Origin of the sequence: Pedobacter sp. Leaf132 (genome assembly GCF_920984695.1) — a bacterium.
In the GTDB taxonomy this organism is placed as follows: Bacteria; Bacteroidota; Bacteroidia; order Sphingobacteriales; family Sphingobacteriaceae; genus Pedobacter.
The window spans coordinates 692,059-807,401 of sequence record NZ_CAKLBO010000001.1 but is presented as its reverse complement, the minus strand read 5'-3'; the positions used below and the strand labels follow the sequence as shown (position 1 = coordinate 807,401).

Below are 115,343 nucleotides of genomic sequence, written 5' to 3'. Positions count from 1 at the left end.
AGTTTCTAAACAATCGGCAACAAAGGCCGGACTAAAAACCAACAATCTTTTCTTGCCTTCGGATGCGAGCTTCTTCAAAACATCAGTTGTGTATGGTTGTACCCAAGGCTCTTTTCCTAAACGAGACTGAAAACAAACGGTATATCTATCTTTTGAAATACCAAGTTCCTGGGCAATTAATCTTGCCGTATCATGTCCTTGTGCCGAATAGCAAAATTTATTGGTGTCGTTTAATGTTTGACAGCAATCTTTATTCTTTAGGCAATAATTTCCGGTATGGTCACATTTTAAAAGTTGCCTTTCGGGTAAACCATGGAAACTGAATAAGATATGATCGTATGTTTCCGGATTGTGTTTTCTAGCATTTTCTGCAAAAACCTCAATCATCAACTTATTATCGTGGAAAGAGTTTACAAAAGAAATGGGCGGCACCGTTGGCCATTTGCTAACCAATTCCATTACCAGCTGAATTACTGAGCCAGAACTTGCCGATGCGTATTGAGGAAAAAGTGGAATAACTTGTATACTTTCTACCAGGCCTGCTTTTAAATTTGCCAATGCAGTTTCAATTGATGGGCTTTGATAACGCATCGCTAATTCTACATGGTAGGCTTCGCCCAATTTTTCCTGAAGCATTTTAGCCTGAATTCTACTGTAATGTAAAAGCGGTGAGCCATTTTCATTCCAGATTTCTTTATATAATTTTGATGTTTTCGGGCTTCTAAAAGGCACAATGATACCTTTAACCAATAGAGTTCTGTTAAATTTTGGGATGTCAATCACCCGTTCATCCATTAAAAACTGATCTAAATATTTTCTCACATCAGCAGTTACAGGGCTATCTGGAGTTCCTAAATTAACTAATAAAATTCCTTTTTTGCTCATCTTTAAAAATCAAGTATTATGCCTAATGTTGGCAAGATATTGCCTCCACTATTGTTTAAAAGTTTCGTTTTAAAACGTGATGGGTCGCCTGCTAAATCCTGTGGATTACCACTGGCATCTCTATCAAGTACTAAAGCCGGTTGAAGTTGATATTTGTTATATGTTACATTCTGTATATCTAAATACAGGTTAAAGTTAAATTTCTTAAAAGGAAATTTTTTATCTACCCTAACATCCAGTTGGTAAAAGTTTGCCAGGCGTAAAGAATTTAGTTGGTCGAAATCTCTAACGCCTTCTGGTAATACGCTATAACTTGTTTTTAAGGATGAAAAAGGCGCATCAAAAGGTGTGTAGGGGCTTCCTCCGCTAAATCTAAACTTAGCACCAGCTTCCCAATTTCCTTTAAATACTTTACCAGCTGTAGCACTTAAAATGTACCTGCTGTTCCAGCTCGATTGAACGTAAATATTTCTTTTATCCTCAAATTCACTTCTAAATAAAGTTAAAGCAAAAATACCGTAAAAACCTTTGGTTAGGCGTTGCTGAGCAAAAAACTCAACACCGTAACTTCTGCCATCTGTTTCCCCAACTACTCTTGAATTTCCGACCACACCAAAATCAGCACCTAAATTAGCAAGCGGTACAGTATCATTAAGTTGTTTAAGTAGCGGGTATTTCGAATATCGTTTGTAAAATCCTTCTATAGTAAATTTGGTGTTTTTTAAGCTGTTGTATTCTAAACCAACAACAAAATGGGTTGATTGTATGTAATTAACATTTTTATTGAGCAAAGGCGAGCCGGTATTTTCTCGGTAACCCAAAAGTGTATAAGCAGGCAATTGATAGTAAATTCCAGTATTAAAGTTAAAACTGAACTTTTCTGTAAAACTGTAAGATGCCGAGAATCGGGGCGAAAAGGTTTTAAACGGATTGTTCATCTGCTTAGCATAGTTGCTTCCATCTATCCTAAAACCAGTCGACAAGTTTAACTTATCCTCTAAATATGAAGCGCTAACTTGCGCAAAGGCGCCGTACTTAATTAAGTTTAATTCAGAATTATAACTCTGCAAGCCTGTTGGTAAAAAAACGGCGTTTTGCACATTGTAATTGCCTGTTTCTGCTCCAACACCAAAATTTATTTTGTAAATACCTTCTTTTGATGAATTTTCAAACCGAAACTTATTTTCCGTTTCTTTTGAAGAATAGGTTAAGGTTTTTAATTTGGACTCATCATTATCCTGAAATTTATCGGCACTGGTATTTAAATAATTCCTGCTAAGCACTAAGGTTGAAAAACCACGCTCACGGTAATTTTTATAAACTGCACCGATTGTATAATTATCCTGACTGTTTACCGGGATAACCGATAAGGTATACAAGTTTTCTTCCGTTGGGTCGGCGTCAAAATTAAGTTTAAACCGGTCTACAGCACCTAAACCTAAAATGGTAAGCTCGTTTTTTGTATTAAATTTAGTTTTTAACTTAAATTGAAAATCCTGATAAGAAGGCAAAAAAGGAAGACCAATAAGTTTGAATAATCCTTGCAGATACGATAGACGATAAGATGCTAATAATGTAGTTTTCTTACTTAGAGGCCCATCCATACTTAAGGCGAAATCACTTGAGCCAACCGTTAAAGATGCGCCAAGTTTATCGGCATTGCCATCTCTCTGTTTAAACTCAAAAACAGAACTTAAAGAATTTCCACGTGATGCAGGAAATGCACCTGAATAAAAATCTACCTCATTTATAAAATCTACATTAATTAAACCAACCGGACCGCCGGATGAGCCTTGTGTTGTAAAATGATTAATGTTTGGAATTTCTACACCATCAATAAAAAATCTGTTTTCATTGGGTGCACCACCTCTAATTATAATATCGTTACGAAAGCTTACAGGTACAGATACACCCGGGAGTGATTGAATTACTTTGGAAATATCTCTATTGCCGCCAGGATTTCTTTTAATTTCTGTAACACCGATGGTGCGTAAAGACAATGGGCTTTCAATTGGTTTAATGAAACGCTGCGATCGTATGGTTACCTCTCCTATTTCATTTTGGGCAGATTCTAAAGCTAAATTAATAATGCTCGGCTTAGCATTTGCTACCTGAACATCAAAAAATGTTTTATTTTGATAGCCAACAGCCCTGAACTGTATGTTGTAAACACCGGGTTTTAATCCAGATATTGAATAATTACCTAAAGTATCGGTCTGCGTACCAACATTTGTACCTTGCAAAATAACAGTTACCGCTCCGAGCCCTTCATTGGTGTAAACATCACTAACTTTTCCTTTAATTACACCGTTTTGTGCAAAAGCGAAGGTACTTAGCAAAAGAAAAAAAATGAGCAAGAAATGTTTCTTGTACATGCGTATTTTTAGATGGTTTTAAAATGGCTAAGACAGTTTATTGGAAGCAAAAATACTATTTTACGGTATGATAAAAGCATCCTTATATTAAAGCGAGAAACATATTTAGGTAAAATATTAGGCTTTTTGCTGATGTAGTTTCCACCAGGGAACTGATGGTTTTTGATGGTGTTCTAAATGATAACCAAAAAAATAACAGGTTATAAAAGCGATGAAATGATTTTTTGAGAGCGTTGATGAATGGAACTCGTTATCGTGCTCGCCTTTATGAGGCACATAAGTTCCAAAATAAAACAACTGAAAAGTACTTAGTAGTGATGGAAGCACCCAAAACATCAACAAGTTGGCTTCATTAACCCAAATTTTTAACACATTGTAAGCTATAGCCATAATAACCAACTGTATAATGCTTACGTAATTCATCATAAAACTGAAATACCATTTCCAAAATCCGTGTGGCGCATAATCTGGATCGTGTTCCGTATGTACATGCTTGTGGTGGTCATGGTGTTTTGCCAGCAGGCGATTGTAAAAAAAGCCCGCGTACAAAAATACAGATACATAACCCAATAAATTATTAATTTTTTTATCACCCGAAATGGTTCCATGCATAGCATCATGAGCTGTAATAAACAAGCCTGTGTATAAATGCATCTGGATGAAAACCATTAAATATACTAATGGATTGTACCAGGAAAAATTCCAGTTTAAAAGAAAATACAGTGAGGTAAACCAAAAAACAATTATGGTTAGTGCAACTAAAACACCAATATTTTTATTAACTGTTTTCAATTAAGGTTAAGGTTACTTATTAGGTAAACAGTTTTAGAGAAGATTTGATTTTAAAATCTGCTTAATACTGTTCTAATTCAGCTTTTACATTTTCCATTAGCCACATTGGTGTAGAGGTTGCCCCGCAAATACCAACTTTATCATTACTGGCAAACCAGTTTTTATCAAGTTCTTCTACATTAGAAATGAAGTAAGAGTTTTGGTTAAATTTCTTACAAACATCATACAGCACCTTACCATTTGACGATTTCTTGCCCGAAACAAATATAATTTTATCGTAATGGCTTACAAAATTTTCAAGCTCTTCGTATCGATTAGAAACCTGCCTGCAGATGGTATCGTTTGCTTTAACTTCATAACCGCGGCCTAACAAATCATTTTTGATGCTGTAAAATTTATCTACACTTTTTGTTGTTTGGCTGTAAAGGGTAAATTTAGAAGGCAGCTCTACATTATCTAGCTCTGCTAAATCCTGAAAAACGATTGCTTTCCCATCTGTTTGTCCTTGCAATCCAATAACTTCAGCATGGCCATGTTTTCCAAAAATTAAGATTTGCTCATCATCATCATGTGAATTTTTAATCCGGTTTTGGAGTTTCAAAACTACCGGACAAGAAGCATCTATAAGTGTTAAATTATTATCAAGCGCTAACTGATAAGTAGAAGGTGCTTCGCCATGCGCCCTTATAAGCACTTTTTCATTATTCAGGGTTTTTAAAACCTCATGGTCGATGATTTTTAAGCCCTTTTTTGTTAAACGTTCAACTTCTTCATCATTATGCACAATATCACCCAGGCAATATAAACGCCCTTCGTTTTCTAAAATATCTTCTGCCATTTCAATTGCGTAAACAACGCCAAAGCAGAAACCCGAAGCTTTATCAATAGTGACTTGTAAATTATAACTCATTGTGCTACAAAATTAAGCAAAATATCCTATCATCTTGTTATGTATAAAACAACAAAGAATATCAATTGAGAAATATACATGGTTGTGCCAATAAATTTCTGTTGTTTTAGGCCTAAAGCGTAATAAAACTTGAGCAAAATTACCGAAACAATAAACCAGGCCAGAAAATTTTGAGCCGGTATTATGTTTTTATCCCAATGCCAGTAGTCGAATTTAACGGCAATAGGCTCTAAAAAAAAGTCTAACAAAATTAAACAGAACCCGCCTAAAAGTGATGCCAGTATTCCATTTCTAATTTTAAAACTCCTAATCATTTGTCCGGCGCTAAAAATTAAAATAACCCAGTTTACGCCCATTAATAAAGGCACACTGGCAAGCTTAAAACCCAGCGTGGAACCATAAGCGTAACTACCAAAAATTTTCCCAGTTTTTACGCCTAATACTTCGACTAAATAACCACAAATAAAAACGCCACAAATAAAGAGTAATAATCTTTTCAAGTCGGCGTTGTAAGAAAAAATGATAATGGCAAACATCAGCAATAAATGAAACGGCACAAGCTTCATAAAATATGGCTGCAATAAGGGAATTAAGAATCCTGTTAAACCAACCAAATGAAAAATGATAATAACAGCAACCGCTATTTTCTTTTTTCTTAAATCTGCTTGATTAATCTGCCCTTCCATGTTCCGGTTTTAAATAAATGCTTTTTTATTGATATTAATGATATTAGCAAATAGAACAGCATTTGTAAAGGATGTAAAACTAAATTAAGTAAAACGTTCTGTCCTGATAAAAATGATATCATCAATCTGCTTAAAATAACTAATGTTAAGGGTAATGCAAGTAGTGATAAATCGAAATTCAGAATTAAAACTATTGGCCATGCAATAACCAAAAGTTGGTAAATTAGTAATATTATGATGTTATTACCAAAACCTGCTAGTAAATTTTTACTAAAGCCATTTATGCATTCGCTGAGATTTTTGTACATCCGACAGTAAATTAAGCCATTAGCCAAAAGTGCTTCGGCTTTAAAATCTTTTTGCTTTACCAGTTTCATAATCTCTACATCCTCCACAATTTTATTTTTAACGCTCTCGTGCCAGTTGTTATCCTGGTAATTTGAAGCTTTGAAAAACATACATTGCCCACTTGCAGCAGAAAATGCCGGATTATCAGAAACTCGAACTAATCTTAATGGTAGCAAATTCAATAAAATGAAATGCATCAAAGGCACAGTAAGTTTTTCACCAAAACTTAGCATAATCTGATTAGTAAAAACGCTGAGCAAACTCAATCCACCGTTTTCCATTCGGAAAATTAAGCTATTTATAAAGCCCTTTTTAATTTCTTCATCAGCATCCAAAAACAAAAAGTAATTTCCGCTGGCCTGTTTAGATAGCTGATGGCAGGCATAATTTTTACCAAGCCATCCTTTTGGTAATGCTTCGCCATGATATATACTGAATTTATCGTTCTCCTCGCAAAAAGACGCAACCAGATTATAAGTATTATCACTACTATCATCATCGAGCACTAAAACCTCATAATTTTGATAATCTTGTTCTTTAATGGATTGCAATAAGCCAATTATATTTTCAGCTTCGTTTCTTGCCGGTATTAAAATTGAAACCTTATAATCGTAATGTTTAACCGTGCGGGGAAGTTTTGGGTTAGAAAGAAAATTGAATACAGTAACCGAAAACCTGATAACCAGAAAAATTAATGCTGCGTAAATAAAAACCGTCATTCTTTAATTTGTGTCTGTTTAACAAGCGATGTATTATAATGTTTATTGTAAGCGCTCTTTAAAAGTTGCAAACTTATATATTCTTCAGTATCCCAATTATGGAGATACATAAATACGGATGGTTTTCTACTGGAAAAATAATCGATAAACGTTGCAGCAAAAATGATATTTATCTTTTTATTGCTCGAGTTTATCATCTGCATAACCCCCTTTTCAAAATTTATTTCCTGAGCATGATTAGAATGCAACTTCCCCTGCGGGAACACAAGCACGAGATTATTCGGGTTGCTTAAAAGTTCTCCCGCATAGCTTAAAGTATTTAAAACATCTTTACCTCCGCTAGAGGTTGCAAAGGCACCAAGGTATTTCAGAAAGCTCACTTTATGGTAATTTTCTGCATTTACCAGAACATGAAATTCTTTTTTAAAGACAATTTTATTCAAATAAAAAATAAAAAAACCATCCCACCAGCTAAAATGATTTGCAATAATTAAGATAGAAGAATCTCGTTGAAATGAAACAGAATCGTGTTTAAAAGACGTAAAATCTTTCTTGATTATAAATTTTATGTACCAGGTAAAAAACCTGTAGATTATCGTATTTTTTTTGGGAAGGTACATTTAGGGAAATTGCAAAAAATTGGGCTTAATTGCAAGTAATGCTTTTGTTTTCTGGTAAATAAGAAATGTTAATTTAACTCAAATAAACACGGTCTTCTTCGCCTTCAACATCCATTACCACATCTACATGTTCTTTTAAAATTGTAGCAAGCTCTAAGCCAACAAAATCTGTAGCAATAGGGAAAATTTTATGACTTCTATCTACCAAAACTACTGTGCGTATTTTTTTATGAGGTGTATTTAAGAAAACGCCTAAACCATAAGCCAGTGTTTTACCGCTGTTTAAAACATCGTCAACCAGAATAATTACTTTGTTTTTCCAATTACTTTCGTTTAAATCTGTTTTGGCAATAAGCTTACTGCTTTCTTTTTCTAAATCTATTCTTAATAAAATGATTTTAAGCGACGAAATTTTTTTTAAAACTTTCTCTAACCTTATGGCAAGTTTATATCCCCTATCCCAAATACCGGCCAGCACAATCTCTTTCTCATTCAAGTTATCTTCAAGAATTTGATATGCAATTCTATCTATTTTTTGCTGAATTTGTTTTTTATCAAGAATTAGTACCTGAGATGTTGCCATTTGTATAAAAAGGTTTGATTACAAAAAGAACGATTTTAAGGATGAAATTCAAACTATTTCAAAAATAATTTCTACGAACTGCAACGTTTGCGATTAGTGTACGTCTAATCAATAACCTAAAACATTAAATTTATACTCAAACAATCTTTAACGCAATAAGAAACCATCATGATTTTCAAACCAAGAAACGGAATGAATAATCTTAGAGCCTTAAAAAACCATTAAAACAAATTATAAACAGATGAAAAACTTATTCAAAACATCAGCATTGCTGATATTATTTCTGATTACAAATAATTATGTAAGTGCCCAGGAAAATAAACATGTTGCAATTAAAAACATTAGCAGCGTAACTGTAAGCAGCGGCATCGATTTATATTTAACGCAAGGCAATACCGAAAACCTTGATATTAAATCATCAGAAGATTTACTTAAAAATGTTGTTGTAGAACAGAACGGCGGCAATTTAACCATCAAAGTTAAAGAGGGTTTAAATTGGAGTAGCATGTTTAGAAACCAAAGCATCAAAGCTTATTTAAGTTTTAAAACATTAAATGCTTTAACCGCATCCGGCGGAAGTGATGTTTTCAGTCAAAATCAAATTAAAGCAGATAAAATTGCCATTCGTTCATCAGGCGGTAGTGATGTAAAACTAAACCTTGTTTGTAAAGATATACAAATACAAAGCAGCGGCGGTAGTGACGTAAAATTAACCGGAAAAGCAGAAAATATGGTACTACAAACTAGTGGCGGTAGCGATGTTAATGCATACGATTTCCCGGTGGAATATGCTAAAGTTTCAGCTTCTGGAGGTTCTGATGCAAATATAAATGTAACTAAAGGATTAGAGGCAGGTGCTAGTGGTGGCAGCGATGTGCATTACAAAGGCAGTGCTTCTTTAAAGAAAACATCATCATCAAAAAGTGGCGATGTAACTAAAGTAAATTAGTTAGTTTTAGGTTTAATTTAATTTACTGGTGCTGTTTTGCGGATACAAAACAGCACTTTTTTTATTTATACGGGAAGTAAACAAAATTTGCCCCTTCCGGAACGATTACAAAAACGCACATAAAATCTTCTGGTTTTTTGTAGGCTTTTAAAAATTGCTCTTTTCTTTCTTTATTAATGATGCCCTTTTCTACAAACTCTTCCAGTGTAGAAGCCTGAATAGTCCAATCCGTATTTAATTCCTCTCGGTTTAAAATAATCTCGCCCAGGCTAACTTCATGCTGATGTGCAATAAATATCGGATAAGCAGAAATACCTTCAACCATAATTTCAACCGCAACTTCTTTAATCGCTTCAGAATAAAATTCTAAATCTTTCTCTAAGCTAATTAAAGGGCTTTCAACCTTCTTCGGTGTTCCATCATCTTCAGGTTTCGCACTTAATAATTCTTCTCTATCCATCTTTCTTAATTTTGATTGAATGAATTATTGAATGAGTGATTGGGTTTGATTTACTAAATCTAAAATTCTCTTATTCACTAATTCTATCATTAATTATCTTATCCTTTTAATTTCAATAATACCACATTTTCTACGTGTTGCGTATGCGGAAACATATCAACAGGTTTTATTCTGGCTACATCATATTTATCCTTCAATAGTTCTAAATCTCGGGCTTGCGTAGCAGCATTACAACTTACATACACAATCTTTTCGGCTTCCATTTCTAATAAACGTTGCACAACATCTGTATGCATACCGGCCCTTGGTGGGTCGGTTATCACCACATCAGGTTTGCCATGCGCTGAAATAAAATCTGAAGTAAGAATGTCTTTCATATCACCTGCATAAAAAATGGTATTGTTAATCCCATTTAAGGTTGAATTAAACTTGGCATCTTCTATCGCCGTTGGCACATATTCAACACCAACAACCTGCTTTACATCTTTAGCAATAAAGTTTGCAATTGTACCTGCACCAGTATATAAATCGTACACCAATTCATTACCAGTAAAACCGGCAAACTCTCGGGTAATTTTATACAATTTAAAAGCCTGTTCAGAATTAGTTTGATAGAATGATTTTACACCAATTTTAAATTTGATGCCATCCATTTCTTCAAAAATATGATCGCGACCAGCAAAAACATTTACATCCTGATCAAAAATGGTGTCGTTTTTCTTTTGGTTGATGATATACAACAACGATGTTATTTGAGGGAATTCTGCCTTTAAAAAATTCATTAAACCGTTTACTTGTGCTTCTTCGGGATAAGCAAAAACAACCGCCACCATAACTTCTCCAGTTGTAGATGTTCTGATAATCAAATTACGCATAACACCTTCGTGGTTTCTTAAATCGTAAAACGATAACTCGTTCTTCAGAGCATACTTCCTGACAGCATTTCTAATCTGATTTGATGGCTCATCTTGCAGATAACAGTGCTCAATATCTAATATTTTATCAAAACGCAACGGAACATGAAATCCCAAAGCATTCATATCGAAATCCTCATCCTTATCCACATCAACTTTTTCAAGCCAGCGTTTATTCGAAAAGGTAAATTCTAATTTATTACGGTAATATTTATTTTTAACTGAACCTAGAATCGGTTCTGCTGATGAGGTATCTACTTTACCGAGTCGCTGTAATGCAGCCTCAACATTTTTTTGTTTAAATTTTAACTGAGCATCGTAACCCATGTGTTGCCATTTACAGCCGCCGCATGTTCCAAAATGAGCACAAAATGGTTCGGTACGCAGGTCAGATTGCTCATGCAATTTCTCTATAATAGCCTCGGCAAAGTTTTTTTTCTTTTTGGTTAACCGAACGTCAACCACATCGCCAGGCACAGCTTTATCAACAAAAATCACCAATTCATCGGCTTTGCCAACACCTTTTCCCTCTTCTGCAATATCTATTATTTGTACGTTTGGAATTATAGTTACCGTACCAGGTTTTCTTCTACTCATTATGCCGCAAATATAAGGCTAAAAGCTGAAAGACTAAAGTTGAAAGAACAGGACAGAATGATTACAAATAAATCAGAAAAATAGGATGTATGAATTTATTAGACCGGTGAGTCTAACACAGATTATTAATTGATGAAAAATTATTTGCCAATAAATTTAAGCGCCGAAGCCCAAAAGCCTAACCAATTAAATTGAAGATCAAATTTTTCATCAATAGATACCGAGATTTCTAAAATTTCATTACTCATAACAAAAACGCTCCTATTTTTACAATAATACAAATTTTATACCAAAAACCGAAATGGTATAAATTAATTTTATGTTAAATTAATAGGTGTGTAATGTTGTTTTAAAATCAGGATTTTCGTAACTTAATATATAAATTCACCAAAAGGGAGGTTCACCATGAACGTAATCCGTAAAATTGAACATTGGGGAGATGTTCATCAAACAAAATGGCTTGATTTTTTGAGAATAATTTTAGGCCTTATAATTTTTGGAAAAGGCATTTCATTTATTAGTGATACCAACACATTGCAAAACCTAATAACGCAGAACAATGTTTTTGGCTTTTCTAGCGTTTTAATTAGCGTTGCCATACACGTAGTTGCCTTCGCTCATTTGGTTGGCGGCATACTCATCACTTTAGGATTAGTTACCCGATTTGCAGCAGTAATCCAAATGCCCATTTTACTTTGCGCCGTATTTTTCGTGAATATTTTGCAGGGCTTTTCAATGCTTAATTCTGAGCTTTGGTTATCTGTGATAGTGTTGTTTTTGCTCATTTTATTTTGGGTAATTGGCTCAGGCCCATTATCTGTTGATGAAGGTTTAAAGCACAAAAAGGGCAAGCGTTACGAATAAGGTTTAGGCGTAATTTACAATCCCAACAATCTTTCTAAATGATGATATTGAATGCCAAAATACGCCTTGCTGTCTTTGATTTTTTGAAGGATTTCCTTCTGTGTTTCATTTATCGGACTTCCGACTAAAGACTTTTGATTTTTTTTTATCCCAACAACTAAAACATTTTTGGGTGTATGCGCATCAGAGATAAATTCCAACACCTTAGTTTTATAACCAAAATACTCTAAAATTAACGCTCTAATTCCATCTGTAACCATCTCAGCCTGGCGCTCTAAAAAGATTCCGTATTTGGTTAAAAATGAAACATCATTCTTAACTTTATTTTGCTCAATTTCCCTGCGGATTTGTTTGTGGCAGCAAGGTGCAACAACAATTAATTCGGCATTTGCCTTAATGCCTTTAAAAATCGCATCATCTGTTGCGGTATCGCATGCATGAAGTGCAATTAATAAATTCACATCATTTGCATCAAAATCCTGAATCGAGCCTTCTGCAAATTTCAGTTTTTCAAATGAAGATTCAGAAGCAACGCGATTGCACAAGTCAACCATATCTTTTCGGTATTCTACACCAATTACTTCAGAATCCAGTTTTAAAACTGAATGCAAATAATCGTACAAAGCAAAAGTTAAATATCCTTTACCAGAACCCATATCGGCAACTTTGCTTATTGTACCTTCAGGTAATTCTTTAATTAAAGAACTTAAAATTTCTATATAATGATTTATCTGCCTGAATTTATCTTGTGCATTTTTGTAAACCTTTCCTTCTGTATCCGTAATTTTAAGTGCGTTTAAATAAGCTTTAGAACCAGGTTTGATTAATCTTTCCTTTTCCTTATCGTGGCTTAGTTCAGGTAATTTTTTGTTAGATGATTCAATTGTCCTGAAAACGATTTTTTTATTAATCAATTCCTCTAAAATGTGGTCGTTTTGCGTGGTAATTAAAGTCGCAATTTTGAATCCATTATCCAGATAATCAGAAATCATTTGAATTCCTTCGTCTAGAGCAAAGTTTTTAACGATATCTCGAGTTTTATATCTAAAAGTTAAGGCTAATTTATCATCACGCTTAATAATTACTCTTCTAACCAAAATCTGTTTTAATCCCTCTTCGTTTCCACGATAATTGCCGAGCGAAATTTTAACAAATGTCTGCATTTTCAGGCTTTCGTTAATCTTGATTGCAAACTGTTCGATATATTCTGATACTTCCATCCTCTATAAAAAATACAAAGATAAATAAGTTTGCCAAGCAATGGCTATGTTGGAATGATTGTAACACTCAAAAGACTTTCTAAAATGATAAGCCCGAAATTTATTGAAAATTATTTAACCAGCACTCCGCTAATACGATTTAGCGATAACTATGCAGTTTTTATCTATAACCATTCCAAAAAGAAGATTTGCCGTATAAATACTTTTATTTAAAAAAATTAAGCCTTAGATTAGAAATTCAATTTAATCTATTTCCTATTCATGAGTGACTTTCAAATAAAAAAATCGCCCACTGTTTACGATGCCATAGTTGTTGGTTCGGGTGCTGGCGGTGGGATGGCAGCCTACGTGTTAGCAAATGCCGGGCAAAAGGTTTTAATGCTCGAGGCCGGTCAGTATTTCGACCCCAGAATGGATTCTCACCAATTAAAATGGCCTTGGGAATCTCCACGTAGAGGTGCAGGAACGGTGCGGCCCTTTGGCGATTTTGATGCCTCTTATGGCGGCTGGGAACTTGAAGGAGAACCTTACACTCAAAAAAATAAAACAGAGTTTGAATGGTTTCGCTCACGTATGCTGGGTGGAAGAACAAACCATTGGGGCAGAATATCACTTAGAATGGGTCCGGTAGATTTTAAACCAACAGATGGTTTAACGGATGCATGGCCTATCACTTATGATGATGTGAAACCGTTTTATGATAAGGTTGACCGCATGATTGGAATTTACGGAACGGCAGAAGGCATCGAAAATGAACCCGATGGGATTTTCATGAAACCTCCTAAACCAAGATTAAATGAGCTATTCATAAAAAAAGGAGCTGAAAAAGCAGGTGTTAAAGTAATTACCGGCCGTGGCGCAGTAATGACAGAATCTATAAAAGGCAATAACGACCGTGCCCCTTGTTTTTACTGCGGTCAATGCGGTAGAAGTTGCAAAGTTTATGGAGATTTCTCTGCATCATCCTGCCTGGTAATACCGGCTGTAAAAACCGGTAATTTAACAGTAATTACCGATGCAATGGTTAGAGAAGTGATTACGGATAAAGATGGAAATGCTAAAGGTGTATCTTATGTTAATAGAAAAGACCTGCAAGAATATCAGGTTACCGGTAAACTCGTCATTTTAGGCGCTAGTGCCTGCGAATCTGCACGTATTTTATTAAATTCAAAATCATCAGCGCATCCGGGAGGTTTAGCCAACAGCAGCGGGGTTGTAGGTAAATATTTACACGATTCTACCGGTGCAGGTGTTTATGGTTTCTTACCTCAGTTAATGGATAGAAAACGTTATAATGAAGATGGTTTAGGCAGTGTTCACATTTATTCACCCTGGTGGCTCGATAATAAAAAGCTTGATTTCCCTCGCGGCTATCATATAGAATACGGTGGTGGTTTAGGTATGCCATCTTATGGATTTGGCGGCGGCGTTGCAAAAATGAACGGAATGGTACCAGATAGAAATGGTAACAAGAAAGAGGCTGGCGGTTATGGTAAATCATTAAAAGATGATTATCGCCGCTTTTACGGAACAAGTGTTGGTATGGCTGGTAGAGGAACTGCAATTGCAAGGGCAGATAATTATTGCGAAATAGACCCTGATGTGGTTGACAAATATGGTATTCCGGTATTAAGATTTAATTATAAATGGGCTAAAGAGGAAATTCTGCAAGCAAAACACATGCAAGAAACCTTTTTATCAATTATGAAAGAAATGGGCGCTGTTGTAACTTCAGAAATTCATGGAGCCGATACCAATTATGGCTTGCTAAATCCAGGTAAAATTATCCACGAAGTGGGAACAATTAGAATGGGTGATGATCCTAAAAAATCGGCATTAAATAAATATTGCCAGGCACACGATTGTAAAAATCTCTTTGTTGTTGATGCTGGCCCTTTTGTTCAACAAGGGGATAAAAACGCAACCTGGACTATTTTAGCATTGGCAATGAGGACTGCCGAATACATATTGGCTCAAAAGAAAAAACAAAACATTTAAGCATCATATTATGAACAGACGTGATTCACTAAAAGCATTAGGTTTAACAGCGATAAGTACGAGTGTTATAATTGATGCTTGTAAACAACCAGAAAGTAAAACAGAAGTTGCCCCTGCTACCGATGAAAAAGCTAGCGAGGCTGGGCGGGAACAATGGGAAATCGACAGAGATAAAAATCTTAACTCTGAAACTTTCTTTACTAAACATGAAATGGCAACCATTACAATTCTTGCCGATATCATTATCCCTAAAGATGATGTTTCCGGAAGTGCATCGGATGCTAAAGTGCCAGAATTTATAGAATTTATTGTTAAGGATATTCCTGAACATAAAGTTCCTATGCGAGGCGGTTTAAAATGGTTAGATATTTATTGCTTCAATAAATTCCAAAAATCATTTGCAGAAGCTACAGAAAAAGAAAGAATATCTGTTGTAGATGAAATTGCTTACCCAAAAAAGGCTAGGCCAGAAATGCTGCCTGGAGTTAAATTTTTCAATAGAATGAGAGATTTAACAGCTTCAGGTTTTTACACTACCGAAATGGGTGTAAAAGATATTGGTTACGTTGGGAATAGCCCTAACCAATGGGCAGGAGTTCCAGATGACGTGTTAAAGCAATACGGCATGCAAAACGTTAAAATATAATAAGCATAATTTACCGAAGCGTTCTTCAGCGCTTCGGTTTTTAGTTTTTGTTAGATGCTTTCTTATCCAATTTTTTATATTTTTTAAATCGCTTTGCGATAGAATACTGCCCCTTACTGGTTTGAGCTGTTACAATCAAATTAAAATCAAAATCCAATATATCCCCTTGGTTTAAAGTTATGTTTGATGCATAAACATCTGCAAGCATAGAACTTCCTTTAACATTAATTTGAATGCTTCCTCCATTATTTTTCAACCACTTACTTGATTCCTTTATGCCGAGATAAAGCCCTAATGAGTCATTTCCAATCCAAACAGTGGGTTCAATATTTTCCCAACTAGCCTGATTCCATCTAACAGTATCTGGTCTCATGTAGCTATCCTGCCCCAATCCTTTTAAATACCTGGCTACAGATTTTTCAAATGGAATATGAAAATTTACAGCAGCCAAATGGATATTATTTGTTGGTAGCAGACTAATTCTATATTTTATTAAGCCACTTGAGAGCATTTTACCATATACATTCATTTTTAAATTTGCCGATGTGCTCGTTGCTTTCCACACAATTGAATCCCTATTTTGTGAAACAACATCAAGGTTCAATACGGTCATTTTCTCCTGAGCCTTAGCAGATGTATAAAAATGAAAATGCATGGGTTCGTATAAAAGATGCTGAGGCTGGTCATTCCTTCCATCATTTTCGATGTTAGATTGCTTTGGAAGCCCATCAGCATTTAACTCAAATCTTATATTATTCAAAGAAATTACCTTGTCCTCTAATGATAACTGGCGAGATGGAATACCTTGTGCAAAGGTTTTTGAGGTATATAATAGCAAGCTGATGATAAAAGCTAATGTTCGCATTTTTTAATAATTAATTTGAAGTTGAATATAAACAAAAAAAGTCCTGCTCGTTAGAACAGGACTTTTTAAGATTTTAAAGTGAATTAAATTATTCTCCTTTAGGCTCTTCAGTAGCAGGAGCTTCTTCAGTAGTAGCTTCTGGTGCAACTTCTTCAGTAGTTTCAGCTTTAGCTTCTTTTGCTTTTGGAGCAGCTGTTGCTTTACTTCTACCACGACGAGTTGTTTTCTTTTCTTCTTTAGCCTCTACGTCTTTACCGTAAACTTCGTTGAAATCAACTAATTCGATTAAAGCCATTTCTGCATTATCACCTAAACGATTGTTTAATTTAATAATACGAGTATAACCACCCGGACGGTTAGCAACTTTCTCAGCAACTTCGCGGAATAAAATAGTTACAACTTCTTTATCTTGTAAGTAAGCAAATACTGTACGACGTGAGTGAGTAGTATCATTTTTTGATTTAGTGATAATTGGCTCAACATAAGTACGTAAAGATTTAGCTTTAGCTAAAGTTGTAGTAATTCTTTTGTGCTTAATAAGTGAAGTAGCCATGTTAGCTAACATCGCTTTTCTGTGGCTGTCGGTTCTGCCTAAGTGATTAACTTTTTTACCGTGTCTCATTGTTCTTTAATTAAGTGTATACCGTCTCTATCTCAGAGGGAATTATACACTGTGAAATAATAATTATTATAAAAGTATTAAGTTGTAAGTTTTACGTAATACGTACTACCTAAAACTTAAACAATTTTATTCTTCGTCCAATTTAAATTTAGACAGGTTCATACCAAATGACAAACCTTTTGATTTTACAAGTTCTTGAATCTCAGTTAAAGATTTCTTACCGAAGTTTCTGAATTTTAACATATCAGCAACGTCATAAGAAACTAAATCAGCTAAAGTGCGGATATCAGCAGCTTTTAAGCAATTTAAAGCTCTAACAGATAAATCCATGTCAACTAATTCAGTTTTAAGGATTTTACGCATGTGTAAAATTTCCTCATCAACTTCTTTAGTTTCTTCTTTAGCTTGAGATTCTAATACTAAATTCTCATCAGAGAATAACATAAAGTGTTGGATAAGAATCTTAGCCGCTTCTTTTAATGCTTCTTCAGGATGAATTGAGCCATCAGTAGAAATATCTAAAACTAATTTTTCATAATCCGTTTTTTGTTCAACACGAAAGTTTTCAATCGTGTATTTTACATTTTTCATCGGAGTATAAATCGAATCAATTGCGATAACACCTACAACAGCATCAGCAACTTTATTTTCTTCAGCAGGTACATAACCACGTCCTTTATTGATGGTTAATTCCACTTCCAAAGTAACAGATTTATCCATATTGCAAATAACATGCTCAGGGTTTAAAACTGTAAAGTTGTTAGAGAATTTAGTGATATCACCAGCCTTAAACTGATCTTGACCATTAACGATGATGAAAACTTTCTCAGTATCTCCAGAATCACCAGTCTTTTTAAAACGAACTTGTTTTAAATTTAAGATGATATCAGTTAAATCTTCTACAACACCTTTCATGGTAGAAAACTCGTGAGAAACGCCTGAAAAACGAATAGTAGTAATAGCATAACCTTCTAAAGAAGAAAGTAAAATTCTTCTTAAGGCATTACCAATTGTTACACCGAAACCGGGCTCTAAAGGACGAAATTCAAATGTGCCATCGAAATCTGTTGATTTCTGCATGATCACTTTGTCTGGTTTCTGAAATGCTAAAATTGCCATTTATATTTTTTTAAATTCGTTATTGAATATATAGTAACATGAAAAAAGTTAATTACCCTTTCGAGGTAATTAACTATTCTATTTATTACTTTGAGTATAACTCGATGATTAAGTTTTCCTTAATGTTTTCTGGAATTTCATCGCGTTGAGGATAAGTTAAGAACTTACCAGTTAAATCGCTTGCATTCCATTCTAACCAGGCAAATTTATTAATTGTTCTGCCTGAAACAGAGTTACTAATTGATTCTAATGATTTAGATTTTTCACGAACCGCTACAACATCACCAGCTTTTAACTGATATGAAGGGATATTTACAACTTCACCATTCACAGTTACGTGTTTATGGCTAACTAACTGGCGTGCACCAGAACGGGTTGTTGCGATACCTAAACGGTAAACTGTATTATCTAAACGTGCTTCTAATAATTGAAGTAAGTTATCACCAGTGATACCTGCACGTGAAGATGCTTTTTTAAACAAGTTACTGAACTGCTTTTCTAATACACCGTAAGTATATTTTACTTTTTGTTTCTCCATTAACTGGATTGCATACTCAGATTGTTTACCTCTTCTTTTTGAAACGCCATGTTGGCCAGGAGGATAATTTTTTCTGTCTAACACTTTATCAGGACCGAAAATTGGTTCTCTGAATTTACGTGCGATTTTTGATTTTGGGCCTGTATATCTTGCCATTTTTTTCTGTTTTTAAAGTATCATTCAGTCTGTAACTGAAGATTCTTAGCTTTAAAATTAATTAAACTCTTCTCTTTTTAGGAGGACGACATCCGTTGTGAGGAAGTGGCGTAATATCTTTAATAGATGTTACTTCAATACCTGCTACTTGTAAAGTTCTGATTGCAGATTCACGACCTGAACCCGGACCTTTTACAAACACTTCAACTTTACGTAAACCTAAATCAAACGCAACTTTACCACAATCTGAAGCTGCTTGACCAGCTGCATAAGGGGTGTTCTTTTTAGAACCTTTAAAGCCCATTTTACCAGCAGAAGACCATGAAATAGTCTGTCCGTTGTTGTTTGTTAAGGTAACGATGATGTTGTTGAAAGTAGCATTGATGTGTGCCTGACCAACAGGCTCAATTACAACGATACGTTTTTTGGTTACTTTTTTACTCTTAGCCATTTTATCTTTTAGATTTTAGATATGAGACTTGAGATATGAGACTTCCCCTACCCCGATACTCAGTATCCTACTTTTTCTGTTTTATTCCAGATTTGAGCTGATTAAAAGACATGCTAACACATCTCAAATCTCAGATCTCACATCTATCTATTATTTAGTAGCTTTTTTCTTGTTAGCAACTGTTTTTCTCTTACCCTTACGAGTACGTGAGTTGTTTTTAGTACGCTGACCACGAGAAGGTAAACCTTTTCTGTGACGCAAACCACGGTAACAACCAATATCCATTAAACGTTTAATGTTTAACTGAACCTCAGAACGTAAAGCACCTTCTACTTTAATCTCGTCGTTAATCATTGTACGGATTGCTGATAATTCATCATCAGACCAATCTTGTACTTTTTTGTTTAAGTCGATACCTGCAGTAGTTAAAATACGTTGTGCAGTTGTTCTACCTATTCCGTAGATATAGGTTAACCCTATCTCTCCTCTTTTGTTTCTTGGTAAATCAATACCTGAAATCCTTGCCATATTTGTTTATGTTTTTAAGTAATTCCGAACGGCGGGCCACCGTTGTGCGGTACATTACAATAATCTCTAATTACCCTTGACGTTGCTTGTATTTTGGATTTTTCTTATTGATAACGTAAAGTTTACCTTTACGGCGAATAATCTTGCAATCAGCGCTACGTTTTTTAATTGATGATCTAACTTTCATTTTATTTGTATCTATAAGTGATGCGACCTTTTGTTAAATCATACGGCGACATCTCTAGTTTCACTTTATCACCAGGAAGAATTTTGATGTAGTGCATCCTCATCTTACCTGAAATGTGCGCAATAATCTCGTGACCGTTCTCGAGTTCTACCCTGAACATAGCATTTGATAATGCTTCTCTTATTACTCCGTCTTGTTCAATTGAGGCTTGTTTAGCCATATTTTATTGATTGTTACTTATTTAGCTGGTTATAAACCGGGTTGCAAAATTAAATAAAAAATTTTAATTATTTATTTTTTTTGTTGTAAAACTTCTTCTATTATAGAAAAGCTTGATAAAACATCTGCCTTGCCCTTTTTTATTGCTATTGAGTGTTCAAAATGAGCTGAAGGTTTACTGTCTTTACTCGTTATTGTCCATCCGTCACTATGAAAATTAACACCGGCAACGCCAGCATTTATCATAGGTTCAATTGCGATAACCATTCCTTCTTCAAGTTTTGGCCCGCTACCGCGTTTTCCGTAATTAGGAACATCTGGTTTTTCGTGAAGCTTCACCCCTACACCATGACCTACCAATTCTCTTACTACACTAAATCCATTAGCCTCGGCATACTGCTGCACTGCAAAAGAAATATCGCCAACACGCTTTCCAACCACAGCCTTTTCTATCCCTAATAATAAACACTGTTTGGTAACCTCAACTAATTTTTGCTTTAATGCATCAACTTCACCTATTGAGAAGGTATATGCCGAATCTCCGAAAAAACCATTTTTGATTACTCCACAGTCTACTGAAATTAAATCGCCTTCTTTTATTACATAATCACTTGGAAAACCATGAACTACTTGTTCATTTGGTGAAATACATAAAGAGTAAGGGAAACCATTGTAGTTTAAAAATGCCGGGATTGCTCCATTATCATTTATAAACTCGTAAGCTAACTTATCTAATTGATTTGTACGAATACCCGGACCAATTACCTTTGCTACTTCAGTCAAAGTTCTTGAAACAAGCATTGAACTCTCTCTTATTAACTCGATCTCTTCCAGAGATTTGTAATAGATTTTAGACATTATTTTCAGCTTTGAATGTCTGAATTTAAAATGAGTGAACCACCAAAAGGTAACTCACTCATTTCATTATTCAAAATTCAATATTTTATTAATTACAATGCTGCATTGCTACTTGCAGCAGGAACCCCTGTTCTGCCAGTAACTCTACCTGTTTTCATTAAACCATCGTAATGACGCATCAATAGATAACTTTCAATTTGTTGTAAAGTATCTAAAACAACACCTACCAAAATTAATAGTGATGTTCCACCAAAGAAATGAGCAAATTCTTGTTTAATACCAAATTTAACGGCAACTGAAGGTAATACGGCAATTATTGCTAAAAATACTGCACCTGGAAATGTGATTTTAGAGATTACATCATCGATAAAAGTTGATGTTGCAAAACCTGGTTTTACACCTGGTATAAAACCACCATTTTTCTTCATATCATCACTCATTTGAGTTGGATTAACCGTAATGGCTGTATAGAAAAATGTAAATGCAATAATTAAAAATGCAAATGTTAAGCTGTACGCTAATGAAGTTGTGTTGCTAAATTGAATTAACCAAGAACCTTGTAAAGAAGGCACAAATTGAATTAACGCACCAGGAATAAACATTAAAGCCTGCGCAAAAATGATTGGCATTACACCAGCAGCATTTACCTTTAAAGGAATGTATTGACGAACACCACCAAACTGACGGTTTCCAACAATTTTCTTTGCATACTGTACTGGTACTTTACGTACACCTTGTACAATTAAAATGGTAAACATTACAATAGCAAATAAGGCAACAACCTCTAATACTAATGCAACCGGACCACCACCTGTACTTGCTGCACCTACTTTATCAGAAAACTCCTGACTAATAGCTTGCGGTAAGCGAGCGATAATACCCACCATAATAATTAATGATGTACCATTACCAATACCTTTATCAGTAATTTTTTCACCTAACCACATTACAAATAAAGTACCTGCTGTTAATACAAACGTAGATACAATATAAAACATGGTTTGGCTCATTACAGGCAAGATTGCCGTTTCCGGAACTTGAGTTTTAACATAACCAACCGATTGAACAATCGTAATGGCTACTGTTAAATAACGTGTAATCTGGTTTAATTTTTTTCTACCACTTTCGCCCTCTTTCTGCATTTTTTGGAAAGTAGGAACAGCAATACCCAATAGTTGCACCACAATCGACGCAGAGATATAAGGCATTACCCCTAATGCTAAAATAGAAACACGAGAGAATGAACCTCCGGCGAACATATCTAGTAAGCCTAAAATGCCCGATTTTTCGTTTTCACCTAAAGCAGTTGGATCCACACCCGGTAAAACCACGTGAGATACGAAACGGTATACCAAAAGAATCATAACCGTAAATAAAATACGGTCTTTTAATTCTTGTATTTTCCAGATATTACTTAAAGTAGTAAATAGCTTCTTCATTTAATAATTACAATTTTACAATTGAACCACCTGCTGCTTCAATAGCTTTTTGTGCGGTTGCAGAGAACGCATGTGCTGTAACTTCGATTTTTGCTTTAACCTCACCACGGCCTAAAATTTTAACTAAGTCGTTTTTAGAAGCTAAACCATGTTGTTGTAAAGCTGCGAAATCAATTGTAGTTAAGTTAAATTTTTCAGCTAAGCCTTGTAAAACATCTAAGTTTACACCAACGTATTCTGTACGGTTAATTGGTTTGAAACCAACTTTAGGCACACGACGTTGTAAAGGCATTTGGCCACCTTCGAAACCGATTTTAGTAGAGTGACCAGAACGTGAACCAGCACCTTTGTGACCACGAGTTGAAGTACCACCACGGCCTGAACCTGTACCACGACCAATTCTCTTACTGTTTTTTGTAGAACCTTTTGCAGGTTTTAAATTACTTAAATTCATTTTTTTGAATTTGTGTTGCCCTTCGCTTTCACTAAACAGGCACAACGATTAATAATATAAAAGATGTATCCATTAAATAACGGATACATCTTTAGAAAAATTATATACTTTCGATTGCGATTAAATGATTCACTTTACGAATCATACCGATAATTTGAGGAGTAGCTTCTACCTCTACACTCTGGTTCATTTTAGATAAACCTAAAGCCTGAACGGTTCTTTTTTGACGCTCGCTTCTATCGATAACGCTTTTTATTTGTGTTATTTTGATCTTAGCCATGATATTATCCGTTAAAAACTTTGTTTAAATCGATACCACGAGTTTGAGCTACTGTATAAGCATCACGCATTTTTGTCAATGCATCAACAGTTGCTTTTACCACGTTGTGAGGATTTGATGAACCTTTAGATTTTGCTAATACGTTATGTACGCCAGCACTTTCTAATACAGCACGCATTGCACCACCAGCAATTACACCGGTACCTACTGCTGCTGGTTTGATTAAAACAAAACCACCAGAGAATTTACCAATTTGCTCGTGAGGAACAGTACCGTTTAAAATTGGAACTTTTACTAAGTTCTTTTTAGCATCATCCACTCCTTTTGCAATAGCTTCAGTTACCTCTTTCGCTTTACCTAAACCGTAACCTACAACACCGTTCTCATCTCCAACAACAACAATTGCTGAGAAGCTGAAAGTACGACCACCTTTGGTTACTTTGGCAACACGTTGTATACTAACCAAACGATCCTTTAATTCGATATCGGTGGTTTTAACTCTTTTTATATTGATAGTTGACATCTTACTTTTTCTTTCAGATTAAAATACTAGACCAGCCTCGCGAGCACCTTCAGCTAACGATTTTACACGACCGTGGTATAAATAGCCATTTCTATCGAAAACAACTTGTTTAACACCTGCAGCAATTGCTTTTTCGGCAACTAATTTACCTACTGCAACTGATTGGTCTGATTTACTTCCAGTACCAGCAAAATCTTTGGATAATGATGATGCCGAAGCGATTGTTGTACCGGTGATATCGTTAATTACCTGAGCATAAATACCTTTATTGCTTCTATATACAGATAACCTTGGACGTTCTTCCGAACCGGTAAGTCTTTTTCTGATCCCTTTTTTAATACGATCTCTTCTTGATAATTTTTTACCTGCCATGATTACTATTTTTTAGATGCTGATTTACCTGCTTTTCTTCTTAACACTTCACCTACAAACTTGATACCTTTACCTTTATATGGCTCTGGTGCACGTAACGAACGGATTTTCGCTGCTACTTGTCCAATCAATTGTTTGTCAATACTTTCTAAAATGATTTTAGGCGTTTGACCTTTTTCTGATGTCGTAGTTACTTTAATTTCTTGTGGCAACTGAAATACATAGTGGTGAGAATAACCTAAAACTAAATCTAAAGTATTACCTTGATTTGTTGCACGGTAACCAACACCTACTAATTCTTGCTCTAATTTATAACCTTCAGTTACACCAACAACCATGTTGTTAATTAATGAACGGTATAAACCATGTAAAGCTTTGTGTTTCTTTTGCTCTGATGGACGGCTAACTGTTAATGTACCATCCTCTTGTCCTACAGTGATGTCTGCATCAACTGCTTGTACTAATTCACCTTTAGGTCCTTTTACAGTTACAACGTTATCTTTTGATACGGTCACAGTAACACCTGCAGGGATTGTAATTGGGGCTTTTCCTATTCTTGACATTGTGTTGTTCTCCTAAATATTAATAAACGTGACACAATACCTCACCACCAATGTTTAATTTGGCTGCTTCTTTATCAGTCATTACACCTTTAGAAGTAGATAAGATTGCGATACCTAAACCGTTTAATACTCTTGGCATGTTTTCTACGCCAGCATAGTTTCTCAAACCTGGTTTACTTACTCGCACTAATGTACGAATAGCAGGAACTTTAGTAATTGGATTATATTTCAAAGCAATTTTAATTGTGCCTTGAACTGTAGTATCTTCAAACTTATAGTTCGCGATGTAACCTTTGTCGAAAAGAACTTTAGTAATTTCTTTTTTAAGGTTTGATGCAGGAATTTCTACAACACGGTGGTTGGCCTTAATGGCATTCCTTACTCTTGTTAAATAATCTGCTATTGGATCTGTATTCATTTTTATTGTTTTTGATAGTGGTTTCCTTCTGCTACCCAGCTGTGGGACCTGCTATCGGTTAAATTTTAATTTTGAGTTATATGTAATAAGTTATAAGTCGTAAGTTTTTACTTACAACCTATAACTTAAAACTTTAAACTATATTACCAAGATGCTTTTTTAACACCTGGTATTTTACCGTCTAGTGCCATTTGGCGGAACGTTACCCTTGAAATACCAAAGGTACGCATGTAACCACGTGGACGACCAGTTAATTTACAACGGTTGTGTAAACGTACCGGAGATGAGTTTTTAGGTAATTTATCTAAACCCTCTAAATCTCCTGCAGCTTTTAAAGCTGCACGTTTCTCAGCGTATCTAGCTACCAATTTTTGGCGCTTTACTTCGCGTGCTTTTACACCTTCTTTTGCCATTATTCTGCTGTTTTTTGATTTTTAAATGGTAAACCGAATTGTTTCAATAACTCTAAGGCTTCTACGTCAGATTTTGCCGAAGTTACGAAAGTTATATCCATACCTAAAATTTTATTGATTTTATCGATATTAATCTCAGGGAAAATGATTTGCTCAGTAACACCTAAAGTGTAGTTACCTTTTCCATCAAATCCTTTATCATTGATACCTTTGAAATCACGAATACGTGGCAAAGCTACAGAAATTAAACGATCTAAGAACTCGTACATGTTATTATCACGTAATGTTACACGCACACCTACTGGCATACCTTTACGTAATTTAAAGTTCGAGATATCTTTCTTAGAGTTAGCCGGAACCGCTTGCTGACCAGTAATTGTAGTCAACTCAACGATTGTGGTATCCATAATCTTTTTATCTGTAACCGAGAAACGACCAACACCCTGGTTAATACAGATTTTTTCCAATTTAGGAACCTGCATTACAGTTTTGTACTGGAATTTTTCTTTTAGTGCATTTACAACTTCTTCTTTGTATTTGCTTTTTAATCTAGGTGTAGCCATTATTTAATCTCCTCTCCTGAAATTTTAGCAACTCTAACCAATTTGCCTTCTGCATTAGCTTTACGGCCAACACGGGTAGCTTTACCTGATTTAGGATCAACTAACATTAAGTTAGAAATGTGAAGAGCAGCTTCTTTTTTAATAATACCACCGTTAGGGTTTGCAGCATTTGGTTTAGTATGTTTAGATACTAAGTTAATGCCTTCTACAATGGCTCTGTTTTTATCTATTTGTACTGAAAGTACTTTTCCTTGTTGACCTTTTGAATCGCCAGCAATTACTTTAACTAAATCTCCTGTGCGGATTTTAAGTTTTGATGGTGTATTTACTTTGTTTCCCATTTTATAATACCTCCGGTGCTAATGATACAATTTTCATGAATTGTTTTTCACGTAGTTCTCTCGCAACCGGGCCAAAGATACGTGTACCTCTTGGCTCATCCTGTGCGTTCAATAATACAGCAGCATTATCGTCAAAACGGATATAAGAACCATCTTTACGACGGATTTCTTTTTTAGTTCTAACAACTACTGCTTTAGAAACTGTACCTTTTTTAATGTTACCTGACGGTAAAGCGCTTTTTACAGTTACAACCACTTTATCACCAATTGAAGCATAACGTTTGCCGGTTCCACCTAGCACACGAATTACTAATACTTCTTTAGCGCCACTGTTATCAGCAACGTTTAATCTCGATTCCTGTTGTACCATCTTATTTAGCTCTTTCTAAAATTTGTACCAATCTCCAATTCTTGTTTTTACTCAACGGACGAGTTTCCATGATTAATACTGTATCACCGATACCGCATTCATTTTTCTCATCGTGAGCCATAAATTTGGTAGTTTTCTTTACGAACTTACCATAAATCGGGTGTTTTACTTTACGTTCCACGCTCACTACAACAGATTTATCCATCTTGTTGCTTACCACTAACCCGGTTCTTGTTTTTCTTAATTGTCTTTCCATTTCGACTCTCAAATTAATTAGTTTCAGTAGCTGACTCAGCGTTTTTTACTTTAGTCAGTTCAGTGTTTAAACGGGCTATGTCTTTTCTTACTTTAGCAATACGAGAAGGATTCTCGATAGCTGAAATAGTATGAGCGAACTTTAATTTTGACAAGTTCTCTTTTTCTTCCGCAATCTTAGCTACTAATTCTTCTTTTGAAAGCCCTGTGATTTCTGAATTTTTCATTTTTATTTTTCTTTTACGTTGAGTGTAGCGGTTATAAAAAACAAGTATTTACAACATTCATCTCAACACACTTTACTATGCTTCTACGTAATCTCTACGTACTACAAATTTTGTTTGGATTGGTAATTTCTGAGCTGCTAAACGTAATGCTTCTTTAGCTACTTCTAAAGGCACACCTTCAGCTTCGAAAATTACACGTCCTGGTCTTACTACTGCTACCCAGTATTCTGGAGCACCCTTACCTTTACCCATACGTACTTCGGCAGGTTTTTTAGTTACCGGTTTGTCAGGGAAAATTCTGATCCATACCTGGCCTTCACGTTTCATGAAACGTGTTACCGCGATACGAGCAGCCTCTATCTGGCGACTTGTAATCCAAGTTGCTTCTAAAGATTTGATACCGAAAGATCCGAATGCTAATTCAGCTCCACGAGAAGCTAAACCCTTCATTCTGCCTTTTTGCATCTTCCTGAACTTCGTTCTTTTTGGCTGTAACATTTTATTTTGTTCTAATCGTTAAACGATGTTAATAAATCAATTATTTACGAGGACCTCTGTTAGCGCCTGCGCCACCACCTCTGTTTGCACCACCTTGACCTGGACCACGACCACCACCTTGGTTTCCACCACGTCTGTCGTTACCACCGCCACGGTTATCTCTTCCACCACCTCTGTTATCTCTTCCACCGAATGCTGGTTTATCAGATTGGCCTTTAGGACCGTTATTTGTTGCACCAATGTTTGGAGACAAATCACGTTTACCATAAACCTCACCTTTACAGATCCATACTTTTACGCCGATTTTACCATAAGTGGTTAAAGCTTCAGCTAAAGCATAGTCGATATCAGCACGGAATGTATGCAAAGGTACTCTTCCTTCTTTGTACTGCTCAGTACGTGCCATCTCAGCACCACCTAAACGACCAGAAGTCATGATTTTAATACCTTCAGCACCCATACGCATTGTTGATGCGATAGAAGATTTCATTGCTCTACGGAATGAGATCCTTGCTTCTAATTGCTTTGCAACACCTTCTGCAACTAATTGTGCATCAAGTTCTGGGCGTTTAATTTCGAAGATGTTAATTTGAATTTCCTTTTTAGTTAATTGCTTTAACTCTTCTTTAATTTTATCAACCTCAGCACCTGCTTTACCGATTACAATACCCGGGCGAGCTGTGTGGATAGTTACAGTGATACGTTTTAATGTACGCTCGATAACTACTTTTGCAACACCACCTTTAGCGATACGAGCAGAAAGGTATTTTCTTATTTTCTCATCTTCAACTAATTTATCGGAGTAGTTATTGCCACCGAACCAATTAGAATCCCATCCTTTGATGATACCTAATCTGGCACCTATTGGATTTGCTTTTTGTCCCATTTCCTATAAATTAGTTTTGAGTTGTTTCTGTATTTTTACTATCTACAATCAGAGTGATGTGGTTTGAACGCTTGCGAATTCTATATCCACGACCTTGAGGTGCCGGACGTAAACGCTTAAGCTGACGACCACCATCTACCATAATTGTTTTAACAAATAGTTCGCTTCCATCAGAAGTTTTACCATTTTTAGCTTCCCAGTTATTAATTGCAGATAATAATAATTTCTCAACTCTTATTGCTGCTTCTTTATTGGTAAACTTTAAAACACTTAATGCTTTCTCTACACGTTCACCTCTGATAAGATCTACAACCAAACGCATCTTACGCGGTGAGGTTGGACAATTATTTAATTTTGCTATTGCTTCCATTGTCTAATTATTTTTTCTTTTCAGCGTGTCCTCTGAATGTTCTGGTTGGAGCAAATTCTCCCAATTTGTGACCAACCATGTTTTCTGTTACGTACACTGGAATAAATTTATTACCGTTGTGTACTGCAAATGTATGATTAACGAAATCTGGTGAAATCATTGATCTACGAGACCAAGTTTTGATTACAGACTTTTTGCCTGAATCATTCATAGAGTTTACTTTTTTCTCTACGTTATGGTCAATATAAGGTCCTTTTTTTATCGAACGAGCCATTATTTCTTCCTTCTCTCTATGATGTGACGATTAGAATATTTCTTAAGTTCTCTGGTTTTGTAGCCTTTAGCTAAAACACCATTTCTTGAACGAGGGTGACCACCTGATGATCTACCTTCACCACCACCCATTGGGTGATCGACTGGGTTCATCGCTACCGGTCTTGTTCTCGGACGACGACCTAACCAACGTTTACGACCAGCTTTACCTAATACTTCGTTTGCGTGATCTGAGTTAGATACAGCACCGATAGTAGCAAGACAAGTAGTCAAGATTAAACGGGTTTCGCCAGAAGGCATTTTTAAGGTTGCATATTTACCATCGCGGGCAGCTAATTGTGCGTAAGCACCTGCACTACGAGCTAATTGTGCTCCTTTTCCAGGGTGAATCTCTACGTTGTGAACGATAGAACCTAATGGAATGTTCGATAATTTTAAAGTGTTACCTACTTCCGGAGCTGCAGTATCGCCCGATAATAATACCGAACCAACTTGTAATCCTTCAGGAGCAATGATGTAACGCTTCTCGCCATCTGCATAGTTTAACAATGCGATGCGGGCAGTACGGTTTGGATCGTATTCAACAGTAGCTACTGTTGCAGGAATATCAAATTTATCGCGTTTGAAGTCGATTAAACGATATGATTTTTTATGACCACCACCCATGTAGCGCATAGTCATTTTACCTGTATTGTTACGTCCACCAGACTTTTTTGATGATACAACCAATGATTTTTCGGGCTTGGTTGCTGTAATCTCCGTAAAGCTGGCCCCAACTCTAAAGCGGGTACCCGGAGTAACTGGTTTAAATTTTCTTAAGCCCATAGTTATAATTAATAATTAAATTAAAGATTTGCGTAATAATCTATTGTTTCACCGTCTTTCAACGTTACAATTGCTTTTTTATATTTCGGGCTACGGCCAGAAACAAAACCTGCTTTAGTGTAACGAGATTTAGCTTTACCATCTACAACCATAGTATTGATTGCTACGATAGTTACACCATAAAGTTTTTCGATTGCAGATTTAATCTGTAATTTATTTGCTTTATGATTAACGCTAAACGTGAAAACGTTTAATTTTTCAGTTAAACCTGAAGCTTTTTCGGTTAATATTGGTTTTTTTAAAATTTCCATATTATTTGGCAAATGCCTCCTCCAAAGTTTTTACAGAATCTGCTGTTAAAACAAGTACACCTGCATTTAATACATCGTATGTATTTAAATCTGCTGCAGTAATTACTTTAGTTTTCTCTACGTTTCTGCTTGATAAATAGATATTATTATTTTGTGAAGGTAAAACCAACAAAGTTTTTTGAGTACCTACGTTTAATGCGGCTAATAAACTTGTGTAGTTTTTAGTTTTAATTGTATCGAAGTTAAAATCTTCTAAAACTACCACGTTGTTATCTTTTGCTTTATAAGCTAAAGCAGATTTACGTGCTAATGATTTTAATTTCTTGTTTAATTTAAAACTGTAATCACGTGGTTGAGGACCGAAAACACGACCACCACCGTTAAATAACGGAGATTTAATGCTACCTGCTCTTGCACCACCTGTACCTTTTTGTTTGTATAGTTTGCGAGTTGAACCAGCAATCTCATTACGTTGTTTAGATTTGTGAGTACCTTGACGTTGGTTAGCCAAATACTGTTTAACATCTAAATAAATCGCGTGGTCGTTAGGCTCGATACCGAATACCGATTCAGGAAGTTGCACCTTGGCACCTGTTTCTTTACCTGAAATGTTTAATACTTTAACTTCCATCTGATTACTTGTCTAAGATTACGTAAGAACCTTTAGCTCCTGGAATGGAACCACTAACTACTAATAAGTTTTGCTCAGCATAAACTTTCAAAACTTGTAAGTTTTGAACTTTTACTCTGTCTCCACCTGTTCTTCCTGCCATGCGCATTCCTTTGAATACACGTGATGGGAATGATGACGCTCCCAATGAACCTGGGGCACGTAAACGGTTATGCTGACCGTGAGTCTGCATACCAACACCGGCAAATCCGTGGCGTTTTACAACACCTTGAAAACCTTTACCTTTTGAGGTACCTACAACATCAACAAAATCGCCTTCTGCGAACGAATCAACGGTTACTACATCACCTAAGTTAAGTGAAGTTGTAAACGAATCGAATTCAACAAGTTTGCGTTTCGGAGTTGTGTTTGCTTTCGCGAAATGGCCTTTTAACGGTTGAGTTGTGTTTTTCTCTTTTTTCTCATCATATCCTAACTGAATAGATGAATACCCGTCTTTTTCTTCGGTCTTCACTTGTGTAACTACACAAGGCCCAGCCTCGATTACAGTACATGGAATGTTTTTTCCATCTGCATCGAAGATACTGGTCATTCCTACTTTTTTTCCAATAATTCCTGACATTTTATCTTTTAATTTAACACCCATCGAAGCAGTAGGGCTTCGTTCAAGGTGGTTGTGCATCCCCCGAAAGGGAGGGCAAAGATAGACAAGAATTATTAATTTTCAAATAGTTAGCTAAATATTTTTCAACTATTATTGATTTTTTTTCAAAGGCGCTGAAGCGATAATGGTTTTGTTAACAAAAATGCACCTTTTGAGTAAAAGTCATGAAGGTATTCAAATAATTTGCTGATAGATGGGGAGTTAGCAGAAATATAGAGCTAATGCGCTACACCACCACTTAAACTTATTGCGATAATGGCTAAAATGATAAAACCTATTAATACATAGAGATAATCTTTTTCGAGCAAAAAACTAAAAATGGCGAAAACTATACGGGCAATGGGAGTGAAAATTAGCATCAGAACACCAAACTGAACAATCGCATCACCTTTAAAAGTTAACAGGCCTTCAAATATTTCTGCAATTGATGAAAATTTAGATAACTCTGGCGTAAATACTTTATAGTCGGTAACTGCACCTTTGTTATGCACCAAGAAAATAAAGCCGCCGATTAACACAATGGTCATAGAGATGATTACACCGGCCCTTAATAGGGTACCCAAAATTACCTGAATATCTTTCTCTTCTAATTCTTTCATTACATCAAACCTGTTAAGCCTTTATAAATCATTTGAAGCGCCAAAAACGCTACTACAACTGCAAATACAATTTTTAACTTACCGGTATTGGTTTTAAGCAAAATTTTTGAGCCTATGGTTGCACCCGCTAAAACGCCAATACAAACCGGCATTGCAATACCAGGGTCTATTTGCCCTCTATGCAGATAAACAATAGCGCTGGCTGCAGCTGTAACACCCATCATAAAATTACTTGTGGTAGTTGATACTTTAAAAGGCAATCGCATGATATTATCCATTGCAATAACTTTTAAGGCGCCGCTTCCAATACCTAATAACCCAGAAAGTGTTCCTGCAAAAAGCATCATAAGGAAACCACCTGGTACATTTTTTACAGCATATTTATGCTCAATACCTTTATCAGGATAACTTCCATTAAGTTTAAAAAATTTAGCCCATTTATTTGAATAATCCAGAGTAGAGTGGTCTACCTTTTTTTTCAATGTCATGATGGCTGAGAAAATTAAAATACAACCAAATATGATGGCGATGTAATTTGCATTAAGATAAACGGCAACAACAGCACCACTTATTGCACCAACTGTCGTGGCGATTTCCAAAAACATACCAATCCGGATGTTGGTAATACCTTCTTTAACGTATGCCGCCGCAGAACCCGAAGAGGTTGCAATTACTGAAACAATTGATGCACCAATTGCATAATGAATATCGACACCTAAAGCTAAAGTTAGCAATGGAATGATGATAACGCCACCACCTAAACCAGTTAAGGAGCCTAGCAAACCTGCTAAAAAAGCGCCAACTAATACAATAATGGTAAATAGTAATACCGACATGCGGCAAATATAAGGCACACATTTTGGCTAAACGAACGATTTAGAGAATTAAATAAAGTCTATATGGTATATGGAATATGTAAAATGGTAGATGGAAAATGGTAGATGGAGATGGGGAATTTTAATTTTTCATCCCGGACGATTTCATCGGCTTGATATTTCCTAATAGTAATGCATACCTTAGTTTGCTCTCGCTGGAATAAAATTCAAGACATCATCCATCTAACAAAAAACATCCTACATCTCCGTTACTTCCCTAGCCTTTTAATCATTTCTGCACTTAAATCTCTCCCATCGTTTAATCTGTTAGCGAAAAAAGATTTTGCAGCTTCAAAATGTTCTTTGTAACCTTTCAAATCGCCGTAACCAATTATTGACGCCCATTCATGAACTGCGGTATGGAATTCTAAATCATCCCCTCGGATGGATTTATCGTACAAAGCAGTTTGAATAGATTCTTCTAACATCTCCTCATTTTTAAAAAGATATTCGGCTATGCCTAAACGAAGTTTAAATGGTGGCGTTTGGCAAATTAGGTTATCATAAGGATTTATACCCATTTTATACCAGGCATAAACCATACTCAACAAGCTTAGATGCGAATTGGGTTTCTGTTTATGCTCCGCATCTGATAGGCTAAACTCTTTCATGATATTATCATCTAGCAATAAAAGGTTTCTACTTTCATGAAACACAAAATCACGGGCAGCATAAATTTTTGCCCGGAATTCAATTTCATTTTCACAAATCATCAGCTTATATAATTCAGATTCTGCCTGAGCATAATATTTAACCTGTTTTTGAGCATATGGATTTAGAATGGCCAAACCGGCATAAATGTGCGATTTGTAGCTAAAAATCCTTAACGTAGTTAAAATCTTTACATTATCGATTCCACCGGAATAAGAAGGATTATCCCAAGGGAAAAAACCAGCATTTTTCCATGCTGACCCCATGCTTTCAAAACCCATATGTGTAACCGCCTGTGTATCGGCTACAATGCGGTCGTGCTCATGGAAATCGTCCATTTCTATAATATTCGACTTTAGGGAGCGATAAATTTCAAGCGCTTTGGCATAAACCTCATCCGTAGCCCGATGACGTACAACGACCAGAGTTTGTCCTTCAGGACTAAAAGCTGGTCCGTGCAAAGAATGGCAGGTTACAATTTGAGTTTCTTTAGGAAGATGCTTTTCGAAAGCTGCAATTTCAGGATGCTTTACAGAAGTTTGCCCCGCTACTATTGCCCCGTATTTGGTAGATAACGCAAAAGCTGCAACAACTTCATCTATTTTCTCTGCTTCTACACAGTAGATTATAAAGTCAGATTTTCTTGATACTTCATGTCCATCATTTAAAACTTCTACACCTTTTGGTTCGAGCTCTGATTTCAAATCATTATAACGCAAGGGCATATCAGCTCCACACACCTTATAACCAGCCTTTACAAACGAATGCGCATACAATTTACCCATATCGCCTAAACCAATAATTCCTATTTGCATGAAACAAATGTAATCTATCAGAAATTAATTTATAATAAATTATATAAAAATGTAGTTTTACATTTTAACATTTACATTTAAACTATGCAAAAAATTAAACACATCCTTTATTGTTTAGGAGCGCTACTATTTTTAAACGTTGCATTTGCCCATGCACAGCAAGACACTTCAAAAAATACTGACCCATCTTTAAACGGACAGTATCAGTTTATGTTAAAAAAATCGAAAACCTTGTATGGAGCAAAACTCATTAATCCATCCAGATTAACATCATTATGGAAAAGTGTAAACGATACATTGCGAAAAGAACGCAAACAATTAGCCGAAGCTAAACAACAGATTAAAGGCCAGGCGGAAAATATTGCAGGCTTAAAGGGTGAAGTATCTGGCAAGGAGAGTTCATTAGCGAGTGCAACAGCTTCTGTAAATGAAATTAATTTTTTAGGGATTTCTTTTAATAAAGGAACTTATAATACCATTGTTTGGGCAATAATTATAGTTTTGGGTGCCGGATTAGCGATTGTGATTTTACAGACGGGAAAATACAGAAAAGAGGCAAACTACAGAACACAATTATATCAGGAAGTTGCTGATGAATTTCAGGCACATAAAGTAAAGGCAAAGGATAAAGAAATGAAGCTTGCCAGAGAGTTGCAGGATGAACGAAATAAGTGGGATGATATGGGTAGAAGGTAAAATATTTAAAAATCGGTCAGTTGTTAACTGACCGATTTTATTTTATATCAAAACTTGCGAAAGCTGTAACGTAAACCAATTTCAAACTCTCCATTGCTATAATTTTGCAGGCCAGATGTGTTGGTAGTATACTGAAGCAAAAGCTGAAGCTTGCGTTGATAGTTTAGACCAGCGCCAAATGTGATGCTGTTTGTACTATGATAAATACCACTTACCGCAAATTTTTCTTGCAAGAAACTAAAGTTTGCACCAACATCTAATATACCCTTATAATTTTCTATTCCTCTAAATACAACCTTAGGTTCGATTAAATTAAGGGTTTCACTTTTCATGCTGATTTTGTATCCAGCGGCAAGAAAATATATTGATCTATCTACTACATTTCTAACCTGATCGCGTTTAAAAAACCGCTTTAAGTTTGGTAATGAGCCTTGTATAGTTAATTTTTCATTTCTATAGGCTATACCGAAATCACCATCAATGTATAATTGCCTGTCTCTGAAATTAGCCAGAATATCATCATTAACATCGCCCATGGCTTTACCTAAATCAAGCCATTCATTCATTACACCTGCTGCTAAGCCAAAATCAATATAGCTTGAATCTGCATTAAGTTTTAAGTGATAAGCATAGCTAAATGTTGCCCTTGTTCTGTTAATTAAACCTGCGCTTTCATTGTAAACTAATATCCCTAACCCAACCTTTTTGCTTTTCAATTGCAAATCGCCGGTTAAGTATTGAATTCTGGGAGAACCTTTAATACTAGTCCACTGCGCCTTAAAAGCACCGTTTAAGTTTATCATCGAATCAATACCAGCCAAAGCAGGGTTTGCCAAATATTGATTTTGGTAGTAAACGCTACCCATTGGATTTAATTGACTGTATGCAGGTTGAATTGCATAGATTAATAACAGCCCAATTATATATATTTTTATCCTTTTCAAAGCTGTTATTTTTTATAAATAATAGATATAAAACCTTTTACAGTACCTGCATTTTCTAAATCGATAAGATAATAGTAGGTATCTTCTGCAAGCGGTTGCCCATTGTAATATCCATCCCAATCGTTTTGATAATTGACGGCACTATAAATAACTCTTCCTGCTCTATCAACAATCTTAATTTTATTATTTAAATATTTCTCTAAGCCCTTCACCACAAAGAAATCATTTTTACCATCACCATTTGGGGTTAAAAAGTTGTTTGTGATGATTAAATCTGTTACCGTTTGAGAAATTATAATCGGTTGTAAAAACCCTTGTGTTAGCGCAATGTTACTTGATTGGAAAGTTTCAACCAATACCATCTCTCCTACTGAAAAATCAAAATATAAATTATTGATTTTACCATAATTGCTCGCAGCATTTATCACCTGCGGAAGATTGGCCGGAATACTGGTTTGCGCTTGGGCAACTAAACCAATTGCTATTAATAAAGCACAGCTGATGAATGAGTATAATCTTTTCATGGCATTTACTGCGAAATTTTTACCCAATCCGTTCCGTCGCTTTGAATTGTAATTACCTCATTAGATGGAAGCGTTGGTATGGCGGTTCCATTTGGTTGTACAACGTTTGCCAAATTCACAGCAGCTGATGAGCCATTTATAATTCTATATATCCTACCCTTTGCATCGCCCGCAAGTGGTAAAGCAATGGAAGTTGCAAGCGCTCCTAAAACTCTAACTGTGTGATGACTTTCATTTAATGTTAAACTTCCGCCTGTTGTGTATCTTAAAATACCCGTTGCAAATGAACCATTAATGTTTAAGGTGCTTGAGGCTGATGGTGCAGAGCTTGTAACGCCTAAACTATTATTTACAGTTAGTGCGCCACCATTTGTTGCCAATTGCCCAAAAATTAACGGCAGTGTTGTATTGGTATTTGCTATAACTAATGTATTGTTGTTGGTTGTAAGTGAGCTTCCGGCGTTGCTGCCAATTAAAATATTACCCGTACCACTACTAATTGCCGCACCAGCTAGTTGGCCGATTGCTGTATTATTATTTCCGGTATTAAAGGTTAAGGTGCCGCTTCCTATACCCGTATTACCTGTTCCACTAATATTTCTGATTAAAGAATTTGTGCCAATTGCTGTATTATCAGAGCCTGAAGTATTAACAAGTAATGCCTGTGAACCAAATGCAGAGTTATTAAAACCACTCATGTTTCTTTGCATGGCTAAATAACCAAAAGAACTATTTTCATAGCCAGAATTATTTAGTGAAAGTGATTCTTTACCAAAAGCACTATTGTAATAACCAGTAATGTTATTTGTTATCGTTCTATAGCCATAAGAAATATTTAAATCAGCAGAGTTTCCAATTCTACCCGATTTTTGACCATTTACAGTGAAATTGATTGCAACATCATCTGTATTACCTAAAAAGTTGGTCAAATTATCTTGGTTGCCGGTATTACCTCTTAGTGCCCATCCTGAAGCATTTATAAAAGCATTTCTGCTGATTAATTCGGGTACACCCGTGGCTGCATTCGTAATGTATACTTTATTCGCATCAGTTACCCCTGCAGTTGTAAGCTTAGCTACAGAAACAGATGCGTTTGCAAGTTGTAAGGTACCAACTGCTGCATCATCAATATTTGCATTTTTAACTTCTTTATTACCAATTTTTATTGAAGTTACAGCTGCGTCAGCTAATTTGGTTGTTGTAACTGCTCCATCTGCCAATTTAATTGTAGTAACAGCTCCATTATTAATGTTTATAACTACATCCTTTAATAATGCTGTAGCACCATTTGCATCAATGCTTAAATCTGTTGAGTTAAGTGCCTTGCCACCTGCAATATTACTTACATCTAATGTTACCGGTTTCCATACAGCTCCATCATATAATAATACCTGATTATTGACAGGGTTTGGTGCGGTAAGTGTTTTACCCTGAAGATTAGCAATAGTTGGATTTGGATAATTCCCTGCTAAATCTCCTCCGGCGACACCAGTTGATGGACCGACTGGACCTTGAATACCTGCATCGCCTTTATCGCCCTTATCGCCCTTAACTCCTGCTACGCCGGCAATACCTTGGGCACCAGTTGCCCCAACTGGGCCTTGAGGACCAGCTGGACCATTTAAACCAACAGGTCCAGCAGCTCCAGTATCGCCTTTAATGCCTTGCGCACCGGTTGCACCTTGCGGACCAGCGGGGCCAGTTAATCCAGCAGGTCCAGCAGCTCCTGTATCTCCTTTAATGCCTTGCGCTCCAGTTGCACCTTGCGGACCAGCGGGGCCAGTTAATCCAGCAGGTCCAGCAGCTCCTGTATCTCCTTTAATGCCTTGCGCACCGGTTGCACCTTGCGGACCAGCGGGGCCAGTTAAACCTATAGGTCCAGCAGCTCCTGTATCGCCTTTAATGCCCTGTGCACCAGTTGCACCTTGCGGACCAGCAGGGCCAGTTAAACCTATAGGTCCAGCAACTCCTGTATCGCCTTTTGCTCCTGTTGGGCCATTGGCAGCATACAATGCATAAGGAACGCTCAGTAGTTGGGCAGTTCCTGCAAGGCTGAAATTGTTTCCATTATCAGGATCAATTTCAACTTTAATAAATTTTAAATTTGCGCCCCAGGTAACACCTGCAATGGTTCCTGTTGTGGAAGTTGCACCGGCGCTGCCAATAATAACACTGTATAGCCCGAAAGCATTTGTGACCACACTTCGTACTTCGGAGTACTGTGCAGGTCCGTTAGCCGAGGCATCAAGAATACTGATTTTTAATGTAATGTTTTTGTTGGCCAGTGCTGTACCATTTGAATTTCGTGCAGCTCCCTGATAGTTAAATAGCTGAGGAGTTTGAGCCTTAACAAAAAATGCCATGCCAAATAATAGCAAAGCAGTGAGTAGAGTTCTTTTCATTTAACAGGAATGTGATCATTTTAGAGTAAGCATGCGGATGATTGCACGGCCTAACTCTCAAATCTATGAATTAGTATATCCTACATAGAGATGTTTACACGAAAACCTTTAAAGCATTAAAAAAACTTTAATAATGGTATGTTAAATGAATATTTTGAAATTAAATTTTTACACAAAGACTGTTATAACATTAAAACAGCATTAGTAATATTTTCTAAAAACATTCCCCAAAGCGCTAAGGCGATGATTTAAGTTTCCGAAGGGAAAGAAATGCCTTTAATGTTCCGATACAAATCAACAGCATACAAATCGGTCATTCCGGAAACAAAATCGAGTACACTTTGGGTTCTTGAATATATATCCTCTTTATCTGTATGGTATTGTTTTGGAATAAGTTTAACAAGTTTCTTATAATAATGTGTGTTGTTGTGAATAAGTGCAGGAACAAATTCTTCGAGCAAACCAGCCATTATTTTATAACCCGCTACTTCTTTTTGAATCACTGATGAAAAATTATAGATTCTTTCGACAGATATCTTCTCGATTGCTTTCCAGGCACTAATATATGGTTCGGGTAATAAATCCGTCAGGCTTTTATTTAAAGTCCCACTTAAAAGATGCTCCTGTTCATCATAAAATAGGCCTGCACAAATTGTGGTTAAAGTATTAATTGCTTTCGCACGTAATAATCCAATTTTAGCATCATCATCTTCATAATCGTTCTTAAGTCTGTCTTCTATGGTTTTTGAATTGGCGAAAGGCAACAAAAAACCTCTCACTTCTTCATAAGATAAAATTTTCAACCGATGCGCATCTTCCAAATCAATAATGCTGTAACAAATATCATCTGCAGCTTCTACAAGATAAACAAGTGGGTGGCGTTTATAAATCAAAAACTCACTTTCTTCCCTTTCCATCCCTAATTCATTAGCAATTTTTAAAAAACTTTCCTGTTCAGATTGAAAAAAACCATATTTCTTGCGATGTAATAATCCTTTTTGCTTGCCTGCTATTGATGCGCATGGATATTTTGCAATTGATGCCAGAGTAGAGTAAGTTAAGGCGTAGGCATCATTTCCTTTTCCTTTTAGTGGATGCGTTAAAATTCTTATTGCATTTGCATTGCCTTCAAAATTTATTAAATCATGCCATTGAGATTCATTCATTTCCTGTTGATAAGCTTTTCCATCTCCATCGGTAAAATAACGGGATATAGCTGCTTCGCCCGAATGTCCAAATGCCGGATTACCTAAATCATGGGCAAGTGCCGCGGCAGCAACAATGTTTCCAGCTTCGTTTATCAGTGGTACACTTTTAATTAATGCCGGATTTTTATCTTCCACTTTATTGAGAAAAAGATTTGCCATAGAGCGGGCCACACTTGCAACTTCTAAACTATGTGTTAAACGGTTATGTACAAAAACACTTCCAGGCAAGGGAAACACCTGTGTTTTGTTTTGCAACCTTCTAAACGGTGAAGAAAAAATTAACCTGTCATAATCACGTTGAAAATCAGAACGAGCCCTATCATTGCTTGCACCATATTGTTCCTGACCAAAACGTTTATTTGATAGTAATTTACTCCACTCCATGAATTAGCTTTTATTAGGTTGGCAAGTTAAGCAAAACTGAAAACTCATAACGAAGAATTTTATCGCTACAGTTGTATTTATCTAAGAATGAAAGCGAATAAAACAAAACCATTTACCTAATTACTTGTTTTTTAATTAAGATACAGCAACATGAAAACGAGCATTTATAATAAAGAAGAACATTTAGAAGGCTTTGTTGGCAATACCGATGAAGCAAAAGTAAAATCTGATGTTCAAAAAGCTTTTGAAAGCGGTAATGATGGTAACGAGGTTACCTCATTTGGCAAAGAGCCGACTGAAAATAATGACAGCAAAAATGCTAATACTTCGACTAAAATCGTTGCCCGAGATGGCTTTGACAATACCGGAACTCAGGGTGCAGATTCTTTAAGTGATGATGCGTATAATAGCAAAGATAAAAACCCAACGATTGAAAGTGCTGCAAGTGGTACTGGGAGTTCATCTAAAGATTTTAACACCACCCAACGCAATAATATAAAGCAAAGAAACGAGGATGATGCTTTAAATACAGGAATATAAAAAAAAGAAAATGAGTTTATTAAAATATGTGATACTTGGGGCAGCAGCTGTTTACGGGTACAAATACGCAACTAAAAAAAGAGGAATAGATGGAAAATCTATTGTTGATGATTTAAAAGAACAAGCTCCGGATTATATTGATAGAGCGAAACGATTTGGTGAAAATGTGAAGCAGGATCTGAACCAGACGAGCGGCATGTACTAAATAAATTAAATCTTATCTATTGATGAATAATCGTTCATCAATAGATATATTAATATTTGCAAAAGAATATTATTGTTCTTTACCGCCAATTCCCTTATTCTCCCCCTTATTTCTACTCGATAAATCATCACTTTCTGTAAGATTTTTATCTTTTAGTTTTCCTGATGCATCAATATTATCTTCTCCATCATGAGCTGGTTCATCTTTCCTTTTAAAAGCTTCATTGTTTGAGCTATGACCATAAGTATCATTATCTAAATCGATGTTTGCTTTATGCTCTTTATTTGAACCTCCGCTATTTTCTTTATTCGTATTCATTTCAGGTATTTTTAGGTAGGATGTATTAACATAATAACATCTAAAATTTTAAAAGGTTTAATTCTTTTTTCTGCTTAAGCAGTGCAAAATTAAAGAAGGAAAAAAATGAAAATCTAAACAAAAGTACGTTGGTTTTGTTTACTTATACGAAGTATAATTAATACGTATTAATACAACAATTTGAAGTACAAACACGGGCCTTTACGTTTTAAAATATTTCGATATTTGAGATCGACTAACTAGTTTTTTGTAACCGAAATTGAAAAATCATATTAAAGTATTACTCGCTGAGGATCATACCATTGTTAGGAATGGAATCGCGGCACTCTTAGAAAAAGAGGAAAACATTAAAATTATAGCCGAGGCGAAGAACGGAGAAGAGGTTTTAAGTTTATTAGAATCGGGTGTTGAACCAGATTTGATATTGACTGACATCAATATGCCAGATATGAACGGCATCGAACTTATTGCTGCGCTTCGTTCAAGCTATCCAGATATTAAAGTACTCATTTTGACAATGCTTGAGGATGAAAAATATGTTAACCAGGCCTTAAAAGCTGGTGCACATGGATATCTCCTTAAAAATGTAAACATTGACGAGATTATATTCGCTATCCAGCAAACTACCGGTGGTTACAAATATATCTGCACTGGCATTTCTTTAAATTTGCTGGCACAGGCCGATGCTTCTCAGGATTACAATGCCCAAAAAATTAAAGCTAACGTTGATATTTCTAAAAGAGAAATAGAAATCCTAAATTTAATTGCACAAGGCTTTACCAATAGTGAAATTGCTGATAAATTATTTACCAGCAAAAGAACCATCGAAGGCAACAGGCAAAACTTGCTTGATAAAACCGGTACTAAAAATACAGCGGCCTTGATAAACTTTGTAGTGCGGAATAGAATTATCGATTAACCATTAATCAGACACCATCTTCTTGTTTTACATTTCCAGCTAAATCATCTACATCATCTTTATCTGAACCATTAGTATCTCTTTTTTCCGGAGGATTTTCCATTCTGCTTTCCTCTAGATCAGAGAAATCTCCACCTTTTTGATTAGCTACCTCTCCATGAGATGACGGCTTTTTATTTATTTCTTCTTTAGGATCTGCAAAATCTTGTCCTTCAATAGGTAAATTTTCTTGCGTGTGCTCTGGCTTGTTTTCTTGCTTGCTCATACAAATTAAACCCATAACCAGCATCCATTGTTTCAAAAAAGATGGTACAAAAAAAAGCCCTCGATTTTCATCGAAGGCTTCAGTTCTTTTAAAATCAATTAAACTTTGATTTCAACTTCAACACCGCTTGGTAATTCAAGTTTCATTAAAGCATCAACCGTTTTAGAGTTAGAGCTATAAATATCTAATAAGCGTTTGTAAGCGCATAATTGGAACTGCTCTCTAGCTTTTTTGTTTACGTGTGGAGAACGTAATACAGTAAAGATTTTTTTCTCTGTAGGAAGTGGAATCGGTCCACTTACAACTGCACCCGTAGGTTTAACAGTTTTTACGATTTTCTCAGCAGATTTATCTACTAAGTTGTAATCGTAAGATTTTAATTTAATTCTGATTCTTTGGCTCATCTTATTTTTAATTATGATTCCCTGTTAGAGCTATTAACAACAGGAATCGGATTAAGCCTCACCCCAACCCTCTCCAGAGGAGAGGGAGGTAGCAAGTGCAATATTATTTTTAATTCCCTCCCTTCTGGGGAGGGTTAGGGAGGGGCGAATTAGTCTTCTGATTTAATTCTCCCTTTAGACTTAGCAATTACTTCGTCTTGTACGTTTTTAGGCGCTGGCTCGTAGTGATCAAATTCCATTGTAGAAGTTGCACGTCCTGAAGTGATTGTACGTAACTGCGTTACATAACCAAACATTTCTGATAGTGGAACTAATGCTTTGATAACTTGTGCACCATTACGAGTATCCATACCTTGTAACTGACCACGACGACGGTTCATATCACCGATAACATCACCCATGTTTTCTTCAGGGGTTAAGATTTCGATTTTCATAATTGGCTCCATCAAAGTAGGTTTACATTTAGGTAAAGCCTCACGATATGCCATACGAGCAGCAAGCTCGAATGATAAAGCATCTGAATCGACTGCGTGGAATGAACCATCAATCAAACGTACTTTCATATCAGGAAGTGGATAACCGGCTAACACACCATTCGACATTGCAGAAGCGAAACCTTTCTCTACAGAAGGGATAAACTCACGTGGAATTGAACCACCTGTAATTTCGTTTACAAACTGCAAACCACCTTTTTCGAAATCAGCATCGATTGGAGAAATAATAACCTGGATATCAGCAAATTTACCACGACCACCAGATTGCTTTTTGTAAGTTTCACGGTGTTGAGTAGTACCAAAGATTGCCTCTTTGTAAGCTACTTGTGGTGCTCCTTGGTTTACTTCTACTTTAAATTCACGTTTTAAACGGTCAATTAGAATATCTAAGTGAAGCTCACCCATACCAGAAATTACAGTCTGGCCAGTTTCTTGATCAGTTTGGACTCTAAATGTAGGATCTTCTTCAGCCAATTTAGATAAGCCCATACCTAATTTATCAACATCAGCTTGAGTTTTAGGCTCAATAGCTAAACCGATAACAGGCTCAGGGAAGTTCATAGACTCAAGAATGATTGGGTTTTTCTCATCACATAGTGTATCACCAGTTTTGATATCTTTAAAACCAACTACCGCAGCAATATCACCAGCAGCCACATTAGGCACAGGGTTTTGCTTGTTCGCATGCATTTGGAAGATACGAGAAATACGTTCTTTATTCTCTGAACGAGTGTTATAAACGTAAGAACCTGCCTCTAAGTTACCAGAATAAACACGGATGAAACATAAACGACCTACGAATGGGTCAGTTGCAATTTTAAATGCTAAAGCTGCAAATGGCTCATTAATGCTTGGTTTTAATAAAATTTCTTCGTTAGTATCTGGGTTAGTACCTGTAACACCTTCAGAATCTAAAGGAGAAGGCAATAATTCCATTACATAATCCAACATAGTTTGTACACCTTTGTTTTTGAAAGATGAACCACATACCATAGGAACGATTTTAGCATCTAAAACAGCCGCACGTAAAGCATCTAAAACTTCACGCTCAGTAATGGTTTCTGGTGCTTCGAAGAATTTCTCCATTAAAGACTCATCATAATCAGCAACTGATTCTAATAATTTCTCTCTCCACTCAGCAACTTCATCAACCATATCATCAGGAATTGGCACTTCAGTAAAGGTCATACCTTTATCATGCTCGTTCCAAACAATACCACGGTTGTTAATTAAATCAACAACACCTTTAAATGAATCTTCAGAACCGATAGGTAACTGTAAAGGCACTGCATTACTACCTAACATATCTTTAACTTGCTTAACAACTTTTAAGAAGTCAGCTCCAGAACGGTCCATTTTGTTAACGAAACCAATACGAGCAACATTATAGTTGTTAGCTAAACGCCAGTTAGTTTCTGATTGAGGCTCAACACCATCAACTGCAGAAAACAAGAACACTAAACCATCTAATACACGTAACGAACGGTTTACCTCAACGGTAAAATCCACGTGTCCCGGTGTATCAATAATGTTCATGTGGTAATTCTGATCTCTGTACTTCCAGTTAACTGTAGTAGCAGCAGAAGTAATAGTAATACCACGCTCTTGCTCTTGTGCCATCCAGTCCATTGTTGCAGCACCTTCGTGCACCTCACCAATTTTGTGACTAACACCAGCATAATAAAGGATACGCTCAGTTGTTGTAGTTTTACCTGCATCAATGTGAGCTGCAATACCAATATTTCTTGTAAATTTTAAATCTCTAGCCATTATATTTTTTTGTTGATTTATCTGATTTTAAATGATTACACCGATTATGTTAAATAACAAATCGGTGTAATTTATTTAATCAGTATAATCTTCTAATTAAATCTGTGTAATCTTACTAATTTGTAAATAAACTACTAGAAACGGAAGTGAGAGAACGCTTTGTTAGCCTCAGCCATTTTATGCGTATCTTCTTTCTTCTTAACAGCAGCACCTTCACCTTTAGCAGCAGCAACGATTTCGCCAGCTAATTTCTCCTTCATCGTTTTTTCACCACGACGACGAGCATATAAAATTAACCATTTCATACCTAGAGCAGTTTTACGCTCTGGTCTAACCTCAGTTGGAACCTGGAAGTTAGCACCACCAACACGGCGAGATTTAACCTCTACAGCTGGCATAATGTTAGTTAAAGCACGTTTGAATATTTCTAAACCGTTTTCACCTGCTTTTTTCTCAGCAATTTCAACAGCATCGTAAAAAATAGAATATGCGATAGATTTTTTTCCATCATACATCATATTGTTTACAAAACGAGTTACTTGAACATCGTTAAATTTTGGATCAGGAAGAATAATTCTCTTCTTTGGTTTTGACTTTCTCATTTCTTATTTCCTCCCGATTATTTTTTCTTTCCTTTTGCAGGTGCAGCAGCTGCCTGACCTGGTTTAGGACGTTTAGTACCATATTTAGAACGACGTTGGTTACGACCAGCAACGCCTGATGTATCTAGTGCACCACGAATGATGTGGTAACGTACACCTGGTAAATCTTTAACACGACCACCACGAATCAATACGATTGAGTGCTCCTGTAAGTTGTGACCTTCCCCAGGAATGTATGCATTAACCTCTTTACCGTTCGTTAAACGAACACGGGCTACTTTACGCATTGCTGAGTTTGGTTTTTTAGGGGTAGTGGTGTACACACGTGTACATACACCTCTTCGCTGTGGACAGCTGTCCAACGCTGGAGACTTACTCTTGAACTCCAGTGCTACTCTACCTTTTCTAACTAATTGTTGAATGGTTGGCATTGTGCTTTTTTATGTTTTTTATTAAAAAATTTACCGCTCCCCCGGCATCCTTACAGATAGCCCATAAAACGGACTGCAAAAGTAGAACAATTCTTTTTATAAATCAAGGGGTTAGCGTAAAAAGTTTTACGTTGTAAGTAATAAGTTTTAAGTTGAAGATTAAGGAGTTGTAAATTTCAAACATTCCTGATGGTGCATTCGCCTTGCTCAAGCTACTTCAGCATTTCACATTAACATGTAGAGATTTTTTTTGAAAAGCAATTTCAGTAGTTCTTAGGTTATGTTCGGTCCCGCTAATGCTACAAGCGCCAAAAAACCTGTGTAAACATGAAAGCATACTAAAAAACATAAATACAGATGCTTAAATCGGCAGCTTTACGCGTATATCGGGTTTAGATTAATCCGGCCTGCATAAAACATTCTGAAAATAGCTAACATTTTAAATAATTTATTTGGCAAATAAAAAGGCTGTACCAAATAAATAGTACAGCCTTATCAAAATAATTTAAAAGAATTAATAAACGCTATTATTGAGTTGGGTTTTGCGTTAATTTACCCGGGTATGAGTTAATAGCACTTTGCGGGATGTAATAAACCACTCTAAAATCTGTAGCTGCAATATTAACATTTTGATTTTGAGGTCCAGGATATTGACGGCTAAGCGCCTTTCCATTGCGGAACACATCGAAACTACGTTCTGCCTGGTAAGCAAGTTCCAACTGTCTTTCTTTATCAATTAAATCACCAGCGTTTGATGCATTTAAAGTAGCGTAGCCACCATTAACAATAGAACGTGTTCTTATCGTATTCAAATCACTAAGCGCTTCTGAAAATCTTTGTAATTTGGCATAAGCTTCCGCTCTGTTTAAATACACCTCACCTAAACGGCTAATTACCGGAGAATGTAAATGTGAATCTTCGCCTTCACGAGAATCTTTAACAATATAAAATTGAGGATAAACACGGTTTAATGTTATAAAGTAATCAATAACACCCGTATAGGTTTTACCATTTTTATAGTTAATGGTATAAATTTCCTGCGCTGCATTTACCGGTGTTAGTGTGTAAACATCTGTACCTTCGGTACAGGTAATTGTACCTCCATTTCTGGTTACAGTTGCTTGTACATAGTTTACAACATTACCTGCATCGTCTTTAATAAATCTAAATACCTCTGTGTAAGCACCTGCAGAATTTTTTGAATAAGTCGGCTCGATAAATGCGGCCCTTGCATCAACCATTTTATATTTATCTGGTCGCCAGTCATTTCTACCCGTTTCGTTTAATAAACTGATATATTTTGCACTTGCATACATTTCACCCCAACCTTGTCCGCCAATGTTAGCATACATACCACCAATACCATAATAATGATCAGAACCAGAAAACTCTGAAGCAACACGTTTAATAGCGAAAATAGTTTCTCTATTATTCTCAGGTATTAAAGTATTATATTTCATAAACTGATCTCGTGGCAACAAACCATAATTAGAGGTGTTAGCGATAACTTTGTTCGCATAATCTACCGCCAACTGAGCATTTGTTTGATTAGGGTTTTCATAGGTACCACTCATATACAGATAAATTCTGGAAAGCATAGCTTGCGCTGCGCCTTTAGATGCAAAATCAGGTCCTTTGTTAATCGTTATCAATTCCTCTGCCTTTTTCAAATCAGCAATAGCCTGCTCATAAGTAGCTTTAACAGTTGCTCTATCTGGTAAATTTAAATTGATAACGTCTTTTGGTGTTCCGTTAACAATAGGCACACCTAAGTTAGTTTCCGGATTTTGGTAGTATGGACGTCCGTAAGCACGCACCAAATAGAAATACATCATTCCTCTAACATAATAGCACTCGCCCAACTTACTATCAAGTGTGGCGTTTTTCCCTTGCGGAATTAAGTTAATTATGTTTGAAGCCTGCGCCACTGCCTTATAACCACTATCCCAAAAGGTGGTTAATCTTGCATTATTTGGTGTTCTGGCAAAAGAGATAAATTCGAAGAATGGATCTGTAGAAGAACCTCTGATCATCATATTATCTCCGGCATATTCGCCTAAGCGATGCATAGGATCTGACCATGCTTTAAGCTGTGCATATACTCCATTAAGCAATCCATCTATAGATTCCTCTGGATTTTGATTTATTTTTTCAGATTGCAAGGAACCGTAGGGTTCTCTATCAACCTTACAAGATGATAGTGCAATTGCAGCAAAAATGACAATTAATATCTTTTTCATTTTTATATTATTTAGAATGAAGCATTAAACCCGAACATAAATTTTCTTGACATAGGATACACAGATGGCCCGGTAGAAAATAAAACGGCACCATCGTTAGCAGGTAATTCTGGGTCTACACCCGAATATTTGGTTAAAACAAATAAGTTCTCTCCAGATAAAAACACCCTTAAATTACGTACTTTATATTTCGTCAAATTAAAACGATAGCCCACCGCCAAAGAACGCATTCTGAAAAAGTCGCTGCTTTCTAAGTAACGTGACGACATTGAGTTCCCTCTATCCTGATTATTGTATTTGGCAACAGGATGGGTAGCAATATCGCCAGGTTTTTGCCATCTGTTCCAGCCATCAATAAGTTTCATTTGATTTCTATCCGTGTAGGCTCCATCAGCATCATATTCCTGACGTGAATAATTGTAAATTTCTCCACCTATCGAATATCCAAATACAGCATTTAAATCAAATTTTTTATAGGTTAATGATGTTGTAATACCACCAAAGAAATCTGGCGACGCTTTCGAAAGCTTCTCTTGAGTAGCTTGCGCATAAGTAGACGTTTTTGTCCTTTCGGTTTCATTGCCATTTGCATCTCTGGTTACTCTATACCATTGCGGCAAACCATTATCAGGGTTAACCCCAGCCCATTCCGGCATATAATAAGTATCTACCGGCAAACCAACCTGAAGTATACGTGTTGCAGAACCGGCGATGCCTAAACCATCGTCAACAATGATTGGTTTAGCTGTGTAGCTGCCATCCAAATTACGGGTTTTATAGATATCAGTAAGTTTATTCACATTGTGACCTAAATTCATATCCAAACTCCAGGTTAAATCGTTTGTACGAATAATATCACCGCCTAAAGCTATCTCTATACCTTGGTTTCTCATTTTACCAACATTTTGATAAAGTCTTGTTACGCCTGTTAAACCAGAAATTGGTACATTATAAAGGATATTATTGGTGTTTTTGATGTAATAATCTACGTTTAACCTAAGTCTGTTATTAAACGCAGCAGCATCTAAACCTACGCCACTTGTATAAGTTTCTTCCCAGGTAAGATTTTCGTTTCCAAGTTGGCTAATTAAAAGGCCCGGAATACCATTATAACTCGCAGCAGGATTTACAGCATATAAATCAAACTGCGGATATAAAGAACTTGGGCGGTTACCCACTGTACCAAAAGCGGCACGCAATTTTAAATTATCGATGTTTTTAACTTTAAACCAATCTTCGCGGTGAATATTCCAACCGGCACCAACAGAAAAGAAGTTACCATATTTTTTTCCAAAGTTAGACGCACCATCTCTACGCAACGATACTTGTGCCAGGTATTTATCATCAAATGAATAACTACTTTTAAAAAGTAAAGATTGTACTGCCCATTCGCTTATTCCTCCTTTGGTTCTTTCTGGTTTAGATACTACATCCAGCACCTCAAAACCTGGAATTAAACCTGTTCCGTAAACATCTAAAGATTTACTTCTATAATCATTAAACTCGTAACCTGCTACAGAATTTAAACTGTGCTTACCCCACGAATTAATATATGTTAAAAGCTGGTTAGTGTAACGACGGGTATATTCATCCCTATATTCGGTAATACGTCCGTTTACACTTAAGCCACCATTTGAGCGTGGATCTGTGTAGCTACTTGCAGAATAGGTATTAAATCTATAGTTATTAACAGATGAAAAAGTCAACTTATCGGTTATTTTGATGTCGAAATCCAAATTACCCATCAGTTCATAATTTGTGTTCGCTCCTTTATTCCATTGTAAATCATAAAGATAATTTGTAGAAACACTGTTTACCCAGGTACTTGAACGATGAGGAACTAAATTTCCATTCGCATCATAAGGGCTATCCCATGGTAAATTTGAATATATAGAAGTTACAGAATATTGTTTATCGGTTACACCACGGCGAGCACCAACTAACGATGGTTTAATGGTAAGCCAGTTATAAGGTTTGTAAACAGTATTAAACCTAAAATTGTAACGCTCATAATCATAACCTCTTATAGCCCCTGATTCATCATAAAAACCAACAGATAGTAACGATTGTAATTTTTCTGTTCCACCTTGAATAGTAACATTATGGGTTTGATTAAAACCTTCTTTAGTAGCTAAATCCCACCAATCGAAATTACTGTTACGCAAATCCGGTTTCCACCTAGGGAAACTAATTGTGTTTGCATTTGCAAATGAAGCAAAGTAATCATATAATTCTGCACCATTCATTACTTGTAGATTTCCATTAGTAAGCTGTGTAACACCTAGCCTTGAAGATACATCAATAGTCATTTGACCAGATTTTGCTCTTTTAGTAGTTACGATGATTACACCATTTGCACCTTGCGAACCATAAATTGCAGTAGATGCAGCATCTTTTAATACGGTTAGATTTTCAATATCTTCCGGATTTAAATCACCAGGACTTGAGCCAATAATTACACCATCGATAACCCAAAGCGGGCTGGTTGTTCCACCTAAAGTAGCCTGACCACGAATGATAACTGCACCCGTAGAACCTGGTCTGCCTGAACCTGGGGCAACAAATAAGCCCGGGGCTTTACCGGCAAGAAGGTTTTGTACATTTGGTGAAGTAACATTTTGTAATGCACTACCTTTAATGGTACTTAAGGCACCTGTTAAACTTTCTCTTTTTTGAACACCGTAACCTACCACAACAACTTCATTTAATGATTCAGTAGATTCTGCCAATGTAATATTTCCTAAAGATTGTTTGGAAACTGTAATTTCCTTTGAAGTATAGCCTACATAGCTGATGATTAAAACATCGCCTGTTTTAGCTTCTATGGTAAAAGCGCCTGAAGCATTGGCTGAAGAAACCCGAGTGGTGCCCTTAACTTTTACAGAGGCACTGGGAATAGATTTGCCTTCAACATCCACAACTGTACCGGTTATGGGTAGATTTTGTGCCTTGACTAATATAGCAAAAGCACATAGAAAAAATAATAGTGATAACTTTTTCATTACAGAAATTTGGTTAAAATGGTTAGTTTGTTTGTTTAAGAATGGGAACTAATGGTTTGGACACATTACAGCATAATAAAGTAGATTTGTTAGTTAGTTAGAATTAAACTTATCTGTTTGCTAATCGAGGAGATTTTACATCCTGATTAACTCAAAATTATACGATTAAAGCATTAAAAAACTTACAAACTCAACGCAAACGTTTGCTCAAACACAAGCCTTTAAAGAAATTTTAAAGCTTATCTGTAAGAAATTATTTAGAATGAAGTGTTTTCTGTTAGTTAACAGATTTTATAGCTTGTTTAAGGATATTAATAAGTGATTTTAGCTTATTATCAAGCATATATTTCTATCCATTCTGCCTTTATGGGATGTCAACCAAATTAAAAACCGACTTCTAACAATCGTTTGCGTTAAAATTTGTTGTAGCAGGTACAATTCTTGAAAAATCGTAGTTTTTTTTAGCGTGTTCAATTTACTTGAAATCAGCATTTATAATAAAGCCTTTTAATAAGCTGATTTGAACACTAATTAATAGTTACGATAAATTGAGGTTTAAAATTTATTAAACCCCAATTTTCGCTAGGCTATCTACCATTAATTTACTGTACTTCTCGGGTTGCTTCTTTCGCTTTTAGAACCAACTTTGGTAATCTTGTAATTTAAGGAAACATAAAAGTATCGGGTTATACTATTAAAACGAATATCTTCTATCCTGCTACCATTAACAGTTCTATCTATATTGGTATTTTGATTTAGTATATCAAAGCCTTTTAACGCTAAAGTAATTCTGCGCTGCATAAAATATTGCTCCATCCCGGCATTTAAAAGGAAAATATTATTGTTAAATCCATCTGCTCTTCCGGCTGTACCATTGTGGTTAAGCTCTGCATTAAACCTTGTATTCTTAATAAATTCATAGCTCAGACTGGTGCTACTGTAAAAACTAATAAATTTATTGTCGAGCGCACTTGGTTGCGAATTGTTTACCTTACTATACTGAACGCCAAAATAAATTCCTGCATTTAATTTATCTGCTACATCATAACTCATGTTGGCATTTGGCCCGAAATTATATCTATCTGTTACATTTTTTTCACTGTTGATGAAGGATGAGTTGTGCGAAAACGATAGGTTTAACCCGTAACCCATTCTTAAACCTTTAAGCTTGGTCGGTTGCCCAAAAAAAGTACCTGCATTCATATAATAGTTACCATCAACATTAACAGGTTGCACATATTGAACACCTTCTACATAATTAATACTGTTGCCAATATCATCCAAAGCATAATTTACAAGGAAATATCCATTCCAGTATTTATTGTTATCGGCACTAAATGTGTTAAAATTTACCGACATGCGATGACTTTTACGAGCCTCCAAATTTGGATTACCAACACGTTGATACAATGGATTACTATTATTTTGTACCGGCTGTAAATCGTTAACCGATGGCAGATTCACATTTGCATTATAATTTAATTGCAAAGTGTGTTTAGCAGGGTTTCTGAAACTGATGTTTAATCGTGGCAAAATATTGTAATATCTTCTTTCGATGTTATTTGTATTTAAACCTGTGCTGCTATAGGTAGATGCATCGAGCCCGGTTTCCTGAAAACCTAAGCCCAGGTTATAAGTCCATTGTGTGCGGTTATAAATCAAACCAACACGGGCACTCTGCAACCATGTTTTATTATTCAAAGTGTTGGAGAAATCAGGCACAACCGTATCGTATGTGTTGGTAAGCGGGTTATAACTAAGGGTGGTTTGTTGCGCTTCTACGGCACTATTATTTTGCAAGTATGCGATGTTTCCACTCCACTTTTTATTAAAAAGCGGGCGAATATAATTTATTGCGAAACCATAATTTTTAGATTTGTTTTCTTGTTCTGCCTGTTGATTTATATCGGTAACATCTATAAGGTTTCCACGATAATTATTTATTAAAGATTTGTTTAACCAATCAGCATTAAAAGTATTTTGCGTTCCGTTTAAGCCTAAAATTACCGAACCTTTTTTTAGTCTTCTGGTTAAAGAAAATTCACCGAATACAGACGGCGTAGCATTTTCCTGATTTAGGTATTGGTTACCTTGATTGGTTTTTCCGGCCAAATCAAAAGTAGAATTAAACGTTCGGTTATTGATGTTGCTGGTGTAATTCAAAATCGCATTAGAGCGTAATGCAATATCTGTTAAAGAATCGGGATGAAATTCTACCTTAAAGTTAAAACGGTGTGCCTGGTTGTCCGAATTTCGGTTTGAAACTTCATCGGTTCTTAAAACGTCATCCTGGTTAATGTCCTGTACGTTCGAAAATCGGTAACCTAAACCCTTACTAAAATAAGTAAAATAGCTACTGCTTAAGGTTAACTTATCTTTTTTGCCCCAGCTATTGCTGTAATTTAAACCTCCGCTATGTGTGGTTACTTCGCCTATGGCGCTGTTATCAAACACGCCTGAGCCACCAATTGTTGTACGCCCATTATTTACATTGATAGAAAAACCACCTCCGCCAGGTGGCGCAAAAATATTCCCGATATTTCCACCGGTAAAGCTATTTAAATCTTCATATTGAAAACTTGAGTTACTAATGTTATTGCTCATACCTAACAAAGCAAACTGCATCTTTTTGGTAAAATGATTTGCACTCAGGTATCCGCTGTATCTATCTGTAGTACCGCCTGATAAATTTGCATTACCAAACCAGCCATTCTTTTTATCTTCCTTGATGGTTAAATTTAATACCTTTTCCCGCTGTCCATCATCAATGCCTGTGGCTTTTGCTTCTAAAGTTTTACTATCAATTAATTGAACTTTGGCAATCACATCTGCAGGCAAATTCTTGGTGGCAGTTTTTGGTTCTGTTCCAAAAAAGTCTTTTCCATCAACGGTAAGCCTGTTAACTTTTTGCCCCTGCACTAAAATACTTCCATCCTTATCAATTGTAACACCTGGCAATTTTTTCAGCAAATCTTCTACCGCAGCATTAGGTTGTGTTTTATAGGCATCTGCATTAAATTCTACAGTATCTTTTTTTATGGTTGCCGTTGCAATTCTACCATTTACCGAAACATCTTTGAGCATAATGGCATCTTCTTTCAGCTTAAAAACGCCAAGATTTAATGGCTTGCCATTTACCGCTATATTTTTTTCGACAGGATTAAAACCTACTACCGTTATTTTGAATTTATAATCGCCATTAGCAACATCTTTAAGAATAAATTCTCCTGTTGCGTTCGAAACAGCACCAATTTTTATAGTTGAATCTTTTTTACTTGTAAGCACAGTACCAGCATATTCTATAGGTTGAGCTGTTTTTTCTTCTAAAATTTTACCGGTTAGGGTAGCAGATTGTTGTGCGAAGGCTTTCGTAGATATTACACACAGGATTAGTAGTAAATAGTTCTTCATACTAAATTTTAAGTTTTCTTGTTTGGTTGAAATAGATGGTTTTAATCCGTTTTCAAGTATAAGACACAAAAAATATTAAAACGTGACAATCATTTTAACACAAAACAAAAAAACCTCGGTTTCAGGCCGAGGTTTTTATATAAACACATTTTAGATTTTACATTTTTGATGCAACCGCTTTGGCTTTTTGTTTGTGATGATGTTTTTTATGGGATTTTTTTTCCTGAGCTTTTTCAGTTTTAGCTTTAACAGCTGTAGTAGTTTGTGCATTAACGGCATTAACAGTAAAAGCTGCTATCAGGGCGATCATTAAAATTTTAATTGCTTTCATTTTCTTATGATTTAAGATTAATAAAACCTTATTAATTGTTTAATAAATCTCTAAATACAAAATGAAGAATGGATGAATATACTATCTACTTTTATGAAAAGTATCCAAATATAAATCTTCAACCTTTTTTCGGGCCCAAGGCATTTTGCGGAGAAACTTTAAACTCGATTTTATGGAAGGATCGCTATTAAAACAATCTATTTTAATGAGCCCACCCAACCGTTCCCAGCCATAATGCACTTGTAAATCGGTAACAATTTTTTCTAAGGTTAAACCATGCAAGGGATTGTTTTTCTGCTCTGCCATGAGGCAAAGTTAATTCAAATTATGATTTATTAAGGATTATATTGCGCCATCCAAACGGTTGCACCGCCGCAATCCGGATCATCAGTTTTATGTTCAATTATTTTAAATTGATGTTTATTTAAAATCGATTGGTATTCTTTAGTGGCTAAAGAAGCATGAAATAAATTTTCACCACCGTTTAATCCCCACGATTCTCCATTTTTTGAACCTGAGGTAAACAATAAAACACCACCGGGAAGCAAATGCTTCTTAAAAACATCAAGTGTTTCAGGCTGCTCTTCTAAAGGCAAATGAAAGAAACTATGCCAGGCAATTATTGCATTAAACTTTCTTTCGAGTTTAAGTTTTCGCATGTCTGCAAGAATAAATTCGACATCCTCGAAATTCTCTTTAGCAATGCTGAGCATCTTTTTACTGGCATCCACTCCGGTTACCTGGAAACCAGAATCTTTAAAATATTTTAATAATGGAATTCCCGTACCGCAGCCAATATCTAAAACAGTTCCACTTACCGGGATAATGGATATTAGTTTATCGAGGTATTTTTTCTCGATTAAATTTGTTGGCCGGTTGTCAGCGAACCACTCACCAATTTTATTGTAAACTTCAAACACGTTCTGCCGGTTCCCTTCCATAATTTTTATTTAAAAAGCAACTGCCGTAGCATCAATTTCGATTAACATGCCGCTTAAGGCTAATCTCTGAACAGGAATTAATGTATTTACTGGAAACTCCAAATCGGGCCATATTAAATTTGATTCTTCAATAAGTACCTGATGTTTCTCCTCATCGTAATCTACAACTAAAGTAGTAAGCTTTGCGATATTTTTAAAGCCCATGCCTTTACTCGCTAAAGCGATATTTATATTCTCGAAAACTATTTTTACCTGTGTTCTGAAATCGGTACTTAAAACCCCATCCATTCTGCTTCCACCCTGCCCGGCAATAAATACTAATAAATCTTTTGCTGATACAGTGGCAACGTGAGCATAACCATGCGGACACGGATCATAAATGCCTTCCGGATTACTAATTTCTAAAACTTTATTTTTCATTTCAGTTATTTCTGGTAAAACTATTATTTATAATTTCCTTCAGTGTTAGCAATTTGCAATAATATATTAAAAGAGTTTTTAGCGCTAATTGAGCAAAAATTTTTGAAAAAAATGTTTTTTTTGAGTGTTTTGTTTTTGCAGTAACAAAACCATTAATCGTAAACCCGATGGAAACGGCAGCTCCCGATTTTTCATCGGGACTAAAGTGTACAGCGGGACTGAATTAACCGAAGCATTACTTTACCGTACATTTCCAAAAAAAAAACGCCCTGAAAATTCAGAGCGTTTATATAATGCATGTAAAGTGTAGTTTAGTTTGTCCAACTGTTGTTATCCGGATTTGAATCTGGCAATACTTTGTTAGGGTCTAAAATTACCGAAACTACCTCTTCGGTTGTTGGATAGCGAACTAACCAGCTTGTGTTTTTCATCCAAACATCAACCGGAACTTTTATTATATCGGTTTTACCGCTCTTAGTTTTTACCTGAAGGATAATAGGCATTGGCATTTTCTCAAGGTTATCAACTTTGATGTTGTAACTTGTTATTTTTCCATCAGTTTTAACTGCTTGAACATCACTTATGGCTTGGTCCATTTTCCAGTTATTTAAAAACCAGCTTCTCCAGAACCATGCTAAATCTTCGCCTGCACCGTTCTCCATTGAGCGAAAAAAGTCGAACGGTGTTGGGTGTTTGTATGCCCAGTTTTTAATGTACTGGCGGAAAGCATAATCAAAACGATCTTCGCCTAAAATCTGCTCTCTTAAAATATCTAAACCCCAACCTGGTTTGCTGTAAAGGTTTACACCAATGTTACGTTCTGCCATTCCATCGGGCATAAGCATAATATTTTCCAAAACCGGGTTACCAATAACACGTTTACCGATATTATTCATATCTGTAACACGCGATTTATATTCGCCATTATTAAAGTTTTTAGAAGAAATACCATTGATGAAAGTGTTAAAACCTTCATCCATCCAACCGTATTTACGCTCATTTGAACCAACAATCATCGGGAACCAGGTATGGCCAAATTCGTGATCGATTACGCCCCATGCCGAGCCATTTTTAGCCTTCCAACCACAGAATACAATGCCCGGATATTCCATACCACCAATGTTGGTCGCAACATTTACCGCCATTGGATAAGGATATTCGAACCATTTTGTAGAGTAATGCTCTATGGTAGATTTTACGTATTCTACGCCTCTGCCATAGCTATCGTTACCATTGCTTTCGATAGGTTGTGCAGAAACTGCCAATCCTTTTCTTCCGCTTGGAAAATTTATTCGTGCGGCATCCAAAACAAATGCTTTTGACGAAGCCCAAGCAGCATCTCTGGCGTTTAAGATTTTAAATTTCCAGGTTAACTTATCTTTCGCAGGGCGGGATTTAGGATCATTAACTTCTTCAGCAGAACGAATGTGAACAGTTTTATCGCTCGCTTTTGCTGCGTTCCATCTTTTTAATTGCTCTGCCGTAAATACTTCCTGTGGATTTAAAAGCTCTCCAGAACCCATTACGATATGATTAGCCGGTGCAGTAATTGCAAAAGTGATATCGCCATATTCGCAATAAAACTCGCCACCGCCCCAATAAGGCAATGTATTCCAGCCAATTACATCATCGTACACACACATGCGTGGAAACCATTGTGCGATTGCAAAAATTTCTCCATTTTGAGTAGTTAAATGCCCGGTTCTGTCTGAACCTTCTTTAGGCACAACGTAAGAGTAATCCATTTTAACCGTAATTAAATCACCATTTGCAGCCATAGGTTGGTCTAAACGGATTTGCATACGGGTATCTTCTACCAAAGAAGTAAATTTTACTGCTGCCGATTTTTGAGAAACACTGATGTTTTCGATTTTGTAACCGCCATTAAAACTTTCGCCTTGCGCACCGTAACGACTTCTTGCAGGCGTTACCGCATAACCACGGGAAGTTTGTTTAAAGGTATTTTGATCTAATTGTAACCACAGATATGGCAATTTATCGGGACTGTTGTTTTTATAAGTGATGGTTACACTACCCGTTACCGTACTGGTTGCTTCGTTAAGGCTGGCTGTAATGTTGTAATCAACTCTGTTTTGCCAATATTTTGGCCCTGGTACACCAATTGCAGAACGAAATTCGTTTCCGTTTTGCGTGTAAAACAGTGGTCCGAATGCCTCTGCCGGACTATAATTTGTTGCAGCAGGCGTAGTTTTGGGCGCTTGTTGAGCAAATGCAGAAAAAGCAAATGCACAACATGATAAGCTTAAAGTTATAAGTTTATTCAGTTTTTTAGTCATGTTGAAATTTTTATAGGCGGCAAATATAAGCAATCGGCGTTATTATGTTTTCTTGTGCCTATAATGTTACTTTACAACATCCTAAACCACAGAATGCTACATTTGGTTATCTACTTTCTTCAAGTTTGGCAAATCTTGTAGTTTTTTTTCCTTCGGAGATAATTTTAACCAAGCTTGATAAGCCTGAGCGATGTAATATGGATAATTAAAAGGCCTTTGTTCCTGAATTTTTAATGTAGATGGGCGATAAATAATCATAAAGTTTTTTAATTCTTCGCCATCCAGTTTAGTTAATTCTTTTATAGTTTTTTCAGTAAAGTTTCGGTCTATTTCTGCATTATAACTCTCCTTTTGTTCAAGTTCGGCTTCTAATCGCTGCTGGCGTTTGTATTTACCATGACCAAGATTTAAACTTAATCCACCAACCTTATCCGTCATTTTTTTACGGTATAAATTACCACCAGTACCCATTAAAGTGTATTTTTCTGCCATTGGATCTTTCGACAAAACTTCTTTATTAATTTTTACACCATTAATGTTTACATCATTTAAGTTATTTGAGCGCACAACCATATAAATGGTTTTTGGCAATAAGTTGGTAAGGTAAAGTGTATCTGTTGTATAACCTACAAAAGAAAATTCGAGCAAATCGCCAACTTTGGCTGGTACTGTAAATTTCCCGGCAGCGTTGGCACTAACCACTTTCTTGTTATTTAAGTTTCTAATGGTAACGCCCGGAACTGTTAATGATTTTTTAGAATAATCGTAAATTGTACCGGTACTAACAGTTTGGCTAAACGATGCAAACGGAAGGGCAAGGAAAATAAAAATGATCAGCTTATACATATCCAAAAATATATTAGTTTTAAATGTTAAAATCCTATTTAACAATCTTTAACATTAAAACAACGGTTTTAACTAAGTGTTTCAGCGTAAAGGTTTTCATCAAAAGAAATTAGAATGGCTTTGCCATCTTTCTCAATAATTGGGCGTTTAATAGCACTGGTGTTTTCTACCAAATAATCTATTGCCTTTACCTGATTATCAATTGCTTGTTGTTCTTCCTTTAGTAATTTTTTCCAGGTCAAACCTTTCCTGTTCAGCACGGTTTCCCATCCAAAATTGTTACACCAGGTGTTTAGCTTTTCCTTTGTAATGCCTTTTTTCTTAAAATCGTGAAATTCGAAATCAATTTTATGTTCCTTTAACCAATCCAGAGATTTTTTAACCGTGTTACAATTTGGAATGCCGTATACTATCATGTCTATTTTTATTTGATGCTCAAATGTAAGGATGATTAAACAAATATTGAATGATTGAATTTGAATGAAAGTATAAGATAAATATTCTTTTAATCTGCGGCTAGCGGAAATCAACTTTAGTTCATCACATTTTTTCGCTAATCCATCACATTTTAAAAATATATTGCAGCGGTGTTGCTAAAATTGCTCCATCAAAAACAAAAACATGGCTATTAAAGATTTACACAAAATTGAATTTTGGATTTCCACCTGCTTTTACATCCTTATCGTAATACTAGTTATCACCAATGCAGGAAGCAGAGATCACAACCATAATTACTACTATTTTCGGGGCGCTAACTTAACCTATTCGCACATCACAAATTACCTGATACCCGAGCTTTTTAGGTTTTCTGTTCTGTATGCAAACTTTCTTGCCATAAACTTTTGCATTATTCCTTCTTTCATTAAAAAACATAACATATTAGCAAACAGCTTTTTCCTTGCCGGATTATTCCTGATTGGTGGCTTAGTGATAAGCATTTGTAATACCTATACCAAAGCATACATTCTGGTAGAGTACAATGAATTGCAGGATGGGTACAATAGGCTATTTTACGAAGGATTTTTATACAGTTTATGGTCTATAGTTATTATTGCAGCGTATGGATTAGTAAAGGAGTTTATACTTTACATCAGAGAAAATAAATACCGCGATGCCGATGAGCGAACGCAAGTTAAATTAGATGTAGGTTTCGGATTAGCATTTTGGTTTGTTGGGCTGTTACTTTGGATAACAACAAGAGCCGGAATAGAAATTAGCATTTGCTGGAGCCTTGTCATCTTCTCCACCATAGGCATATTTATATATTCCATTTACAAATTACTGCCACAAAACTTTGAGCAAGGCAAAAAATTTAAGGTTTACTTTTGGCAGGTATTCTTCATTTCTATATTATTAGCCGTTCCGCTCGGCTTAATTTCAACCATTTTTATTATGCGGGCAGAAATGTTTTTTATAGTATTCATATTCCATTTGTCAACACAACTTATTGTAACCGTACCGCTATCGTGGTTTGTTTACAAACAAAGAACTTCTACACAAAGTGAGGTGGCAAGCCTCCGTACAAAATTGGGTAAATCTAATGCCAACCTGAGTTTCCTGCAATCGCAAATTAACCCACATTTTTTATTTAATGCACTAAATACCCTTTACGGAACCGCATTACAAGAAAATGCCGATAGAACCGGCGAAGGCATTCAAAAACTTGGAGATATGATGCGTTTTATGTTGCACGAAAACATGCAGGATAAAATTTCATTAACCCGCGAAGTTGAATATTTAAACAATTATATCGATTTGCAAAAACTTCGAACTTCTCGCTCTGCTGATATTAGAATTGAAACTCATATCGACGAACAGTTGAATAATCTGGAAATTACACCCATGCTTTTAATTCCTTTTGTAGAGAACGCCTTTAAACATGGTATAAGTTTACAACAACCCTCTCATATAAAAATTACGCTGCAAACTAAAGAGCGCACTTTATTTTTCGATGTTAACAATAGCATTTACCACAAGGCCGATACCGACCCGGAAAAACTTAAAAGTGGCATCGGCCTGGAAAACGTAAAACAAAGGTTAACCCTGCTTTACCACGGGAAACATGAGTTAATTATTCGCGAAAGTGCAAAAGAGTTTTTTGTGCATTTAACCTTGCAGCTAGATTAAGATCTATCATTTTTTTTGAAAATGTATGGTAGTGTAAATGGCGGACGAAAGCCCCGCCATTTGCTTTACTCCGTTACACTCCGTGCTCGCTATTGTCGGGTTTAACTTACTCAGGCTGGTAAAACTATTAATGTTTTCGCTACGTGCTTAAAAAATTTAATGTGCTGAGGTTTTAAAATTGAGTGAAGATTTCTCCACTTCAGTCGAAATGGACAGAGGTTGGTGTTGCAGATTTATAAAATTAAGCTAGGTGCTACAATTACAAAAGCGCTAATAACTTTGTTAAATAGCCCCGACAAAAACGAAAATACTTTTGGGAGCACTAATTATTTACAGCGAAAACATTAACCAAAAGATTGTAGTATTGGCGGGACAGAATTGCCAAGAATTACAAGACTTTGTGCTTCAAAAAATAATTTAAGGGGATAGAAGTTTAAAAAAATTAAATCTAATAGTATCTTTAAAAATGATTGCCATTGCAATAGATGATGAACCAATAGCGCTTGATATAATCCGTTCGCATGCTTCGAAAGTGCCATTTGTTGAGCTTAGTGCCGTTTTTACTAATGCTTTTGAAGCGATTACATATTTGCAGCATAACAGGGTAGATTTAATTTTTCTGGATATCAAAATGCCCGATATTAGCGGAATTGATTTTCTGAAAAGCCTGAGCAATCCGCCAATGGTAGTATTTACAACTGCTTATACGGAGCATGCAGTGCAAAGTTTTGAACTCGATGCGGTTGATTATTTATTAAAACCCTTTTCGCTATCGAGATTTTTAAAAGCCTGCAATAAAGCTCATGAGCTGTTTAACCTTCGTAACAATAAAGCCGAAGAAAAACCAGAATACATATTTGTGAAAGATGGTTACGAGCAGATTAAGGTAGCTTTAAGTGATATCCTATACATCGAAGCTTCTGGTAATTATACACAAATTCAGCTAAGAGATAAACTTATCAGCTCAAGAATTACCATAAACGATTTAGCCGATTTACTGCCAAAAAACTTTATTCGCTGTCACCGGGCTTTTATCATTTCAAAAGATAAAGTATCCAAATTCGATAAAAATCAAATTTGGATAGGTGAAAAATCAATACCGATTGGCGCAACCTATGGCAACATTCAGTTGGTGTAATTACGGCTTCACGTTAACTCTTATACCGGCAGAATGTGTTGTAAATTCTGGAGCATACATACTTTGTAAAGTGGTAATTCCGTTAGAAAAATTTCCAGAATGCGTAACCCTCAAAGCATATTCAAAAACGTATGTTCCCTTTCTTAAATAGCTAATAAAAAAATTAGTTGATGCATCTTTAGTGCTTTCGTAATAACCTAAACCATCCTGATATTTATATTGAGAAACTACGTTTACAGGCTCAAAACCTGAAGAACGCATATCTTTCAAATGAATATATTCCATATCCCGATCGCAACGAATTTCTATTCTTACCTTAACCAAATCTCCCGTAGATAGAACGTTGGAAGCTGTTAAAGGTGTTAGCAAATCACCCTTATCTGTACGCTTTTGTAAAAACAATTCTTTATTAATTTTTACTCCGGTACTGGCAGATTTAATCTTATCTAACTGCTCAAAATATTGCCAATAATAAGCACCCCATGCAATACTTTTATTATTATTTTTGATTTGCACTTTTGCCATTTCAGGTTTAACATCAGCCCCTTTTATGGTTATTTTTTCATAACCTGTTCCTGCCTCTTTTATAGGCACAGGAATTCCTAAGTCTGTAATCGTTTTTCCTCCGATTAAAATTTCTGGCTCAGCAGTTTCATTTAGTAAGTTATAACCTCTAAATAATAAAGCATAAGTTGCCGCAACAGTCGCTTTGGTTGTTTTCCAATCGTTAGTTTGTTTATTTTTAAGTAGCCAAATTTTCATTTCTTCTACCGATTTTGAATCTTTAGCAACTTCATCAAATGCTTCAATAAGTAAAGCTTGTGTTTCTACCGGACTTTGATACCACCACCAGCCATTTTGATTCTTTGCCCAATACATCCCCATTTCATCGCTTTGCTGTGCAGTCTGTTTTAACAAATTAATAATTTTCAAAGCTTCGGCGTGGTTGCCACTACGCTCTAATATTAACGCTGATTGTGCCAATTGGTATGGCTCTAAATATTTCCAATCGTTAATTATTTTTGTTAAGTAAAACTTGTGTGCCATTACAAATTCAGGATTGGTATTGGGTTGAATTGCATAGCTTCTCGCAAATAAGTAATGAATTGGTAAATAAGTTGCGCCTTTTTTATCTTTTAAATAACTATGATAATCTGAAGTTAATTGCTCATCAAGATAGGAGATAGATTTAGTTAACATCTGATTTAATTTTGGAAAGCTTTTATCATCAACTAATTTGAGTTGCTTTAATTGAGCCAAGCCCATAACAATATGCTGTGTGATGTACCTATCTTCTCGCATGCCAGCAAACCACGGAAAAGCGCCATTACTAAACTGCATATTCTCTAGCTTATCAAAGTTTGCATTTAGTTCATAGCGCATTCTGTTTAAATCGAAAAGTATAGCCAATCTTTTTTTCCTTTCCGTTTCATCATTTGCGGCTCTTACCCATGGAGTTTCCTCGAGCATAATCGATTTTAATTCAGGATTTTTCTCCAGATTAGAAAGCAATGCTTCACCATTGTTGGTTTGCTGCCACGATTGAAATACTTCTTTAATTTTTGGTGATGAATTGATGATACCCGTTGCGAAACTATTAGCGTAAAATCTGCTAAAAGTTTGTTCCGCACATTCATAAGGATATTCCATTAAGTAAGGCAAAGCTTGTACCGCATACCAAACTGGATTTGAGGTAAACTCAAAAATTAGTGCATGGTTTTTAATTGTTTTTGATTTAGCAAATTGCAACAGGTTATCCATAGTGAAAGTTTTACTAATGCCTCCCCTAACATTTATTGGCATACTCTCCATAACCATTATCGAGTTTGGCAATACCGGAATGGTCATTTCTTCGCCATCCGAATAATTTTCTGATTGAGCAGTTAATTTATAAGTAATTGCACCAACACCTGAAGGAATAATCAATGACCATTTTAAAGATTGATTACCACTATTTTCTAATTGAAATTGCTGTTGATTAGAATTTTTTTTCTCGAAGATTGAAATAACTTTACCCGAAATTGCATCTCTTAACTCTAACATAGCTAAACCACCAATTGCATTTGCAGATAAATTATTGAGTTTTGTACTAAACAAAATAGTATCGCCCTCGCGAAAAAAACGAGGCGCATTTGCAGATATAGAAAGCTGTTTTTGCGTAACAAGCTCTTTTGTTATGGTAGTTGTTTTAAAATCTTTGGTATGCGCAAACCCTAACATTTTAAATCGTGTTAAGGATTGAGGTATCGTAAATTCAATATTAATTTCCCCGGCTTCATCAGTTTTTAATTGAGGGCAGAAAAATGCCGTTTCAGTAAAATTTGTTCGTGGAACTACCTTCGCCTTTTTTACTGGTTTACCATTGATAATGTAGGTATCCGTTTTCGGATCATAACCTTCTATACTAACGAAATCGTAAACTTTGTAATCATCAACTGCAATTGCCTCCATTAGTTTTTCAGCCCCTGGAATACCTTCCTGATCATACATAACCGTGTTTGTTCCTCTTACTCGAACAGTCCTTACTAGGTCGCTAGATTCATTCCTTACATTTGCTACAGCACCAGTAACTTCTTTTTTTGCTTGTGTTCCATAACCAACTACAACAACTTCATTAAGCCCTTTTTTATCATATTTTAATTTAAAATTTATTCTTTTGTCAGTAGAAACTTTTGCGGTTTCAATATCATAACCAATAAATAGTGCTGCAATTTCTTCACCAGGCTTAGCTGCAATACTGTAAATTCCGTACTCATCAGTTTTTGTATTTTTAGTTTTAGTTTTGATAACAACACCGCCAACACCATATCCTTCATCATCTGTAACTATCCCATAAATCAAACCTGTTTCTTTTAATGAGGCAAGCTTCTTTTTTACCGCTTCGTTAACATGCGTTCTCTTATTAGCTTCTATTTTTTTTAGGTAAAGCGTATAGTTGTTTTTATAACTGTGTTGATTAAATGAAAATCCATATAAATTCAAATATTCATAATTTCTTCCCGTGATGTTATAATAGCTATGATAATTACCGCTAAACCAAATTTGATTAGCATATTGGATATAATTTTGGTTGTAATTCCAATTGTAATTGTTGTAATTATATTTTGGCGTTGATATTTTATTCCAATTCATTGCTTTAAGATCATCCAGCGATGCATCGTATAGCGAAACAACCATTTCAGCCATTTGCTCTTCGCCCTTTTTATTGGCGATTTTTAACTTCCATGTATCAGTTTCGCCTGGCTGAAGTTTATCTCTAAAGCTTAAAAATTTCACATCGATTTCTTTGGCGGCATCAACTATGTTAACTACTTGCATAGATTGCGAAATCCTTCCATTTTCAATTAAGGTAAATTGAACTGCAAAACCATCAATAAATTGAGGTTCAGGTTTAATATTGATTATAGTTTGCTTATTGCTAAGCTTTAACCATGCCTTTTTCACAATTAAATCTTTATAGTAAACTTCGTAATATGCCCGGGTATTTTGCAAAACACTGGCAAGCCTAAAAACTGCCGATTCTTGCGGAGCAATTGTGTTTTTTTCTGCAATAAGCCATTCCTTTGCTAGTAAAATTTTCTCGCTCGAATTTTTATATACACGTACAACTTTTTCTACAATAACAGAGTCCAAACTGCTATTTATAGCTTTAAACTTAACCTTGTAATAGCCTGAGGTTAAATTGTTGCCATCTATTTTTAAATTTCCTAAGCCGCGTTCTACTTTTTCATTCTGAATAAAACTTAATTTTTCTACACTCCAACGCTCAGGATTTCCATCGTTTTCATATTCATCAAACGGAAAATACTTTATAAAATCTGATTTAGATAAACTGTAATTTTCTGCTTTACCTAAGGTATTTTGATATACAATTCTGCCCGGATATTGGAGTTTATACCATTCGGCAGTAACTTGTCCCTTAATCGGTGTTCTATTTATATTCGTAATTTCAAATGGAATGCTGTCCTTTAAATCGGCTGGAAAAATCTCATTTGGGATAGAAACATTTAAAAGCACATCGGTTTTGCCAACATTAAGCGTTTGCGATTTTGAGCGTGTTTCACCATTCAAATCTGTGACGTCAACCATGATTTGGTAAGAATAACTATCACTATTATTTTCGGCAGCAGCCAAAAACTGGATATTAAATAACCCATCGCCTCTTGTTTGCGTATTGCCTATTGCTATTTGTTTGCTAGGATTATAGCCGTTAATTCTATCATTGGCCGAAAGAATATTTCGGGTAATAACATATTTAACTTTAGCGCCGCCAACAGAATAGCCACTAAAACTAATTGCCTTTCCTTCTAACCGAATAGAATCATTTAATTTATATTTTTGGTTCAAAGGTTCAAATACAACCTCAAAATTTGGTCTTTTGTATTCTTCTACCTGTACCTCAATACTGCCATAATTGGTACTTATATTCATTCTTCCGTTTAATTTCCCTAACGGAATTGTGAAAGAACCTTGAAACGTACCAAATTCATTTGTAATTTTTGATGTTTTTTCTAGCGATTTGCCATTTACATCATTAAAGTTAATGCTGATATCAACTTCCTTTAAAAGTTGATTTTTATCATCTTCAAATTCAAAGTAAATTCCTTTGTAAAAAACGGTTTGCCCTGGTCTGTAAATAGGTCTATCTGTAAATAAAGTAACTCTCCTTTTTGTATCCATATACTTATAGGCTCTTGAACCGACATCGACAGTTACAGAATCAGCTCCATTAATTACCTCAATACGGCTTACAGATGTATTTAGTGTGCTTTCTGCAAATCCATTCTTGTCTGTACGCAAGCTTCCTTTATACTTATAACTGTATTTACCCTTTTCATATTCATGATTCTCTTCATTAATAATTGCATTGGCAGTGGCTTCACCAGTAGAACTGTTCGAAACAAAATATTCATGATTTATTAAACCAGAAATGCGGTCAGTAACGGCTAAATCGGTTACCTGAAATGGCATAAAACTATGCATTGCATTACTATCTACAGTTTTTGCAATGATTACATAATAGCCTTTTGCTAAACCATCGAGCTTATCAATTAAAGTATGGCCCAAGTAATCGTCATTCTCAGGTGTATTAACTATCCATTCTTTAAACACATTATTAGAGGCTGAAAATTTTTCGTAATCAGTTTGGCTTCCTAGATTAATATTTCTATGATTATGACTAACCTTATAAAGCTGAATTGATATGGCTTCTACATTTTTGTAGCTAAAAAATAACTGCACAGGTTTTTCAGGAATGAAAAGCTGTTGTACGCTAATATTTAACGACTTGTCTTTAATATCATTAATTAGCTTTTCAAAGTTTTTAGCACCTAAACTATTTGGATATAACTGGATTACATCATTTCCAATCTTAACCAATTCCTTTAAATCAGGTCGCTGTTTTATATTTTGTTGATTACGATTATCATACATTTTTGATGCTTTTTCAAAAAGAACATCCCCATAAATATCTGTTGATTTAGCGTAGTTGGCAAGTTCATCAATAGCTGAACTATAAAGCTTTAGTTTATTCTCAAGCGTACTTCTTGAATAGATATAATTTAATCGTTTAACATCTACATCGGCAAACGCACTAATATTTTGGTGCTTAATATGAAAACTAAGTAGATTCTTAAAAATCGACAGCGCCTTTGAAGAAAACGAAGTAGAATCTGTATTTGAAATCTCAATATTTAAAAATGAATTATATTTTTCAAACCATTTTGCACTATTAAAATCGATTGATGTATCATTCTTCGTTAATTCAATTTGAGTATTAACTAGAACATCCAAAGCTCTATGTGCCAACACATCGTACAGGGTTGGTCGTAAATATCTGCTTGAGCTGTCTCCAACCATCAAAGCTGTTAAACTATCAATTTTTGTATCCTGCAAAATCTTAACCTCAGATACAGATGCCATGTAATTTTTAAGCGTTTCATCAATTAATTTTCCAATCGGCCAAGTTTTAATATCACTACCTACGTTTGCCTCAACATTAGTGCGTTTTATAATATTATATCGATTTTGCTCATAATACCTCCAATAACTTTCTGCAAGTAAAGATTGAAGAATGCTTTTTTCTGGTTGCTTTGCAGAAGCGATGTCTTCCCTAAGCTCTGCATTAATTATAGAAATAGCTTCTTCTTTAAGATAGCCCTGAAATAACATTCGATATATGGTTGCCCTAATCAACATAGCGGTGTTACGCTGTGCTCTGGCACTTTTATTTACTTTATCAATTATCGAAACTGCATCTTTAGGTTTTCCAATAATTGCTAAAGAATCTATGGATTTAAAATTATCATGATAGTATTTATCCTTATGCTGAGCAAAAGCGACATTAGAAAAAAGAGAAAATATAAGAAGAATAAATAAAGAGTGGAGCGTTTTTTTCATAGTGCAGTATTTAAACATAAGATGGTAACCTAAAGCAGATTCCATAAAATTATTTAAACTTTAAGATGCATATTACGAAACTAAATATTTTTAAACATCATAAATTAGATTATAGATACAATTAACATATAAATAACATTTACCGTGTTTTAAAAAATTGTAAATTAAACTTACAACATTTAAACATTACGCTCTTTCAACATTCCATGCTTAGCAGTATCTTTGCCACATGTCAAGTCAATTAAAAAATCTTTCTGATTTTTCTCACACAACGGTTCCGAGTGGAGCAAAATATAAATTTGGTATTGTTGTAGCCGAATGGAACGCAGAAATTACTGGTGCTTTGTACAACGGTGCACTTAAAACCCTTTTAGCTAACGGTGTTAAGGAAGAAAATATAATCTCCTTACCAGTACCAGGAAGTTTTGAACTTACCGGAGCTGCAGATATTTTGTTAAGCAAAAAATCAGATTTGGATGCTGTAATTTGCCTGGGTTGTGTAATTCAGGGCGATACTAAACACTTCGATTTTATTTGCGATGCAGTAGCACAAGGCTGTACTAATGTTGGTATTAAGTATAGCAAACCAGTTATTTTTGGAGTTTTAACCACAAACAATTTGGAGCAGGCACAAGATAGAGCCGGTGGTAAACATGGCAACAAAGGTGATGAAGCCGCAATTACAGCAATTAAAATGGCCGATTTTTCTGCAAACATTTAAAAATATTAGTAACTTAGATACTTAAAGCTTAACTATCGAAATGAAAAAAATAGCCATCCTTTTATTGGCGGTGTTTTGCACCATAACCATTTTAGAGTCTTGTTCATCAAAACTTTGCCCGGCTTATAGCTCTTATCCAGAAGGTAAACGCAGAAGAAATTAATACATATCTATTTTCATTTAAGCTACTTACAGAACATTAACATACTGTAAGTGTTATCTCTATAAAAAAATTAAATAAAAATTATGGCTTGGGTTAATTTAACATCAATAGAACAGCTTGATGAGATTAAAAGTGCGGAAGGCTTTAGTCTAATTTTCAAACACAGTACACGCTGTTCTATCAGCATGATGGCAAGAAAGAATTTTGAGTTAGATTGGGATGTTATTCCTGCTGATACAAAATTGTACTTTTTAGATTTAATTGCTTACAGAGAAATCTCTAATAAAATTGCTGAGATTTTTGAGGTAACGCATCAATCTCCACAAATATTATTAATTAAAAACGGCGATTGCGTTTTAGAGGCTTCACATAGTGATATTTCTGCCGAAGAAGTTGCTGAAGTAATTGCAGCATAAAATATTATGGCCACAGATTTACAGGTCAATATTAAAAAATCTGCGAATCTGTGGCTTTGATATTTTGAACGTAATCGTTTTTTTTACCCAAAATAAGTCACAGATTTACAGATTAATATTAAAAAATCTGCGAATCTGTGGCTTTCTTTATTCTATTTTTAAAATTTTTGATGTTCTGCTTCGGGTTGATTTGCAAAGCTCCGTATCATCAGCCAAAGCTTTCCCGTAAGTAGGAATTATTTCTTTAATTTTCGCTTGCCATTCTGCCGTTTGTAAATCCTCTTTAAAACAACGGCTTAATAAATCAAACATAATTGAAACAGCTGTTGAAGCACCGGGAGATGCACCAAGTAGCGCCGCGATAGATCCATCAGCAGCACTTACTACTTCAGTTCCAAACTCTAATATTCCGCCTTGCTTTTCATCCTTTTTTATAACCTGCACACGCTGACCGGCATATTCTAATTCCCAATCTTTTAATTCTGCTTTTGGCAAATATTCTTTTAAAGCATTTAACCTATCTTCTGGCGATTGCCTTACTTGTTCGATTAAATATTTCGTTAAATCAATATTGTGTAGCCCAGCAGAAATCATCGGACGAATGTTGTTAAATTTTATAGATTTTGGTAAATCCAAAAACGAACCATTCTTTAAAAATTTAGTAGAAAAACCTGCATACGGCCCAAATAATAAAGCTTGTTTACCATTTATCATTCTGGTATCCAAATGCGGTACAGACATTGGTGGTGCACCAACAGAAGCCTTCCCATAAACCTTTGCATGGTGTTGTGCAATAATTTCTTCATTGGTACATTTTAGCCATTGTCCGCTAACCGGAAAACCACCAAATCCTTTACCTTCAGGAATATCAGATTTTTCTAATAAAGGAAGTGAGCCGCCGCCCGCACCAATAAATACAAATTTACCAACGCGTTTACGTTTATCTCCACTCTCTAAATCTTTAACTTTAATTATCCAGTTTCCATCTTTATCCTTTTTTAAATCACGGATTTCATGATTAAAATAGAGGCTAACATTTGGCTGTGCTTTTAAATAATTAAACATATCTCTAGTTAACGAGCCGAAGTTAACATCCGTTCCCAAATCCATTTTTGTTGCGGCAACCTTATCTCCTTTTTTGCGACCATCAATAATTAATGGTGCCCAGGTTTTAATTTGCTCTGCATCTTCAGTATACTCCATACCGCTAAACAAATTGTATTTGGTTAGCGCATCGAAGCGTTTCTTTAAATATTCGGTATTCTTTTTACCCCAAACAAAGCTAATGTGAGGAATTTTCTTGATAAAGTTTTCTGGGTTTGAGATAAGGCCCTTTTCAATTAAATAGGCCCAAAACTGCTTAGAAACTTCAAAATGCTCTGCAATTTGAACCGCTTTTTTAGTTTCAACAGTTCCGTCTTTTTTTTCGGGCGTGTAGTTTAATTCGCAAAAAGCAGAGTGACCAGTACCTGCATTATTCCAGGCATCAGAACTTTCTGCTGCAGCAATATCAAGGCGTTCGTAAATTTCTATACTTAGGTTTGGTTCTAATTCTTTTAATAAAACGCCTAAGGTTGCGCTCATTATTCCGGCGCCAATTAGTATTACATCTGCGTCAGTTTTACCAACTGTCTTTTTCTTTTTTGTCATCTTATATCAAAGGAGTTGCAAATTTAAAATCATTTTAAGCATGAAACGAATTTTCGCATATGAAAACTAAAAAATTGCTGAAAAATGTATTATTATCTAAATTGAGCTCAATTATTTAGTAAAATTTAATCAGAAGTGTTAAATTTTATGGTGTAATTATTAAATCTTCATTAAGAATAAGTTAATTACTTAGCATTTCATTAATTATTTCTCTGTCGCATGAGATTTGCTATAAATTTAGCTTCAGTTTTAGCCACCTAAACCGTATTGAAGTGGCATCCCCCAAATTTCTTTGGGGATATAACGGAAAGACGGACCGAACCTAAGCCATAAGCTGTACAGCACCTTTCCAAAATCTTTTTTAACAATATTAAGTTTTAGCAATTGTTATCTCAACAATATGAAACAAACATTACAACATTCCAACATTTCAAGCGTGTAAGATTTCAATCCTATTGCTTAACTTTGCCTTATGATTGATTTACCGGTAGTACCTGCTGTAACTGAAGTTAAACGTAAACCAGATTGGTTGCGTGTTAAATTACCTGTTGGTAAGGAATATGCTCAGGTACGTAGCTTAGTTGATACACATAAACTTCATACCATTTGCGAGAGTGGTAATTGCCCAAACATGGGCGAATGTTGGGGTGCAGGTACGGCAACTTTCATGATTTTAGGAAATATTTGTACCCGTAGCTGCTCTTTTTGTGCTGTGGCTACAGGCCGGCCATTAGCTGTTGATGTTGATGAGCCAAATCGTATTGCCGATTCGGTTAGATTAATGGGTGTTAAACATTGTGTAATTACTTCGGTTGACCGTGATGATTTAAAAGATGGCGGTTCTATTATCTGGGCAGAAACTTTGCAGGCCATTCGCAGGGAAAGCCCAATTACAACTTTAGAAACCTTAATACCTGATTTTAAAGGTCAATGGGATAATTTATATCGTCTTTTAGAAGAAAGACCTGAAGTGGTTTCGCATAATATGGAAACGGTTAAACGCCTTACCAAGCAAGTGCGTATCCAGGCTAAGTACGATAGAAGTTTAGAAGCATTAAAAAGAATTTCAGAATTTGGTTTACGTACTAAAACCGGAATTATGCTTGGCTTAGGAGAAACAGATGAAGATATTTTTGAGGCTATGGATGATTTAGTTGCTAATGGAGTACATATTTTAACATTAGGTCAATATTTGCAACCAACCAGAAACCACCACCCGGTGGTTGATTGGATTCATCCTGATACATTTGCGATGTACAAAGAAGTTGGTTTATCGAAAGGGTTAAAATATGTTGAAAGCGGTCCGTTAGTTCGCTCTTCTTATCACGCAGAAAAACACCTTTTTCCTATTGAAGGCATAGCTTAAAATGATATAGGTATTCACAAAAGATAGAAAGTTTTATTTATTAGCCAAAATCGAACTCCCATACAGAATATTGTTGTAAAACATTTTTTTGCAATTATTGTTGTGAGTTGTATATTCGTACCATAAGTGAGTGCATTAAAAAAAATTACCTTAACCGAGACTGAAATAGTTTTGGCATTGCAATCGAAAGATCCGGCAGTGTTAAAAACTCTGTACAGTATGTATTCTTCTGCTCTATATGGGGTAATTTCACGTATCATCACCCATACTGAATTAGCAGAAGACGTTTTACAAGAAACCTTTGTAAAAATTTGGCAATCTGCTTCACATTACGACAATACAAAGGGAAGGCTATTTACATGGATGATGAATATTGCCCGAAACCTTTCTATCGATAAGCTTCGTTCAAAAGATTTTAAAAATTCTCAGAAAAACCAAGATATAGAAAATAACGTAAGTTTCGTTGATGAACAAAATAAGGTAACATTTAACCCTGATACCCTTGGCGTTAAGCAACTTGTAAACAATTTAAAACCAGACTTACAGGTTGTTCTTAATTTAGTTTATTACAATGGTTTCACACATGTGGAAGCCGCAGAAAAGTTAAATTTGCCATTGGGAACGGTTAAAACCAGAATCCGATTGGCCATTATAGAATTGAGAAGGAGTTTTAATTAAGCGTGGAAAATTTAAGAGCATATATAGAATCTGGAGTACTTGAGCTGTACGTTTTAGGCGATTTATCGGCCGAAGAAACGCTGCAGGTTGAAGAAATAGCATCTCGATACCAGGAGGTTAGAGATGAGATTGCTTCGATTGAGCAAGCTATGGAGCAATATGCGCTAAATAACGCTGTAGAACCTCCTATAGATGTTGAACAGAAACTTTTTGATAAGCTGGGTTTAAATATTTATGAAGAGGTTTTTGAAACTGCAGATAATTACATTAACGAACCAAAAATTGTTCGTTTAGATGGAAGCGATGGCAAAGTGAAAACGTTGCGCTACGCTTTGGTTGCCTGCGTTGCGTTATTGGTTATTAGTGTAGCAGCGCTTTTTGTTACATACAATAAGTTAAGCGATGCAAATACACAAATTGCTAGTTTGAACCTGGATAAGCAGAAGTTTGCAGGAGTTGTTAGTCAGCTTGAATATGATAACAAAGGCTTAAGCAACATTGCTGAAATGGCTGAGAGTAAAGAGTGGGCAACCATTAGAATGCAGGGTCAACCGATTAGTCCGAATTCTAAAATGAATGTTTACTGGAATAAAAAAGATAAAAGTGTTTTAATTAATCATTTAGCTATGGATTTACCAAAGGCTGATGCAGAACACGAGTATCAACTTTGGGCACTGGTAAACGGAAAACCTGTAAGCTTAGGCGTTTTTGGAAAATCTGATTCTACAGCAAAAGATGCAATAATTAAAATGCAATCTATTCAAGAGGCACAGGCCTTTGCAGTAACATTAGAGCCAATGGGCGGCAGTGTTAATCCAACGATGGAAAAATTAACCGTAATGGGCGGCGTTTAAAAATATTTAGTATTTAAGAAAGGCCTGATTTTAAAAAATCATGCCTTTCTTGTTTTATAAAATTAAGAAGATTGTTAAACGTTCTGCACATTATTTAATTCTATTGAAATTCTTTCCGCAATTTGTGATGCAGTAACAACTGCCTGATTTTCAGCTAGGCTATCTCCTGCGTTTCCATGTAGGTAGCAGGCCAATACGCATGCATCAATAGGCGAATATTTCTGAGCCACAAGCGAGGCTATAATACCCGTTAATACATCACCCATACCACCTTGCGCCATTGCAGGGTTACCTGTTGGATTTACATAAACTTTCTGATTTGGCGCACAAATAAATGTGTATTGATTCTTTAATACAATAACAACATTTAGTTTTTGCGCTTGCTTTCTTGCCGTTTCTACCCTATCCCACCAATTAGAATGTGCTCCGAAAAGTCTATCAAATTCTTTAACATGTGGCGTTAAGATAGAATTTTGTGGTAACTTCTCTAATAAATTTTGTTTTTTAGAGATTATATTTAATGCATCGGCATCAATTACCATCGATATATTTTCCGTAATTAACTTTTCGAGCATGCGTTCAGCTTCTTCAGAAGTTCCTAATCCCGGACCAATTGCAATTGCCGAAAATTTCTTTAAATTTTCTGTTTTAAAAATTTCATCGCGATCTATCGCCATAACTTCGGGCAATAAGGTATTTAACGCAATTAACCCATTATTTGGAATACAAGCCGTTGTTAAACCGGCTCCGCTATGCAAACAAGCTTTACAAGAAAGCAATGCGGCGCCCATGGTTTTTGTATCTCCTGCAATAATCAGAGCGTGACCATAAGTACCTTTATGGCTAAAAAGCTGACGAGGTTTTATTTTAGATTTGATATCATCCAAATCAACTAGAAAAAAATCTGAGTTCTGGTTTTGGATATAATCATTATTTAGTCCGATTGGAACAACTTCAAATTTTTGTGTTGCCTGCAAGCTTTCCGGAAAAAAGAAATTGATTTTTGGTCTTTCGAAACTGATGGTTTTGTAGGCTTTGATGCCCTCATAGTTATCCGGTAAATTTCCTTCTGCAAAAAAACCTGTCGGAACATCTACTGCATAAACTTTCTTTGCAGACGCATTTATTTTTTTTGCCAATTCAAGGTAATCCTTTGATAAAGGTCTATTTAAACCAGAACATAATATGGCGTCGATTATTATATCTGATGAGATATTTTTTAGGTCTGATGGCTTATTGAGGATAACCTTTTTACAACCCGATTCATTAAACCGCTGTAGATTTATAGAGAAATCGGCAGTTTCCTTATCGCTGAAGTTAACAATGTATACCTTAATACTTTCGTAACCATTTAACAATAAAATATGCGCTATAGCTAAGCCGTCGCCTCCATTATTCCCTTTGCCGCAGAAAATGGCAATCTTTTTATTGATGTTAAACTCATCCTTTAAAAAACATCTACAAAATGCTCTCGCAGCATTTTCCATCAAGTCAATTGACGCTATTGGTGTGCTGGAAATTGTAAATTCGTCGGCAGCACGCATTTGTGAAGAAGTAAGCAGAGTTTGCATAAAACGAATATATGGTTTTAGCAATAATAAAACTTAAGCGCTATTTGTTTCGGTTTTGAATAATAGGCGCATTTTATTTTTAACAAACAAATGCTTCATCAGTAATCAAAAAAGCTTATTCGTTTATTATAATCTTTTTAAACTGAAGTAAATCTTCGTAAAAATTTATGATAAGCACTGTTTTTGGTCTAGGTGTTACTAGCTTTTCATATACGTTTGTTTCAATTGAATCGAAAGTTTGTTTAGTTGATTTTATGATAACTAAAAAATCATTCTCTACTAAAAAATCAACGTGGAATTTATAATTAAGGATAACACCATTATAATTTACATCGTACTTTTTATTGGCTTCGAAGCTTATACCTTTATCAGAGAGCTCACTCTCGAAAGCTGATTTATACAAACCAGCATTTAAACTTTTACCTAAATGTCTATGAATATTCATTGCGATATTAATTAGTACCATAAATTTGCTACTAGAATTAATATCAGTTTGCGAATTGTTGTGCATATCTTGGTTGTCGTTGGATTGTAGAGAATCTAAATTAATCATAGCTAAAAACTATTGTTGGCTTTCTGTAACCAACTTTTCTCTCTTCCGTTTGTATTTGCGAACGGATTTCTACAACCTTTTCAACTTGTTTGTTAAAACGTTCTAAAGCTTTTCTTGCTTCAATAGCATCACCTTTAACTTTTTTCGACATTTTATCCATCGATTTCATATCAATGGTTGAGCTGCTTACTGTTTTATCTGAGTAACTATGAGTTTCTTCTGCTGATGCTTTAGCTTTTCCATTAGCTTCTAAAAGTTTAAGTCGTAATTTTTCAACTTCTTCTTCTTCTTCTGATTCTTTAACTTTCAGTTCGAGAATTTTAATGTTTGCTTTTAGCAGTTCAATTCTGTTGTTGAGATTTTTAACAGAATCCTGGGATACATTCGCTTTATAAGTTTGCGAAAGTGACACTTTGTAGCATGATACAAGAAGCACTAGAAATAGGAATTTTTTCATTACAATCTGTTTGGATTGCTAATCAATATCCAATAAGTGTGCCGCTGGAAATACACCGGATCTTAGAGCTTGCAGGAATGATTTGAGGAAAATTGAGCAAACCTGCAGTTTAGGTTGAGGAAAATTATCCCCAGAAAAATTGCTACGCGTTTTTCATCTCATCTTTGATAACCAAAAATAACTCATTTGGCCTTTGAGTTCCTATAAAATACTCTAAACCATCTCGGTCTGTTAATACAACTGCATCTTTACCAGATGAGTAGAAACGAATGGTGCCTTTTGTATGTAGGTTATATACGGGATTGTTAAAAAAATAACGACTGTAAGTTGTTTTACGAACATCCACAATACTGTTTAAATCTATTTTAACACGTTTGGTAGTCCAAAGACCATCTAAAATCATGCTACCATTATCAACAATAATTTTATATTGGATGAGGAAAAGCAGAAGCATAGAAACGCCTATTATCCCGAAACCCACTACCAGAAACAAATCTTGCGTATTATCGCGGTCGCGTTCGTAAACGTAAGCAGCAAAACAAAATGCTGCCATTATTAGCCTGATGAATATGCGAACATAATCACGACCAATATATTGTTTTTCGATATATGCGTACCTGCTTTCCAACTTATTTAATTTTGACTTCGAATATAGCAACTTTTTTTGTTGCCTTAGTTAATTTGTAGCGGTTATCCTGTCTAAATCCTGCAATCCAAATAATATCACCATTTCCGTTTATTAAAATTGGAATTTTGCCTTTCAAATGCAATGGAACTTTTTCATCGATAAAAAAGTCGCTAAGCTTTTTAAAATTTTGCATTCCTAGCGGGATAAACTTATCTCCATTTTGCCAGTTTCTCATCACCATTGGAAAAACCAGATTTTGAGCATCTACATAGACTACCCTCTTATCTGTCATAAAATTGATTTCATTACTAAAATTTAGGCTAAAATGATAATCGCCAAAGTAAAAATCAGTTTCTTGCTGATGAATCATTTTATGCTGATGAAAGCCATCATCAAGCTTTGAAATTATTAAAAAATCTCTGTCAATTATTGCCTGATGTGTGGCGCTTAAAAATTTCAATCCGCTTTGCTTATGCAGATTGCTAATTAAATCAGCCACAACCTGATCTGTAAAGTGGTATGGTTTCAGCAATTCAAATAATAATAAGTTTTGCGGCTCAAGTGCATCTATATCTTTTATTGCAATATATATCCCATCTTTTTTATGCTGAACGATTTGAAGCGACAACCGTTTAACACTCAAAATCAAAAATTCTTCCAACTGACTAAAACGGTTTATATTTTGCTCAAATGTGTGCTCGAGGTTTGGGTTAATTTGTTGAAGATGAGGAATTACATCTAGCCTTATTTTATTCCGAGTATAATTTGTGCTTAAGTTAGAGCTGTCTTCTACAAAGCTAATGTCGTGCTCATCAACTAAAGCATTAATTTCGGCTCTGGTGAGAAATAAAAGGGGCCGAATTAATTTATCCCGCTTGGGCAAAATACCATGCAAGCCACTAATTCCGGTTCCTCTAACCAAGTTAATCAGCACAGTTTCAACAGCGTCGTTTTGGTGTTGGGCTAAAGCGATATAATCATAACCATGCTGTACACGGATTTCTTCAAACCATTGGTAACGGAGTTCTCTCGCTGCCATTTGAGTAGAAATTTTATGTTCTGCAGCATATTTTTTTGTATCAAACTGCGTTAAATGAAAAGAAAGATTTAGCGAAGCTGATAACATTTTAACAAAATGTTCGTCGCGAGTTGCCTCATCTGCCCGTAAATTAAAATTACAATGGGCTACACCAATATTAACGCCTAAAGCTTTGAATAAATGAAGCATTAATATCGAATCTTTACCGCCGCTTACGGCAAGCAAAATCTTATTACCACTTGTAAACAGTTTATGCTGGTTTATAAATTCCTGAAATTGTTTTAAGGGTAACATTCATCAAAAATATTTAATTTTAATCGGTTTCTGAACGTTCAAAACAAAAAACTAACTTTGTAGGGTGCAAAAAATATTTGTCTTTCTCTTCTTTTTAATTGGTCCTTTGTTTTTATTCGGACAAAAAAAGGGTTCTATTATAAAAATTATTTCCTCATCGAGCGTAACGGGCGTTAGAGATAAGAATGCAATTTTCTTAAAAAACCCTGTTTTTCAGCAAGATAATGCAACACTAACTTGTGATAGCGCAATCTTTTACACCGAACGCAATTATTTTGAAGCCTATAGAAATGTTCACATCCAACAATTAACAACTGATATTTATTCGGATGAGCTGCAATATGATGGAAATAAAAAGCATGCGCATTTAACCGGAAATGTTAAAATGATTGATCCAAAATCTACCCTTACCACCAATATTTTGGATTATGATATGGTTGCAAAGATTGGTACTTATACCAGTGGCGGAAAAATTCAAACACAAGATGTTACGCTAACCAGCAAAAACGGATATTATTTTAACAATAGCAGCGATGCTTATTTCCGCTACAATGTATTGGTGGTTACCCCGCAAAGTACAATCAAGTCTGATACGATGCGCTACAACGTAGATACCAAATGGACTTATTTTTATGGCCCGACCAATATTAAAGGAAAAGACGATAATTTATATACTGAAAATGGCGCATACAACACCTTAACAGAAGATGCTTATTTCGGTAAAAAGAATTTATACACACAAGACACAAAATCGCTAAGAGGTGATAGTTTGTACTATTTTGGTAAAGCAGGATATGGTAAAGCGGTAAAAAATATAGTTTTTACAGATAAAAAAGACGGCACCAAAATGTTTGGCGATTTAGGTTATTACTATAAAATAGATCAACGAACACTGGTAACCAAAAACGCTTATGTAGATATTATTTCTGGTGATTCTATAACAGTAAAAGATAAAAAGCGCCCGGATACTTTAAGACTTGGAGCGGATACCCTGGAAACACAAATGGTATTACAGAAAACTTTGAAGCTTGTTCCAAAGATTTCTGTGAAAGCAGATAACCAGGTTGGTGAAGATGAGGAAGAAGGCGGAGATGCCGAAAAACCTGAAAAAAAAGGCAAACTACCGCCACCAGCTCGAAATATAGACAAGACTGAGCCTAAAAACGACCAGAAGCAAAAGAACAAACGTGGTGATAAAAATGAGCCAATAAAGCCAGATCTATTAAAAAAAGCTACGCTTGATAGTACAAAATTGAATCTGGATTCGCTCCGTAATAAAATACCCAAACCAGATAGCTTAAAAATAGCAGCTTCAAAGCTCAAGATTGATTCAACATTATCAAAATCTTCCACAAAATTGAAGGATAGTTTAAAGCTTGAGAAAGCTATAACACCTAATGTAAATACAAAAGCTAAAACAACAGTAGATAGTTTGCTTAACAAAAACGCTGTAGCTAAAAACTTAAAAAGTACTACAGCTAAAATTTTAAAGCCAGATTCGGTTATTAACCCTGCAGATACCGTTCAGGCAAGAACCATTAAAGCCTACCACAACGTTCGCATTTACAAAAGCAACATACAGGCAAAAACAGATAGTTTATTTTACACCAGCGCCGATTCTACTTTGCGCTGTTTCGTAAATCCTATTATTTGGTCAGAAGGTTCGCAAATGGTTGGCGATACCATTTATGTTCAATTCAAGAAAAATAAATTAAACAATTTGCAGGCTTTTAGGAATGCCTTTCTAGTAAATACTCCAATCGATTCTTTACGGTTTAATCAAATTAAAGGCCGATACATGACTGGCTTTTTTTCCGAAGGAAAACTTAAAACTTTATATGTTGATGGAAATGCTGAAAGTATTTATTACACACAAGATGATAGCACAAAGGTTTACAAAGAGATGAACCAAACTTTGAGTAGCCGGATAAAGTTCACTTTTAAAAATAACGATATTGATGACATTACCTACATCAGCAGTGTAGAAGGTGCACTAAACCCCGAAAATACCATTGCTAAAGATCATGTTTTAAAAGGATTTTCGTGGAAACCGAAAGAAAGACCACGGTCTAAAAAAGATGCTATTGGTTCTGTTGGCAAACCTAAAGCGAAAGCTAAAGCCCCGGTTACTAAATCAACTGCAATAAAGAAGCCTGTGTCGCCAAAAGTTAATTCGCCATCGGTTTCTAAAGATATTCCCAAAATTATTGCACCAAAAAACACTGCAAAAATAGACTCTTTGCTAAATGAAATTAAACCAATTTTACCGAAAATGGATTCTACTTCAGTAAAACCAAAAGGAATTAATTATTGATTTAAGATTTAAGGAAAGTCAGCATTTTTTGCAAAGCAATTGCCCTGTGACTTATTCTGTTTTTTTCAGCAAGGTTCATCTCTGCAAAGGTAATTTCATAGCCATCTGGTTGAAAAATCGGGTCGTAACCAAAACCATTTGAACCTGATAATTCTGTTCTGATTGTTCCATTAATCACACCCTCAAATAAATGATTTTGTCCGTCCTGCATTAAGGATATAACCGTTTTAAATCTGGCTTTTCTATTTTCAGAACCTTGTAATTTAGCCAAAACCAATTGAATATTTTCAGCGCTATCTCTACTCCCAGCGTAGCGGGCAGAATAAACACCAGGCTCATTATTTAAAGCTTCAATTTCTAAACCGCTATCATCAGCAAAACAATCTAAATTGTAATGCGCAACAACATAACCACTTTTTAAGGTTGCATTACCATCAAAAGTATCAGCAGTTTCCGGAATATCGGTTTCGCAACCAATATCTTTTAAATTCAAAACCTCATACTGACCAGCCAACGCAGCACGAATTTCTTCTGTTTTATGGTCGTTATTAGTAGCGAAAACGAGCTTTTTCATTAAAAAGAGTATTTATTTTATAAGTTGAAGATTTGCCCAAAGCATTTTCTTTGCTGGTAAATCTGCATCCAAATCATGCAGGTTCGGTGCAAAAATCATTCTTGTATTTTGATAAAGGATAATTTCATTTTTCCAGGCGAGATTTAGTTTCAATTGATGGATATCAACCCCAAATGATAACATTAGTTGCGGATTAAAAAATTGCTGAAGTTCTGAAAAGTCGGTATTATGGTAGGCTGCATAATTCAATAATGCAAAATCAGCCGTTACTAAATCAATCGCTTTAACAATTTTTCTAAGCAAATCTCTACCCTGTTCTGTACTTACATCATTAACATTATCGTTAACCAAAATCAACACCGACTTTTTATTGCCTCCTAAAAATTTGAAAGGCTTCGGCTGTGTTAAAGGTTCTTCAAGAATTACTGTTTTTACGCTGTTTTCCTGATAAACGGGAATTGATGTTGACTGAATATTGGATATAGAAGTTGTTTCTTTACCTTCCGTTGGTACGCTTTTCAACTCCGTTACCGTAGTAGGCAAATCATTCAATACGGTGTTGTCACTAGCTTCAGCCGAGATTTTTACCGAATTATCCTCTACTAAGAATACATCATCAGTAAAAAATAATCGTAAAGCGTTGGCATTGTTGGTAAGCTGGTTTTCCATTCGTATTTTTGCAGTATAATAATATCTGTTAAAATTAGTTAAATATCTTATAATAGCTCCGCTAATTGTTACTTTTATCCATTACAATTTATAGAATCCTCCGGGTGAGAAAAGCATATTGCTTACTTATTTTTTGTGTAGTAACAAACGCTGCAATTGCTCAAAATGTTGCTACAATAAATAATAAAACAATAAGCAGTAAAGAATTTATGTGGGCTTATAAAAAAAGTCACAACGGAAGCGCTAATACAGACTATAATACCCTTGCAAACTATTTAAACTTATACATTAATTTTAAGCTTAAAGTTTTAGATGCGAAGGAAATGGGTTTAGATAAAAGCAAAAATTTTCAGGAAGAGGTTAAAACTTACGAAAATGCATTAGCAGAACATAAAAAAGTTAACAATAAGGGTAAAGAACACGATTTTTTACTAAATGAATACCGCGAGGGTGTGCTGATGTTTAATATCTCAGAACAAAAAATCTGGAGTAAAGCACAAGATGATGATGAAGCAATTGCCGGGTTTTATCAAACAAATAAACTGAAATACAATAAACCATTAAGCGAAATAAAAGGTGATGTAATTGCCGATTATCAGCAAAAATTAGAAGAAAATTGGCTCAATAACCTTAAACAGAAATATCAGGTTAAAATTAACGAGAATGAACTGCGCAAATTAGCGAAGCTATAAATTGCAATACATTCAATTAATAAGGGCATTAATATTAAATTTGCAAAATACAATAAATAGAATGAAGAAAGTTTTTTTAGTAGTAACTGCGTTGTTGGGCTTGTTTTTAAACACTTATGCTCAAAAGAACAATTTAGATAAAGTTGCTGCTGTTGTAGGAAATAATATTATTCTCCTATCGGATATTAATCAACAATACACCCAAATTTTGTATCAAGGCCAGGCGGCTGATCCGAACATTAAATGCAAAATTTTAGAAAATACCTTAATACAGAAATTGCTTAAACAGCAAGCTGAAATCGATTCGATTATGGTTGATGACAGCCAGGTTGATGATGAAGTAAACAGACGTATGCGTTACAGCATTAATCGTGCAGGCGGACAGGAGCGTTTAGAGCAGTTTTTAAATAAATCTGTTTTACAATACAAAGATGAGATGAGGCCATCTATTAAAGATGAGTTGATTGCGCAAAAAATGCAATCTAAAATCACCGAAAACATCAATGTAACTCCATTAGAGGTTGAGAAATATTACAAATCTTTAGGTGATACACTTCCTGAGTTTAATACAGAAGTTGAAGTTGGAGAGGTTATTCTTCATCCTCAATTAACAAAAGCAGAGAAAGAAAAATTTCATGATAAAATTGAAGCTTTACGCTTGAGAATTAAAGGTGGTGAAGATTTTGGTGCTTTAGCAAAAGCATATTCAGAAGATCCGGGTTCAGTTGGTGATGGTGGAGATTTAGGTTTTTTTGATAGAAGCCAGATGGCAAAAGAATTTACTTCATGGGCCTTCAAACTTAAAGCAGGCGAAATGTCGCCCGTTTTTGAAACAGAATTTGGATTTCATATTTTGCAGGTTATAGAACGAAGAGGCGAACAGGTGCATGCCCGTCATATTTTAGTTATGCCGAAAAGTACACAGGCAAGTATCGACCGTACAAAACTACATGCAGATAGTATCTACAACAACATCATGGCAAAAAAACTAAGTTTTGCAGCCGCAGCGAACCTTTATTCTGATAATAAAGAAACAAAATATAACGGTGGTATGATGTTGAATGCAGAAAATGTACAGAGTAGAACTACATTTATCCCAATTGATAAATTAGACCCTGCAGTATTTTTGGTAATTGATACCATGAAAGTTGGTGGCATTTCTAAACCAGAATTATTTACAGCTGCTGATGGTAAGCAAGGTTACAGAATTTTATACCTTAAATCTAAAATTCCACCACACAAAGCAAACCTGGTTCAGGATTTTCCAAAAATAAAGGCAGCAGCACAAGATGATAAAACCAACCGTACATTGAGCGAATGGTTTGAAAAAAGAAGAGAAAGCACTTACATTAAAATCGATCCAGACTTTCAAACTTGCGATTCATTAAAAATCTGGACAAAATCGAGCACTAGCACAGAAACAAAATAATGCCTATGCAATACAGGAATGAAGTAGAAGCTGTAGATGCCCTTCATCAGTCTTTCAATACCATCAAAGCAGAAATTAGCAAGGTTGTTGTTGGACAAGATGACATTATAAAATCTGTGTTAATCGCCATTTTTAGTAACGGACATTGTTTACTGGTTGGCGTACCCGGATTAGCCAAAACTTTACTTGTACAAACGGTAGCTTCGGTGCTGGATTTAGATTTTAATAGAATTCAGTTCACACCAGATTTAATGCCAAGCGATATTATTGGCGCAGAGATATTAGGCGAAGACAGGCACTTTAAATTTATAAAAGGGCCTGTTTTTTCAAATATTATCCTTGCTGATGAAATTAACAGAACGCCACCTAAAACTCAGGCGGCTTTGTTAGAGGCCATGCAAGAAAAATCGGTAACGGCAGCAGGTCAAACCCATTCCCTTCCAAAGCCTTTTTTCGTTTTAGCAACACAAAACCCTATTGAGCAAGAAGGAACCTATCCATTACCCGAAGCACAATTAGACCGCTTTATGTTTAACATTCAGCTTAATTATCCTGCATTTGCAGATGAGTTGAATATTGTAAGAAACACCACCAGCAACAAAACCACTCCGCTACAAAAAATTATTCATGCTGATGATATACAATATTTTCAAAAATTAATACGTGATATTCCTGTAACAGATAATGTGTTGGAATACGCGGTAAAACTTGCCGCTAAAAGCCGCCCGAATACGGAGTTTGCAACAGATGCGATAAATAAATATGTAAGTTGGGGTGCTGGACCCAGAGCATCGCAATTTTTGGTTTTGGGCGCTAAATGTCATGCTGCAATAAGCGGTAAATATGCACCAGACATAGAGGATGTTCAAGCGGTTGCTGAACCGATTCTGCGCCATCGAATTGTTCGTAATTATCGTGCTGAAGCAGAAGGTTTATCTATTGAGAAGATAATCAACGATTTACTCTAAAACTTTATTGTTATGCTGAATTTATTTCAGCATCGTAAGCCTTGGTAAATTAACTACATCACTTAGCTTCCATATAATTAAAAGATTACCGCAACAATTTTAAGATTAATTAAACAATGTCCTTAAAATTTATTTTTTTGAACATTGTTGTTATCTTTACACACATTAAAAAGCAAATTTTAAATCAAAAATATTAGATATGTCAGCTCACGACTCACACGCACCAGTTCAGCAAACAAAAGGGATTTGGGCATTACCATTAACCGTATGGATTATCGTTTTAATCCTTTGCGTGGTTTTTACCAGACCTATTTTTCATCATGCAGAAGAAGGAACTTCATCTTCCCATGAAAAAACAGAAGCTGCACATACTGAAGAAGCAAAACCTCATCACTAAGATTTTTTTAAGTGAAGCAAAGAAGGTTCTGATATTAGTTTATCAGAACCTTATTTATTTTAGGCATTATTAAAGTGAATTTAGGCATCATTCCAGCATTGCGAGGCACAATGAAATCTTTTGTCAGGAGATTGCTCCGCAACTCGAAATGACGATTTTATTAATTGTTTTTGCTTCAATGACCGTAAAAGAATCAAAGTTTTCGTTACTTAATTTGATTCATTAAATTAGGGAAATCGGTAATGATACCGTCAACACCTAAACTCTTGAAATAGTTGATGTCTTTAATGGTATTAACCGTCCAGGGTATAATTTTAACGCCCATGGCGTGGCATCTATCTACCAATCCTTTACCAACTAAAACAGAGTAAGGACTATATATTGTCGGCTTAAATCCAAGTTTTTTTATATAATCTTCAAAAGATTCTTTCTCATCAATTAACAAAGAAGTTTGAATTTTAGGATATTTTTCATGAAGATATTGAAGCGTTCGCATATCAAACGATTCGATAATAACCCTTTTGGTCAGTTTTTTTTCCGTAACTACAGCCATAATCAATTCAATAAATTCAGCCGGCTCAGGATGAAATTCATTATCACCGTTATTTATGGTTTTGGTTTCGATGCTATACATCGGTTTTGAAAGTTTATTTTCTTTAACATAAGCTTCAACGGCATCAATTGTTTCTGTAAGCGATGGTTTGTAAGCTTTAAATTTCATTTGCCCGGGAAAACGGTTATGAATTTTGCTGCCAACATCAAATTTCTTTATCTCCTCATAATTCATTTTATAAATATTGAAATTCTTTTGATCCTTCAAGGTAATGGCCTTTCCGTTGGGTTGTAAAGAAATTTCGGAATTAAAATATGGCTCTTGAGATAAAATTACCTGTTTGTCTTTTGAGATAACTGCATCCATTTCTATTGTAGTAACGCCTAAATCTAAGGCTTTAAGCATTCCCTGTATTGTGTTTTCGGGCATAATGCCTCTTGCACCGGCTTTACCCTGAACATCAAACTTCTGTTTTTGAGCAAAAGCATCAATAATAAATAAGAAGAAGATTGGAAACAGTATTAATTTTTTAATCATGAAATTTATTTTTATCATAAACGTAAAACTAATGCTTTACATATAAAAAAAGGGCTTTCTTTTTACAGATAGCCCTTCTAAAGGTTCACATTATAAATTATCTTTCTGCTGGTACAAAAGCCTGAACAATTAAGTTCCAGCTTGCATCAGCAGCTTTTTCGTAAATGAAAACATAATTAAAGCTTTCACGTAAATCTGCTTTGTAATCAATAGTTGCAACGCCATAAGTATAAGCAAAATCGCTACCAGCAGCCTTATCAACTCCTGTTGTTTTAAGGTTTATCTTACTTATCATCCCATTAAAAAATGATAGTATTTTGCCTTTGCCTTCAATGGCTTCATTACCAGGAAAAAGTAAACGGGCATCATTAGTTAAAAATCCTCCAAAAGCACCAATACCATGAGTTTTAAGGAAGGTATTAAGCGTTTTCTCGGTAGTAAGAATAACATCTTTACCAGCCTTTATTTCTTTCTCGTTTATGAAAGTTTTAGGCGCCACACGCTCTTTTGGTTCAACAAATCTATCTGCAATTTTTTGCAGTGGTTTATTACTCTCTGTGCCTAAATCAATAGCTAGCTTCCATTTACCAGCTTCTGCTTTCCAAATAGATAAATACTGACCATATTTTTTATCAGTTGTACCAACAGCATAGTTTCCAGTGGTAAATCCCCAATCGCCACTTTTAGAAACCTTTGCCAAATTAGGCTCCCAATTTACTTCATTCATGCCTTTAGATTGGCTCGCATAGAAAGTTTTTGCATTTACCGGGTTCGGTCTAAATACTAATGTGTTTGCTGATGAGTATTCTATATACGACTCTTTATCACCATTTTTTGCTATCGATTTAGCGAATTCTTTTTCTGCATTAACTAAAGATTTTGTAGTTCCATCGCTCTTTTGTGCAAATGCACCAAAAGCTAAAAGCGAAGCCAATGCGGTTGAGAAGATTTGTTTCATCTGTAGATATTTATTATTTGTTAGTTTTTATAAAGAAATACGCCTTGTATGGATATCTGTGTTGAGAATTTCGCACATGACTACTTCAACTATGTTTTTATGTTTAGATAGAGCGAATATAAAATTTTCTTTTGGCTGCATATTTAAAAGTAATTAACAATTAAACATTGCTATTTCTCACGATAAATGGTTTCCAAAACCGTTTGTCCGGTTGCCTTTAATGTATTTTTATCAATGTTGGCTAAGTTATCCAATTGGGTATGCCAATTAATGTAAAACCCACTGTTATCGTTATAATGAATAATATCGACGCAAGGAACGCCGGCTTTATTAACCCAGAAATGATCATCAACTAACTTTCCGCTTGGGATACTTACAAAGTATGATGAATAACCAATTTCACTACCGATATTCCAAACTTTATTAACAACTTCAGGAGCAGATTGGCGGGATATTTCATCTTGAGTAAACTGAGCGTTCCCGCCGCCTACCATATCCAGATTGATACCATAAATAGCTTTATAGCCCATTTTCACCGCATTTTTAGCCCAATATTGCGAACCCAAACACCAGGTGATTTCATCAGGTGTTTCATCATTAGCTTTACCGTAGTCTTCCAAATCCCAAAGCACAAAATCTACACCAACATTAGGTTGTTTTTGTTGAATCTGGCGAGCCATTTCAAGTATTACAGCCACTCCGCTACCCGCATCATTTGCAGCATCGAAGGGTTTTGTATGATTTACAGGGTCGGTATCTTGATCAGAAAATGGCCTAGCATCCCAATGGGCGGTAACCAAAACCCTGTTCTTATTTTCAGGATTAAAGCTTGCCACAATGTTTTTTAGCTGAAAGGTTTTACCATCATAAGTTTTAGTTGGTTCGCCCTCAATATTTACCTTTGCACCAAATGATTTTAATTTACTAACCAGATAAATAGCACATTTTTTGTGGGCATTGGTTCCAGGAATACGCGGACCGAAATCTACCTGAGCTTTTGTATATGCAAAGGCACTATCAGCATTAAAATCTGGTGAAACCAACTTAATTTCCGTTGTTGTAGTTTCGCTGTCTTCTGAAGATTTTTTCTCGTTTTTACAGGCTTGAAAAGCAAAAATTGTAAGTAAGGATAGTATTAAAAGTTTTTTATTCATTGTTATAAGTTAAAAGCTGAAAGGGAAAAGATTAAAGCTTAAATGAAAAGTTAAACCTTACTCCAGGTTGTACCTTCTTTGCCATCTTTGAGCTGAATACCCAATTCTTGCAAACCAATTCTGATTTTATCAGATGTGGCATAATCCTTATTTTCTTTTGCTTCCTTACGGAGCTGAATCACCATATCTAAAACGCTATTCAGTTCAAGATTATCAGATTCCTCATCCTTTAATCCTAAAATTTCAAAAACAAATTCATTAATCAACGCTTTTAACTTCTCTAGCTCAGTTAACGAAATTTTGCCTTTACCATCGTAAATCGTATTGATAATTCTTACCGCCTCAAACAATTCGGCAATTAAAACCGGACTGTTAAAATCATCATTCATAGCGTTAATGCATTTTTCTTTAATTGCATCAACATCAAAATCGCTTTCTGCGGATGTTTGAAGTTTATCAAGCAAACTCACAGAAGCCATTAATCTTCTGAAACCTTTTTCTGATGCATCCAAAGCATCATTTGAAAAATCCAAAGTACTGCGATAATGCGCCTGAAGCATAAAAAATTTAACCGTCATCGGGCTATAGCCTTTTCTTAACAGAGGATGGTTGCCGGTAAACAACTCTAAAGGAAGGAAACCGTTGCCTGCCGATTTCGACATACGCGTTCCATTAACAGTAAGCATATTGGTATGCATCCAAAAACGTGCAGGTTGATGGTGACTGCAAGCCTCAGATTGTGCAATTTCATTTGTATGGTGTGTTGCGGCTAAATCCATACCACCACCGTGAATGTCGAATTCGGCACCCAGATATTTAGCACTCATTGCCGAGCATTCTATATGCCAACCCGGAAAACCCATGCCCCATGGCGATTGCCATTGCATTAAAGTTTCAGGCTTTGCATTGATCCATAAAGCAAAATCCAACCGACCTCTTTTTTCATCTTGCCCACCCAATTCGCGGGTGTTATTCAGCATATCTTCCAGGTTACGGTTAGTTAATATGGTATAATTATATTCTTTGCTATATTTCTCAACATCAAAATATACATTTCCACCAATTTCATAGGCGTATCCATTTTCAATGATAACTTTTATCATCTCAATTTGCTCAATAATATGCCCGGTTGCAGTAGGCTCAATACTTGGCGGAAGTGTATTAAACATGCGTAGTACATCATGAAAACCTAATGTGTATTTCTGCACAATTTCCATTGGCTCCAACTGCTCTAACTTAGCTCGTTTTGCAAATTTATCATCGCCCTCATCCCTATCACCCTCCAAATGCCCTGCATCTGTAATATTTCGTACGTAACGAACCTTGTAGCCCGAGTATTTTAGGTATCTGAAAATTAAATCAAAAGAAATAAACGTGCGGCAGTTACCCAGGTGCACATCGCTGTAAACCGTCGGACCGCAAACATACATCCCAACATTGGGTGCATTTAAAGGTATAAATTCTTCTTTTTTTCGAGAAAGCGTGTTGTAAAGCTGTAAGCCATTATTCATATTGCAAATGTAATATTTACCAATGGAAAGTTCGGAATTGTTTAATTGCCAAAACACTTTATTGACAATGTATAAATCAAAAAGCTTTTTATTTGAAGAGCAAGCTAGTATTTCAATTAATGTTAGTCTTGCTTTACATTGCCCGCCTACCGTAGGTGGGGAAGTCCTCTCTACACTCCGGGCTTTACATTTCAATCAGGTCTAAATAACTAAAAGAAATTCAAATATTAACCGTCGTCTCGACTGGAGCGTAGCGCAACGGAGAGATCTTTTAACCAAGAATAATTTTTATTCAAAGATTTCTCCACTTCGGTCGACATGACGATAATCTCCGCAACCTCGGCTGCTGCGCAGTGGAGCGGAAAGAACTTTGAACATAAAATTTAAGGATTATAGTTATCCCCAAACAAAAAAAGCTCAAACTGGGTGTCCGATTTGAGCTTATTGTATAAGGAATAAAACGTACTTAGTTTTTCAATTTGGATTTAAAAACCTTTTCTAACTTCTCTAGTTTCGGTAAAATCACTAATCTACAGTAAGCCTGGTCGCCGTTGTTTTTATAGTAATTTTGATGATAGCTCTCTGCTACATAAAATGGCTTAGCTTGTTCAATAGCCGTTACCACTTTTTTGCCAAAAGCATTCGTTTTGTTTAACTCATCTTTAAACTTATCGGCCAATGCTTTTTGTTCTGCATTATGGTAAAAAATAACCGAACGATATTGAGTTCCGCTATCTGCACCCTGGCGGTTTAAAGTAGTCGGGTCGTGGCTTTTCCAAAAAACTTCTAATAATTCAGTATAACTGATTTGCAAAGGATTATAAGTAATCTGCAAAACTTCGGCATGCCCGGTTAAACCAGTACAAACCTCTTCATAGGTTGGATTGGCAATTTTACCGCCTTCATAACCAGATTTTACAGAAGTAACTCCTTTTATTTTCTGAAAGATAGCTTCCGTACACCAGAAACAGCCCATTCCAAAGGTAGCCTGCTCGCCTTTTTTGCCTTGTGCATTTGCGGTCCCAATAAGAAGCACTGTTAGTAGAATTAAAATTATTTTTTTCATGTTTTTGTGTGTTTTTAAGCAACCAACATTATCAATTACTAACCTATATTACGAAATAAAAACATTTTAAGTTTCTATTGTTTTAATAATGGATTTTGCATGACAAACTAATTTTTGTGGATTCAGAATTGACTGTTAATAACTTAAAAATCTATATATCAATAATTTGTAATAGTTTAATTTAAGTAAATTACACTTATTAACAATTCTTATTAAATTCGTACAACAATTAAATATAAAATTATGTCAACACCTTATATTCCATGTTTAGACTTAGGTTCGTATATAAACGGAACCGAAGAAGAGCGAAAAAAATTCTCTGATGAACTTGGCAGAGCTTTTAACGATTCTGGTTTTGTAACCATAACCAACCATGGTTTAAGTCAGGAATTAATAGATAAACTTTACGAAAATATTAAAGCTGCTTTCGCCTTGCCTTTGGAAATAAAACGCAAGTATGAGAAACCGGAATTGGCCGGTCAACGTGGTTACACAAGTGCAGGTAAAGAAACGGCTAAAGGTGCGAAAACGCCAGACTTAAAAGAGTTTTGGCAAATCGGACAAGAGGTTACAGATGGCGACCCGGTTAAAAATGAATACCCAGATAATGAAGTTTTAGAGGAATTATCAGAATTTAATAAAGTAACAGGTTCAATTTATAAAAAACTTGAAGAAAATGGAACGCATTTACTACGTGCTATTGCAACTTATTTAGAATTACCAATTGATTATTTCGATAAGCATGTTCATAACGGAAATTCTATTTTAAGAGGCATACATTACTTCCCGATTGAAAACCCTGAAACGATTCCAGACGATGCTGTACGTGCAGGTGCGCATGAAGACATTAACTTAATTACCTTATTAATTGGCGCTAGTGCCGATGGTTTAGAAGTTTTAACCCGCAGCAATGAGTGGTTGCCTATAAAAGCACACCATACAGATATCGTTGTAAACGTTGGCGATATGTTACAGCGTTTGACAAATAATAAATTAAAATCAACAACGCACAGAGTAGTTAATCCGCCCCGCGAATTAATGAAAACATCACGCTTTTCTGTGCCATTTTTCTTGCATCCGCGTAGCGATATGGATTTGACCAGCTTACCATCAACTATTGATGCTGAACACCCGAAAGCATATAGCGATATGACTGCAGGAGAATATCTTGATGAAAGATTAAGAGAAATTGGATTGAAGAAATAAACGAACCGTTATTGCGAGTTTTTGATTTTTCATCAAACGTGGCAACCTTTATTTAAAACACAAAGCATCAGCGAAAGTTGATGTTTTTTTTTAGCGATGATTATATTTGATTGTTCATCACCCATTAAATAAAATTCCGTAAAACCAGTTTTATGCAAGAAAAAAATTCAAATAATGGTGATTATGAAAATCTATTTACCCTTTTCAATGCGATTTATCCTTTAAAAGAAGAAATAAAAACAGCGATTATCAAAAACAGCGAACTTATCGAAGTTAAGAAAAAAGTTAAACTTTTAAGTGTGGGAGAACGTAGCAACACGATATATTTTATCATTAAAGGCGCTGCAAGAATTTACTACTTAAACAAAGAAGGTAAAGAAATCAATACCTGGTTTTTATTTGAAAATGAGTTACTGATATCTGTTTATAGTTTTTACACAGGCAAGCCAAGTTTTGAATACATCGAAACGCTTGAAGAATGCAAACTTATTGCGGTAAAAAAAGACAAATTAGATGAAATGTATTTAAACCACATGGAATTTAATTTTTCTGGTCGCAAACTTACTGAGCTTTACCACATGCGTAATGAAATTCAGGCTAATGATTTAAGAATGTTAAGTGCGAAAGAACGCTACGAGCATTTAGTTTCTCGTTACCCACAGCTTTTACAAAGGGTTTCACTAGGACACATTGCTTCCTATTTAGGGATTTCTCAAGAAACGTTAAGCAGAATTAGAAAGCGAAAATGATTTTTTGACTTTTATCAAAAACTGACCATTGTAACATTTATAGATTTGATTTATAAATCTTAAATCTATGTTGGTTATAATCTTTATCGTATTTGGCTTTTGTTTTCTTTTAGAAAGAATCAAACCAGGCTGGAAATTACCAAATGTATCAACCTGGACCATCAGGGTTTTAGGTGTAAATTTTATTCAGCTTTGTGTTGTTGTATTAGCTGGTTTCACCTGGGAAAAATGGCTTTCATCAATCTCATTATTTCATTTATCTAATTATGTACCCAATTGGTTAGGAGGAATTATTGCCTATTTTATTGCAACATTTATTTTTTATTGGTGGCATAGATGGAGGCATACTTTTGATTTTCTTTGGCTGGGTTTTCACCAAATACATCATAGTCCGCAGCGACTAGAAGTAATAACATCGTTTTACAAGCATCCTTTAGAAATGACTGTTAATTCGATTATTGGAAGTTTATTAATCTATACATTTTTAGGCTTAAACCCAGAAGCCGGGGCAATCTATACACTATGTACAGCTTTAGGGGAATTTTTCTATCATACAAACGTTAAAACCCCACAATGGATTGGCTACATTTTTCAAAGACCTGAAATGCATCGCATCCATCATGAATATGAAAAACATAGTAATAATTATGGCGATATTGTTTGGTGGGATATGCTATTCGGAACTTATGAAAACCCAAAAGAATTTAAAACATCATGCGGGTTTGATGATGAAAAAGAACAACGACTTTTGGATATGATAAAATTTAAAGATGTGCATAAAAATTAATATGATTTCTATCATTCAACATTATTCATATATTCAGTTGTTAATTTTATCCTATGAAAAAGAACTATCTAATATGCTTTCTGCTATCCATCGGCATAAGCTCCGCCTTCTCTCAAACCAAAATCGATGATTTGTATGAAGAATACACTTTGCTCCGAATGACAAATGACGAAAAAGCCAAAGCGATTACTGTTGCTTCAGACTTACTGAAACGTGCATCTGAATTGAAAGAAAAACAAATTGCCAATGCAACCTATCATTTAGGCCGATTGTATGAAGAAACCAATCAGATGAATTTAGCTATTCCTTATTACGAAAAGAGTATACTATTAACGCCTGGTTATTATGTACCTTACCTTGCTTTAGGCAGTTATTATTTTAAAGATTGTCAGGAAATGGCTAAGAAAATAAATGAGGCAGCCCTTGCAAAAGATATGGCCACGCATAAAAAACTTACAGAAAATTATCTAAAATTATCTAATAAAACTGCAGCATATTTAGAAAAATCTTATGCCTGCGACCCAGATGAAACAACAAAGAGTAAAATCAACTTCCTTTATCAATCTACAAAAAATACAGAAGCATTAAAAACTTTCGATAGCAGAATTAAACAATTGGAGGAAGGATGCATTACATTGTTAGATGATGAGTAATTTTTAAAATCGTCATTACTAGGCACGAAGAAATTTCTAACTAAAAAGATTGCTTCGTGCCTCGCAATGACGCAATATCATACTATTCTATTTTTTTGACTCATCTATTGCTTTATTTACAACATCCTGAATCCTACCTCTGATTTTTAGGTTACCAAGCTTTTCACTAACTGTTGGATTAACCCGGTTTGATAGAAATACGTAAACCAAGCCACGCGATGGATCTACCCAAACACATGTTCCGGTGTAACCTGTATGCCCATAAGTTTGTGGTGAGGCTAATTCTGATGGATAATGTTTAGTTGAATCCGGATCCCAACGATCGAAACCTAATCCGCGGCGACTAACAGGCGATTGCTTCGATGTAAACATATCTACGGTTGATGGTTTGAAATATTCTGTGCCGCCGTAAGTTCCTTTATTCAAAAGCATTTGATAAATAATTGCTAAATCGTTAGCACTCGAAAATAAACCTGCGTGACCAGAAACGCCACCCGCCAATGCTGCACCCTGATCATGCACATAGCCTACCAATAATGTTTTTCTGAAATATTTATCATCTTCCGTTGGAATAATTTGTTCGGCTGGGAAACGATTTCTCGGCAGGAAACCTGCTGTTTGCATACCAAGCGGTTTGTAAAAATTCTCGTATGCATATTGATTTAAGGGCTCTTCGCTGATGTGTTCTACAATATCTTTCATCACATACATACTGATATCGCTGTAAACATACTGCCCGCGGGTTTTAATCGGCGAGTTCAGCATTTTCGGCCACATAAAATCTTTAAAAAAGCCTTTTTTGATGAAATAATTATCTGCAACTTTTGTTGGATAAGCCGCTGAAGAATCGCGGCTATAATCGCCTTCCTTAACGAAATTATGAAATGGAATATATGGGATAAATCCTGCCTGATGAAGCATAACCTCACGCAGTTTGATATTATTCATTGGCGTTGTTCTGGCTTTAGGAATGTAAGCGCCAATATTTGTATCCAGTTTCAATTTATTTTCTTCAAACAAACGCATTACCGAAGGCGTTGTGGCTGTAACTTTCGTAACCGAAGCCAAATCAAATATATCGGTAACTTTATCTGGCACATTAGTATCGTAAGTATGCGTTCCGTAGGCTTTATTGAAAATCACCTTTCCATCTTTTGCAACCAACACCACCATACCAGGTGCTGCTTTCTGACTAATTGCCTCTGCAGCTATGGCATCAATTTCTTTTAAACTATTTGAGTTTAGGCCGGCATCTTCCGGAACGGTATATTTTAAACGTGTTACCGCAGTGGTAAAGCCAGCGCCCACAGCATATTTAGGTGAAAAGGCAGTTGTAAGTTTATTTGATGCGGCAATACCACCAAAAATATACTGAGGTACAATTGCTGCCGCATCGGCGGTATTTTGGGCAGTCCAAACGATTGGGGCATTTAATGCATCGAAAGATCTTAACACCGTTCCATTGCCAAATAAAGAAATAATTACAGTTTTACCCTTACTTATACTGTTAATAAAGTTGATGTATTTTACGTTAGCAACATTTTTATCATCTATAGAAATAAGCACCGTATTAAAATATTTCAATTCATCTTCCAAATCATTCAAATTAACGCTGTCTTTATAGGCATCAGCAGTGAAAGAAGTTATTTTATCGTACTTATTTGCCAGGCTATCAAAAACATTGCTATAGCTAAAACCCAAGCTAACAGAAGCAATATTCTTTTTTTCAAGCGCTTTTAGCGGAATTAGATTATCCTGATTGTTTAATAAAACGGTGGTTTTATTTATTGAATTTGCTATTGATAATTTCTTTTCATTTTGAACATGTTCTTGCGCACAAGCGGCTAAACACAATATATTAAATGCCGATGCTGCTGCAAGAATGAATAATTTACTTCGCTTCATATACTTTTTCTCCGTTTAGGTAGGTTTTTAATACTTTGGTTTTTAAAATATTTTCTGGTGATGATTTTAAGATATCATTATCCAAAATTATAAAATCGGCAAACTTACCTTTTTCAATGCTTCCTTTTTCGTTTTCTTCAAAATTAGCTTTTGCCGCCCAAATGGTCATACCACGTAATGCCTGCTCGGGCGTTAAGGCATTTTCGGTTTGGAAACCACCCTTGGGGAATCCTTTTGCATCTGCCCTTACCGTTGCAGCATAAAACGTTAATAACGGATTAATGTTTTCTACCGGAAAATCTGTTCCTAAAGGAATCCAGCCGTTTTGCTCAAGTAATTGCTTATAAGCATAAGCGCCTTTTAACCGCTCTTTGCCAAGCCTGTCGCCTGCCCAATACATATCTGAAGTGGCGTGTGTAGGCTGAACAGATGGAACAATACTGGCACTACCAAATAAATTAAAATCACTCGCATTAACCACTTGTGCATGCTCTATGCGCCAGCGTTTATCATTTTTACCTTTTAAGATATTATTGTAAATTTTAAGTATTACCCGATTTGCAGAATCGCCAATGGCATGTGTACACATTTGGAAATTATGCGAAGCGATTTTCTGCGCTACCTCTTCAAAGTGTTTTGGATTACTCAATAAAAAACCCGATTTGTTTGGCATATCGGTGTAAGGCTTCAGTAAACTTGCTCCACGAGAGCCCAAAGCGCCATCAGCATAAACCTTAAACGAGCGTACATTTAACCTATCTGTTTTAATTGCTCCGCGTTTAAATAAATAATCATAATTGGCAGGTGCATCAGCTAGCATTACATACAAACGCATTTTCAACTTATTCTCTTTTTGCAGTTTCTCTATAAAATCTACCGCTTCAAAAGGCAATCCGCAATCATCTATCGTGGTTAAGCCTGCAGCAAAGCAGTTAGTTTGGGCATCGGTAAAAATCTTTTCAGCAAGTTTTGCATCCGGCGATGGGATTTTACTTTCTACCAAACCCACCGCATTGTCTATTAATACGCCGGTAAGCTTTCCATTTTCAGTAAGCATATCGCCACCTACTAATTTTTGCTCACCTTTTATTCCAGCATCATCAAAAGCTTTTTGATTTACAATTGCTGCATGCCCATCAATACGGCTCAATAAAACCGGACGATTTGGAAAGAGCTTGGTTAATCTTTCATTTGTAGGAAAAGCTTTGTTAGTCCAGTCATTTTGGTCCCAACCATTACCAATTAGCCAACCTTCGGGATGTGTTTTAGCAAAGGCAACTAAACGTTGCAGCACTTCATCCCATGATTTTGTTTCACGTAAATCAGCAGTTTGCAAACTTTGCCCATAACCAAAAAAGTGTGCGTGAGCATCAATAAAACCCGGATAAATTGTTTTGCCAGAGGCATCTACATTGTCTTTTCCCTCAAACTGCTTCTCAATCTCTTCATTGGAACCCACTGCCAATATTTTTCCGTCTTTTACAGCAAAAGCCTGAGCGGTATCAAATTTTGAGTTAACAGTATAAACCTTTGCGTTAAAAACAACAACATCGGCTTGCTCTTTTTTTCCGCAGGATGATAATAATGCAGCAGAAATTAATGCATAGATAAATGATTTCATGAAGATAAAGATAGAGAAAATGTAGGCAGAAGTGTTTGTAAAGAAAATGATAGTATCTCCTTAATTCCGCCAAATGGTTTTTAAAGCCTTATACTGCATACGCTTATTTTGAAAATGAGGTGTTCGGTTTTCTATGGCGGGCAGTTGTCCCGCTATTGCCTTTTAGCCTTGCTCGTTCCTCACTTCGGGCTAATCGGCGCTATCGGGTTTAGATACAAAGTTGTGGCACAAAAAACTAAATAGTAGCAGATAAATAAAGTTAATAGCCCCGACATAAACGTAAATACTTTTGGTAGCAACAGCTAAAAAATTTGCAATTACTTAGCCCAAAAGATTGCAGTATTGGCGGGAACCAGCTTACAAAAGAACCACAGGTTTTGAGCTTCAAAAAAAAATAAAATGTTGGAGCATTTTTAAGCAAGCATTAAGATAATTATGAAAAAATTATTTATTGTTAGCTATTTGATGGAAGCATGAAATGTTAAGTGCAAATAATATCAGATATTAATTTATGTCTTCTATCACTCGTCATTTATCTGTTGAGTTTTAAACAAAACACATTCCCTAAGCATATTTTGCATAATTTAGCAGATTCACATTGCCTTAATACATGACTGATATTATTCACCTGTTACCAGATGCTGTTGCCAATCAAATTGCTGCCGGAGAAGTTGTACAACGCCCAGCTTCGGCGGTAAAAGAGTTGCTCGAAAATTCTATTGATGCCGGAGCAGATAAAATTCAACTGGTGATAAAAGATGCAGGAAAAGCGCTTATCCAAATCATAGATAACGGTAGCGGGATGAGCGTTACGGATGCCAGAATGTGTTTTGAACGCCATGCTACCTCAAAAGTAAAAAAGGCCGAAGATTTATTTGCCATCCGTACTATGGGTTTCCGTGGCGAAGCAATGGCTTCTATTGCGGCAATTGCTCAGGTGGAGATGAAAACCCGCAGGCATGATGATGAAATTGGAACTTGCATCAGCATAGAAGGTGCGCAAGTTATTTCGCAAGAACCTGTTGCAACACCTCCAGGCACACAAATCTCAATTAAAAACTTATTTTTTAATACGCCAGCCAGAAGAAATTTTCTTAAAAGTAATCCGGTAGAAATGCGCCATATAATTGATGAATTTCAACGAGTGGCCCTGGCGCATCCAGGTATATTTTTCAGTTTACATCATGATGGAACAGAAATTTTCAATTTGCCAAAAGGCAATCTAAAACAACGCATTATACATCTTTTTGGTAATAATTATAACGAGCGATTGGTTCCTGTTGAGGAAGAAACGACAATTATTAACTTAAAAGGATTTATTGGCAAGCCTGCCTTTGCGAAGAAAACCCGTGGAGAGCAGTTTTTCTTTGTAAACAATCGCTTTATAAAGGATGCTTATTTAAACCATGCGGTAAGTTCTGCTTTTGAAGATTTACTACCCGATGATAGCTATCCGCTTTACGTTTTATTTATTGAAATCGATCCTTCGAAAATCGATGTAAACGTTCATCCTACCAAAACCGAAATTAAATATCTGGATGAAAAATCTATTTATGCGATTTTGAAATCGGCAGTAAAACGTTCAATTGGCAGGTATAATATTTCGCCAACTTTAGATTTTGACCAGGAAACAGGTTTTAGCAATATGATTTCGCCGAAAGCGGTTGAAGATATTGTACCACCAAGCATCAGCTTTAATCCAAATTTTAATCCATTTGCGAGTGATGCTTCATCATCTTCGGGTTATTCTTCTTCACCAAGAAATTATGAAGCCAAGCCAAGTGCAAAAAACTGGGGTTCGCTTTACGAAATTACCGAGCAACCTGTTATAGAACAAACTTCATTCTATACCGAAGAAACCAATTTCGAAACCCAGAAAAAACAATATATGCAATTGCATAACCGTTATATTGTTTCGCAAATTAAATCGGGTTTAATGGTTATAGACCAGCAAATGGCGCACGAGCGTATTTTATACGAACGATTTTTGATTCATCTGGATGATAGAAAGGGTGCATCGCAGCAAAGCTTATTTCCGCAAACCATTACGCTTAATGCAAATGATTTTGAGCTTGCAAAAAGCTTGCTGGATGATATTAAAAGTTTAGGTTTTGACGTACGTGAGTTTGGCAAAAACACCCTGGTTGTAGAGGGTATTCCGGTTGATTTAGGAAGTTCAAACATTAACGAAACTCAATTGTTTGAACAGCTGATTGAAGGATTTAAAAACTCCCAACAAGATTTAAAATTAAACAAACGCGATAGCTTAGCGAGAAGTTTAGCAAAGAATAGCGCAATAAAAGCAGGTACAGCTTTAAGTCAGGAAGAAATGAATACGCTTATTGATGAACTTTTTGCCTGCAAAACCCCTAACTTTAGCATTAGCGGAAAACCGGTAATTCAAACCATCACTTTAGCCGAATTAGATAAGAAGTTTGAGAAGTAAGGATTGAAGTAGCAAGTATTGAGTATCGAGTAGCAAGTACCACGAATAGGGCAAAAAGCCGAAAAACGGCTAACGAAAAACGAACTAATAAATGAATAACATATATATACCACCAGTAGTAAAAAACCTGCTGATTATTAATATCATACTTTTTGTTGCCACTTATTTACTCCCAAGTTTAAATCTTGGTAATATGTTGGCAGTTTACTATTTCGATTCTCCAAATTTTAGATTTTGGCAACCCATTACGTATATGTTTATGCATGGTGGTATTGGGCACATCTTTTTTAACATGTTTGCGCTATATTCTTTTGGTAGTTTGCTCGAATCTAGATGGGGTGCAAAGAAATTTTTAATATTTTATTTTATAACCGGTTTGGGCGCTTTGGCGTTACAAATGGCCGTGCAGGCATACGAAGTTCATTCTGTTTTAGGTCAGGTTACTTTACCTAATGGATGGCAAGAAAAAATATTGACTAACGAAGCTATTGCTACATTACAAGGTGTTTATGGCAGTCAAATGGTTGGTGCTTCGGGTGCAATTTTTGGCTTATTAGTTGCTTTCGGTATGTTATATCCAAATGCCGAATTGTTAATTTTATTCATTCCCGTTCCGGTAAAGGCCAAATACATTATTCCGATTTACATTTTAATCGAATTATCATTAGGTATAGCACAAATTCAAGGCGATTCAATTGCCCATTATGCACACTTGGGTGGCGCACTTATTGGCTTTATTCTAATAAAAATCTGGAAAGATAAAGACACTTTTTACACGTACTATGAATAATAGCATCTTTAAAGATTTAAGTTATAAGGTATTCCGCTCAGGAAATCCGGTTTCTTTATACATAGGCATTAATGTAATTATCTTCGTTGCAACCGCTTTAATCGGATTAGTATTTTTTTTAAGCGGAAGCGGCAATAATGCTTATGAATTGGTTAGAACATACCTGGCATTACCGGCTGCCTTCTCTATGCTACCAACCAGGTTCTACACGATTGTAACCTACATGTTTTTCCATGCCGATTTTTTCCATATTCTTTTTAATATGATGGGTTTATTCTGGTTCGGACAAATATTTATGAACTTTTTAAAAGCCCGTCAATTTCATTTCATTTATTGGGCCGGAGGGTTTGCTGGTGCTTTAGTTTATCTTTTGGGCTTAAATCTTATTCCTGTTTTTAAAGATAACTTAGCGGGCGCATCTGTTATTGGCTCGTCGGCTGCAGTTATGGCAATTATTACCGCAACGGCAACGCTAATACCCAATTATGGGATTTTCTTAATGTTTTTTGGCGAGGTAAAAATTAAATACCTTGCAATCGTTTACATCGTTTTAGATGTATTAAGTTTGGGCTCTGCAAATGCAGGCGGCAGTTTTGCGCATATTGGAGGCGCTATTTTAGGTTTTGTTTTTATTAAAAGCCTGCAAAGTGGTAACGATTGGAGCAAAATTTTTGAAAAAAAACCTAAACTTAGGGTTGTAAAAAACGACCAACCAATAAAAAAACCTGAATTTAAAGGCGTTTCTCAAAAAGAGGTAGATGAGATATTGGATAAGATATCAAAATCAGGTTATGATAAATTAACAGCAACGGAAAAAGAAAAATTATTTAAAGCGAGTAAAGATTAATGCCAACATCCAACACGAAATATACGTTTTTAGATAAAATACTCCTGCCAATATGTATTGTTGTGGCAATTTCATTGATACTTGGAACAATTGCCGGAAATATCGATCCACGGTCGAACTTTTTATTTGCCTATTTCGCCTTAGCCTATCCATACTCGTTATTCGTGTCGCTTCTGTTTGTTATCTGGTGGATAATTAGAAAAAAATGGAGTTTCTCGATAATCATCTTAATCATTATCGCAATTGGTTACAATACCTTACATGCAACATTTGGTTTCGGGGGCGATGAAGGTAGTTCGGAAAAGGAAGTTGGTTCTTTAAGAATAATGACTTACAACGTTCACAGCTTTAAATTTTTTGGAGAAGATAATACCATTCCTGCTAAAGAGAAAATGCTGCAGGTTGTAAAAAACCAAAATCCGGATGTGGTTTGTTTTCAGGAATTCTACACACGAAGAAGTGGGAATTTTAATACAATCGATAGCCTAAAATCTATGCTCAATACCAAGTATTATTATTTTCAGCCTGCTTCTGAAAATGAATATGAAGGTTTTGGATTGGCAATTTTCTCTAAATATCCAATCAAACATCAAGATAGTATCCGCTTTCAAGGTTATGGAGATAACATGAGCATTTACACAGATTTAGATGTTAAAGGAAAAACCATCAGAATTTATAATGTCCATTTCCAATCTATTAGTTTCCAGCCACAAGATTATCAGTTTCTGGATGAACTAACCAAAAAAACTCGGGGAAAGGTTTATGCATCAAAAAGGATTTTAAAAATGCTGAAACGTGCCTTTGTAAAAAGAAGCGAGCAGGTTGATATTATGAAGGCTGAAATGGCCAACTGCAAAACGCCCTATTTAATTGCCGGCGATTTTAACGATACACCAGCATCTTACGCAGTAAAAAAAATCACTAAGGGTTTAAAAAATTCTTTTGAAGAAAAAGGATCAGGATTTGGAAAAACCTATAACGGAAAATTTCCAAACTTCCAGATAGATTACATTGCAACTTCTCAGGATTTGGATGTGCTAAATTATAAAATCGAAAAAGCCCTTCTATCAGACCATTTTCCGGTTAGAATTGACCTAAAATTTTCTGAAAGCAAATCTGAATAATATTACTTTTTAGAGATTATTCATCACTAAAAAGATGAGTTTATTACCATAGATCAACAAAAATATGGCTGTGTATTTTTGATATTTGCTCATATAAATTTAGAATCAAAAAAATTAGCAAAATATGAGTTTATTAGAAGCTTTAAACTGGCGTTACGCAGTTAAAAAAATGAACGGGGAACCAGTTGATCAAGAAAAAGTTGATAAAATTGTTGCAGCTGCCCACCTAGCACCAACATCATCAGGATTACAACCATTCAGGATTTTGGTTATAGCAAATCAAGAGTTAAAAGAGAAAATTGCACCAATTGCTTACAACCAATCTCAGGTGATAGATTCATCTCATTTATTAGTTTTCGCAGCTTTCTCAAATTATACAGAAGAAGGTATTGATGAAGTATTTTCGCGTATGAATTCAGAACGCGGTTTACCGGAAAACACAACAGATGCCTATAAAAACCAATTAAAAGCATCGAGATTATCTTTACCCGCAGAAGAAAACTTTGACCATGCAGCCCGCCAGGCTTACATTGGTTTTGGCGTTGCAATTGCTGAAGCAGCTTTATTAAAAGTTGATGCTACACCAATGGAAGGTTTTGATTCGGCAGCTTTAGATGAGCTTTTAGGTTTAAACGAAAAAGGCTTACGTAGTGTAACTTTATTACCACTAGGTTACAGAGACGAGGCAAACGACTGGTTAGCCAAATTGAAAAAAGTACGTACACCGATGAACGAATTTGTAATTGAATACAAATAATTTATCTGAAATAATTTGAGCCGGTTTTGCTAATGTAAAACCGGCTTTTTTATTGTAAAAAAATGTTAAACATTATGGCAAGTTATGCGCTCTATGTTTAAATAGATATATTTACATCCTTAGTAAACTATATCCTGTTCATGAAGATTTTCAGAATTCTAATCATATTACTTTCTTTTTTAGCTGTGCTAAACCTTTCTTCTTTTGCACAAACTGATACCATTAGTATTAATACCATCATATCAAAAACCAATAAAGTTTTAAATGACTTCCCTACTGAGAAAGTGTATTTGCATTTCGATAAACCCTACTACGCAGTTGCAGATACAGTTTGGTTCAAAGCTTATGTAACCGAAAATCAAAATTTTTTAACAGGAATTAGTAAAATCGTTTATGTTGATGTAATCAATCAAAAAGATTCTTTAATTCAAACACTAAAGCTTCCTTTGGTTGGCGGCGTTGCTTCTGGCAATTTCCCTTTATCTATGGAAAATTACAAACAAGGAAATTATCATGTTAGGGCTTACACATTGTGGATGTTAAACGCCAGCGACCCGGCATATTTTAATAAAACTTTTTTTGTTGGTGAGGCTATTGATAAAGAAGTAAAAACCCATATTTCTTACAAAAATTTATCTACTGATAAACAGGAAAAAATTGATGCGAGGGTTCAATTTAAAGACTTGAACAATAAACCTTATGCCAATAAAAATGTAACCTGGCAGGTAGTTACCAGCTATACCAGTATTGCCAAAGGCAGAGGCACGACAGATGCAAACGGATTTTTGACCATCAGCATGACCGCAGCACAGAAAGCAGAATATCAATTACAGAATGGCGAATTAATTACATCAATAAACACAACTGAGAAAGATGTTGTTACAAATAATTTTCTGCTGAAAAATGCAATTGTAAATAAAGACATGCAGTTTTTTGCTGAAGGCGGAAATCTGATTGCTGGTATTGATAATAAGGTTGCATTTAAAGCCATAAAAGCCGATGGATTAGGCATTAATGCAAAAGGAACAATCAGCGATGTTGATGGTAAACAAGTTGCAACTTTTACAGCTCAACATTTAGGTATGGGCAGCTTTACCTTCACACCAGAAACAGATAAAACATACAAAGCAGCAGTTATATATGCTGATGGAACAACCCAAAATATTAATTTGCCGAAAGTTTTAGCCAGCGGTATTACGATTAAATCCGGCACAGCCGATGCAGACAATGTTTCTATAAAAATTGCTGCAAACGATGCTTTCTTTCAGGCGAACCAGGGAAAGTTGTTCTATGTAATAGCGCAAAGTAAAGGTGTAGTTTGTTACGGAGCACAAACGGCCCTATCGAATAAAGAATATACAACCACGATTCCAAAAAGCAAATTCCCAATGGGGATTGCACAGTTTACCCTATTTTCAGAGAATGGAAAACCTTTAAGTGAACGCTTAATTTTTGTACAGAATAAGAATAGCTTATCGTTAGCAGTTACTAGTCCGGCCGCAACTTATGGCCCAAAAAAGAAAGTTAAAATAAATGTTAGCGCAAAAAAAGATGGTGCGCCTGTTGAAGGTAATTTATCTGTTTCTGTTGTTGATGAAACCAAAGTACCATTAAATGAAGACGGTGCGACTACAATTTTAACTTCGCTATTATTAAGCAGCGATTTAAAAGGTTACATCGAAAAACCCAATTATTATTTTAATGGAACAGATGCAAAAAAGTTATCAGATTTAGATGCATTGCTACTCACACAAGGCTATAGAAGTTATTCATACACAGATATTATTGCGAATAAACTTCCAAAAATTACAATACCACCAGAGCAAGGCATAGAAGTTTCTGGAATTTTAAGAATGGGTAACGGTATTCCGGTAAGAAAAGGACAATTATTATTAACGATACCTGATAAACGCTTTAATCTTGAAGGAGTTACTGATCCGGTTGGCAACTTTAAATTCAGTAATCTGGTACTTAACGATTCATCAAAAGTTACCATTACAGCAAAATATAATGTGAATTATAAAAATATGGCCATTTCGTTAAATGGTACACCTGCGCCATCAGTAAGCAAAAATTTTAGTGTACCTGATGAAGTTTTAAATATTGATAGCACATTAACAAGCTATCTTGATAATAGTAAAAAGCAGTATTCGTATCTGCATACCTTAAAAGATGTAACCATTAAAGGCACTGCCGTGCCAAAGGTTAGTCATAAAGATTACCCTGCACTTTCTGGCTTAGGGCAAATGGCCGACCATGAAATTGCCGGTGATAGATTAACAGGTTGTGCATTGTTAATTAATTGTTTGCAAACAATGGCCACCGGCGTTACCTATGTTGATAATAATTTTTATGTTTCGAGAGATTACAATCAGGGTAAAAAAATCCCAATGGGAGTTTTTATTAATGGTATGCTTGTAGATGTAAACCAACTGAATACGATTCAAACGTCGACTATAGAATCTGTAGAAATATTTTTGCGTGATGAATTAGGATTAGTAAACAGAGCTAATAACATTAATGGGGTACTGGTAATTAACCAGAAAAAAGCACCAAAAGGCACTAAAATTTCTAAAAGCCAGTTGCTTGATATGTTGCCTAAAAACTATGAGGTTACTTTTTCTCCACAAGGCTATGATAAAGAGCGCCAATTTTATATGCCTAAATACGATGTGCCAGCAAATTTAAACCGCAACGATTTACGCACAACCATTTATTGGAATCCGAAAGTAATAACTGATAAAGCAACAGGAACATCATCATTCGATTTTTATAATGCTGATGGAAAAGGCCAATATAAAGTTGTTGTAGAAGGTATTGATGAAAATGGCAATGTTGGTAGATCTATTTTTAGATATACGGTGAAGTAGAAAAATTTGGATACTTAACCAACATTAAGGTGCCTAGCCAAGCTGAGCATAACGAAATCGTTTATTAAGAAAAGTGTTTCGAAAATCTCAACATGACAAAATTTATAAAATATAAATTACTTAACCTGATGTGGTAAATCCAATCCCTTTAAACCTGCAATAATATTTTTAGCTACCAAGTTTGCCATTGCATTTCTCGTTTCTTCAGTTGCAGAGCCAATATGAGGTAAAACCGCAACGCTTTCCATATTTAAGAGTGGATTATTTTTATCCATCGGTTCAGGGTTAGTTACATCTAAACCCGCACCCCAAATTATTTTATCTTCTATTGCCTTAATCAAATCTTCCTCGTTATGGATTCCACCTCTAGCAGTATTAATAAAGATAGAACCCGGTTTCATTTTATTAAAAACTTCCAGATTAAATTTGCCTTTAGTTTCTTCAGTTAATGCTGTATGTACAGAGATAACATCACTTTGTTCAAGCAATTCTTCAAAAGAAACGTATTTAGCATTTACCTCAGCCTCATCTTCAGGTCTTCTATTTCTATTGTGATAAATAATTTTCATCTGGTAGGCTCCTACACATTTCTTTGCCATTTCCAAACCTATGTTGCCCATACCAAAAATACCGAGTGTTTTTCCATTCAGCTCTATGCCTAGTTCGGGTGTCGGTTCGTAATTTTGCCATTGCCCTTTTATAATTTTTTTATGCAGGTACAATGCTTTTCTGGAAACCATTAACATCAATAAAAATGCAGTGTCAGCTGTGGCGCCACTTAAAACACCCGGGGTATTTCCTACCGGGATATTAAGTTCTTTAGCGGCTTTAACATCTACATTATCAAAACCTACAGAGTGTAACGCAATAACTTTTAAATGCTTACAAGCTGTTAAAAGTTCTTTATTAATTTTATTTGGTCCAACACTTACCAAAGCATCAACATCCTGGCATTTTGCAATTAATTCGGCAGCAGTTATTTGTCTATCCTGTTCCCATTTAGTAATGGTAATGCCTTCATCCTCTAATAATTTAATTCCGCTTTTAGCAATATTGCCCGTTATAAAAACTTTCATTTAAGTATAACATGTAATTGCGAAGGATGTTTTACTCCATATTATGGCACAGTAATCGCCAGCCTTTGATAAGTATGTGCACTAAAATAACCCAGCGCTCCATTTGATAGGTTAGATGTTGGGTTTGCAGGCGTAGTTCCTTGGTTTGGGCCACGACCGGTTTGCTGATTCAATGCGTACCAATAATCAAAAATGTTAGAATCGATACATTCCATATCAACAGCAACCTTATCACCTTTTTTTAAATCCTCATCATTTGGACCATCGTAAAATAGCTGCAAACGCAGTTTATTGCCATTTGTTAATCTATCATTATTTACATAAATTCTATCCGATAGGTTATCATTAACGTAAAGATTAAACCTATAAAAATTTTCTACATTAACCGGGTCGCTAACATAAGCCGCAACATTTATGTTCTCATTACCAAAAAATGTGTTTTTTACCACACCGATAGAATCCAACGGTACAACTGCCGGCATTTTTGAAATTGCCGAATAGCTCTTGCCATCTACATCAACCTGTAGCGTGTAAGTTATGCCGGGTATACCACGCATGGCAAAAACATATAAACCAGGCAAACTCTCAGTAAAATTGTAAGTATTTCCGCGACTATCATTCACAGTAACTTTAGCCCCACGCACAGCGGGATAATTACTTAAATCATCATAACCAACCGTTTTACTAATGCGAATCTGCTGTGCTATCAATCGATTAGAAATATTTCCTTCAATCACAATCTGAGGTGCCGCATTATTTGTATCAACATCAATAATCTTCTTACATGATGTAAAAATCAAACCAAGAAAAATGTATAGAATAATATTTTTCATTTTCTTAAAATTTAAAGTTCCAGGTTACCGACGGGATTAAACCAAATAGTGAAGTTTGCTCTGCAACTGTTCTACCCGGATTGTTTGGATCGTTAATAAATTCAATTGAATATGGATTTTTTCGTGCCAACACATTATAAATTCCAAAATTCCAGCTCGATTGGAAACGTCCGGTTTTTTTGCCTTCCAAGGTTGCGCTTACATCTAAACGCATGTTGTAAGGCATTCTGCCGGCATTTCGTTCTGTATAATAATAAACCGTTTGGCCATTAACTGTATATTTTCCTGCCGGGAAAGTAACTGCATTTCCGGTGCTGTAAATAAAACTCGAAGAGAATGTCCATCGCTTGTTCATGTTGTAAATACCAACCAAAGAAACATCGTGGGTTCTATCCTGCCTTGCAGGGAAATAATTACCGTTATTTAATTCAGCAAATTTTCTTTCAGTACGAGATAAGGTATAACCTACCCATCCGTTTAGCTTCCCGAATTTCTTTTTAAAAAATAATTCTAAGCCGTAAGCTCGGCCAGTGCCGTATAAGAGTTCAGATTCTATATTTGAATTGGCTAAAAGTTGTGCAGCGTTTTTATAATCAATCTGGTTTTGCATCCATTTATAATAAATTTCGCCAGAGAATTCGTAATTATTTTCTTCAAAATTTTTAAAATAACCCATCGAAAACTGGTCGGCAATTTCTGGTTTAATATTATTGCTGCTTAGAACGTATTGGTCGGTTGGCGAACTTGAGGTTGCATTGGTTAAAATATGAATGTTTTGAGTGTTGCGGTTGTATGATGCCTTCACCGAATTTTCATCATTAAAAAGATAGCTTAACGAAAACCTTGGCTCTAAATTAAGGTAGTTCTTATAAAATTTTCCGCTGGCAATATTTTCCGTATTTAAAATATTTCCTTTTGTATCGTAATTGCTAAAATTACCCGGTCCAAGTAATGAAAAAGCCGCCAGGCGAAGTCCATATAAAAAATTTAATTTTTCACTAACTGCCCATTCATCAGAAACATACAGGGCAGTTTCTAAACCGTAACGTTTCTCTTGTTTTAAAGAGTTTACCTGCGATTGAGCTGCTGTGCTTTCGATATCAATGGGTGAAATACGATGATGCGTAGCATTTAAACCAAACCGCAGCAAATGCTTATTGCTAAAATATTGAAAATCCTGTTTAAAGTTAAAATCGCGAACCAAAGACGTTGCCTTAAAATTAGTTACATCATTAAGCAAGCGAACGGTGTAGTTATAATTGTTATAAATTAAAGATGTATTGGAAAATAGCCTATCGCTAAAGATGTGATTAAGCCTTAAGGTTGTGGTTACGTTACCCCAATTATTTTCGAACAAATCTTTAACGCCAATATTGTCCTTTCCAAAATATCCCGATAGGTAAATTGTATTTTTATCGTCTATTTTATAATTGGCTTTGGCATTGATGTCGTAAAAGTTCAAGGTACTTCCATTAATTGCCGAATCGGGAGAAGCCCTTAAAAATAAATCGATATAAGTTCTACGAAAACTTACCATAAATGAGCCTTTATCTTTTACTATTGGACCCTCGGCTTTTAACCTCGAAGCAATTAAGCCAATGCCGCCCTGAAATTTAAATTCTTTGTTATTACCATCATCCATTTTAACATCCAAAACTGATGATAAACGACCGCCATATTGGGCAGGCATTCCGCCTTTATATAAACTCACATCCTTAATTGCATCGGCATTAAAGGTTGAAAAGAAACCCAATAAATGCGATGAATTGTACACAACTGCTTCATCTAATATGATAAGATTTTGGTCTGCCGCACCCCCGCGTACATAAAAGCCTGTGTTACCTTCGCCGCCAGATTTTACACCAGGCAACAGTTGAATCGTTTTTAAAACATCTTTTTCGCCCAATAAAACCGGAATAGAATTGAGTGATTTCATATCAACTCTTTCAAGCCCCATTTGTGCGCTTTTTACATTTTCATTTTTACGGTTAGCAGCACTAACGGTTACTTCGGCTAAATCATTTGCAGATTTAAGTTCCTCATTAAGCTTTGTATCCTTTGTTAAACTAATGGTTTTTAAAATAGATTGGTATCCAGCGTAGCTGATAATTACCTCATATTCGCCCTCGGGCTGGGTTAATGCAAAATAACCATAATTATTTGTTAAAGTTCCGGCGGTGGTTTTGCCACTTAATTTTACAGTTGCACCAATTAAGGTTTCGCCGGTTGCAGCATCGCGAATTGTACCACTAATGTTGAATTTACGCTGTGCAAAAGCAAACTGATTAACGAATATGAAAAGGGAAAACAGCAAATAAAGTTTTATACGCATACCGGAAATTTCAATAAAGAAGGAATTCCAAATGTACGAAATACAAGCGCCTTTAGTTGATGTTGATTATTATTGAAATTAATAATCTTTTAATTTTGCCCAAATTATCTCGATTACTTTTTGAGATAAGGTTTTACCGCTTTCCTCCAAATGGCGTAACCATCGGCATTCATGTGCAGCATATCGCTCACGTACAACTCCGTTCTGCCTTTACCATCTTTTAGCATCGATGGAAAAATGTCTATATATGCTGTATTTTTTTCGCTTGCTAAAAAATTTTTAATTAATGCGTTTGCACCAATAGCTTTATCACGAAATTTATCTCTACTCGGACTAGGTTTTATAGAAATGTAAGCAATTGGTACGTTTGGCAATTTAGCTCTAATGGCTTTGTAAAGATTAACGGTTCTGTTTAGAACCGTATCAGCGGTAACATTATCGTTTACAATATCGTTTTCGCCAACATAAATTATAATCTGGCGAGGATTGTAAGGGAAAACAATATCATTAAGATAACGAGTAATATCATTAACAACCGCCCCACCAATGCCTCTGTTCAACGCATTATATTTTGCAAAAACCTGCGTTAAATCATCCCATTTTCTAATTGAAGAACTTCCAACAAACAGTACCGGATTTACCGGTGGTTTAAACATTTGGTCGTACTTTTTTATGGTTTGTACATCATCCCAAAATGGTGGTTTATTTTGCGCAAAAGAGGTAAAGAAAACTATTTGAGCAAAGATTATTAAAATGAAGTACTTTTTCATGCAATACAGGTTTTAGTTTTGAACCTGCAAGGTTGAAAATCCAATTGTATTTATCAAGTTTGCCTTGTAATTTAAGCGTTGCTGAAAATGCTCGTTACCAAAAAATGTGGCCTAATTGTCGGGGCAGGCTGTGCCTCGCAATGACGAGCATACCATACTAATCCTTCAAAATTTCACCAATACCCTCAGTAAACTTTTTCACTTTTATATAACTTTCAGGCGTACTATCTACTTTGTTAAATCCAATCTTCAACTTCCCTCACTGGCTTTTAAATGGAATTTAGCGCCTGAGGTTAGGCTAACCGTTGCATCTACCAATTGGTCTAAAGGCAAATCATTATTAATTTCCTTCTGAAGATAAGCTTCGAGCTTATCCGTTTTACTTTCCGGATAAAGCGCTTCGTAACTAAATTCTGTGTTTGTATCGCTCGTTTTTAAATTCAACTTCGAGTTATGATTTCTGCAGCCAAAGGTTAGCACTATTAAAAGGCAACTAAGGCTATAAATTAATGTTTTCATATCTGTAATTATTTTAAAATTAGTTGCCTCCAGCTCTACCTTTAATGTCATCAGTTGCGGTATTTCTATTTCTAACCGATTTAACATTCTGGTTGCCGAAGTTATAGCTCAGACTAAAATTTGCTCTTCTGCTAGTATATCTATTAGAAACGCGAAGGTTTACGTTTTGATAATCCAACTTTCCTTCCCATCTATTGGTTGCAAAAATATCATCCATATTTAACCTCAACTTCAATTTTTTATTCATCAATGTTTTCTGGATACCTGCATTTAAAGCATACTGAGCAATTGTGGTTTGCTCTACACCAGAAACCCTTGGCGAACTATACCAAAAGCTAATTTCGGCACTGAAGTTATTTGGCAATGTAAATTGTTGATTTGTATTAAAGTTGTAAGCAACTTTTGAGGATAGAAAGGGTGCGCCTTCTAAATTTCCATCTTCAAACTTATTATAGTAAACACTTGCATTATTTTGCATATTCCACCATTTAACCACCTTTAAAGGAAAATATACTCCTGCAGAATAGTTTTGCGCTCTACCTAAGTTCTGACGGATAACATTTACTATTCTCGTTACTTCATCCTGCTGACTAATCTGCGTTATCATGTCTCTCGTATCAGCATAATTTAAAGAAAACGATAACTGCTTAAAACTGTAAGAAACTTCAAAATTATCAGTAAACTGTGGCTTTAAATACGGATTTCCCTGGTCAACCGCGTATGGGTCCATGTAAAACGCAAATGGGTTAAGCTGTTGGTAATTTGGTCTATCTACTCTGCGGCTGTAAGAATAACGGATGTTATTATTTTCGGTAATTTTTTGATTGATGAAAACAGTTGGAAAGAGCGATAAATAATTTCTA

At 35.5% G+C, this 115,343-nt stretch carries 117 protein-coding genes (2 of these 117 only partly in view); 31 read left to right on the top strand and 86 right to left on the bottom strand.

All coding sequences use genetic code 11. The features are described from left to right. From hemH to LUA86_RS03560, 8 genes are all read right to left on the bottom strand, one after another. Nucleotides 1–885: the 5' portion of a ferrochelatase gene (gene hemH / locus LUA86_RS03595; RefSeq protein WP_231459198.1), read on the bottom strand. It extends 126 nt beyond the left edge of the window; the window shows 885 of its 1,011 coding nt (coding positions 1–885); it begins with the start codon at nucleotides 883–885; the stop codon falls past the left edge of the window. Nucleotides 886–887: 2 nt separating this feature from the next. Continuing rightward, complete coding sequence (locus LUA86_RS03590) at nucleotides 888–3,260, bottom strand: TonB-dependent receptor (protein WP_231459197.1); 2,373 nt, start codon at nucleotides 3,258–3,260, stop codon at nucleotides 888–890. A gap of 117 nt (nucleotides 3,261–3,377) precedes the next feature. Next, entirely contained in the window at nucleotides 3,378–4,052 is a 675-nt protein-coding gene (locus LUA86_RS03585; RefSeq protein WP_231459196.1) for a fatty acid desaturase, read from the bottom strand. Nucleotides 4,053–4,113: 61 nt separating this feature from the next. Next, nucleotides 4,114–4,962, bottom strand: coding sequence for a 4-hydroxy-3-methylbut-2-enyl diphosphate reductase (locus LUA86_RS03580; RefSeq protein WP_231459195.1), 849 nt, complete (start codon nucleotides 4,960–4,962; stop codon nucleotides 4,114–4,116). Between the two features lie 29 nt (nucleotides 4,963–4,991). Continuing rightward, nucleotides 4,992–5,648 (bottom strand): carotenoid biosynthesis protein, encoded by a 657-nt coding sequence (locus LUA86_RS03575; RefSeq protein ID WP_231459194.1) that lies wholly within the window; start codon nucleotides 5,646–5,648, stop codon nucleotides 4,992–4,994. Further along, the gene (locus tag LUA86_RS03570; protein ID WP_231459193.1) at nucleotides 5,618–6,715 is read right to left on the bottom strand and encodes a glycosyltransferase family 2 protein; all 1,098 of its coding nucleotides are present in this window, start codon (nucleotides 6,713–6,715) and stop codon (nucleotides 5,618–5,620) included. Before LUA86_RS03570 ends, LUA86_RS03575 begins: the two co-directional genes overlap by 31 nt. Next, a complete protein-coding gene (locus LUA86_RS03565) occupies nucleotides 6,712–7,335 on the bottom strand; it encodes a 1-acyl-sn-glycerol-3-phosphate acyltransferase (RefSeq protein WP_231459192.1) in 624 nt (207 codons plus the stop codon). The genes LUA86_RS03570 and LUA86_RS03565 overlap by 4 nt, the downstream gene beginning before the upstream one ends. 73 nt (nucleotides 7,336–7,408) lie before the next feature. After that, on the bottom strand, nucleotides 7,409–7,918 hold the full coding sequence (locus LUA86_RS03560) for a phosphoribosyltransferase family protein (RefSeq protein ID WP_231459191.1): 510 nt from the start codon (nucleotides 7,916–7,918) through the stop codon (nucleotides 7,409–7,411). Nucleotides 7,919–8,159: 241 nt separating this feature from the next. Between LUA86_RS03560 and LUA86_RS03555 the strand changes: the two genes are divergently transcribed. Continuing rightward, nucleotides 8,160–8,867: a head GIN domain-containing protein gene (locus LUA86_RS03555; protein ID WP_231459190.1), complete on the top strand. Its 708-nt coding sequence runs from the start codon at nucleotides 8,160–8,162 to the stop codon at nucleotides 8,865–8,867. A gap of 61 nt (nucleotides 8,868–8,928) precedes the next feature. Here LUA86_RS03555 and LUA86_RS03550 read toward each other — a convergent pair whose 3' ends face one another. Continuing rightward, nucleotides 8,929–9,327, bottom strand: a complete 399-nt coding sequence (locus tag LUA86_RS03550) for a hypothetical protein (RefSeq protein WP_231459189.1) — start codon at nucleotides 9,325–9,327, stop codon at nucleotides 8,929–8,931. 98 nt (nucleotides 9,328–9,425) lie between these two features. Next, nucleotides 9,426–10,838 (bottom strand): 23S rRNA (uracil(1939)-C(5))-methyltransferase RlmD, encoded by a 1,413-nt coding sequence (gene rlmD / locus LUA86_RS03545; protein ID WP_231459188.1) that lies wholly within the window; start codon nucleotides 10,836–10,838, stop codon nucleotides 9,426–9,428. A gap of 405 nt (nucleotides 10,839–11,243) precedes the next feature. Here rlmD and LUA86_RS03540 point away from each other — a divergent pair, with 405 nt between their 5' ends. Continuing rightward, nucleotides 11,244–11,702: a DoxX family protein gene (locus tag LUA86_RS03540; protein ID WP_231459187.1), complete on the top strand. Its 459-nt coding sequence runs from the start codon at nucleotides 11,244–11,246 to the stop codon at nucleotides 11,700–11,702. 14 nt (nucleotides 11,703–11,716) lie between these two features. Here the strand turns inward: LUA86_RS03540 and LUA86_RS03535 are convergent, their stop codons facing one another. After that, the gene (locus LUA86_RS03535; protein WP_231459186.1) at nucleotides 11,717–12,922 is read right to left on the bottom strand and encodes an SAM-dependent methyltransferase; all 1,206 of its coding nucleotides are present in this window, start codon (nucleotides 12,920–12,922) and stop codon (nucleotides 11,717–11,719) included. 261 nt (nucleotides 12,923–13,183) lie between these two features. Between LUA86_RS03535 and LUA86_RS03530 the strand changes: the two genes are divergently transcribed. Next, entirely contained in the window at nucleotides 13,184–14,920 is a 1,737-nt protein-coding gene (locus tag LUA86_RS03530) for a GMC family oxidoreductase (protein ID WP_231459185.1), read from the top strand. A 10-nt stretch (nucleotides 14,921–14,930) separates the two neighbouring features. Next, nucleotides 14,931–15,566, top strand: coding sequence for a gluconate 2-dehydrogenase subunit 3 family protein (locus LUA86_RS03525; RefSeq protein WP_231459184.1), 636 nt, complete (start codon nucleotides 14,931–14,933; stop codon nucleotides 15,564–15,566). Between the two features lie 40 nt (nucleotides 15,567–15,606). Here LUA86_RS03525 and LUA86_RS03520 read toward each other — a convergent pair whose 3' ends face one another. From LUA86_RS03520 to LUA86_RS03360, 33 genes are all read right to left on the bottom strand, one after another. Then, nucleotides 15,607–16,431: a glycoside hydrolase domain-containing protein gene (locus LUA86_RS03520; protein WP_231459183.1), complete on the bottom strand. Its 825-nt coding sequence runs from the start codon at nucleotides 16,429–16,431 to the stop codon at nucleotides 15,607–15,609. 88 nt (nucleotides 16,432–16,519) lie between these two features. Further along, on the bottom strand, nucleotides 16,520–17,053 hold the full coding sequence (rplQ, locus tag LUA86_RS03515; RefSeq protein WP_231459182.1) for a 50S ribosomal protein L17: 534 nt from the start codon (nucleotides 17,051–17,053) through the stop codon (nucleotides 16,520–16,522). 126 nt (nucleotides 17,054–17,179) lie between these two features. Then, nucleotides 17,180–18,172 carry a DNA-directed RNA polymerase subunit alpha gene (locus tag LUA86_RS03510; RefSeq protein ID WP_231459181.1) on the bottom strand — a complete coding sequence of 331 codons (993 nt, stop codon included), beginning with the start codon at nucleotides 18,170–18,172 and terminating at the stop codon, nucleotides 17,180–17,182. Nucleotides 18,173–18,257: 85 nt separating this feature from the next. Next, on the bottom strand, nucleotides 18,258–18,866 hold the full coding sequence (rpsD, locus tag LUA86_RS03505) for a 30S ribosomal protein S4 (RefSeq protein WP_231459180.1): 609 nt from the start codon (nucleotides 18,864–18,866) through the stop codon (nucleotides 18,258–18,260). Nucleotides 18,867–18,927: 61 nt separating this feature from the next. Further along, nucleotides 18,928–19,317, bottom strand: a complete 390-nt coding sequence (gene rpsK / locus LUA86_RS03500; protein ID WP_010599885.1) for a 30S ribosomal protein S11 — start codon at nucleotides 19,315–19,317, stop codon at nucleotides 18,928–18,930. Between the two features lie 150 nt (nucleotides 19,318–19,467). Beyond that, a complete protein-coding gene (rpsM, locus tag LUA86_RS03495) occupies nucleotides 19,468–19,845 on the bottom strand; it encodes a 30S ribosomal protein S13 (RefSeq protein WP_010599886.1) in 378 nt (125 codons plus the stop codon). Nucleotides 19,846–19,915: 70 nt separating this feature from the next. After that, complete coding sequence (rpmJ, locus tag LUA86_RS03490; protein WP_010599887.1) at nucleotides 19,916–20,032, bottom strand: 50S ribosomal protein L36; 117 nt, start codon at nucleotides 20,030–20,032, stop codon at nucleotides 19,916–19,918. Between the two features lies 1 nt (nucleotide 20,033). Next, nucleotides 20,034–20,252 (bottom strand): translation initiation factor IF-1, encoded by a 219-nt coding sequence (gene infA, locus LUA86_RS03485; protein ID WP_010599888.1) that lies wholly within the window; start codon nucleotides 20,250–20,252, stop codon nucleotides 20,034–20,036. Nucleotides 20,253–20,323: 71 nt separating this feature from the next. After that, on the bottom strand, nucleotides 20,324–21,109 hold the full coding sequence (gene map / locus LUA86_RS03480; RefSeq protein ID WP_231459179.1) for a type I methionyl aminopeptidase: 786 nt from the start codon (nucleotides 21,107–21,109) through the stop codon (nucleotides 20,324–20,326). A 92-nt stretch (nucleotides 21,110–21,201) separates the two neighbouring features. Further along, on the bottom strand, nucleotides 21,202–22,548 hold the full coding sequence (gene secY, locus LUA86_RS03475) for a preprotein translocase subunit SecY (protein WP_231459178.1): 1,347 nt from the start codon (nucleotides 22,546–22,548) through the stop codon (nucleotides 21,202–21,204). Nucleotides 22,549–22,555: 7 nt separating this feature from the next. Next, nucleotides 22,556–23,002, bottom strand: coding sequence for a 50S ribosomal protein L15 (rplO, locus tag LUA86_RS03470; protein ID WP_231459177.1), 447 nt, complete (start codon nucleotides 23,000–23,002; stop codon nucleotides 22,556–22,558). A 100-nt stretch (nucleotides 23,003–23,102) separates the two neighbouring features. Then, nucleotides 23,103–23,282, bottom strand: a complete 180-nt coding sequence (gene rpmD / locus LUA86_RS03465) for a 50S ribosomal protein L30 (RefSeq protein WP_231459176.1) — start codon at nucleotides 23,280–23,282, stop codon at nucleotides 23,103–23,105. Between the two features lie 4 nt (nucleotides 23,283–23,286). Beyond that, nucleotides 23,287–23,805, bottom strand: coding sequence for a 30S ribosomal protein S5 (gene rpsE / locus LUA86_RS03460; protein ID WP_255713364.1), 519 nt, complete (start codon nucleotides 23,803–23,805; stop codon nucleotides 23,287–23,289). An 18-nt stretch (nucleotides 23,806–23,823) separates the two neighbouring features. After that, nucleotides 23,824–24,177, bottom strand: coding sequence for a 50S ribosomal protein L18 (gene rplR / locus LUA86_RS03455; protein WP_231459175.1), 354 nt, complete (start codon nucleotides 24,175–24,177; stop codon nucleotides 23,824–23,826). 5 nt (nucleotides 24,178–24,182) lie between these two features. Beyond that, entirely contained in the window at nucleotides 24,183–24,740 is a 558-nt protein-coding gene (gene rplF, locus LUA86_RS03450) for a 50S ribosomal protein L6 (RefSeq protein ID WP_231459174.1), read from the bottom strand. A 19-nt stretch (nucleotides 24,741–24,759) separates the two neighbouring features. Continuing rightward, nucleotides 24,760–25,158, bottom strand: coding sequence for a 30S ribosomal protein S8 (gene rpsH, locus LUA86_RS03445; protein ID WP_010599896.1), 399 nt, complete (start codon nucleotides 25,156–25,158; stop codon nucleotides 24,760–24,762). Between the two features lie 143 nt (nucleotides 25,159–25,301). Then, entirely contained in the window at nucleotides 25,302–25,571 is a 270-nt protein-coding gene (gene rpsN, locus LUA86_RS03440) for a 30S ribosomal protein S14 (protein ID WP_231459173.1), read from the bottom strand. Continuing rightward, entirely contained in the window at nucleotides 25,571–26,137 is a 567-nt protein-coding gene (gene rplE / locus LUA86_RS03435) for a 50S ribosomal protein L5 (RefSeq protein ID WP_086547740.1), read from the bottom strand. Before rplE ends, rpsN begins: the two co-directional genes overlap by 1 nt. Then, nucleotides 26,134–26,475 carry a 50S ribosomal protein L24 gene (gene rplX, locus LUA86_RS03430; RefSeq protein WP_231459168.1) on the bottom strand — a complete coding sequence of 114 codons (342 nt, stop codon included), beginning with the start codon at nucleotides 26,473–26,475 and terminating at the stop codon, nucleotides 26,134–26,136. The genes rplE and rplX overlap by 4 nt, the downstream gene beginning before the upstream one ends. A gap of 1 nt (nucleotide 26,476) precedes the next feature. Further along, a complete protein-coding gene (rplN, locus tag LUA86_RS03425) occupies nucleotides 26,477–26,845 on the bottom strand; it encodes a 50S ribosomal protein L14 (RefSeq protein WP_010599900.1) in 369 nt (122 codons plus the stop codon). A 1-nt stretch (nucleotide 26,846) separates the two neighbouring features. Then, entirely contained in the window at nucleotides 26,847–27,101 is a 255-nt protein-coding gene (rpsQ, locus tag LUA86_RS03420) for a 30S ribosomal protein S17 (protein WP_010599901.1), read from the bottom strand. Nucleotides 27,102–27,114: 13 nt separating this feature from the next. After that, nucleotides 27,115–27,327 carry a 50S ribosomal protein L29 gene (gene rpmC, locus LUA86_RS03415; RefSeq protein WP_056097521.1) on the bottom strand — a complete coding sequence of 71 codons (213 nt, stop codon included), beginning with the start codon at nucleotides 27,325–27,327 and terminating at the stop codon, nucleotides 27,115–27,117. 75 nt (nucleotides 27,328–27,402) lie between these two features. Continuing rightward, entirely contained in the window at nucleotides 27,403–27,825 is a 423-nt protein-coding gene (gene rplP, locus LUA86_RS03410) for a 50S ribosomal protein L16 (RefSeq protein WP_010599903.1), read from the bottom strand. Between the two features lie 40 nt (nucleotides 27,826–27,865). Then, the gene (gene rpsC, locus LUA86_RS03405) at nucleotides 27,866–28,711 is read right to left on the bottom strand and encodes a 30S ribosomal protein S3 (RefSeq protein WP_231459166.1); all 846 of its coding nucleotides are present in this window, start codon (nucleotides 28,709–28,711) and stop codon (nucleotides 27,866–27,868) included. Between the two features lie 10 nt (nucleotides 28,712–28,721). After that, the gene (rplV, locus tag LUA86_RS03400; protein ID WP_231459164.1) at nucleotides 28,722–29,081 is read right to left on the bottom strand and encodes a 50S ribosomal protein L22; all 360 of its coding nucleotides are present in this window, start codon (nucleotides 29,079–29,081) and stop codon (nucleotides 28,722–28,724) included. Nucleotides 29,082–29,088: 7 nt separating this feature from the next. Continuing rightward, nucleotides 29,089–29,355 (bottom strand): 30S ribosomal protein S19, encoded by a 267-nt coding sequence (gene rpsS / locus LUA86_RS03395; RefSeq protein WP_010599906.1) that lies wholly within the window; start codon nucleotides 29,353–29,355, stop codon nucleotides 29,089–29,091. Continuing rightward, the gene (rplB, locus tag LUA86_RS03390) at nucleotides 29,355–30,179 is read right to left on the bottom strand and encodes a 50S ribosomal protein L2 (RefSeq protein WP_231459161.1); all 825 of its coding nucleotides are present in this window, start codon (nucleotides 30,177–30,179) and stop codon (nucleotides 29,355–29,357) included. The genes rpsS and rplB overlap by 1 nt, the downstream gene beginning before the upstream one ends. 20 nt (nucleotides 30,180–30,199) lie before the next feature. Further along, entirely contained in the window at nucleotides 30,200–30,490 is a 291-nt protein-coding gene (rplW, locus tag LUA86_RS03385; RefSeq protein ID WP_231459159.1) for a 50S ribosomal protein L23, read from the bottom strand. A gap of 1 nt (nucleotide 30,491) precedes the next feature. Then, on the bottom strand, nucleotides 30,492–31,121 hold the full coding sequence (gene rplD / locus LUA86_RS03380) for a 50S ribosomal protein L4 (RefSeq protein WP_231459157.1): 630 nt from the start codon (nucleotides 31,119–31,121) through the stop codon (nucleotides 30,492–30,494). Nucleotides 31,122–31,125: 4 nt separating this feature from the next. After that, nucleotides 31,126–31,743, bottom strand: a complete 618-nt coding sequence (gene rplC / locus LUA86_RS03375; RefSeq protein ID WP_231459155.1) for a 50S ribosomal protein L3 — start codon at nucleotides 31,741–31,743, stop codon at nucleotides 31,126–31,128. A 260-nt stretch (nucleotides 31,744–32,003) separates the two neighbouring features. Beyond that, complete coding sequence (locus tag LUA86_RS03370) at nucleotides 32,004–32,384, bottom strand: DUF1634 domain-containing protein (protein WP_231459154.1); 381 nt, start codon at nucleotides 32,382–32,384, stop codon at nucleotides 32,004–32,006. Next, entirely contained in the window at nucleotides 32,384–33,220 is an 837-nt protein-coding gene (locus tag LUA86_RS03365; protein ID WP_231459152.1) for a sulfite exporter TauE/SafE family protein, read from the bottom strand. Before LUA86_RS03365 ends, LUA86_RS03370 begins: the two co-directional genes overlap by 1 nt. 248 nt (nucleotides 33,221–33,468) lie before the next feature. Beyond that, complete coding sequence (locus LUA86_RS03360; RefSeq protein WP_231459150.1) at nucleotides 33,469–34,725, bottom strand: prephenate dehydrogenase; 1,257 nt, start codon at nucleotides 34,723–34,725, stop codon at nucleotides 33,469–33,471. Between the two features lie 84 nt (nucleotides 34,726–34,809). Here LUA86_RS03360 and LUA86_RS03355 point away from each other — a divergent pair, with 84 nt between their 5' ends. Beyond that, on the top strand, nucleotides 34,810–35,421 hold the full coding sequence (locus LUA86_RS03355) for a hypothetical protein (protein WP_231459149.1): 612 nt from the start codon (nucleotides 34,810–34,812) through the stop codon (nucleotides 35,419–35,421). Nucleotides 35,422–35,468: 47 nt separating this feature from the next. Here LUA86_RS03355 and LUA86_RS03350 read toward each other — a convergent pair whose 3' ends face one another. From LUA86_RS03350 to dgt, 4 genes are all read right to left on the bottom strand, one after another. Continuing rightward, on the bottom strand, nucleotides 35,469–36,365 hold the full coding sequence (locus tag LUA86_RS03350) for a PorP/SprF family type IX secretion system membrane protein (protein ID WP_231459147.1): 897 nt from the start codon (nucleotides 36,363–36,365) through the stop codon (nucleotides 35,469–35,471). Nucleotides 36,366–36,370: 5 nt separating this feature from the next. Continuing rightward, nucleotides 36,371–36,889 (bottom strand): gliding motility-associated C-terminal domain-containing protein, encoded by a 519-nt coding sequence (locus tag LUA86_RS03345; protein WP_231459145.1) that lies wholly within the window; start codon nucleotides 36,887–36,889, stop codon nucleotides 36,371–36,373. A gap of 5 nt (nucleotides 36,890–36,894) precedes the next feature. Further along, nucleotides 36,895–39,291, bottom strand: a complete 2,397-nt coding sequence (locus LUA86_RS03340; protein WP_231459143.1) for a hypothetical protein — start codon at nucleotides 39,289–39,291, stop codon at nucleotides 36,895–36,897. A gap of 248 nt (nucleotides 39,292–39,539) precedes the next feature. Further along, on the bottom strand, nucleotides 39,540–40,883 hold the full coding sequence (gene dgt / locus LUA86_RS03335; RefSeq protein ID WP_231459141.1) for a dGTP triphosphohydrolase: 1,344 nt from the start codon (nucleotides 40,881–40,883) through the stop codon (nucleotides 39,540–39,542). Nucleotides 40,884–41,033: 150 nt separating this feature from the next. On the opposite strand from dgt, the gene LUA86_RS03330 reads away from it, so the two are divergent. Both LUA86_RS03330 and LUA86_RS03325 read left to right on the top strand, forming a co-directional pair. Next, nucleotides 41,034–41,423, top strand: a complete 390-nt coding sequence (locus tag LUA86_RS03330; RefSeq protein ID WP_231459139.1) for a hypothetical protein — start codon at nucleotides 41,034–41,036, stop codon at nucleotides 41,421–41,423. 10 nt (nucleotides 41,424–41,433) lie between these two features. Continuing rightward, nucleotides 41,434–41,628 carry a YtxH domain-containing protein gene (locus LUA86_RS03325; protein WP_231459138.1) on the top strand — a complete coding sequence of 65 codons (195 nt, stop codon included), beginning with the start codon at nucleotides 41,434–41,436 and terminating at the stop codon, nucleotides 41,626–41,628. Between the two features lie 69 nt (nucleotides 41,629–41,697). On the opposite strand, the gene LUA86_RS03320 is transcribed toward LUA86_RS03325, so the two are convergent. Beyond that, the gene (locus LUA86_RS03320; protein WP_231459137.1) at nucleotides 41,698–41,946 is read right to left on the bottom strand and encodes a hypothetical protein; all 249 of its coding nucleotides are present in this window, start codon (nucleotides 41,944–41,946) and stop codon (nucleotides 41,698–41,700) included. A 259-nt stretch (nucleotides 41,947–42,205) separates the two neighbouring features. Between LUA86_RS03320 and LUA86_RS03315 the strand changes: the two genes are divergently transcribed. Beyond that, on the top strand, nucleotides 42,206–42,865 hold the full coding sequence (locus LUA86_RS03315) for a response regulator transcription factor (protein ID WP_231459134.1): 660 nt from the start codon (nucleotides 42,206–42,208) through the stop codon (nucleotides 42,863–42,865). 7 nt (nucleotides 42,866–42,872) lie between these two features. On the opposite strand, the gene LUA86_RS03310 is transcribed toward LUA86_RS03315, so the two are convergent. The 15 genes from LUA86_RS03310 to LUA86_RS03240 all read right to left on the bottom strand — a co-directional run bounded on the left by LUA86_RS03310 (nucleotide 42,873) and on the right by LUA86_RS03240 (nucleotide 60,735). Beyond that, the gene (locus LUA86_RS03310; protein ID WP_231459133.1) at nucleotides 42,873–43,130 is read right to left on the bottom strand and encodes a hypothetical protein; all 258 of its coding nucleotides are present in this window, start codon (nucleotides 43,128–43,130) and stop codon (nucleotides 42,873–42,875) included. A 98-nt stretch (nucleotides 43,131–43,228) separates the two neighbouring features. Beyond that, entirely contained in the window at nucleotides 43,229–43,534 is a 306-nt protein-coding gene (rpsJ, locus tag LUA86_RS03305) for a 30S ribosomal protein S10 (protein ID WP_008244591.1), read from the bottom strand. Nucleotides 43,535–43,683: 149 nt separating this feature from the next. Continuing rightward, the gene (gene fusA, locus LUA86_RS03300) at nucleotides 43,684–45,798 is read right to left on the bottom strand and encodes an elongation factor G (RefSeq protein ID WP_231459132.1); all 2,115 of its coding nucleotides are present in this window, start codon (nucleotides 45,796–45,798) and stop codon (nucleotides 43,684–43,686) included. 134 nt (nucleotides 45,799–45,932) lie between these two features. Next, entirely contained in the window at nucleotides 45,933–46,400 is a 468-nt protein-coding gene (gene rpsG, locus LUA86_RS03295) for a 30S ribosomal protein S7 (RefSeq protein WP_056097505.1), read from the bottom strand. A gap of 17 nt (nucleotides 46,401–46,417) precedes the next feature. Then, on the bottom strand, nucleotides 46,418–46,831 hold the full coding sequence (gene rpsL / locus LUA86_RS03290) for a 30S ribosomal protein S12 (RefSeq protein WP_010599925.1): 414 nt from the start codon (nucleotides 46,829–46,831) through the stop codon (nucleotides 46,418–46,420). Nucleotides 46,832–47,358: 527 nt separating this feature from the next. Further along, the gene (locus LUA86_RS03285) at nucleotides 47,359–49,071 is read right to left on the bottom strand and encodes a RagB/SusD family nutrient uptake outer membrane protein (protein ID WP_231459131.1); all 1,713 of its coding nucleotides are present in this window, start codon (nucleotides 49,069–49,071) and stop codon (nucleotides 47,359–47,361) included. An 11-nt stretch (nucleotides 49,072–49,082) separates the two neighbouring features. Then, on the bottom strand, nucleotides 49,083–52,073 hold the full coding sequence (locus LUA86_RS03280) for a TonB-dependent receptor (protein ID WP_231459130.1): 2,991 nt from the start codon (nucleotides 52,071–52,073) through the stop codon (nucleotides 49,083–49,085). Nucleotides 52,074–52,670: 597 nt separating this feature from the next. After that, nucleotides 52,671–55,484 (bottom strand): outer membrane beta-barrel protein, encoded by a 2,814-nt coding sequence (locus LUA86_RS03275; protein ID WP_231459129.1) that lies wholly within the window; start codon nucleotides 55,482–55,484, stop codon nucleotides 52,671–52,673. Nucleotides 55,485–55,641: 157 nt separating this feature from the next. After that, nucleotides 55,642–55,815: a hypothetical protein gene (locus LUA86_RS03270; RefSeq protein WP_231459128.1), complete on the bottom strand. Its 174-nt coding sequence runs from the start codon at nucleotides 55,813–55,815 to the stop codon at nucleotides 55,642–55,644. A gap of 81 nt (nucleotides 55,816–55,896) precedes the next feature. Next, on the bottom strand, nucleotides 55,897–56,121 hold the full coding sequence (locus LUA86_RS03265; RefSeq protein WP_231459127.1) for a VF530 family DNA-binding protein: 225 nt from the start codon (nucleotides 56,119–56,121) through the stop codon (nucleotides 55,897–55,899). A gap of 29 nt (nucleotides 56,122–56,150) precedes the next feature. After that, entirely contained in the window at nucleotides 56,151–56,756 is a 606-nt protein-coding gene (locus LUA86_RS03260) for a trans-aconitate 2-methyltransferase (RefSeq protein ID WP_231459125.1), read from the bottom strand. Between the two features lie 9 nt (nucleotides 56,757–56,765). Then, complete coding sequence (locus tag LUA86_RS03255; protein WP_231459124.1) at nucleotides 56,766–57,176, bottom strand: RidA family protein; 411 nt, start codon at nucleotides 57,174–57,176, stop codon at nucleotides 56,766–56,768. A gap of 311 nt (nucleotides 57,177–57,487) precedes the next feature. Next, nucleotides 57,488–59,473, bottom strand: coding sequence for a M1 family metallopeptidase (locus LUA86_RS03250; RefSeq protein ID WP_231459123.1), 1,986 nt, complete (start codon nucleotides 59,471–59,473; stop codon nucleotides 57,488–57,490). Nucleotides 59,474–59,569: 96 nt separating this feature from the next. Next, nucleotides 59,570–60,319 (bottom strand): carboxypeptidase-like regulatory domain-containing protein, encoded by a 750-nt coding sequence (locus LUA86_RS03245; RefSeq protein WP_231459121.1) that lies wholly within the window; start codon nucleotides 60,317–60,319, stop codon nucleotides 59,570–59,572. A gap of 68 nt (nucleotides 60,320–60,387) precedes the next feature. Beyond that, a complete protein-coding gene (locus tag LUA86_RS03240) occupies nucleotides 60,388–60,735 on the bottom strand; it encodes a Spx/MgsR family RNA polymerase-binding regulatory protein (protein ID WP_231459120.1) in 348 nt (115 codons plus the stop codon). Between the two features lie 205 nt (nucleotides 60,736–60,940). On the opposite strand from LUA86_RS03240, the gene LUA86_RS03235 reads away from it, so the two are divergent. Both LUA86_RS03235 and LUA86_RS03230 read left to right on the top strand, forming a co-directional pair. Then, nucleotides 60,941–62,446 carry a sensor histidine kinase gene (locus LUA86_RS03235; protein WP_231459118.1) on the top strand — a complete coding sequence of 502 codons (1,506 nt, stop codon included), beginning with the start codon at nucleotides 60,941–60,943 and terminating at the stop codon, nucleotides 62,444–62,446. Nucleotides 62,447–62,912: 466 nt separating this feature from the next. Then, the gene (locus LUA86_RS03230) at nucleotides 62,913–63,584 is read left to right on the top strand and encodes a LytTR family DNA-binding domain-containing protein (RefSeq protein WP_231459116.1); all 672 of its coding nucleotides are present in this window, start codon (nucleotides 62,913–62,915) and stop codon (nucleotides 63,582–63,584) included. Here LUA86_RS03230 and LUA86_RS03225 read toward each other — a convergent pair whose 3' ends face one another. After that, entirely contained in the window at nucleotides 63,585–69,983 is a 6,399-nt protein-coding gene (locus tag LUA86_RS03225; protein ID WP_231459115.1) for an alpha-2-macroglobulin, read from the bottom strand. A 229-nt stretch (nucleotides 69,984–70,212) separates the two neighbouring features. On the opposite strand from LUA86_RS03225, the gene ribH reads away from it, so the two are divergent. From ribH to ytxJ, 3 genes are all read left to right on the top strand, one after another. Further along, nucleotides 70,213–70,704 (top strand): 6,7-dimethyl-8-ribityllumazine synthase, encoded by a 492-nt coding sequence (gene ribH, locus LUA86_RS03220; RefSeq protein WP_231459114.1) that lies wholly within the window; start codon nucleotides 70,213–70,215, stop codon nucleotides 70,702–70,704. Nucleotides 70,705–70,744: 40 nt separating this feature from the next. Continuing rightward, complete coding sequence (locus tag LUA86_RS19220; protein WP_255713363.1) at nucleotides 70,745–70,867, top strand: hypothetical protein; 123 nt, start codon at nucleotides 70,745–70,747, stop codon at nucleotides 70,865–70,867. Nucleotides 70,868–70,950: 83 nt separating this feature from the next. Beyond that, a complete protein-coding gene (gene ytxJ, locus LUA86_RS03215; RefSeq protein ID WP_231459113.1) occupies nucleotides 70,951–71,283 on the top strand; it encodes a bacillithiol system redox-active protein YtxJ in 333 nt (110 codons plus the stop codon). A gap of 147 nt (nucleotides 71,284–71,430) precedes the next feature. Here ytxJ and LUA86_RS03210 read toward each other — a convergent pair whose 3' ends face one another. After that, a complete protein-coding gene (locus tag LUA86_RS03210) occupies nucleotides 71,431–72,933 on the bottom strand; it encodes a malate:quinone oxidoreductase (RefSeq protein ID WP_231459112.1) in 1,503 nt (500 codons plus the stop codon). Nucleotides 72,934–73,405: 472 nt separating this feature from the next. Here LUA86_RS03210 and lipA point away from each other — a divergent pair, with 472 nt between their 5' ends. From lipA to LUA86_RS03195, 3 genes are all read left to right on the top strand, one after another. Further along, nucleotides 73,406–74,299 (top strand): lipoyl synthase, encoded by an 894-nt coding sequence (gene lipA, locus LUA86_RS03205; RefSeq protein WP_231459111.1) that lies wholly within the window; start codon nucleotides 73,406–73,408, stop codon nucleotides 74,297–74,299. A 126-nt stretch (nucleotides 74,300–74,425) separates the two neighbouring features. Beyond that, the gene (locus LUA86_RS03200) at nucleotides 74,426–74,977 is read left to right on the top strand and encodes an RNA polymerase sigma factor (RefSeq protein WP_231459110.1); all 552 of its coding nucleotides are present in this window, start codon (nucleotides 74,426–74,428) and stop codon (nucleotides 74,975–74,977) included. Nucleotides 74,978–74,979: 2 nt separating this feature from the next. Beyond that, nucleotides 74,980–75,831, top strand: a complete 852-nt coding sequence (locus tag LUA86_RS03195) for an anti-sigma factor domain-containing protein (protein WP_231459109.1) — start codon at nucleotides 74,980–74,982, stop codon at nucleotides 75,829–75,831. A gap of 74 nt (nucleotides 75,832–75,905) precedes the next feature. On the opposite strand, the gene LUA86_RS03190 is transcribed toward LUA86_RS03195, so the two are convergent. The 5 genes from LUA86_RS03190 to tilS all read right to left on the bottom strand — a co-directional run bounded on the left by LUA86_RS03190 (nucleotide 75,906) and on the right by tilS (nucleotide 80,373). Beyond that, nucleotides 75,906–77,402 (bottom strand): NAD(P)H-hydrate dehydratase, encoded by a 1,497-nt coding sequence (locus LUA86_RS03190; RefSeq protein WP_231459108.1) that lies wholly within the window; start codon nucleotides 77,400–77,402, stop codon nucleotides 75,906–75,908. A gap of 115 nt (nucleotides 77,403–77,517) precedes the next feature. Beyond that, nucleotides 77,518–77,868, bottom strand: a complete 351-nt coding sequence (locus LUA86_RS03185) for a GxxExxY protein (protein WP_255713362.1) — start codon at nucleotides 77,866–77,868, stop codon at nucleotides 77,518–77,520. 79 nt (nucleotides 77,869–77,947) lie between these two features. Beyond that, the gene (locus tag LUA86_RS03180; protein WP_231459106.1) at nucleotides 77,948–78,412 is read right to left on the bottom strand and encodes a hypothetical protein; all 465 of its coding nucleotides are present in this window, start codon (nucleotides 78,410–78,412) and stop codon (nucleotides 77,948–77,950) included. Between the two features lie 142 nt (nucleotides 78,413–78,554). Continuing rightward, on the bottom strand, nucleotides 78,555–79,040 hold the full coding sequence (locus LUA86_RS03175) for a hypothetical protein (RefSeq protein WP_231459105.1): 486 nt from the start codon (nucleotides 79,038–79,040) through the stop codon (nucleotides 78,555–78,557). Between the two features lies 1 nt (nucleotide 79,041). Continuing rightward, on the bottom strand, nucleotides 79,042–80,373 hold the full coding sequence (gene tilS, locus LUA86_RS03170; protein WP_231459104.1) for a tRNA lysidine(34) synthetase TilS: 1,332 nt from the start codon (nucleotides 80,371–80,373) through the stop codon (nucleotides 79,042–79,044). 64 nt (nucleotides 80,374–80,437) lie between these two features. Here tilS and LUA86_RS03165 point away from each other — a divergent pair, with 64 nt between their 5' ends. Beyond that, on the top strand, nucleotides 80,438–82,687 hold the full coding sequence (locus LUA86_RS03165; RefSeq protein ID WP_231459103.1) for an OstA-like protein: 2,250 nt from the start codon (nucleotides 80,438–80,440) through the stop codon (nucleotides 82,685–82,687). 1 nt (nucleotide 82,688) lies between these two features. Here LUA86_RS03165 and LUA86_RS03160 read toward each other — a convergent pair whose 3' ends face one another. Then, nucleotides 82,689–83,261, bottom strand: a complete 573-nt coding sequence (locus LUA86_RS03160; protein WP_231459102.1) for a non-canonical purine NTP diphosphatase — start codon at nucleotides 83,259–83,261, stop codon at nucleotides 82,689–82,691. Between the two features lie 12 nt (nucleotides 83,262–83,273). Next, complete coding sequence (locus tag LUA86_RS03155; RefSeq protein WP_231459101.1) at nucleotides 83,274–83,930, bottom strand: hypothetical protein; 657 nt, start codon at nucleotides 83,928–83,930, stop codon at nucleotides 83,274–83,276. A gap of 104 nt (nucleotides 83,931–84,034) precedes the next feature. Between LUA86_RS03155 and LUA86_RS03150 the strand changes: the two genes are divergently transcribed. The 4 genes from LUA86_RS03150 to LUA86_RS03135 all read left to right on the top strand — a co-directional run bounded on the left by LUA86_RS03150 (nucleotide 84,035) and on the right by LUA86_RS03135 (nucleotide 87,416). Next, nucleotides 84,035–84,622 (top strand): hypothetical protein, encoded by a 588-nt coding sequence (locus LUA86_RS03150; RefSeq protein WP_231459100.1) that lies wholly within the window; start codon nucleotides 84,035–84,037, stop codon nucleotides 84,620–84,622. A gap of 61 nt (nucleotides 84,623–84,683) precedes the next feature. Then, complete coding sequence (locus LUA86_RS03145) at nucleotides 84,684–86,051, top strand: peptidylprolyl isomerase (protein WP_231459099.1); 1,368 nt, start codon at nucleotides 84,684–84,686, stop codon at nucleotides 86,049–86,051. Nucleotides 86,052–86,056: 5 nt separating this feature from the next. Next, entirely contained in the window at nucleotides 86,057–87,019 is a 963-nt protein-coding gene (locus LUA86_RS03140) for a MoxR family ATPase (protein WP_231459098.1), read from the top strand. Between the two features lie 199 nt (nucleotides 87,020–87,218). Beyond that, on the top strand, nucleotides 87,219–87,416 hold the full coding sequence (locus LUA86_RS03135) for a hypothetical protein (RefSeq protein ID WP_231459097.1): 198 nt from the start codon (nucleotides 87,219–87,221) through the stop codon (nucleotides 87,414–87,416). Between the two features lie 205 nt (nucleotides 87,417–87,621). On the opposite strand, the gene LUA86_RS03130 is transcribed toward LUA86_RS03135, so the two are convergent. From LUA86_RS03130 to msrA, 5 genes are all read right to left on the bottom strand, one after another. Beyond that, the gene (locus tag LUA86_RS03130) at nucleotides 87,622–88,506 is read right to left on the bottom strand and encodes a glycerophosphodiester phosphodiesterase family protein (RefSeq protein ID WP_231459096.1); all 885 of its coding nucleotides are present in this window, start codon (nucleotides 88,504–88,506) and stop codon (nucleotides 87,622–87,624) included. A gap of 97 nt (nucleotides 88,507–88,603) precedes the next feature. Continuing rightward, the gene (locus LUA86_RS03125; protein ID WP_231459095.1) at nucleotides 88,604–89,464 is read right to left on the bottom strand and encodes a nuclear transport factor 2 family protein; all 861 of its coding nucleotides are present in this window, start codon (nucleotides 89,462–89,464) and stop codon (nucleotides 88,604–88,606) included. Between the two features lie 170 nt (nucleotides 89,465–89,634). Further along, nucleotides 89,635–90,618, bottom strand: coding sequence for a M28 family peptidase (locus LUA86_RS03120; protein ID WP_231459094.1), 984 nt, complete (start codon nucleotides 90,616–90,618; stop codon nucleotides 89,635–89,637). Nucleotides 90,619–90,668: 50 nt separating this feature from the next. Continuing rightward, entirely contained in the window at nucleotides 90,669–92,129 is a 1,461-nt protein-coding gene (cysS, locus tag LUA86_RS03115; protein ID WP_231459093.1) for a cysteine--tRNA ligase, read from the bottom strand. Between the two features lie 466 nt (nucleotides 92,130–92,595). Further along, nucleotides 92,596–93,195: a peptide-methionine (S)-S-oxide reductase MsrA gene (gene msrA, locus LUA86_RS03110; RefSeq protein WP_231459092.1), complete on the bottom strand. Its 600-nt coding sequence runs from the start codon at nucleotides 93,193–93,195 to the stop codon at nucleotides 92,596–92,598. Between the two features lie 243 nt (nucleotides 93,196–93,438). On the opposite strand from msrA, the gene LUA86_RS03105 reads away from it, so the two are divergent. From LUA86_RS03105 to LUA86_RS03090, 4 genes are all read left to right on the top strand, one after another. After that, on the top strand, nucleotides 93,439–94,401 hold the full coding sequence (locus LUA86_RS03105) for an isopenicillin N synthase family oxygenase (RefSeq protein WP_231459091.1): 963 nt from the start codon (nucleotides 93,439–93,441) through the stop codon (nucleotides 94,399–94,401). A gap of 152 nt (nucleotides 94,402–94,553) precedes the next feature. Continuing rightward, the gene (locus tag LUA86_RS03100) at nucleotides 94,554–95,150 is read left to right on the top strand and encodes a Crp/Fnr family transcriptional regulator (RefSeq protein WP_231459090.1); all 597 of its coding nucleotides are present in this window, start codon (nucleotides 94,554–94,556) and stop codon (nucleotides 95,148–95,150) included. Nucleotides 95,151–95,217: 67 nt separating this feature from the next. Further along, on the top strand, nucleotides 95,218–95,937 hold the full coding sequence (locus LUA86_RS03095) for a sterol desaturase family protein (protein WP_231459089.1): 720 nt from the start codon (nucleotides 95,218–95,220) through the stop codon (nucleotides 95,935–95,937). Nucleotides 95,938–95,990: 53 nt separating this feature from the next. Further along, nucleotides 95,991–96,590 carry a lipopolysaccharide assembly protein LapB gene (locus LUA86_RS03090; protein ID WP_231459088.1) on the top strand — a complete coding sequence of 200 codons (600 nt, stop codon included), beginning with the start codon at nucleotides 95,991–95,993 and terminating at the stop codon, nucleotides 96,588–96,590. Nucleotides 96,591–96,677: 87 nt separating this feature from the next. Here the strand turns inward: LUA86_RS03090 and LUA86_RS03085 are convergent, their stop codons facing one another. Then, nucleotides 96,678–98,495, bottom strand: a complete 1,818-nt coding sequence (locus LUA86_RS03085) for a serine hydrolase (RefSeq protein ID WP_231459087.1) — start codon at nucleotides 98,493–98,495, stop codon at nucleotides 96,678–96,680. After that, nucleotides 98,482–100,116, bottom strand: coding sequence for an amidohydrolase (locus LUA86_RS03080; RefSeq protein ID WP_231459086.1), 1,635 nt, complete (start codon nucleotides 100,114–100,116; stop codon nucleotides 98,482–98,484). The genes LUA86_RS03085 and LUA86_RS03080 overlap by 14 nt, the downstream gene beginning before the upstream one ends. A gap of 610 nt (nucleotides 100,117–100,726) precedes the next feature. On the opposite strand from LUA86_RS03080, the gene mutL reads away from it, so the two are divergent. The 6 genes from mutL (at nucleotide 100,727) to LUA86_RS03050 (ending at nucleotide 108,950) form a co-directional block, all read left to right on the top strand. Continuing rightward, the gene (mutL, locus tag LUA86_RS03075) at nucleotides 100,727–102,562 is read left to right on the top strand and encodes a DNA mismatch repair endonuclease MutL (protein WP_231459085.1); all 1,836 of its coding nucleotides are present in this window, start codon (nucleotides 100,727–100,729) and stop codon (nucleotides 102,560–102,562) included. Nucleotides 102,563–102,653: 91 nt separating this feature from the next. Next, a complete protein-coding gene (locus LUA86_RS03070; RefSeq protein ID WP_231459084.1) occupies nucleotides 102,654–103,352 on the top strand; it encodes a rhomboid family intramembrane serine protease in 699 nt (232 codons plus the stop codon). Beyond that, nucleotides 103,345–104,199: a rhomboid family intramembrane serine protease gene (locus tag LUA86_RS03065; protein ID WP_231459083.1), complete on the top strand. Its 855-nt coding sequence runs from the start codon at nucleotides 103,345–103,347 to the stop codon at nucleotides 104,197–104,199. Before LUA86_RS03070 ends, LUA86_RS03065 begins: the two co-directional genes overlap by 8 nt. Further along, nucleotides 104,199–105,323, top strand: coding sequence for an endonuclease/exonuclease/phosphatase family protein (locus LUA86_RS03060; protein WP_231459082.1), 1,125 nt, complete (start codon nucleotides 104,199–104,201; stop codon nucleotides 105,321–105,323). Before LUA86_RS03065 ends, LUA86_RS03060 begins: the two co-directional genes overlap by 1 nt. A gap of 124 nt (nucleotides 105,324–105,447) precedes the next feature. Next, on the top strand, nucleotides 105,448–106,080 hold the full coding sequence (locus LUA86_RS03055) for a nitroreductase family protein (protein WP_231459081.1): 633 nt from the start codon (nucleotides 105,448–105,450) through the stop codon (nucleotides 106,078–106,080). A gap of 140 nt (nucleotides 106,081–106,220) precedes the next feature. Next, the gene (locus LUA86_RS03050) at nucleotides 106,221–108,950 is read left to right on the top strand and encodes a carboxypeptidase regulatory-like domain-containing protein (protein WP_231459080.1); all 2,730 of its coding nucleotides are present in this window, start codon (nucleotides 106,221–106,223) and stop codon (nucleotides 108,948–108,950) included. A 116-nt stretch (nucleotides 108,951–109,066) separates the two neighbouring features. Here the strand turns inward: LUA86_RS03050 and LUA86_RS03045 are convergent, their stop codons facing one another. The 6 genes from LUA86_RS03045 to LUA86_RS03020 form a co-directional block, all read right to left on the bottom strand. After that, the gene (locus tag LUA86_RS03045; RefSeq protein ID WP_231459079.1) at nucleotides 109,067–110,026 is read right to left on the bottom strand and encodes a D-glycerate dehydrogenase; all 960 of its coding nucleotides are present in this window, start codon (nucleotides 110,024–110,026) and stop codon (nucleotides 109,067–109,069) included. 41 nt (nucleotides 110,027–110,067) lie between these two features. After that, nucleotides 110,068–110,859, bottom strand: a complete 792-nt coding sequence (locus tag LUA86_RS03040; RefSeq protein ID WP_231459078.1) for a DUF4249 domain-containing protein — start codon at nucleotides 110,857–110,859, stop codon at nucleotides 110,068–110,070. A gap of 4 nt (nucleotides 110,860–110,863) precedes the next feature. Then, nucleotides 110,864–113,191 (bottom strand): TonB-dependent receptor, encoded by a 2,328-nt coding sequence (locus LUA86_RS03035; protein ID WP_231459077.1) that lies wholly within the window; start codon nucleotides 113,189–113,191, stop codon nucleotides 110,864–110,866. 113 nt (nucleotides 113,192–113,304) lie between these two features. After that, nucleotides 113,305–113,961 (bottom strand): GDSL-type esterase/lipase family protein, encoded by a 657-nt coding sequence (locus tag LUA86_RS03030; protein ID WP_231459076.1) that lies wholly within the window; start codon nucleotides 113,959–113,961, stop codon nucleotides 113,305–113,307. 249 nt (nucleotides 113,962–114,210) lie between these two features. Further along, the gene (locus tag LUA86_RS03025) at nucleotides 114,211–114,480 is read right to left on the bottom strand and encodes a hypothetical protein (RefSeq protein WP_231459075.1); all 270 of its coding nucleotides are present in this window, start codon (nucleotides 114,478–114,480) and stop codon (nucleotides 114,211–114,213) included. A gap of 19 nt (nucleotides 114,481–114,499) precedes the next feature. Then, nucleotides 114,500–115,343, bottom strand: partial view of an outer membrane beta-barrel family protein gene (locus LUA86_RS03020; RefSeq protein ID WP_231459074.1) — the end only. The gene runs 1,607 nt beyond the window's last position; 844 of the gene's 2,451 nt are visible here — the last part of the coding sequence; the start codon falls outside the window, past its right edge; its stop codon occupies nucleotides 114,500–114,502.

Bases quoted from the DNA above. Each gene is read 5' to 3' on its own strand.
- LUA86_RS03135 (WP_231459097.1), top strand. From the start codon at position 87,219: ATGTCAGCTCACGACTCACACGCACCAGTTCAGCAAACAAAAGGGATT.
- rplQ (WP_231459182.1), bottom strand. From the start codon at position 17,053: ATGAGACACGGTAAAAAAGTTAATCACTTAGGCAGAACCGACAGCCAC.
- tilS (WP_231459104.1), bottom strand. From the start codon at position 80,373: ATGTTACCCTTAAAACAATTTCAGGAATTTATAAACCAGCATAAACTG.
- cysS (WP_231459093.1), bottom strand. From the start codon at position 92,129: ATGAATAATGGCTTACAGCTTTACAACACGCTTTCTCGAAAAAAAGAA.
- LUA86_RS03120 (WP_231459094.1), bottom strand. From the start codon at position 90,618: ATGAATAAAAAACTTTTAATACTATCCTTACTTACAATTTTTGCTTTT.
- LUA86_RS03275 (WP_231459129.1), bottom strand. From the start codon at position 55,484: ATGAAGAACTATTTACTACTAATCCTGTGTGTAATATCTACGAAAGCC.
- rplC (WP_231459155.1), bottom strand. From the start codon at position 31,743: ATGTCAGGAATTATTGGAAAAAAAGTAGGAATGACCAGTATCTTCGAT.
- rplX (WP_231459168.1), bottom strand. From the start codon at position 26,475: ATGGGAAACAAAGTAAATACACCATCAAAACTTAAAATCCGCACAGGA.
- LUA86_RS03085 (WP_231459087.1), bottom strand. From the start codon at position 98,495: ATGAAGCGAAGTAAATTATTCATTCTTGCAGCAGCATCGGCATTTAAT.
- rpsD (WP_231459180.1), bottom strand. From the start codon at position 18,866: ATGGCAAGATATACAGGCCCAAAATCAAAAATCGCACGTAAATTCAGA.
- LUA86_RS03540 (WP_231459187.1), top strand. From the start codon at position 11,244: ATGAACGTAATCCGTAAAATTGAACATTGGGGAGATGTTCATCAAACA.
- LUA86_RS03345 (WP_231459145.1), bottom strand. From the start codon at position 36,889: ATGAAAAGATTATACTCATTCATCAGCTGTGCTTTATTAATAGCAATT.
- ribH (WP_231459114.1), top strand. From the start codon at position 70,213: ATGTCAAGTCAATTAAAAAATCTTTCTGATTTTTCTCACACAACGGTT.
- LUA86_RS03035 (WP_231459077.1), bottom strand. From the start codon at position 113,191: ATGCGTATAAAACTTTATTTGCTGTTTTCCCTTTTCATATTCGTTAAT.
- rpsN (WP_231459173.1), bottom strand. From the start codon at position 25,571: ATGGCAAAAGAAGGTGTAAAAGCACGCGAAGTAAAGCGCCAAAAATTG.
- rpsJ (WP_008244591.1), bottom strand. From the start codon at position 43,534: ATGAGCCAAAGAATCAGAATTAAATTAAAATCTTACGATTACAACTTA.
- LUA86_RS03140 (WP_231459098.1), top strand. From the start codon at position 86,057: ATGCAATACAGGAATGAAGTAGAAGCTGTAGATGCCCTTCATCAGTCT.
- LUA86_RS03330 (WP_231459139.1), top strand. From the start codon at position 41,034: ATGAAAACGAGCATTTATAATAAAGAAGAACATTTAGAAGGCTTTGTT.
- LUA86_RS03080 (WP_231459086.1), bottom strand. From the start codon at position 100,116: ATGAAATCATTTATCTATGCATTAATTTCTGCTGCATTATTATCATCC.
- rplV (WP_231459164.1), bottom strand. From the start codon at position 29,081: ATGGAAGCAATAGCAAAATTAAATAATTGTCCAACCTCACCGCGTAAG.
- LUA86_RS03145 (WP_231459099.1), top strand. From the start codon at position 84,684: ATGAAGAAAGTTTTTTTAGTAGTAACTGCGTTGTTGGGCTTGTTTTTA.
- LUA86_RS03570 (WP_231459193.1), bottom strand. From the start codon at position 6,715: ATGACGGTTTTTATTTACGCAGCATTAATTTTTCTGGTTATCAGGTTT.
- LUA86_RS03560 (WP_231459191.1), bottom strand. From the start codon at position 7,918: ATGGCAACATCTCAGGTACTAATTCTTGATAAAAAACAAATTCAGCAA.
- LUA86_RS03590 (WP_231459197.1), bottom strand. From the start codon at position 3,260: ATGTACAAGAAACATTTCTTGCTCATTTTTTTTCTTTTGCTAAGTACC.
- LUA86_RS03230 (WP_231459116.1), top strand. From the start codon at position 62,913: ATGATTGCCATTGCAATAGATGATGAACCAATAGCGCTTGATATAATC.
- rpsG (WP_056097505.1), bottom strand. From the start codon at position 46,400: ATGAGAAAGTCAAAACCAAAGAAGAGAATTATTCTTCCTGATCCAAAA.
- LUA86_RS03530 (WP_231459185.1), top strand. From the start codon at position 13,184: ATGAGTGACTTTCAAATAAAAAAATCGCCCACTGTTTACGATGCCATA.
- rplP (WP_010599903.1), bottom strand. From the start codon at position 27,825: ATGTTACAGCCAAAAAGAACGAAGTTCAGGAAGATGCAAAAAGGCAGA.
- map (WP_231459179.1), bottom strand. From the start codon at position 21,109: ATGTCTAAAATCTATTACAAATCTCTGGAAGAGATCGAGTTAATAAGA.
- lipA (WP_231459111.1), top strand. From the start codon at position 73,406: ATGATTGATTTACCGGTAGTACCTGCTGTAACTGAAGTTAAACGTAAA.
- LUA86_RS03260 (WP_231459125.1), bottom strand. From the start codon at position 56,756: ATGGAAGGGAACCGGCAGAACGTGTTTGAAGTTTACAATAAAATTGGT.
- infA (WP_010599888.1), bottom strand. From the start codon at position 20,252: ATGGCTAAACAAGCCTCAATTGAACAAGACGGAGTAATAAGAGAAGCA.
- LUA86_RS03280 (WP_231459130.1), bottom strand. From the start codon at position 52,073: ATGAAAAAGTTATCACTATTATTTTTTCTATGTGCTTTTGCTATATTA.
- LUA86_RS03225 (WP_231459115.1), bottom strand. From the start codon at position 69,983: ATGAAAAAAACGCTCCACTCTTTATTTATTCTTCTTATATTTTCTCTT.
- LUA86_RS03240 (WP_231459120.1), bottom strand. From the start codon at position 60,735: ATGATAGTATACGGCATTCCAAATTGTAACACGGTTAAAAAATCTCTG.
- LUA86_RS03125 (WP_231459095.1), bottom strand. From the start codon at position 89,464: ATGAAACAAATCTTCTCAACCGCATTGGCTTCGCTTTTAGCTTTTGGT.
- rplW (WP_231459159.1), bottom strand. From the start codon at position 30,490: ATGGAAATTTTAAAAAAACCAATATTAACCGAAAAAGCTTCAGGTTTA.
- msrA (WP_231459092.1), bottom strand. From the start codon at position 93,195: ATGAAAAAAATAATTTTAATTCTACTAACAGTGCTTCTTATTGGGACC.
- LUA86_RS03370 (WP_231459154.1), bottom strand. From the start codon at position 32,384: ATGAAAGAATTAGAAGAGAAAGATATTCAGGTAATTTTGGGTACCCTA.
- rlmD (WP_231459188.1), bottom strand. From the start codon at position 10,838: ATGAGTAGAAGAAAACCTGGTACGGTAACTATAATTCCAAACGTACAA.
- fusA (WP_231459132.1), bottom strand. From the start codon at position 45,798: ATGGCTAGAGATTTAAAATTTACAAGAAATATTGGTATTGCAGCTCAC.
- LUA86_RS03535 (WP_231459186.1), bottom strand. From the start codon at position 12,922: ATGGAAGTATCAGAATATATCGAACAGTTTGCAATCAAGATTAACGAA.
- LUA86_RS03575 (WP_231459194.1), bottom strand. From the start codon at position 5,648: ATGGAAGGGCAGATTAATCAAGCAGATTTAAGAAAAAAGAAAATAGCG.
- LUA86_RS03270 (WP_231459128.1), bottom strand. From the start codon at position 55,815: ATGAAAGCAATTAAAATTTTAATGATCGCCCTGATAGCAGCTTTTACT.
- LUA86_RS03090 (WP_231459088.1), top strand. From the start codon at position 95,991: ATGAAAAAGAACTATCTAATATGCTTTCTGCTATCCATCGGCATAAGC.
- LUA86_RS03040 (WP_231459078.1), bottom strand. From the start codon at position 110,859: ATGAAAAATATTATTCTATACATTTTTCTTGGTTTGATTTTTACATCA.
- rpmD (WP_231459176.1), bottom strand. From the start codon at position 23,282: ATGGCTAAGATCAAAATAACACAAATAAAAAGCGTTATCGATAGAAGC.
- rpsK (WP_010599885.1), bottom strand. From the start codon at position 19,317: ATGGCTAAGAGTAAAAAAGTAACCAAAAAACGTATCGTTGTAATTGAG.
- rpmJ (WP_010599887.1), bottom strand. From the start codon at position 20,032: ATGAAAGTTAGATCATCAATTAAAAAACGTAGCGCTGATTGCAAGATT.
- rplD (WP_231459157.1), bottom strand. From the start codon at position 31,121: ATGGAAGTTAAAGTATTAAACATTTCAGGTAAAGAAACAGGTGCCAAG.
- LUA86_RS03060 (WP_231459082.1), top strand. From the start codon at position 104,199: ATGCCAACATCCAACACGAAATATACGTTTTTAGATAAAATACTCCTG.
- LUA86_RS03065 (WP_231459083.1), top strand. From the start codon at position 103,345: ATGAATAATAGCATCTTTAAAGATTTAAGTTATAAGGTATTCCGCTCA.
- rplR (WP_231459175.1), bottom strand. From the start codon at position 24,177: ATGGCAGGTAAAAAATTATCAAGAAGAGATCGTATTAAAAAAGGGATC.
- LUA86_RS03510 (WP_231459181.1), bottom strand. From the start codon at position 18,172: ATGGCAATTTTAGCATTTCAGAAACCAGACAAAGTGATCATGCAGAAA.
- rplB (WP_231459161.1), bottom strand. From the start codon at position 30,179: ATGGGCTTAAGAAAATTTAAACCAGTTACTCCGGGTACCCGCTTTAGA.
- LUA86_RS03320 (WP_231459137.1), bottom strand. From the start codon at position 41,946: ATGAATACGAATAAAGAAAATAGCGGAGGTTCAAATAAAGAGCATAAA.
- LUA86_RS03550 (WP_231459189.1), bottom strand. From the start codon at position 9,327: ATGGATAGAGAAGAATTATTAAGTGCGAAACCTGAAGATGATGGAACA.
- LUA86_RS03050 (WP_231459080.1), top strand. From the start codon at position 106,221: ATGAAGATTTTCAGAATTCTAATCATATTACTTTCTTTTTTAGCTGTG.
- rpsL (WP_010599925.1), bottom strand. From the start codon at position 46,831: ATGCCAACCATTCAACAATTAGTTAGAAAAGGTAGAGTAGCACTGGAG.
- LUA86_RS19220 (WP_255713363.1), top strand. From the start codon at position 70,745: ATGAAAAAAATAGCCATCCTTTTATTGGCGGTGTTTTGCACCATAACC.
- LUA86_RS03340 (WP_231459143.1), bottom strand. From the start codon at position 39,291: ATGAAAAGAACTCTACTCACTGCTTTGCTATTATTTGGCATGGCATTT.
- dgt (WP_231459141.1), bottom strand. From the start codon at position 40,883: ATGGAGTGGAGTAAATTACTATCAAATAAACGTTTTGGTCAGGAACAA.
- LUA86_RS03185 (WP_255713362.1), bottom strand. From the start codon at position 77,868: ATGGTACTAATTAATATCGCAATGAATATTCATAGACATTTAGGTAAA.
- LUA86_RS03025 (WP_231459075.1), bottom strand. From the start codon at position 114,480: ATGAAAACATTAATTTATAGCCTTAGTTGCCTTTTAATAGTGCTAACC.
- LUA86_RS03355 (WP_231459149.1), top strand. From the start codon at position 34,810: ATGCAAAAAATTAAACACATCCTTTATTGTTTAGGAGCGCTACTATTT.
- LUA86_RS03310 (WP_231459133.1), bottom strand. From the start codon at position 43,130: ATGAGCAAGCAAGAAAACAAGCCAGAGCACACGCAAGAAAATTTACCT.
- LUA86_RS03285 (WP_231459131.1), bottom strand. From the start codon at position 49,071: ATGAAAAAGATATTAATTGTCATTTTTGCTGCAATTGCACTATCATCT.
- LUA86_RS03565 (WP_231459192.1), bottom strand. From the start codon at position 7,335: ATGTACCTTCCCAAAAAAAATACGATAATCTACAGGTTTTTTACCTGG.
- LUA86_RS03245 (WP_231459121.1), bottom strand. From the start codon at position 60,319: ATGTATAAGCTGATCATTTTTATTTTCCTTGCCCTTCCGTTTGCATCG.
- LUA86_RS03255 (WP_231459124.1), bottom strand. From the start codon at position 57,176: ATGAAAAATAAAGTTTTAGAAATTAGTAATCCGGAAGGCATTTATGAT.
- LUA86_RS03360 (WP_231459150.1), bottom strand. From the start codon at position 34,725: ATGCAAATAGGAATTATTGGTTTAGGCGATATGGGTAAATTGTATGCG.
- LUA86_RS03100 (WP_231459090.1), top strand. From the start codon at position 94,554: ATGCAAGAAAAAAATTCAAATAATGGTGATTATGAAAATCTATTTACC.
- rpsM (WP_010599886.1), bottom strand. From the start codon at position 19,845: ATGGCAAGGATTTCAGGTATTGATTTACCAAGAAACAAAAGAGGAGAG.
- rplF (WP_231459174.1), bottom strand. From the start codon at position 24,740: ATGTCAAGAATAGGAAAAGCCCCAATTACAATCCCTGCAGGTGTTACT.
- rplO (WP_231459177.1), bottom strand. From the start codon at position 23,002: ATGAATTTAAGTAATTTAAAACCTGCAAAAGGTTCTACAAAAAACAGT.
- LUA86_RS03250 (WP_231459123.1), bottom strand. From the start codon at position 59,473: ATGACTAAAAAACTGAATAAACTTATAACTTTAAGCTTATCATGTTGT.
- LUA86_RS03180 (WP_231459106.1), bottom strand. From the start codon at position 78,412: ATGAAAAAATTCCTATTTCTAGTGCTTCTTGTATCATGCTACAAAGTG.
- secY (WP_231459178.1), bottom strand. From the start codon at position 22,548: ATGAAGAAGCTATTTACTACTTTAAGTAATATCTGGAAAATACAAGAA.
- rpsH (WP_010599896.1), bottom strand. From the start codon at position 25,158: ATGAATACAGATCCAATAGCAGATTATTTAACAAGAGTAAGGAATGCC.
- LUA86_RS03105 (WP_231459091.1), top strand. From the start codon at position 93,439: ATGTCAACACCTTATATTCCATGTTTAGACTTAGGTTCGTATATAAAC.
- LUA86_RS03580 (WP_231459195.1), bottom strand. From the start codon at position 4,962: ATGAGTTATAATTTACAAGTCACTATTGATAAAGCTTCGGGTTTCTGC.
- LUA86_RS03030 (WP_231459076.1), bottom strand. From the start codon at position 113,961: ATGAAAAAGTACTTCATTTTAATAATCTTTGCTCAAATAGTTTTCTTT.
- LUA86_RS03190 (WP_231459108.1), bottom strand. From the start codon at position 77,402: ATGCAAACTCTGCTTACTTCTTCACAAATGCGTGCTGCCGACGAATTT.
- LUA86_RS03095 (WP_231459089.1), top strand. From the start codon at position 95,218: ATGTTGGTTATAATCTTTATCGTATTTGGCTTTTGTTTTCTTTTAGAA.
- LUA86_RS03235 (WP_231459118.1), top strand. From the start codon at position 60,941: ATGGCTATTAAAGATTTACACAAAATTGAATTTTGGATTTCCACCTGC.
- LUA86_RS03045 (WP_231459079.1), bottom strand. From the start codon at position 110,026: ATGAAAGTTTTTATAACGGGCAATATTGCTAAAAGCGGAATTAAATTA.
- LUA86_RS03070 (WP_231459084.1), top strand. From the start codon at position 102,654: ATGAATAACATATATATACCACCAGTAGTAAAAAACCTGCTGATTATT.
- LUA86_RS03155 (WP_231459101.1), bottom strand. From the start codon at position 83,930: ATGGAAAACCAGCTTACCAACAATGCCAACGCTTTACGATTATTTTTT.
- mutL (WP_231459085.1), top strand. From the start codon at position 100,727: ATGACTGATATTATTCACCTGTTACCAGATGCTGTTGCCAATCAAATT.
- LUA86_RS03325 (WP_231459138.1), top strand. From the start codon at position 41,434: ATGAGTTTATTAAAATATGTGATACTTGGGGCAGCAGCTGTTTACGGG.
- rpsS (WP_010599906.1), bottom strand. From the start codon at position 29,355: ATGGCTCGTTCGATAAAAAAAGGACCTTATATTGACCATAACGTAGAG.
- LUA86_RS03130 (WP_231459096.1), bottom strand. From the start codon at position 88,506: ATGATTAAAAAATTAATACTGTTTCCAATCTTCTTCTTATTTATTATT.
- rpsC (WP_231459166.1), bottom strand. From the start codon at position 28,711: ATGGGACAAAAAGCAAATCCAATAGGTGCCAGATTAGGTATCATCAAA.
- rpsE (WP_255713364.1), bottom strand. From the start codon at position 23,805: ATGTCAACTATCAATATAAAAAGAGTTAAAACCACCGATATCGAATTA.
- LUA86_RS03525 (WP_231459184.1), top strand. From the start codon at position 14,931: ATGAACAGACGTGATTCACTAAAAGCATTAGGTTTAACAGCGATAAGT.
- LUA86_RS03160 (WP_231459102.1), bottom strand. From the start codon at position 83,261: ATGAAAAAGCTCGTTTTCGCTACTAATAACGACCATAAAACAGAAGAA.
- rpmC (WP_056097521.1), bottom strand. From the start codon at position 27,327: ATGAAAAATTCAGAAATCACAGGGCTTTCAAAAGAAGAATTAGTAGCT.
- LUA86_RS03365 (WP_231459152.1), bottom strand. From the start codon at position 33,220: ATGTCGGTATTACTATTTACCATTATTGTATTAGTTGGCGCTTTTTTA.
- rplN (WP_010599900.1), bottom strand. From the start codon at position 26,845: ATGGTACAACAGGAATCGAGATTAAACGTTGCTGATAACAGTGGCGCT.
- LUA86_RS03055 (WP_231459081.1), top strand. From the start codon at position 105,448: ATGAGTTTATTAGAAGCTTTAAACTGGCGTTACGCAGTTAAAAAAATG.
- LUA86_RS03520 (WP_231459183.1), bottom strand. From the start codon at position 16,431: ATGCGAACATTAGCTTTTATCATCAGCTTGCTATTATATACCTCAAAA.
- rpsQ (WP_010599901.1), bottom strand. From the start codon at position 27,101: ATGGAAAGACAATTAAGAAAAACAAGAACCGGGTTAGTGGTAAGCAAC.
- LUA86_RS03555 (WP_231459190.1), top strand. From the start codon at position 8,160: ATGAAAAACTTATTCAAAACATCAGCATTGCTGATATTATTTCTGATT.
- LUA86_RS03265 (WP_231459127.1), bottom strand. From the start codon at position 56,121: ATGGCAGAGCAGAAAAACAATCCCTTGCATGGTTTAACCTTAGAAAAA.
- ytxJ (WP_231459113.1), top strand. From the start codon at position 70,951: ATGGCTTGGGTTAATTTAACATCAATAGAACAGCTTGATGAGATTAAA.
- LUA86_RS03210 (WP_231459112.1), bottom strand. From the start codon at position 72,933: ATGACAAAAAAGAAAAAGACAGTTGGTAAAACTGACGCAGATGTAATA.